General features: G+C 72.3%; 103 protein-coding genes and 2 tRNA genes (2 of these 105 cut by a window edge). 56 read left to right on the forward strand and 49 right to left on the reverse strand.

Features of this window, described 5'->3' with window-relative positions; genetic code table 11:
- Positions 1-112, reverse strand: the start of a protein-coding gene (locus ACYVKF_RS13390) for a sensor histidine kinase (protein WP_460967025.1). Its footprint begins 1085 nt before the window's first position; 112 of the gene's 1197 nt are visible here — the first part of the coding sequence; the start codon lies at positions 110-112; the stop codon falls past the left edge of the window.
- Between the two features lie 129 nt (positions 113-241).
- Between ACYVKF_RS13390 and ACYVKF_RS13395 the strand changes: the two genes are divergently transcribed.
- Both ACYVKF_RS13395 and ACYVKF_RS13400 read left to right on the forward strand, forming a co-directional pair.
- Positions 242-1141 carry an ABC transporter ATP-binding protein gene (locus tag ACYVKF_RS13395; RefSeq protein ID WP_082581092.1) on the forward strand — a complete coding sequence of 300 codons (900 nt, stop codon included), beginning with the start codon at positions 242-244 and terminating at the stop codon, positions 1139-1141.
- A complete protein-coding gene (locus ACYVKF_RS13400) occupies positions 1138-2004 on the forward strand; it encodes an ABC transporter permease (protein WP_460967027.1) in 867 nt (288 codons plus the stop codon). Before ACYVKF_RS13395 ends, ACYVKF_RS13400 begins: the two co-directional genes overlap by 4 nt.
- Positions 2005-2072: 68 nt before the next feature.
- Here the strand turns inward: ACYVKF_RS13400 and ACYVKF_RS13405 are convergent, their stop codons facing one another.
- On the reverse strand, positions 2073-2681 hold the full coding sequence (locus ACYVKF_RS13405; RefSeq protein ID WP_235530798.1) for a TetR/AcrR family transcriptional regulator: 609 nt from the start codon (positions 2679-2681) through the stop codon (positions 2073-2075).
- Between the two features lie 62 nt (positions 2682-2743).
- Between ACYVKF_RS13405 and ACYVKF_RS13410 the strand changes: the two genes are divergently transcribed.
- The 4 genes from ACYVKF_RS13410 to ACYVKF_RS13425 are packed head-to-tail and all read left to right on the forward strand — an operon-like array spanning position 2744 to position 6497.
- Positions 2744-3889, forward strand: coding sequence for an acyl-CoA dehydrogenase family protein (locus tag ACYVKF_RS13410; RefSeq protein WP_056917794.1), 1146 nt, complete (start codon positions 2744-2746; stop codon positions 3887-3889).
- A gap of 5 nt (positions 3890-3894) precedes the next feature.
- Entirely contained in the window at positions 3895-4662 is a 768-nt protein-coding gene (locus tag ACYVKF_RS13415) for an SDR family oxidoreductase (protein WP_460967030.1), read from the forward strand.
- Entirely contained in the window at positions 4659-5456 is a 798-nt protein-coding gene (locus ACYVKF_RS13420; RefSeq protein WP_460967032.1) for an SDR family oxidoreductase, read from the forward strand. The genes ACYVKF_RS13415 and ACYVKF_RS13420 overlap by 4 nt, the downstream gene beginning before the upstream one ends.
- 36 nt (positions 5457-5492) lie before the next feature.
- Complete coding sequence (locus ACYVKF_RS13425; RefSeq protein WP_460967034.1) at positions 5493-6497, forward strand: NADPH:quinone oxidoreductase family protein; 1005 nt, start codon at positions 5493-5495, stop codon at positions 6495-6497.
- Between the two features lie 30 nt (positions 6498-6527).
- Here the strand turns inward: ACYVKF_RS13425 and ACYVKF_RS13430 are convergent, their stop codons facing one another.
- The 5 genes from ACYVKF_RS13430 to fabG all read right to left on the reverse strand — a co-directional run bounded on the left by ACYVKF_RS13430 (position 6528) and on the right by fabG (position 11611).
- Positions 6528-8552, reverse strand: coding sequence for a cell wall-binding repeat-containing protein (locus ACYVKF_RS13430; RefSeq protein ID WP_460967036.1), 2025 nt, complete (start codon positions 8550-8552; stop codon positions 6528-6530).
- 112 nt (positions 8553-8664) lie between these two features.
- Positions 8665-9420: a hypothetical protein gene (locus tag ACYVKF_RS13435; protein WP_460967038.1), complete on the reverse strand. Its 756-nt coding sequence runs from the start codon at positions 9418-9420 to the stop codon at positions 8665-8667.
- Positions 9421-9435: 15 nt separating this feature from the next.
- The gene (locus ACYVKF_RS13440) at positions 9436-9699 is read right to left on the reverse strand and encodes a hypothetical protein (RefSeq protein WP_460967040.1); all 264 of its coding nucleotides are present in this window, start codon (positions 9697-9699) and stop codon (positions 9436-9438) included.
- Positions 9700-9872: 173 nt separating this feature from the next.
- Positions 9873-10856, reverse strand: coding sequence for a hypothetical protein (locus ACYVKF_RS13445; RefSeq protein WP_460967042.1), 984 nt, complete (start codon positions 10854-10856; stop codon positions 9873-9875).
- Positions 10856-11611: a 3-oxoacyl-ACP reductase FabG gene (gene fabG / locus ACYVKF_RS13450; RefSeq protein ID WP_056917787.1), complete on the reverse strand. Its 756-nt coding sequence runs from the start codon at positions 11609-11611 to the stop codon at positions 10856-10858. The genes ACYVKF_RS13445 and fabG overlap by 1 nt, the downstream gene beginning before the upstream one ends.
- A 274-nt stretch (positions 11612-11885) precedes the next feature.
- Between fabG and glgX the strand changes: the two genes are divergently transcribed.
- The 3 genes from glgX (at position 11886) to treZ (ending at position 18518) form a co-directional block, all read left to right on the forward strand.
- Positions 11886-14051 carry a glycogen debranching protein GlgX gene (gene glgX, locus ACYVKF_RS13455; protein ID WP_056917786.1) on the forward strand — a complete coding sequence of 722 codons (2166 nt, stop codon included), beginning with the start codon at positions 11886-11888 and terminating at the stop codon, positions 14049-14051.
- Between the two features lie 120 nt (positions 14052-14171).
- Entirely contained in the window at positions 14172-16622 is a 2451-nt protein-coding gene (gene treY, locus ACYVKF_RS13460; RefSeq protein ID WP_460967044.1) for a malto-oligosyltrehalose synthase, read from the forward strand.
- A 21-nt stretch (positions 16623-16643) separates the two neighbouring features.
- A complete protein-coding gene (treZ, locus tag ACYVKF_RS13465) occupies positions 16644-18518 on the forward strand; it encodes a malto-oligosyltrehalose trehalohydrolase (protein ID WP_460967046.1) in 1875 nt (624 codons plus the stop codon).
- Between the two features lie 21 nt (positions 18519-18539).
- Here treZ and ACYVKF_RS13470 read toward each other — a convergent pair whose 3' ends face one another.
- The 3 genes from ACYVKF_RS13470 to yczR form a co-directional block, all read right to left on the reverse strand.
- Positions 18540-19007, reverse strand: a complete 468-nt coding sequence (locus tag ACYVKF_RS13470) for a GNAT family N-acetyltransferase (RefSeq protein WP_460967048.1) — start codon at positions 19005-19007, stop codon at positions 18540-18542.
- Positions 19007-19960 carry an acyl-CoA thioesterase gene (locus tag ACYVKF_RS13475; RefSeq protein ID WP_460967051.1) on the reverse strand — a complete coding sequence of 318 codons (954 nt, stop codon included), beginning with the start codon at positions 19958-19960 and terminating at the stop codon, positions 19007-19009. The genes ACYVKF_RS13470 and ACYVKF_RS13475 overlap by 1 nt, the downstream gene beginning before the upstream one ends.
- 62 nt (positions 19961-20022) lie before the next feature.
- Positions 20023-21474, reverse strand: coding sequence for a MocR-like transcription factor YczR (gene yczR, locus ACYVKF_RS13480; protein ID WP_460967053.1), 1452 nt, complete (start codon positions 21472-21474; stop codon positions 20023-20025).
- A gap of 62 nt (positions 21475-21536) precedes the next feature.
- On the opposite strand from yczR, the gene yczE reads away from it, so the two are divergent.
- Positions 21537-22265: a membrane protein YczE gene (gene yczE / locus ACYVKF_RS13485; protein ID WP_460967055.1), complete on the forward strand. Its 729-nt coding sequence runs from the start codon at positions 21537-21539 to the stop codon at positions 22263-22265.
- Here the strand turns inward: yczE and ACYVKF_RS13490 are convergent.
- Complete coding sequence (locus tag ACYVKF_RS13490; RefSeq protein WP_056920045.1) at positions 22254-24374, reverse strand: RecQ family ATP-dependent DNA helicase; 2121 nt, start codon at positions 24372-24374, stop codon at positions 22254-22256. The genes yczE and ACYVKF_RS13490 overlap by 12 nt on opposite strands.
- Before the next feature lie 48 nt (positions 24375-24422).
- Here ACYVKF_RS13490 and ACYVKF_RS13495 point away from each other — a divergent pair, with 48 nt between their 5' ends.
- Positions 24423-24914 carry an acyl-CoA thioesterase gene (locus tag ACYVKF_RS13495; RefSeq protein ID WP_082553384.1) on the forward strand — a complete coding sequence of 164 codons (492 nt, stop codon included), beginning with the start codon at positions 24423-24425 and terminating at the stop codon, positions 24912-24914.
- Positions 24914-25552: a hypothetical protein gene (locus tag ACYVKF_RS13500; RefSeq protein ID WP_460967058.1), complete on the forward strand. Its 639-nt coding sequence runs from the start codon at positions 24914-24916 to the stop codon at positions 25550-25552. Before ACYVKF_RS13495 ends, ACYVKF_RS13500 begins: the two co-directional genes overlap by 1 nt.
- A gap of 24 nt (positions 25553-25576) precedes the next feature.
- Here the strand turns inward: ACYVKF_RS13500 and ACYVKF_RS13505 are convergent, their stop codons facing one another.
- From ACYVKF_RS13505 to pepN, 7 genes are all read right to left on the reverse strand, one after another.
- Positions 25577-25855, reverse strand: coding sequence for a hypothetical protein (locus ACYVKF_RS13505; RefSeq protein ID WP_157581643.1), 279 nt, complete (start codon positions 25853-25855; stop codon positions 25577-25579).
- A gap of 117 nt (positions 25856-25972) precedes the next feature.
- Positions 25973-27415, reverse strand: a complete 1443-nt coding sequence (locus ACYVKF_RS13510) for an MFS transporter (RefSeq protein WP_082553383.1) — start codon at positions 27413-27415, stop codon at positions 25973-25975.
- Positions 27412-28206, reverse strand: a complete 795-nt coding sequence (locus tag ACYVKF_RS13515; protein ID WP_056917780.1) for a glycerophosphodiester phosphodiesterase family protein — start codon at positions 28204-28206, stop codon at positions 27412-27414. Before ACYVKF_RS13515 ends, ACYVKF_RS13510 begins: the two co-directional genes overlap by 4 nt.
- 33 nt (positions 28207-28239) lie before the next feature.
- A complete protein-coding gene (locus ACYVKF_RS13520; RefSeq protein ID WP_460967061.1) occupies positions 28240-29979 on the reverse strand; it encodes a glycoside hydrolase family 13 protein in 1740 nt (579 codons plus the stop codon).
- 119 nt (positions 29980-30098) lie between these two features.
- Entirely contained in the window at positions 30099-30497 is a 399-nt protein-coding gene (locus ACYVKF_RS13525; RefSeq protein ID WP_056917778.1) for a globin, read from the reverse strand.
- Positions 30494-31432 carry a mechanosensitive ion channel family protein gene (locus ACYVKF_RS13530; protein WP_460967063.1) on the reverse strand — a complete coding sequence of 313 codons (939 nt, stop codon included), beginning with the start codon at positions 31430-31432 and terminating at the stop codon, positions 30494-30496. Before ACYVKF_RS13530 ends, ACYVKF_RS13525 begins: the two co-directional genes overlap by 4 nt.
- Positions 31425-33986 (reverse strand): aminopeptidase N, encoded by a 2562-nt coding sequence (gene pepN, locus ACYVKF_RS13535; RefSeq protein WP_460967065.1) that lies wholly within the window; start codon positions 33984-33986, stop codon positions 31425-31427. Before pepN ends, ACYVKF_RS13530 begins: the two co-directional genes overlap by 8 nt.
- Before the next feature lie 211 nt (positions 33987-34197).
- Here pepN and ACYVKF_RS13540 point away from each other — a divergent pair, with 211 nt between their 5' ends.
- From ACYVKF_RS13540 to ACYVKF_RS13550, 3 genes are all read left to right on the forward strand, one after another.
- The gene (locus tag ACYVKF_RS13540; protein ID WP_056917775.1) at positions 34198-34824 is read left to right on the forward strand and encodes a mycothiol-dependent nitroreductase Rv2466c family protein; all 627 of its coding nucleotides are present in this window, start codon (positions 34198-34200) and stop codon (positions 34822-34824) included.
- 10 nt (positions 34825-34834) lie between these two features.
- Positions 34835-35302, forward strand: coding sequence for a ribose-5-phosphate isomerase (locus ACYVKF_RS13545; RefSeq protein ID WP_460967067.1), 468 nt, complete (start codon positions 34835-34837; stop codon positions 35300-35302).
- Between the two features lie 172 nt (positions 35303-35474).
- Positions 35475-36530 (forward strand): PP2C family protein-serine/threonine phosphatase, encoded by a 1056-nt coding sequence (locus tag ACYVKF_RS13550; protein ID WP_056917896.1) that lies wholly within the window; start codon positions 35475-35477, stop codon positions 36528-36530.
- Between the two features lie 31 nt (positions 36531-36561).
- On the opposite strand, the gene ACYVKF_RS13555 is transcribed toward ACYVKF_RS13550, so the two are convergent.
- A complete protein-coding gene (locus tag ACYVKF_RS13555) occupies positions 36562-37065 on the reverse strand; it encodes a DUF4395 domain-containing protein (protein ID WP_460967069.1) in 504 nt (167 codons plus the stop codon).
- A 102-nt stretch (positions 37066-37167) separates the two neighbouring features.
- On the opposite strand from ACYVKF_RS13555, the gene trmB reads away from it, so the two are divergent.
- The gene (trmB, locus tag ACYVKF_RS13560; RefSeq protein ID WP_460967071.1) at positions 37168-37836 is read left to right on the forward strand and encodes a tRNA (guanine(46)-N(7))-methyltransferase TrmB; all 669 of its coding nucleotides are present in this window, start codon (positions 37168-37170) and stop codon (positions 37834-37836) included.
- A gap of 177 nt (positions 37837-38013) precedes the next feature.
- Here the strand turns inward: trmB and ACYVKF_RS13565 are convergent.
- Positions 38014-38087: transfer RNA gene (locus ACYVKF_RS13565), tRNA-Pro, on the reverse strand.
- Between the two features lie 91 nt (positions 38088-38178).
- On the opposite strand from ACYVKF_RS13565, the gene ACYVKF_RS13570 reads away from it, so the two are divergent.
- Positions 38179-38249 (forward strand) — tRNA-Gly (locus tag ACYVKF_RS13570).
- Positions 38250-38302: 53 nt separating this feature from the next.
- Here ACYVKF_RS13570 and ACYVKF_RS13575 read toward each other — a convergent pair.
- The 3 genes from ACYVKF_RS13575 to ACYVKF_RS13585 form a co-directional block, all read right to left on the reverse strand.
- On the reverse strand, positions 38303-39256 hold the full coding sequence (locus ACYVKF_RS13575; RefSeq protein ID WP_460967073.1) for a zinc metalloprotease: 954 nt from the start codon (positions 39254-39256) through the stop codon (positions 38303-38305).
- Positions 39257-39422: 166 nt separating this feature from the next.
- Positions 39423-40844, reverse strand: coding sequence for a dihydrolipoyl dehydrogenase family protein (locus tag ACYVKF_RS13580; protein ID WP_460967075.1), 1422 nt, complete (start codon positions 40842-40844; stop codon positions 39423-39425).
- A 95-nt stretch (positions 40845-40939) separates the two neighbouring features.
- Positions 40940-42136 (reverse strand): S53 family peptidase, encoded by a 1197-nt coding sequence (locus ACYVKF_RS13585; RefSeq protein ID WP_056917770.1) that lies wholly within the window; start codon positions 42134-42136, stop codon positions 40940-40942.
- A 393-nt stretch (positions 42137-42529) separates the two neighbouring features.
- Between ACYVKF_RS13585 and tig the strand changes: the two genes are divergently transcribed.
- Both tig and ACYVKF_RS13595 read left to right on the forward strand, forming a co-directional pair.
- Entirely contained in the window at positions 42530-43882 is a 1353-nt protein-coding gene (gene tig / locus ACYVKF_RS13590) for a trigger factor (RefSeq protein WP_460967078.1), read from the forward strand.
- A gap of 120 nt (positions 43883-44002) precedes the next feature.
- Positions 44003-44461, forward strand: coding sequence for a hypothetical protein (locus ACYVKF_RS13595; protein ID WP_056920034.1), 459 nt, complete (start codon positions 44003-44005; stop codon positions 44459-44461).
- Between the two features lie 155 nt (positions 44462-44616).
- On the opposite strand, the gene ACYVKF_RS13600 is transcribed toward ACYVKF_RS13595, so the two are convergent.
- Complete coding sequence (locus tag ACYVKF_RS13600; RefSeq protein WP_460967080.1) at positions 44617-45696, reverse strand: LacI family DNA-binding transcriptional regulator; 1080 nt, start codon at positions 45694-45696, stop codon at positions 44617-44619.
- Between the two features lie 79 nt (positions 45697-45775).
- Between ACYVKF_RS13600 and ACYVKF_RS13605 the strand changes: the two genes are divergently transcribed.
- The 4 genes from ACYVKF_RS13605 to ACYVKF_RS13620 all read left to right on the forward strand — a co-directional run bounded on the left by ACYVKF_RS13605 (position 45776) and on the right by ACYVKF_RS13620 (position 49193).
- Positions 45776-47008: an MFS transporter gene (locus ACYVKF_RS13605; protein WP_056917766.1), complete on the forward strand. Its 1233-nt coding sequence runs from the start codon at positions 45776-45778 to the stop codon at positions 47006-47008.
- A 138-nt stretch (positions 47009-47146) separates the two neighbouring features.
- Positions 47147-47791 (forward strand): ATP-dependent Clp protease proteolytic subunit, encoded by a 645-nt coding sequence (locus tag ACYVKF_RS13610; RefSeq protein WP_056917765.1) that lies wholly within the window; start codon positions 47147-47149, stop codon positions 47789-47791.
- An 11-nt stretch (positions 47792-47802) separates the two neighbouring features.
- Positions 47803-48468 carry an ATP-dependent Clp protease proteolytic subunit gene (locus tag ACYVKF_RS13615; protein ID WP_056917764.1) on the forward strand — a complete coding sequence of 222 codons (666 nt, stop codon included), beginning with the start codon at positions 47803-47805 and terminating at the stop codon, positions 48466-48468.
- A 122-nt stretch (positions 48469-48590) separates the two neighbouring features.
- On the forward strand, positions 48591-49193 hold the full coding sequence (locus ACYVKF_RS13620) for a hypothetical protein (protein WP_460967083.1): 603 nt from the start codon (positions 48591-48593) through the stop codon (positions 49191-49193).
- A 10-nt stretch (positions 49194-49203) separates the two neighbouring features.
- Here the strand turns inward: ACYVKF_RS13620 and ACYVKF_RS13625 are convergent, their stop codons facing one another.
- Positions 49204-50277, reverse strand: coding sequence for a TerC family protein (locus ACYVKF_RS13625; protein ID WP_056917762.1), 1074 nt, complete (start codon positions 50275-50277; stop codon positions 49204-49206).
- Between the two features lie 306 nt (positions 50278-50583).
- Here ACYVKF_RS13625 and clpX point away from each other — a divergent pair, with 306 nt between their 5' ends.
- Positions 50584-51858, forward strand: a complete 1275-nt coding sequence (clpX, locus tag ACYVKF_RS13630) for an ATP-dependent Clp protease ATP-binding subunit ClpX (protein ID WP_056917761.1) — start codon at positions 50584-50586, stop codon at positions 51856-51858.
- A gap of 72 nt (positions 51859-51930) precedes the next feature.
- Here clpX and ACYVKF_RS13635 read toward each other — a convergent pair whose 3' ends face one another.
- From ACYVKF_RS13635 to ACYVKF_RS13655, 5 genes are read right to left on the reverse strand one after another with little or no spacing between them, the layout of a single operon-like run.
- Positions 51931-52509, reverse strand: coding sequence for a hypothetical protein (locus ACYVKF_RS13635; RefSeq protein ID WP_460967086.1), 579 nt, complete (start codon positions 52507-52509; stop codon positions 51931-51933).
- Positions 52506-53891 (reverse strand): DUF58 domain-containing protein, encoded by a 1386-nt coding sequence (locus ACYVKF_RS13640; RefSeq protein ID WP_460967088.1) that lies wholly within the window; start codon positions 53889-53891, stop codon positions 52506-52508. The genes ACYVKF_RS13635 and ACYVKF_RS13640 overlap by 4 nt, the downstream gene beginning before the upstream one ends.
- Complete coding sequence (locus tag ACYVKF_RS13645) at positions 53888-54904, reverse strand: AAA family ATPase (RefSeq protein ID WP_056917758.1); 1017 nt, start codon at positions 54902-54904, stop codon at positions 53888-53890. The genes ACYVKF_RS13640 and ACYVKF_RS13645 overlap by 4 nt, the downstream gene beginning before the upstream one ends.
- Positions 54905-55393 carry a hypothetical protein gene (locus tag ACYVKF_RS13650; protein WP_056920027.1) on the reverse strand — a complete coding sequence of 163 codons (489 nt, stop codon included), beginning with the start codon at positions 55391-55393 and terminating at the stop codon, positions 54905-54907.
- Positions 55394-55404: 11 nt separating this feature from the next.
- Entirely contained in the window at positions 55405-56139 is a 735-nt protein-coding gene (locus tag ACYVKF_RS13655; RefSeq protein WP_460967091.1) for a DUF4129 domain-containing protein, read from the reverse strand.
- Between the two features lie 169 nt (positions 56140-56308).
- Between ACYVKF_RS13655 and ACYVKF_RS13660 the strand changes: the two genes are divergently transcribed.
- From ACYVKF_RS13660 to ACYVKF_RS13670, 3 genes are read left to right on the forward strand one after another with little or no spacing between them, the layout of a single operon-like run.
- The gene (locus ACYVKF_RS13660) at positions 56309-57331 is read left to right on the forward strand and encodes a sigma-70 family RNA polymerase sigma factor (protein ID WP_056920025.1); all 1023 of its coding nucleotides are present in this window, start codon (positions 56309-56311) and stop codon (positions 57329-57331) included.
- A gap of 5 nt (positions 57332-57336) precedes the next feature.
- Positions 57337-57927 carry a TIGR03086 family metal-binding protein gene (locus ACYVKF_RS13665; protein ID WP_056920024.1) on the forward strand — a complete coding sequence of 197 codons (591 nt, stop codon included), beginning with the start codon at positions 57337-57339 and terminating at the stop codon, positions 57925-57927.
- Positions 57928-57982: 55 nt separating this feature from the next.
- Positions 57983-58684 carry a hypothetical protein gene (locus tag ACYVKF_RS13670; RefSeq protein WP_235529279.1) on the forward strand — a complete coding sequence of 234 codons (702 nt, stop codon included), beginning with the start codon at positions 57983-57985 and terminating at the stop codon, positions 58682-58684.
- Here ACYVKF_RS13670 and valS read toward each other — a convergent pair.
- The 5 genes from valS to eccD all read right to left on the reverse strand — a co-directional run bounded on the left by valS (position 58615) and on the right by eccD (position 66419).
- Positions 58615-61236 (reverse strand): valine--tRNA ligase, encoded by a 2622-nt coding sequence (gene valS / locus ACYVKF_RS13675; protein ID WP_460967094.1) that lies wholly within the window; start codon positions 61234-61236, stop codon positions 58615-58617. The two genes, ACYVKF_RS13670 and valS, sit on opposite strands and share 70 nt — an antisense overlap.
- Before the next feature lie 71 nt (positions 61237-61307).
- Positions 61308-62525 carry a S8 family serine peptidase gene (locus ACYVKF_RS13680; RefSeq protein ID WP_056917752.1) on the reverse strand — a complete coding sequence of 406 codons (1218 nt, stop codon included), beginning with the start codon at positions 62523-62525 and terminating at the stop codon, positions 61308-61310.
- Complete coding sequence (gene eccB / locus ACYVKF_RS13685; protein WP_056917751.1) at positions 62522-63862, reverse strand: type VII secretion protein EccB; 1341 nt, start codon at positions 63860-63862, stop codon at positions 62522-62524. Before eccB ends, ACYVKF_RS13680 begins: the two co-directional genes overlap by 4 nt.
- 154 nt (positions 63863-64016) lie before the next feature.
- Complete coding sequence (locus ACYVKF_RS13690) at positions 64017-64850, reverse strand: LPXTG cell wall anchor domain-containing protein (protein WP_460967097.1); 834 nt, start codon at positions 64848-64850, stop codon at positions 64017-64019.
- Positions 64851-65075: 225 nt separating this feature from the next.
- Entirely contained in the window at positions 65076-66419 is a 1344-nt protein-coding gene (gene eccD, locus ACYVKF_RS13695) for a type VII secretion integral membrane protein EccD (RefSeq protein ID WP_460967099.1), read from the reverse strand.
- Positions 66420-66635: 216 nt separating this feature from the next.
- Between eccD and ACYVKF_RS13700 the strand changes: the two genes are divergently transcribed.
- The 8 genes from ACYVKF_RS13700 (at position 66636) to ACYVKF_RS13735 (ending at position 73188) form a co-directional block, all read left to right on the forward strand.
- Positions 66636-66935 (forward strand): WXG100 family type VII secretion target, encoded by a 300-nt coding sequence (locus ACYVKF_RS13700; protein WP_235529278.1) that lies wholly within the window; start codon positions 66636-66638, stop codon positions 66933-66935.
- 3 nt (positions 66936-66938) lie between these two features.
- Positions 66939-67217, forward strand: a complete 279-nt coding sequence (locus ACYVKF_RS13705; RefSeq protein WP_235529277.1) for a WXG100 family type VII secretion target — start codon at positions 66939-66941, stop codon at positions 67215-67217.
- Between the two features lie 97 nt (positions 67218-67314).
- Positions 67315-67938, forward strand: coding sequence for a hypothetical protein (locus ACYVKF_RS13710; RefSeq protein WP_460967101.1), 624 nt, complete (start codon positions 67315-67317; stop codon positions 67936-67938).
- 61 nt (positions 67939-67999) lie between these two features.
- Positions 68000-69430, forward strand: a complete 1431-nt coding sequence (locus ACYVKF_RS13715) for a S8 family peptidase (protein ID WP_460967103.1) — start codon at positions 68000-68002, stop codon at positions 69428-69430.
- Between the two features lies 1 nt (position 69431).
- Positions 69432-71000, forward strand: a complete 1569-nt coding sequence (locus ACYVKF_RS13720; protein WP_460967105.1) for a WXG100 family type VII secretion target — start codon at positions 69432-69434, stop codon at positions 70998-71000.
- A gap of 28 nt (positions 71001-71028) precedes the next feature.
- Entirely contained in the window at positions 71029-71982 is a 954-nt protein-coding gene (locus tag ACYVKF_RS13725) for a hypothetical protein (RefSeq protein WP_460967107.1), read from the forward strand.
- Positions 71979-72725, forward strand: a complete 747-nt coding sequence (locus ACYVKF_RS13730; protein ID WP_157581641.1) for a hypothetical protein — start codon at positions 71979-71981, stop codon at positions 72723-72725. Before ACYVKF_RS13725 ends, ACYVKF_RS13730 begins: the two co-directional genes overlap by 4 nt.
- A gap of 4 nt (positions 72726-72729) precedes the next feature.
- Positions 72730-73188, forward strand: a complete 459-nt coding sequence (locus tag ACYVKF_RS13735; protein WP_056917743.1) for a hypothetical protein — start codon at positions 72730-72732, stop codon at positions 73186-73188.
- Between the two features lie 6 nt (positions 73189-73194).
- Here ACYVKF_RS13735 and ACYVKF_RS13740 read toward each other — a convergent pair whose 3' ends face one another.
- Both ACYVKF_RS13740 and ACYVKF_RS13745 read right to left on the reverse strand, forming a co-directional pair.
- Entirely contained in the window at positions 73195-73959 is a 765-nt protein-coding gene (locus ACYVKF_RS13740) for a hypothetical protein (RefSeq protein WP_460967109.1), read from the reverse strand.
- Positions 73960-73969: 10 nt separating this feature from the next.
- Positions 73970-75505, reverse strand: coding sequence for a hypothetical protein (locus ACYVKF_RS13745; RefSeq protein ID WP_460967111.1), 1536 nt, complete (start codon positions 75503-75505; stop codon positions 73970-73972).
- Positions 75506-75775: 270 nt separating this feature from the next.
- Between ACYVKF_RS13745 and eccCa the strand changes: the two genes are divergently transcribed.
- The gene (eccCa, locus tag ACYVKF_RS13750) at positions 75776-79699 is read left to right on the forward strand and encodes a type VII secretion protein EccCa (protein ID WP_460967113.1); all 3924 of its coding nucleotides are present in this window, start codon (positions 75776-75778) and stop codon (positions 79697-79699) included.
- A gap of 37 nt (positions 79700-79736) precedes the next feature.
- A complete protein-coding gene (locus ACYVKF_RS13755) occupies positions 79737-80498 on the forward strand; it encodes a lysophospholipid acyltransferase family protein (protein ID WP_056917739.1) in 762 nt (253 codons plus the stop codon).
- 6 nt (positions 80499-80504) lie between these two features.
- Here the strand turns inward: ACYVKF_RS13755 and ACYVKF_RS13760 are convergent, their stop codons facing one another.
- The 7 genes from ACYVKF_RS13760 to ACYVKF_RS13790 are packed head-to-tail and all read right to left on the reverse strand — an operon-like array spanning position 80505 to position 88799.
- Positions 80505-81041: an NUDIX hydrolase family protein gene (locus ACYVKF_RS13760; protein ID WP_056917738.1), complete on the reverse strand. Its 537-nt coding sequence runs from the start codon at positions 81039-81041 to the stop codon at positions 80505-80507.
- 58 nt (positions 81042-81099) lie between these two features.
- On the reverse strand, positions 81100-82455 hold the full coding sequence (locus ACYVKF_RS13765) for an FAD-binding oxidoreductase (protein WP_460967116.1): 1356 nt from the start codon (positions 82453-82455) through the stop codon (positions 81100-81102).
- Positions 82452-83363: an ECF transporter S component gene (locus ACYVKF_RS13770; RefSeq protein ID WP_460967117.1), complete on the reverse strand. Its 912-nt coding sequence runs from the start codon at positions 83361-83363 to the stop codon at positions 82452-82454. Before ACYVKF_RS13770 ends, ACYVKF_RS13765 begins: the two co-directional genes overlap by 4 nt.
- Complete coding sequence (locus ACYVKF_RS13775; protein WP_460967119.1) at positions 83360-85093, reverse strand: ABC transporter ATP-binding protein; 1734 nt, start codon at positions 85091-85093, stop codon at positions 83360-83362. Before ACYVKF_RS13775 ends, ACYVKF_RS13770 begins: the two co-directional genes overlap by 4 nt.
- Entirely contained in the window at positions 85090-86184 is a 1095-nt protein-coding gene (locus tag ACYVKF_RS13780) for an energy-coupling factor transporter transmembrane component T (RefSeq protein WP_460967121.1), read from the reverse strand. The genes ACYVKF_RS13775 and ACYVKF_RS13780 overlap by 4 nt, the downstream gene beginning before the upstream one ends.
- 3 nt (positions 86185-86187) lie before the next feature.
- Positions 86188-87132 (reverse strand): hypothetical protein, encoded by a 945-nt coding sequence (locus ACYVKF_RS13785; RefSeq protein WP_460967123.1) that lies wholly within the window; start codon positions 87130-87132, stop codon positions 86188-86190.
- The gene (locus ACYVKF_RS13790; protein WP_460967125.1) at positions 87132-88799 is read right to left on the reverse strand and encodes a hypothetical protein; all 1668 of its coding nucleotides are present in this window, start codon (positions 88797-88799) and stop codon (positions 87132-87134) included. The genes ACYVKF_RS13785 and ACYVKF_RS13790 overlap by 1 nt, the downstream gene beginning before the upstream one ends.
- Positions 88800-89391: 592 nt before the next feature.
- On the opposite strand from ACYVKF_RS13790, the gene ileS reads away from it, so the two are divergent.
- Both ileS and ACYVKF_RS13800 read left to right on the forward strand, forming a co-directional pair.
- A complete protein-coding gene (ileS, locus tag ACYVKF_RS13795) occupies positions 89392-92712 on the forward strand; it encodes an isoleucine--tRNA ligase (protein WP_460967127.1) in 3321 nt (1106 codons plus the stop codon).
- Between the two features lie 118 nt (positions 92713-92830).
- Entirely contained in the window at positions 92831-94216 is a 1386-nt protein-coding gene (locus ACYVKF_RS13800; RefSeq protein ID WP_056917893.1) for a bifunctional folylpolyglutamate synthase/dihydrofolate synthase, read from the forward strand.
- 64 nt (positions 94217-94280) lie between these two features.
- On the opposite strand, the gene ACYVKF_RS13805 is transcribed toward ACYVKF_RS13800, so the two are convergent.
- Positions 94281-94412, reverse strand: a complete 132-nt coding sequence (locus ACYVKF_RS13805) for a hypothetical protein (RefSeq protein ID WP_255353307.1) — start codon at positions 94410-94412, stop codon at positions 94281-94283.
- A gap of 176 nt (positions 94413-94588) precedes the next feature.
- Here ACYVKF_RS13805 and ACYVKF_RS13810 point away from each other — a divergent pair, with 176 nt between their 5' ends.
- Positions 94589-94981 (forward strand): DUF4233 domain-containing protein, encoded by a 393-nt coding sequence (locus ACYVKF_RS13810; RefSeq protein ID WP_460967129.1) that lies wholly within the window; start codon positions 94589-94591, stop codon positions 94979-94981.
- Here ACYVKF_RS13810 and ACYVKF_RS13815 read toward each other — a convergent pair.
- Entirely contained in the window at positions 94978-95598 is a 621-nt protein-coding gene (locus ACYVKF_RS13815) for a DUF998 domain-containing protein (RefSeq protein WP_460967130.1), read from the reverse strand. The two genes, ACYVKF_RS13810 and ACYVKF_RS13815, sit on opposite strands and share 4 nt — an antisense overlap.
- A gap of 43 nt (positions 95599-95641) precedes the next feature.
- On the opposite strand from ACYVKF_RS13815, the gene ndk reads away from it, so the two are divergent.
- On the forward strand, positions 95642-96070 hold the full coding sequence (ndk, locus tag ACYVKF_RS13820) for a nucleoside-diphosphate kinase (protein ID WP_056917729.1): 429 nt from the start codon (positions 95642-95644) through the stop codon (positions 96068-96070).
- A gap of 42 nt (positions 96071-96112) precedes the next feature.
- Here ndk and ACYVKF_RS13825 read toward each other — a convergent pair whose 3' ends face one another.
- The gene (locus ACYVKF_RS13825) at positions 96113-96634 is read right to left on the reverse strand and encodes a MarR family winged helix-turn-helix transcriptional regulator (protein WP_056917728.1); all 522 of its coding nucleotides are present in this window, start codon (positions 96632-96634) and stop codon (positions 96113-96115) included.
- An 82-nt stretch (positions 96635-96716) separates the two neighbouring features.
- On the opposite strand from ACYVKF_RS13825, the gene ACYVKF_RS13830 reads away from it, so the two are divergent.
- The 15 genes from ACYVKF_RS13830 to ACYVKF_RS13900 all read left to right on the forward strand — a co-directional run bounded on the left by ACYVKF_RS13830 (position 96717) and on the right by ACYVKF_RS13900 (position 113777).
- Entirely contained in the window at positions 96717-97982 is a 1266-nt protein-coding gene (locus ACYVKF_RS13830; protein WP_460967133.1) for an MFS transporter, read from the forward strand.
- A 77-nt stretch (positions 97983-98059) separates the two neighbouring features.
- Positions 98060-99106, forward strand: coding sequence for a rod shape-determining protein MreB (gene mreB / locus ACYVKF_RS13835; protein WP_460967135.1), 1047 nt, complete (start codon positions 98060-98062; stop codon positions 99104-99106).
- Positions 99107-99109: 3 nt separating this feature from the next.
- The gene (gene mreC / locus ACYVKF_RS13840) at positions 99110-99970 is read left to right on the forward strand and encodes a rod shape-determining protein MreC (protein ID WP_460967136.1); all 861 of its coding nucleotides are present in this window, start codon (positions 99110-99112) and stop codon (positions 99968-99970) included.
- Positions 99967-100476 (forward strand): rod shape-determining protein MreD, encoded by a 510-nt coding sequence (locus ACYVKF_RS13845; protein WP_460967138.1) that lies wholly within the window; start codon positions 99967-99969, stop codon positions 100474-100476. Before mreC ends, ACYVKF_RS13845 begins: the two co-directional genes overlap by 4 nt.
- Positions 100473-102467, forward strand: a complete 1995-nt coding sequence (gene mrdA / locus ACYVKF_RS13850; RefSeq protein ID WP_460967140.1) for a penicillin-binding protein 2 — start codon at positions 100473-100475, stop codon at positions 102465-102467. The genes ACYVKF_RS13845 and mrdA overlap by 4 nt, the downstream gene beginning before the upstream one ends.
- A gap of 66 nt (positions 102468-102533) precedes the next feature.
- Positions 102534-103928 carry a dihydrolipoyl dehydrogenase gene (gene lpdA / locus ACYVKF_RS13855; protein WP_056920000.1) on the forward strand — a complete coding sequence of 465 codons (1395 nt, stop codon included), beginning with the start codon at positions 102534-102536 and terminating at the stop codon, positions 103926-103928.
- Positions 103929-103950: 22 nt separating this feature from the next.
- The gene (locus tag ACYVKF_RS13860; protein WP_460967142.1) at positions 103951-104520 is read left to right on the forward strand and encodes a GNAT family N-acetyltransferase; all 570 of its coding nucleotides are present in this window, start codon (positions 103951-103953) and stop codon (positions 104518-104520) included.
- 260 nt (positions 104521-104780) lie between these two features.
- Complete coding sequence (locus ACYVKF_RS13865) at positions 104781-105224, forward strand: helix-turn-helix domain-containing protein (protein ID WP_460967144.1); 444 nt, start codon at positions 104781-104783, stop codon at positions 105222-105224.
- Between the two features lie 98 nt (positions 105225-105322).
- A complete protein-coding gene (rpsO, locus tag ACYVKF_RS13870; RefSeq protein ID WP_056917719.1) occupies positions 105323-105592 on the forward strand; it encodes a 30S ribosomal protein S15 in 270 nt (89 codons plus the stop codon).
- Between the two features lie 157 nt (positions 105593-105749).
- Positions 105750-108155 (forward strand): polyribonucleotide nucleotidyltransferase, encoded by a 2406-nt coding sequence (locus tag ACYVKF_RS13875; RefSeq protein WP_460967146.1) that lies wholly within the window; start codon positions 105750-105752, stop codon positions 108153-108155.
- Between the two features lie 113 nt (positions 108156-108268).
- Positions 108269-109492: an NAD(P)/FAD-dependent oxidoreductase gene (locus ACYVKF_RS13880; protein ID WP_056917717.1), complete on the forward strand. Its 1224-nt coding sequence runs from the start codon at positions 108269-108271 to the stop codon at positions 109490-109492.
- 132 nt (positions 109493-109624) lie between these two features.
- A complete protein-coding gene (locus tag ACYVKF_RS13885; RefSeq protein ID WP_460967148.1) occupies positions 109625-112171 on the forward strand; it encodes an ExeM/NucH family extracellular endonuclease in 2547 nt (848 codons plus the stop codon).
- An 89-nt stretch (positions 112172-112260) separates the two neighbouring features.
- The gene (gene dapB / locus ACYVKF_RS13890; RefSeq protein ID WP_460967150.1) at positions 112261-113013 is read left to right on the forward strand and encodes a 4-hydroxy-tetrahydrodipicolinate reductase; all 753 of its coding nucleotides are present in this window, start codon (positions 112261-112263) and stop codon (positions 113011-113013) included.
- The gene (locus ACYVKF_RS13895; RefSeq protein WP_056919996.1) at positions 113014-113361 is read left to right on the forward strand and encodes a hypothetical protein; all 348 of its coding nucleotides are present in this window, start codon (positions 113014-113016) and stop codon (positions 113359-113361) included.
- A 47-nt stretch (positions 113362-113408) separates the two neighbouring features.
- Positions 113409-113777, forward strand: a complete 369-nt coding sequence (locus ACYVKF_RS13900; RefSeq protein WP_460967152.1) for a VOC family protein — start codon at positions 113409-113411, stop codon at positions 113775-113777.
- A gap of 19 nt (positions 113778-113796) precedes the next feature.
- Here ACYVKF_RS13900 and ACYVKF_RS13905 read toward each other — a convergent pair whose 3' ends face one another.
- Together ACYVKF_RS13905 and ACYVKF_RS13910 are read right to left on the reverse strand one after the other, a co-directional pair.
- Positions 113797-114111 (reverse strand): AzlD domain-containing protein, encoded by a 315-nt coding sequence (locus ACYVKF_RS13905; protein ID WP_056917712.1) that lies wholly within the window; start codon positions 114109-114111, stop codon positions 113797-113799.
- A protein-coding gene (locus ACYVKF_RS13910; RefSeq protein WP_460967154.1) for an AzlC family ABC transporter permease crosses the window boundary here: on the reverse strand, positions 114108-114379 show its final stretch. It continues 460 nt past the right edge of the window; only the last 272 of its 732 coding nucleotides appear in the window; the start codon falls outside the window, past its right edge; it ends in the stop codon at positions 114108-114110. The genes ACYVKF_RS13905 and ACYVKF_RS13910 overlap by 4 nt, the downstream gene beginning before the upstream one ends.

Raw genomic sequence — 114379 nt, forward strand, 5'->3', positions numbered from 1 at the left:
CGTCCGTGAGGACGATGCCGAACAGCACCAGCCCCACGGCGAGTGCGAGCAGCAGGCGCCACGTCTCGCCCCAGACGGTGCGGGGGAGCGGGGACGCGTTTCGCAGCAGCACGCGACGAGCGTATGCCGCCGAGCCCAGGCCGGTCGTCATCCCCCGGGGCCGTGACCCGAGACCAAAGGATGACCCCACAGGTGCCCCGGACCGATGTGGCGACCACCGCTGCGCCCGCAGGCTGGCTCCATGATCTCAGTGAACAGCCTGACCAGACGCTACGGACCCGTGGTGGCCGTCGACGACGTCACCTTCGACGCCAAGCCGGGGCTCGTCACCGGTTTCCTCGGCCCGAACGGTGCCGGGAAGTCCACCACGATGCGCATCCTGTGCGGCCTGACGCCCGCCACCTCCGGCACCGCGACCGTCCTCGGTCGCCCGTATGCCGCCCTGCCGAACCCCGGGCGCCACGTGGGCGTCCTCCTCGACGCCAGCGCCCAGCACGCGGGGCGGACCGGGCGCGAGGTCCTCGCCCTCTCGGCCCTGGTCATGGGGGTCGACCGCCGCCGGGTCGACGAGGTGATCGACGTCGTCGGGCTCACCGAGCGCGAGAGCCACCGACGGGTGCGCAACTACTCCCTCGGCATGCGGCAGCGGCTCGGCCTCGCGCACGCCCTCCTGGGCGACCCGGAGGTCCTCGTGCTCGACGAGCCCGCGAACGGCCTCGACCCGGCCGGCATCCGGTGGATGCGTTCGCTGCTGCGCGGTTTCGCCGACGACGGGGGCACGGTGCTCCTCTCGTCGCACCTGTTGAACGAGATCGAGCTCGTCGCGGACGAGATCGTCGTCATCGGGAACGGCCGGATCGTCGCCTCCGGCACGAAGGCGGAGCTGCTGCGAGGGGCCGGCACGACGGTCCGGTCCACCGACGACGCAGCCCTGGAGGGGGCGCTGCGAGCGGAGGGGATCGCCAGCACCCGGGCCCCCGGTGGCGGGCTCGTCGCCGAGGCAGAACCTGCCGGTGTCGGCGCCGCGGCTGCCCGGCACGGGATCGTCCTGGTCGAGCTGCGGCAGGCGGACGGTCGCGGACTCGAGGACATGTTCCTCGAGCTCACCGCCAGCACCGCCCGTGAGGAGGTGGCGGCATGAGCGCCCCGGTCGGCACCCGGCCCACGTCGGCGACCGCGCCGGGTGCGACGGGCAACTCCGCGCACCCGGTCACGCGCCCCGGCTCCCAGGTCTCGCTGCCGCGGATCGACGGAGCGCGTCCCACGACGGGGATCCCGTTCGGGCGGCTCGCCCTCGTGGAGCTGCGCAAGCAGCTCGACACGCGCGCCGGCCGCTGGCTGCTCGTCACCATCGGCCTGGTCGTCGCGGGCATCGTCACCATCATGCTGTTCGTCGGCGGAGGTGCGCACGGCTACGAGGGGTACTTCGGGGCCACCGCGCTGCCCCTGATGCTCCTGGTGCCGATCGTCGGCATCCTCGCCGCGACCGCCGAGTGGTCCCAGCGCACGGGACTGACGACGTTCGCGCTCGAGCCGCGGCGCCACCGGGTCGTGCTGGCCAAGGTGGTCGCGTCGACGGTCGCGGCGGTGGCCTGCCTGGTCGCCGCCCTGGCCCTCGCGGCGGTGGCGAACCTCGTCGCCGTCGAGGGGCGCGGTGCGGACAGCCCGTGGACCCTGTCCGCCGGGATGCTGTGGGGCGTGGCGCTCGTGCTCGTCCTGAGCCTGGCCCAGGGTGTCGGGTTCGGACTGTCCCTGCTCAACACCCCGGCAGCCATCGTCGGCTACCTCGTCCTCCCGACGGTCTGGTCGATCGTCACGGGTCTGGTGGAGCAGATGAGGAGCGTCGGCCAGTGGCTCGACATCGGCGCCGCCACGGAACCCCTGCTCGAGGGGGCGGCCATGTCGGCACGGGACTGGGCGCAGGTCGGCACGTCGAGCCTGGTGTGGGTGGTGCTCCCGCTCGCCATCGGCTTCTGGCGCGTGCGCCGGTCCGAGGTGAAGTAGTCCGACCAACGACGTATGGCGCGGGCCCCCTCGGGGGAGCCTGCGCCATACGGGCGCGGTGGCGGCGGTCAGCGGGCGGTGACGAGGCGGATGCCGAGGTCGGCGTAGGCCTCGCCGATCGCGGCGGGGGTGCGCTTGATCTCCGGGTCGTACCAGCGCGCCACGTCGACGGCCATCGACATCAGGGCCAGCGTCGTGTCGGGGACGTCCTCGACGCTGAACTCGCCCGAGGCGACCCCCGCCGTGACGACGTCGCGGACCACGGCGTCGATCTGCTTGCGCAGTCCCAGGACGGCGTCCCGGTGGGAGGGGGTGAGGTTGCCGAACTCGTACTGGACGATGCGCGCGACGCGGAAGTGCTCGGCGTGCCAGCGCGAGAAGGTGCCCATGATGGCGCGCAACGCCTCGGTGGGGGACCCCGCCGCCTCGGACGCCTCGACGAGCATGTCGCGCGCGGCCTCGTGCCCCTCGCGGCTGAGCTGGTAGAGCAGCTCCTCCTTGGAGGCGAAGTGCACGTAGACCCCGGCGGGTGACAGGCCGGCGCGTGAGGCGATGTCGCGTGTCGTCGTCGCATGGAAGCCGCGGTCGGCGAAGGCCTCCGCGGCAGCCTCGAGCAGGCGGTGCGCGGTGTCGGTGCCGGGCTCGCTCGCGGCAGCGGCACGCACGGGGGTCGACATGGTTGACAGCATGCCGCAGCCATCGCAGACTAAGCAAGCGCTTAGTCACTTGGAGGATCGCAATGCCCCGGAACATCTACGGCCCCGACCACGAGGCCTTCCGCAGCTCCGTCCGCGAGTTCATCGACCGCAACCTCAAGCCACGGGCCGAGCAGATGCTCGAGGTGAAGTCGGTCGACCGCGACATCTGGAAGGAAGCCGGGAAGCAGGGCCTGTTCGGCCTCGACATCCCCGAGGAGTTCGGCGGCATGGGCGCCGACGACTACCGCTTCAACGCGGTGGCCGCCGAGGAGATCGCCGGCTTCAACTTCGCGGTGTCCTCGTGCTTCGGCATCCACTCCGACGTCTGCCCGCCCTACATCGTGGACCTGGGCACCGAGGAGCAGAAGCAGCGCTGGCTGCCGGGCATGGCGAGTGGCGACCTCATCGCCGCGATCGCGATGACCGAGCCCTCCGGAGGTTCGGACCTCGCAGCCCTCAAGACGACCGCGGTGCGTGACGGTGACGACTGGATCCTCAACGGTTCCAAGACCTTCATCACCAACGGCTACCAGGCCGACCTCGTGATCGTCGCGGCGCGCACCGACCCCTCCAAGGGCGCCAAGGGCATCAGCCTGCTCATGGTCGAGGCCGGTATGGAGGGCTTCAACCGCGGGCGCAAGCTCGACAAGGTGGGCCAGGAGGAGGCCGACACCTCCGAGCTGTTCTTCGAGAACGTCCGCGTCCCCGACGCGAACCGGCTCGGCGAGGAGGGCCTGGGCTTCATCTCGATGATGCAGCGCCTTCCGCAGGAGCGGATCGGCGCCGCCGTGGCCAACACCGCGCACGCGTTCCAGATCTTCCGCGAGACCGTGGAGTACACCAAGGAGCGCAAGGCGTTCGGGCAGGCCATCGGGTCCTTCCAGCACAACAAGTTCAAGATGGCCGAGCTGCAGACCAAGCTCGAGGTCACCCAGGCCTACATCGACGACTGCATCGCCGCGCACGCCGACGGCACCCTCACCGCCGTCGACGCCGCCAAGGCGAAGTGGTGGTCCGCACAGGTGCAGAACGACGTCCTCGACGAGTGCGTCCAGCTCTACGGCGGCTACGGCTTCATGAACGAGTACCGCGTGGCCCGCGCCTGGCGCGACGCCCGCGTCTCGAAGATCTGGGCCGGCTCGAACGAGATCATGAAGGAGCTCATCGGCCGCGACCTCGGCCTCTGACACCCATGGCTACCCACCCGACGCACGACAACGCCGTCGCGATCGTCACGGGCGCCTCTCGCGGGATCGGCCTCGGCATCGCCGAGAAGCTGGTCGCCGAGGGTGCCCGCGTGGTCATCACGGCCCGCAAGCCCGAGGCCCTCGCCGAGGCGGTCGCCCACCTCGGCGGACCGGCGAAGGCCCTCGGCATCGCCGGGAACGCCGCCGACGAGGCGCACCAGGACGAGGTCCTCGCAGCCGCCCGCGAGACCTTCGGTGGCCTCGACTACCTCGTGAACAACACGGGCATCAACCCCGTGTACGGGCCGATGCTCGACGCCCCGCTCGACGTGGCGCGCAAGATCATGGAGGTCAACGTCCTGTCGGCGTTCTCCTGGACCCAGAAGGCCGTCGCTGCCGGACTCGGCAGCGAGGGCAACCCCGGTGCGATCGTCAACGTCGCCTCCATCGCCGGCCTCGGAGCGACCGGCTCGATCGGCTGGTACGCCGTGAGCAAGGCCGCGCTGATCCACCTGACCGTGGAGCTGGCCTACCAGCTCGGACCGGCCCTCCGCGTGAACGCCGTGGCCCCGGCCGTCGTGAAGACCAGGTTCGCCGAGGCGCTCTACGAGGGTCGTGAGGAGAAGGTCGCCTCGGCCTACCCGCTCAAGCGGCTCGGGCTGCCGGAGGACATCGCGGGAGCCGTGTCGTTCCTGCTGTCCAGGGATGCAGGCTGGGTGACGGGGCAGACGCTCGTCGTCGACGGCGGCGTCACCCTCGGCGGCAACCTGTGACGCTCGACCTGGCGGGCCGGGGCGTCGTCGTCACGGGCGCCGGTCGGGGGATCGGGGCCGCGTACGCGAAGGCGTTCGTCGCTGCCGGTGCGCGGGTCGTCGTCAACGACCTCGACGCCGGGGCCGCCACCGCCGTGGCGGAGTCGTTGGGGGACAACGCCTTCGCGGTCGCCGGCGACGCCTCCAGCGAGGACGGCGTGGCGGCGCTCGTCCAGTCGGCCCGTCAGCACCTCGGCGAGATCGACGTCTACTGCGCGAACGCGGGCGTCGCCCGTGGAGGGACCGAGGCGGTGGCCCAGAAGGCGTGGGACGTCTCGTGGAACGTCAACGTGATGGCGCACGTGCGCGCCGCCAAGCTGCTCGTGCCCGGGTGGCTGGAGCGGGGGAGTGGCACGTTCGTCGCGACCGTCTCGGCCGCCGGCCTGCTCTCCATCCCCGGAGCTGCGCCCTATGCCGTCACCAAGCACGCGGCATACGCGTTTGCCGAGTGGCTGTCGATGACCTACGGCGACAAGGGAATCCGCGTCCATGCAGTGTGTCCCCAGGGCGTCCGCACGGACATGCTGTGGAACTCCGGCACCGCTGGGCGGGCCCTCATGGAGCCGGACGCCGTCGACCCGGACGACGTGGCGCGCGACCTCTTCACTGCGATGGAGGAGGAGCGCTTCCTCGTCCTGCCGCACCCCGAGGTGGCCACGATGTACGCCCGCCGCGCGAGCGATCCCGATCGCTGGCTAGCCGGTATGCGGCGGATGGCCGGTGCGCTGCCGGCCGTCACCATGGGCACCGACTGACCTTCGCTCCACCCCGTCCGACCTCAGGAGAACCGCGTGCACGCATGGCAGGTCACCGCGCTGGGCGAGCCCGCTGACGTCCTCGCCCTCGCAGAGGTGCCCACCCCGCAGGTGCCGGCCGGGCACGTCCGCGTCAGGGTGCTGGCGACGGCGCTGAACTTCCCCGACGTGCTGATGGCGCGCGGCCACTACCAGGTCCGGCCGGAGCTGCCGTTCGTGCCGGGGGTCGAGGTCTGCGGTGAGGTGCTGGAGGTCGGCCCCGGTGACGGTGGTGTCACGACCGACCCGCACGTGTCGGTGGGCGACCGGATCGTCGGCACGACCGCGATGCCGCACGGCGGCCTCGCGCAGGAGGCCCTCCTGCCACTCGGTGGCACCTTCGCAGCACCGTCCTCCCTCGACGACGCGGCGGCGAGCTGCCTCACCATCGGCTACCAGACGGCATACGTGGGGCTCGTCCGGCGGGCCGGCCTGCGCCGGGGCGAGACGCTGCTCGTCCATGCCGCAGCCGGAGGAGTGGGCAGCGCCGCCGTCCAGGTCGGGAAGGCCCTCGGGGCGCGCGTCGTCGCGGTCGTCGGCGGCGAGGCGAAGGCTGCGGTGGCCCGCGAGGCTGGTGCGGACGTCGTCGTCGACCGGACCGCCGGCGACCTGGTCGCGGGGCTGAAGGACGCGCTCGGTCGCTCCGGAGCGGACGTGGTGTTCGACCCCGTCGGTGGGGCGTCCTACGACGCCTCGACCAAGGTGGTCGCGTTCGAGGGACGCATCGTGGTGGTGGGTTTCACCAGTGGCACCATCCCCACGCCCGCGCTCGGCCACGCGCTGGTCAAGAACTACTCGATCCTGGGCCTGCACTGGGGGCTGTACCTCCAGCGGGACCCCGCCGTGGCGCGGGAGGCGCACGCGGCGCTGACCGCGATGGCCGATGCCGGCCAGATCAGGCCGGTCGTCTCCGAGCGGGTCGCGTTCGGGGACGCGCCGGCCGCCCTGACCAGCCTCGGCGCCGGTCGGACCACCGGACGCCTCGTCGTCATGGCCCGCTGACGCCCCGCCGGGGGCGTCAGCCAGAGCGGTTCAGGGCAGGTCGGGCAGGTCGCGGATCTCTCGCTCGACCGAGGTACCGACGACCGAGGTGCCGCCGGCGATGGTCACCCCCGACGGGCGCAGCCGTTGCAGCTCACGCCGGGTCGGGTCCGGCAGCCGGGTGGGTCCGGTGAGGAGCAGGGGCTCGTAGCCTTGGGTCGACGGGCCGAGCGAGAGGGCGTCGGGGAAGTTCGCACCGGAGGCGAGGGCCGCACTCGCCCCGTCGGGCCACCGGCTCCGGCTCACCGTCACGGCGGTCGCGTAGCGGTCGGAGCCCGACAGCCGCTCCACCGACCCGGACGGTCCCACGAGGGCTGCCAGCTGGGCCTGCACGGCGGTGGACACGGCACCGGTGCCACCGACGATGACGATGTGGCTCGGCTTGAGCCGGACCAGCTCGTCGCGCGTGCTCCTCGGCAGCTTCGCACGGGCCGTGAGCAGGACGGGGGCGTAGTCCTTGGCCGCGGGCGGCGCAGCCACGAGCCCGTCCGGGTAGTTCTCGCCCGACACGACGTAGGCGGTGGCGTTGCCCTGCGGGTTGAACGCCGCGCTCAGCGCGGCCGCGGTCGAGTACCGGTCGGTCCCACTGATGCGGACGACCTGCACGGCATACTTCTTCGCCTCGGTGACGACCGCCTCCGAGACGGCGCCCGGTCCGCCGACGACGTAGAGCCGGTAGCGCTTCATCACGGTCAGGGGCTGGATCATCTCCGTGGGGAGGCGGTCGCGGGAGGTGAGGAAGAGGGGGATCTGGAAGCGCCCGGCGGCGGCCCCGGCACCCAGGACGTCGGGGAAGGACTCGCCCGAGGCCAGGATCCCGTTGCTGCTCGTCAGCGGTCCGTAGTTGTTCATGATGATGTCCGCGGACGTGCCGTACCGGTTCTTGCCCGACCACCGCTGAATGCTGATCGGCTGGCGCGGCGTCCACACCTGGCGCACCGTGGGTCCGGGGAAGATGATGGTGTGCAGCCCGACGCAGCCGCCGTAGGTGCCGCTGCACGCAGCGACGAAACCGTTCTCCCTCGCCCAGAAGGAGCCCGTCTGCGGCGTCTCGACGTGCACGGGTGCGCCGGTCTCGGGGTAGAGGACCGCATCGCATCCTTGGGACCGGTCGGCCTTGGGCCAGCAGACGAGCACACCGAGCGGCCCGATCGCCCCACCCTCGATGGGGGTCTGGGCGTCAGGAGCGACGGCGACGCGTACAGGTCCCTGGGGCGAGGATCGAAACACCTCGCGAGGGGACTGCGTGAAGTTGGAGTCCGTGGCCATGCGGGTCCAGGCGAGCAGGTTGCCCGAGACACCCAACGGGGTGAGGTCCTCCCAAGCGTCAGCCGTCGCCGGGCGCTGGTCCACCGTGACCGGAGCGGTCCCGTCGAGGGGGACCTGCACCAGTCGGGTGTCCTTGGCCCAGTCGTGGGTCGCCACGATGAGTGAGGCGCCGCCGCAGGCAGTGGAGCCCGTGAGGCGCCCCGGGACGGTCGCCAGGAACCGGGTCAGACCGTTGCGGCCGTGGAACCTCAGCGTCGTGCTGGTGGCGGAGTCCGTGGTGGTCGTGGAGGAGGTGATCCATCCCCCGGCTGCCGCTGAGACGACCTGCACCTCGCCGACGTCGGCCGTGCCGTGGGCGGTGCTGGTGACCGACCACCAGTCGACCGTCGCGGAGGAGCGCCCCGTGGCCGGGTCCTGCGTGTAGTGCGTCGAGGTGATGGAGTCGCCGCACACCGAGAAGTTGCGGGGCTGGCTGGTGCCGTCGGAGGGGGCCGCGGGCGGGAGGGTGCGGGTCCACACCGTGTCCCCGTTGTCGCTGACGAGGTCGAGCCTCACCGGCTCGGTGTACTCCGTGCTCGACGCGAACACCGTCCCCCGGAACGTGTTGCCGATCGCCGCCGACTGGAAGGGGGCCGTCAGCGACGGCACCATCTGCGGAGTCGCGCCGGAGGCAGGCAGCGCCAGGGTGCCGGCCAGCGCAGCCAGGACCGCGACCACCGCCGTGCGCTTCGAGAGTGCAGAACCCATCCCCACCAGCTCCTCCCAGAGATACCGGGACGAACTGTGCCATCCGGGCACCGGACTGTCTCCCAATTCGCGCGAATACCGCCAGGAGAGGCAGGGCCCTGAGCTGCGGGCTTCAGGCGCCGATGGCGCGCTGCAACCGGGCCAGCTCCGCCGGGGGAAACAGGTCGCGCGGCAGGAAGATCGAGGGCTGACCCTGCTGCCGGTCGATGCGGACGACCCGCCGACCGACCACGCACCGACGGGCAGACCTCAGCACGAAGGTGTCCTCCAGGTCGTCGCCGGTGCGCAACCGCAGGCCGCCGTCGGTGATCGCTGCCTGGATGACCAGTCCGGGCGGGTAGGTCCGCTGGATCCCTCTCAGGGTCACCACCGTGCTCAGAACGAGCATACCGAGGATGAAGGCGGGCGCGGCGGCATAGGCAGGGTCCAGCAGGACCGCGGCAGCGAGCAGGAGGGCGGAGAGGGCGAGGAGGACCACGACGCTGGGTCGGCGCCACCGGAAGACGAGGACCGCTCGTCGGATGGCCTGCCGCACGGGGGCGGTCACGACGACCACGATGGGAAGGTCGGCTCCGTTCATGGCGGGAAGGGGGTGGTGGCCGGGGGACGGCGGGGTGAGGAGGAACCCGAGGTCGGCGTCGGTCAGCATGGCGCCGAGCACGAAGCCCCGGCGCCGGTTGCGGCGCAGCCGCAGCTGCAGGACGGAGCCGCGTCGGCGCGCCGAGGCCAGGCATCCGGCCCGGAACTCCGTGCGCCCGTTGCCGGTCTCCATGACGAGCACCTCCGGAGCGGCATACCAGGACCGCACGGTCGTCCCGAGGGGGAGCATCTGGCGGAACGCGCGCGTGAGCCGCGCCGAGGTGGCCACGACCTGGAGGGCGTATTACCCCGCCGTGACGACACCGAAGACCCACCACGGGATCGCGTCGAACTGGGCCAGGACGCAGGCGCTCGCGACGACGGCGACCACGACGGCCCACAGGCTGCGCGGCCCCACCACGGTGAGCACGACCGCGGAGCGCGTCGCCCGACGGACCAGGGCCTCGTCGCAGGACACCTCGACCGGGGGCCTCGGCAGAGCAGCCGTCGTGGGCAGCACGCCCGCCCAGTCGGCTGCCACGGGCTCGGTCTGTCGTTCGTCCCCCACGGCCACGGAGTGTAGGTGCGAGGACAGGAGGCCGACGGGTGGTTGGCGCGGCTCGTGGACGTTCGGACGAGTCGTGCCGCTTCGTGCACGGATCGCCCTCGATCCGGGTGGGTGGGGGCGATTCGTGCAGGAACGGGCTCAGGTCGCCCTTGAGGGGACGGGGCAGTGCGGCGTCAGCGCGCGACGAGCCCGAGCAGGCGGGCGGTGCCGTCGGCGTCCAGGGTGCCGAGCGGCAGGAGGTGGACGCGTTGGCGACGCGTGCGGATCACGACCCCGTCGTCGTCGGCGCGCACGGTGCGCAGCTCGTCGGTGCCGAGGTGGGACGGATAACCCGGGACGTGCAGCACCAGGCCGTCGTCGAGGAGCGCGGCGCCGACGACCGTTCCCTCGGAGAACAGCGCTTTCGTCCCGGTGCGGACGAGCCCGAACTCGAGGATGACCACCACGGCGAGCCCGAGGGTGGCCACGACCGCGGCGGCCAGCAGGCGGTGGTCGGAGATGGCGACGGTGAGCACGGAGGCGGCCACGGCCACCTGGAGGAACGGGTGACGGACCAGCGCGCGACGCATGAGGCGCACGGTGGCCTGCTGCACAGCCGGGGTGACCAGCAGCGGCGACGTGACCTCGGGGTGAGCGGCCCGGAAGCCTTCGACCAGGTCACCATTCGCGGACGTCGAGGTGAGGAAGTCCGCGTCGTCGGCCGTCAGCAGCTCCGAGGCGGTGACGAACGCCGGCTGGCGGGACCGGGATCGGACCACCGTGACCTCTCCGACGCGCGTGACGGCCCTGACCGCCCCTGCGGCGAAGTCCAGCGAACCGGTCGCCCGGTCGACGACGAACCGCCCCTGCGCGTCGTAGCCGGAGGTGAGCACCCGGCCCGCCCCCACGACCGCCCGGATCGACTGGTGCAGGCGCAGGCGGGACACGAGCAGCACCACCGTCGGCGCGAGGACGGCGATCGCGGCCGTGAGGAACGCCGAGTGCGTCGACAACCAGACCACCACGCCGAGCACGGCCGTCACGGCATACCGGAGGGCGATGTTGGCGGGCGGGAAGGTGGCCTTCCACGCCTCGGCAGCCATCGGCCGCACCAGGCTGCCGTCGCAGGTGATCGTCCGAGCGGGGCGGGGGGTGTCGACGAACTCGGTCGGCGGCATCAGTCCTGTGGTCCGCCGGCGACATAGATGACCTGGCCGGAGACGAAGCCGGCCTCCTCGGACGTGAGGAACGCGATGGTCGCGGCGATGTCCTCCGGCTGGCCGACGCGTGCCACGGGGATCTCCTTGGCCGAGTGGGCGATGAAGTCCTCGAAGGAGACCCCGATGCGCTCGGCGGTCATCTTGGTCATCTCGGTCTGGATGAAACCGGGCGCCACGGCGTTCGCCGTGACACCGAACTTCCCGAGCTCGATGGCCAGGGTCTTGGTGAAGCCCTGCAGGCCCGCCTTCGCCGCCGAGTAGTTGACCTGGCCACGGTTGCCCTGGGCGGACGTCGAGGAGAGGTTGACGATGCGGCCGTACTTCGCCTCGGTCATGTGCTTCTGGACGGCGCGGGTCATGAGAAACGAGCCCCGCAGGTGCACGTCCATGACCGAGTCCCAGTCCTGCTCGGTCATCTTGAACAGCAGGTTGTCGCGCGTGATCCCGGCGTTGTTGACCAGGATCGTCGGCGCACCCAGCTCGTCGGCCACCCGCTGCACCGCTGCCTCGACCTGGTCGGCCTTCGCGACGTCGACGCCCACGGCGACGGCGCGGCCGCCGGCACCCGTGATCGCGGCGACGGTCTCGGCGCAGGACCCCTCGTCGAGGTCGAGCACCCCGACGGCGTGCCCCTCGGCCGCCAGCCGCTTGGCGGTGGCGGCACCGATGCCGCGGGCTGCTCCGGTGACGATCGCGACGCGCTGGGTGGTCATGGAGGTCCTCCAAGGGGTGGGACGGGTCGGGTGGGGTCGTGCTACGCCCTGCACTCTACTGAGCGAGCGCTTACCGTGGTCCGCGGCCGGTCGCGACGGCCGTCCGAGGGTCGGTCCGCGGCCGGTCACGGCGGCACGGCGTCGCTGCTCGTCAGCGCGTGACCCCCACCTCCGGCACAATGGGCTCCACGCGAGGCCAATGCCGCCCTCACCAGCAGATCCTGTCCCCGACCACCTCGTGGCCCGGGACACGACAAGAACACGAAGGCGATTCATGGAGATCTGGCCCGGCAAGGCCTACCCGCTCGGCGCGACCTACGACGGAACCGGTGTGAACTTCGCCCTGTTCTCCGAGGTCGCCGAGAACATCGAGCTCTGCCTCGTGGACGACCAGGGCGTCGAGACGAAGTACCCGCTGCCCGAGGTCGATGGCTTCGTGTGGCACGGCTACATCCCCGGCGTGCAGCCCGGCCAGCGCTACGGCTACCGCGTCCACGGCCCGTACGACCCGGCCCAGGGCCACCGCTGCAACCCCGCCAAGCTGCTCCTCGACCCGTACGCCAAGGCCATCGACGGCCAGCCCGACGGCGACGAGTCCCTCTTCTCGTACCGCTTCGACGACCCCAGCGACGAGCCGGACAAGATCAACACCGACGACAGCCTCGGCCACACGATGCTCTCGGTCGTCATCAACCCGTTCTTCGACTGGGGCCAGGACCGCCTGCCGCGCCACGAGTACCACAACAGCGTCATCTACGAAGCGCACGTCAAGGGCCTGACGGAGACCCACCCCGACGTCCCGGAGGAGATCCGCGGCACGTATGCCGGCATCGCCCACCCGGTGATCATCGACCACCTCAAGCAGCTGGGGATCACGGCGATCGAGCTCATGCCGGTCCACCAGTTCGTGAACGACTTCACCCTGCGTGACAAGGGCCTGTCGAACTACTGGGGCTACAACACGATCGGGTTCCTCGCCCCGCACAACGGCTACGCGGCCTACGGCACGCGTGGCGAGCAGGTGGCCGAGTTCAAGGGGATGGTCAAGGCCCTCCACGAGGCCGACATCGAGGTCATCCTCGACGTGGTCTACAACCACACCGCCGAGGGCAACCAGCTCGGCCCGACGATCTGCTTCCGAGGCATCGACAACGCGGCCTACTACCGCCTCGTCGACGAGGACAAGGCTCACTACTACGACACCACGGGCACCGGCAACAGCCTGCTGATGCGCCACCCGCACGTGCTCCAGCTCATCATGGACTCGCTGCGCTACTGGGTGACCGAGATGCACGTCGACGGGTTCCGGTTCGACCTCGCGGCCACGCTGGCGCGCCAGTTCCACGAGGTCGACAAGCTGTCGGCCTTCTTCGACCTCGTGCAGCAGGACCCGGTGGTCAGCCAGGTCAAGCTCATCGCCGAGCCCTGGGACGTCGGCGACGGCGGCTACCAGGTCGGCAACTTCCCGCCCCTGTGGACCGAGTGGAACGGCAAGTACCGCGACACCGTGCGCGACTTCTGGCGTGGCGAGAGCGCGACGCTCGGCGAGTTCGCGTCCCGGCTCACCGGCTCGAGCGACCTCTACGAGCACAGCGGCCGCAAGCCGATCGCGTCGATCAACTTCGTCACCGCGCACGACGGCTTCACGCTGCGGGACCTGGTGTCCTACAACGACAAGCACAACGACGCCAACGGCGAGGACGGCAACGACGGCGAGAGCCACAACCGCTCCTGGAACTGTGGCGTCGAGGGCCCGACCAAGGACAAGAAGGTCAACGCCCTGCGCCTGCGCCAGCAGCGCAACATGCTGGCCACCCTCCTGCTCTCCCAGGGCGTCCCGATGCTGCTGCACGGCGACGAGCTCGGCCGCAGCCAGGGTGGCAACAACAACGGCTACTGCCAGGACAACGAGATCTCGTGGATCGACTGGAGCCTCGACCAGGACCAGCTCGACCTCATCGCCTTCACCCAGAAGCTCGTCGAGCTGCGTCACGACCACCCGGTGTTCCGTCGTCGCCGCTTCTTCGCGGGTTCGGCCGACCACGGTGGCGAGAGCGCGGTGGGCGACATCGCGTGGTTCGAGCCCGGTGGCAACCACATGGACGAGGAGTCCTGGGCCAACGGCTACGCCCGCTCGATGATGGTCTTCCTCAACGGGCAGACGATCCCCGAGCCGGACACGCGCGGACAGCAGACGCTGGACGACCACTTCCTGGTGATCTTCAACGGCCACCACGACGTGCTCCCGTTCGTCCTGCCCGGCAAGGAGTACGGCGACCGCTGGGTCACCGAGCTCGACACGTCGGCCCAGGAGGTCCAGGCAAAGGAGTACAAGCCGGACGCCAAGGTCAAGGCCGAAGGGCGTAGCGTCGTGGTCCTGCGGTGTCCTCGTGCGCTTCCCTCCGGATCTCCCGCAGGAGCGGCCGTCGCCCGGCGATGATCTCCCCGTCAGGGGTGTCGAGGACCGACCGACGACGACCACAGTGACCGTTCGATGACGATGCAGGAGACGGGTATGCAGCGCGGGACGCCACCGCACCGGCCGGCGGAGGGGCGAGTGGTGCCCACCGCGACGTACCGCCTGCAGGTCCACGGCGGGTTCACCTTCGACAACGCGGCGGAGCAGGCGAGCTACCTCGACGCCCTCGGGGTGTCGCACGCCTACCTGTCGCCGGTCCTGCAGCCGGCGCCCGGTTCGACGCACGGCTACGACGTCGTCAGCCACGACCTCATCAACGAGGAGGCGGGGGGCGGCACCGAGCTGGCCAGGCTGTCGCGCACCCTGTCGCTCTACGGCCTCGGCGTGATCGTCGACGTGGTCCCGAACCACATGACGACGCCCACCCCTGCGCACCTCAACCGCCAGTGGTGGTCGCTGCTGCGCGAGGGGCGCAACTCGGAGTACGCGCACTGGTTCGACGTGGACTGGGCGGCCGAGGACGACCGGGTCCTGGTGCCGGTCCTCGGTGGGCCCCTCTCCTCGGCCCTGTCGGCCGGCGAGCTGGCGGTCCACCGGGACGGCGGTCCGCGCGGCGACGAGGCGGTGCTGCGGTACTTCGACCACGAGTTCCCGGTCCGCCCGGGAACCGAGCACCTCCCGGTGGCCGAGCTCGTCGAGGCGCAGTGGTACCTGCTGTGCGACTGGCGCGAAGGCGCGCAGCGGCTCAACTACCGCCGCTTCTTCGACGTGACGACCCTGGCCGCCGTGCGGGTCGAGGACCCCGAGGTCTTCGACGCCACCCACCGGCTGCTCCTGTACTTCTACCGGTCCGGGTTCGTCGACGGGTTCCGGATCGACCACCCGGACGGCCTCGCCGACCCCGGTGGCTACCTCGACCGGCTGGCCGAGGCCACGGACGACGCGTGGGTGGTGGCGGAGAAGATCCTCGAGGGGCACGAGGAGCTCCCCGACACCTGGCGCTGTGCCGGGACGACGGGGTACGACACCCTGCTCCGGGTCGGCGGCGTCTTCGTCGACCCCGCGGGCAAGGGACCGCTCACCGACCTGCTGAACCAGGTCGTCGGGCACCAGGAGGACCTCGACGCCATGGTCGTCGACGCCAAGCGGCAGGTCGTGCGTGAGGTGCAGGCCGCGGAGGTCAACCGGTTGATGCGGCTGGTCGAGCAGGTGCTGCCGTGGCACGACCAGGCCTCGCTGAAGCGCGCACTGGGTGAGCTACTCGTCGCCATGGACCGCTACCGCGCGTACGTCGGCGGCAGCGAGGCCGACCCGAGCCAGGCCGCCGTCCTCAACGCCGCCGAGTCGCGCGCCATGGCCGTGATCGCCGGGCCCGACCAGCTCAGCCTGAGCACGATCGCCCAGCTGGCCCGCGGTGGCCGCCTCCCCGAGGCGCACGCCGACACCGAGTCGGCGCAGCGCGAGTTCGTGGTGCGCTTCCAGCAGACCTGCGGGCCGGTGATGGCCAAGGGGATCGAGGACACCACGTTCTACCGCTACTCCCGGCTCACCTCCCTCAACGAGGTCGGCGGTGACCCGGGCCTCGTCGGCATCGCCCCCGAGGAGCTGCACGAGTTCGCCTCGCGCCAGCTGGCCTCCTGGCCGACGACGATGACGACCCTGTCGACCCACGACACGAAGCGGTCCGAGGACGTCCGGGCCCGGCTGGCCGTGGTGTCCGAGCTCTCGGCCGAGTGGAAGGCGTGGGTCGGGACCGCGCGCCGACTGGCCAAGGACCACCGCGGCAAGAAGCTCGACCCGGCGACGGAGTACTTCCTCCTGCAGACCGCGGTGGGTGCCTGGCCGATCAGCGTCGAGCGCCTCCAGGCCTATGCCACCAAGGCGATTCGCGAGGCCAAGCAGCACACCACGTGGACCGACCAGGACGACGCGTACGAGGCCGACGTGCAGCGGTACGTCGCGGCCCTGCTGGGGCAACCCGCGCTCGTGTCGCACTGCCAGGCCTGGGTCGACCGCGCGGCAGCCGCGTCCCGGTCCAACATCCTCGGCCAGAAGCTCCTGCAGCTCGTCGTCCCCGGCGTCCCCGACGTCTACCAGGGGACCGAGCTGGTCGACCTGTCGCTCGTCGACCCGGACAACCGCCGACCCGTCGACTACGGGCAGCGCCGCACCCGGCTGGCCCGCCTCGACAAGGGCGGGGAACCGGCGGACCTCGACGACGAGAAGCTGCTCGTCACCTCCCGCGCCCTGCGGCTGCGGCACCACCACGCGCAGTGGTTCACCGGTCACCACGCGACGTACGAGCGCGTGGCGACGACCAGCGACCACGCGCTCGCGGTCGGTCGCGGCGACGAGAGCGGCCTGCAGGTCGTCGCCGTCGTGACCCGGTTCAGCGACAAGCTCGCCGCGTCGGGTGGCTGGGGCGAGGCCCACCTCGCCCTGCCGGAGGGGGAGTGGCACGACCTGTTCACCGGCCGGGCCGTCGTCTCGCTCGAGGGCCGTCCCGGCGTCCGGCTGGCACGTCTGCTGACCGACCTCCCCGTCGCCCTGCTCGTCCGTCATGGCACGCTGGGACGCGATGAGATCGCCTGAGCCCCAAACCTTGGACCACGCATGAGCTCCGCACACACCGTCACCGTCTGGGCGCCGGTCGCCGAACGCGTCGACGTCGAGTTCACCCTCGGCGACCGCCCTGCCGCGACCGCACCACTGGTGCGGCAGGACGGGGGCTGGTGGGCCTGGGAGCTCCCCGCAGACGTGGTTCCTGCCGACGGCCCGACCACGGGTGTGGTGACCGCCGGCGGTGACCCCGGTATCGCGCCGTACCCGGCCCTGGACTACGGCTTCCGCGTGGACGGCGGTGACCTGACGCCTGACCCCCGGTCGGCGCACCAGCCGCACGGAGTCCACGGGACGAGCCGGTGGTTCGACGCCTCCCAGCACCTGTGGCACGACGCCACCTGGGCCGGTCCGCAACAGGGGCTCGGTGTCCTGGGTGCGGTCGTGTACGAGCTGCACGTGGGGACCTTCACCGAGAAGGGAACGCTCGACGCCGCCCAGGCGCGGCTGCCGCACCTGGTGGAGCTCGGTGTCGACGTCGTCGAGCTCATGCCGCTCGCCGCGTGGCCCGGCCGCTGGAACTGGGGCTACGACGGGGTGGGCCCGTGGGCCGTCGAGGACGTCTACGGCGGCCCGGCGGCGCTGCAGCGTTTCGTCGACGAGTGCCACCGGCTCGGGCTCGGCGTCTGCCTCGACGTCGTCTACAACCACCTCGGGCCGGTTGGGAACTACCTGTCCCGGTTCGGGCCCTACTTCTCCGACGCGCACCCGACGCCGTGGGGGGCAGGGTTCAACCTCGACGGTCCGGACAGCGAGGCCGTGCGCCGCTGGATGTTGGACAACGCCTTGCGGTGGTTCGCCGACTTCCACGTCGACGCGCTGCGCCTCGACGCCGTCCACGAGCTGCGTGACGACTCCCCGACGCACCTCCTGGCCCAGCTGGCCGACGAGGTGGCCGAGCTCGGTCGCACCCTCGGACGGCCCCTGCACCTGGTCGCCGAGAGCGACCTCAACGACGCGATGATGGTGACGCCGACCGGTGCCGGTGGCCGCGGCATGGACGCCCAGTGGGACGACGACGTCCACCACGCCCTCCACGTCACGCTCACGGGGGAGACCCAGGGCTACTACGCCGACTTCGCCGGGCACAGCCGCGCACTCCCGGACGGTGGGCCGCTCGCCGTCCTGGCGAAGACGCTGACTCGTGGGTTCCTCCACGACGGCACCTGGTCCAGCTTCCGCGGGCACGACTGGGGTGCCGAGGTGGATCGCGAGAAGGTCGACGCGCGGCGCTTCGTCGCCTACCTCCAGACCCATGACCAGGTGGGCAACCGCGCTGTCGGAGAACGCATCTCGGCGTTGGTCAGTCCCTCGCAGCAGGCGATCGGCGCCGCGCTCTACCTCACGTCGGCCTTCACGCCGATGGTGTTCATGGGCGAGGAGTGGGCAGCCACGACACCGTTCCAGTTCTTCACCGACTTCGAGGAGCCGGAGATGGCGCAGGCCGTCACGGAGGGGCGTCGCCGGGAGTTCGAGTCACACGGCTGGGCGGCGCACGACGTCCCGGACCCGCAGGACGAGGCCACCTACCGCCGGTCCCAGCTGCGGTGGGACGAGGTCCGCCTCGCACCGCACGCGCGCATGCTCGCGTGGTACCGGGACCTGATCGCGTTGCGGCGCAAGGAGTTCGCGCTCAGCGACGGGCGGCTCGACCTCGTCGAGGTGGACTTCGACGAGCGTGGCCAGTGGCTCGTGATGCGCCGTGGCTCCTTGCGCACCGTGGTCAACCTGGCCGGCTCGCGCTGGACGGTGCCGCTCGACGCGGCACCCACCGGGGTCGTGCTGGCGTGGGAGCCCGGCCAGACCAAGCTCAAGGAGCAGTCGGTCCACCTGCCGCCGCGCACCGCGGCGATCGTCCGCGTCGGCTGACCTCCTGCGAATCGTGCGCGGTCAGACGGACAGCTCGTAGGTCACGAGGTCGGTCTGCCTGGCCAGCCGGTCGTAGGTCGACCGCGCCCGGGTGTTGCTCTCCCTGGTGATCCAGCGAACCTGGGTCCAGCCCCGGTCTCGGGAGACCTGCTGAAGGGCGGCGAGCAGCGCGTCCACGGCGCCCGAGCCGCGGGCGGCCGGGGCGACGAACAGGTCGTCGAGGAAGCAGGCCGTCGCGGCGGCGAGGGGTCGCACGAAGGGGCGGAAGTGCGCCATACCGACCGGCGGCGCGCCCGGGGCGGGGCGGACGACGACACACTCGAGCTCGTGGTCGGGGTCGGTCAACCAGGCCCAGATCGCGGGGGAGACCCGTTCGGGGTCGGTGACCTCGTAGAAGTCGAGGTACCCGCGGTGCAGCGCCGTCCACGTCTCGTGGTCCTCGGCGCGCAGCGCGTCGACCACCCACCGGGATGCCTCGCGCTCGACCATCAGGACTTCTTCACCCGGACCATGCCCTCCTGGGCGACGGTCGCGACGAGGGTGCCATCGGCACCGAACATGCGGCCGATGCCGAGGCCTCGGCCGCCGGAGGCCGAGGGCGACTCCTGGGTGTAGAGGATCCAGTCGTCGACGTTCACCGGCCGGTGGAACCACATGGCGTGGTCGAGGCTGGCAGGTCGCAGCCTGCGGTCGCTCCACGCGAGACCGTGGCGGCGGATGACCGGCTCGAGCAGCGTGTAGTCGGAGGCGTAGGCGAGGACGGCGGCGTGCACGAGCGGGTCGTCGGGGAGCTCGCCGATCGCCTTGAGCCACACGCTCTGGTGGGCGACGTGCTCCGGGCCGGGCGCCGCGAACACGTCACCCTCGACGTGCCGGTGCTCGACGGGCCGGTTGAGCAGGTGCCGGGCCTGCGGGTGGTCGACGGCGCCGAACAGGTCCTGCAGCGACGGCAGGGTCTCGGGCCCCGGGACGTCAGGCATGGCGTCCTGGTGGTCCAGGCCGTCGGCCTGCTCCTGGAACGACGTGATCATCGACAGGATCGGCAGGCCGTCCTGGATGGCGTGGACGCGGCGGGTCGAGAACGACCGGCCGTCACGCATCCGTTCGACGGCGAATCGGATCGGCTTGGTGTCGTCGCCCGGCCGCATGAAGTAGCCGTGCAGCGAGTGGATGTGGCGCGGACCGTCGCCGTCGTCGATGTCGGCCACGGTGCGACCGGCAGCCATGACGCACTGGGCCAGGACCTGACCGCCGAAGACCCGGCCGTGCGGGGTCTTCTGGCTGCGGCCCAGGAACACCGAGGCACCGGACTCGCCGAGGTCGATGGACTCCGCGCCGTCGACGCCCTCGACGGTGATGCGGGCGGTCCCCAGCTCCTCGAGGTCGAGGGTGGCGAGCAGGTCGGCGAGGGGCTCGGTGGGTGCGGTGCTGTCGTCGGTCACACCGGAAGCCTAGGGGGCGTGTCGACGGCGGCTCGAGGCGAGTTCGACCGTGTGGTCGGCGCTCACGCCACGAGGGGTGAACGTCGCCGGCCGGCCGGTCGGCTCGCGACGGCGTCCTCCCAGGCCAGGGCGATCCGCTCCACGGCGTCGGTGACCACCTCTGGGGTGTGGCCGGTGAACGGGATGCGCAGGAACCGCTCCATGCCCCCGTCCACCGCGAACTGCGACCCCGGTGCCAGGACGACCCCACGCTGGTCCGCCGCGACGGTCAGGGGCGTCGACAGTGCCTCGGGCAGCTCCGCCCAGAGGCACAACCCGCCCTGCGGCACGGTGAAGCGCCAGTCCGGCAGCCGACTGTGCAGGGCCCCGACGAGCGCGTCACGCGTCGCCACGATCGCTTCCCGCCGTACCGGCAGGATGGTGTCCCGGTGTTCGAGCAGGTCCAGCAGGACGAGCTGCTCCATCACGGGGCTGCCGAGGTCGAGGGTGAGCCGTGCCGTGACCAGCGCGGGCATGAGGTCACGCGGCGCCCTCAGCCAGCCCACCCGCAGACCACCCCAGAACGTCTTGCTCGCCCCGCCCACGGTGACGGTCCGCGCGTGGTGCGCCCCCAGCGGAGACGGCATCACCAGACCCGGGTCGTGCGCGAGCTCGACGAGCGTCTCGTCGACGATCGCCACCGTCCGGGTCTGCCCCAGGGCCCGGCCCAGCCGGGCGCGGTGCTCCTCGGGCATGAGGGCGCCCGTGGGGTTGTGGAAGTCGGGCACGAGGTAGGCCGCCCGCGGCGCCGTCTGGCGCAGCGTCGCCTCGGCGGTGTCGAGGTCCCAGCCCTCGGCCCCGATCGGCAGGGCGACCGCGCGGGCGCCGGAGCGGCTGAGGGTCTCGATGGCGTTGGGGTACGTCGGGCTCTCGAGCAGCACGCGGTCGCCCGGCGAGAGCAGGGCCCGGGCCGCGATGGCCACGCCGGCGAGCGCGCCGCCGGTCACCATGACCTGCTCGGCGTCGGTGGGCAGCCCGCGCTCCGTGAGGTCGGCGGCCAGCTGCTCGCGCAGCGCCGGCAGGCCCAGCGGGTGGTAGCCCGTGCCGGTGAGGTAGCGGGGGAGCTGTTCGAGCGCGCGTTCGTAGGCGGCGACGGTCCCGACCGGCGCACTCATGGAGGCGCAGGTCAGGTCGATGACCGGGCCGTCGAGCTGGTCGGACGTGGGCTGGAGCGGCCCGCTCTGCCGGCGGCCGGTCGCCGCACCGGGGAGCACGGCCACGCTGCCCGACCCCTGCCGCGACTCGAGGTACCCGCGGTCCCGCAGCTCGGCGTACGCGCGGCCCACGGTGGTCCGGCTGACGCCGAGGGCGGCGGTCAGGTCGCGTTCGCTGGGCAGCCGGGTGCCGGCCGGGATCCGGCCGTCGGCGACCAGCAGGCGCAGGGCGTCGGCGAGGCCCCGGTAGGCCGGGCTCGTGTCGAGGGCCGCACCGAGCAGCGGGCGGAGCCGGGCGGCGGTGAGCGCACGAGGAGACATGCAGACCACTTTGACACAATTGGCTATCGGAAAACAGACCAGCAAGGACCACCATGGGGACCATGACGCGCACCACCCTCACCCCGATGACGCCGCTGCAGCAGCTCCGCGCGGGACACACGACCCGCCGCCTGGCCCAGCTGTTCGTCGGGCTCACCCTCTACGGGGTCTCGATGGGCATGCTCATCCGGGCCGGACTCGGGCTCGACCCGTGGGACGTCTTCCACTACGGCATCGCCCGTCACCTGCCCGTGAGCTTCGGCACCGTGACCATCATCGTGGGGGTGGCGGTGCTGCTCCTGTGGATCCCGCTGCGGCAGGTGCCGGGGCTCGGGACCATCGCGAACGTCGTCGTCATCGGCCTGGTCACCGATGCGACCCTCGCGCTGCTCGACCGGCCGTCGGCGATGGTGCTCCGCGTGCTGCTGCTCGGTGGCGGCATCGTGCTCAACGGGCTGGCCGGCGCGCTCTACATCGGCAGCCAGTTCGGTCCCGGACCGCGCGACGGGCTGATGACCGGACTGGTCCGCCGGACCGGGCGCAGCATCCGCTTGGTGCGCACCACGATCGAGGTGACCGTCCTGGTCATCGGGTTCGCCCTCGGTGGCGTCGTGGGCATCGGCACGATCCTTTATGCCGTGCTCATCGGCCCCACCGTGCAGCTGTTCCTGCCGCTGTTCACCGTTCCGCTCGAGGCCCCGGCCGACGCCCGCACGGCACCGCACCGGTCCGCCGAGCCGGCACCCGAGGCCCCTGCCGAGGTGCCGAACGAGGCCGGCTCAGGCTTCTAGCGCGAGGACGAAGGGCAGCACGCCGGGCGCCCCGGCCCGCCGCAGCTCCTGGGCGGCGACGGTCAGCGTCCAGCGCGACGAGGCCACGTCGTCGACCAGCAGCACCGGCCCCGAGAGACGGGCGAGCGCCTCGCGCTGGGTCGCCGACGGGGCCAGGCGTCCCCAGACCCCCGCGAGGCGGAATGCGCTGTTCCCGCCGGACTCGCCGGTCGGGCCGCCCTCGACCAGGTCCATCGGTCCGAGCCACTCCAACCGACCCATCTCGGCCAGGCCCTGTGCGACCGACTCGACGAGCTGGGGGCGGCGGCGCGAGGGGACCGAGGCGATCGCGACCGGGCGCTCGGCCCAGTCCCAGTCGCGCAGGATCGGGACGCAGGCCCGCAGCAGCTCGGCGGGCGCCGGCCCGTCGTCGGCCCGCAGCAGGGTGCGCAGCTGCTGGCCCCACCCGAGGTCGGTGAGCCGGGCGACGGCCCGGCCCGGCGCCATACCCTCGTCGGGGGCGATCTTGCCCTTGAGGGGGACGCCGAGGCGGTCCATGCCGGACGGCCACTGGGCGCGGGCCTCGAGCTCGACGCCGGCCCGCTCGAGCCGACCGCGTGCCGTGGTGACGGCGGTGTCGGGGATCTCGGTCGGGAACCACACCCCGGCGCACGAGTCGCACCGGCCGCACGGCAGGGCGGTGTCGTCGTCGAGCGACTCCTGGAGGAACGCCATGCGGCACTCGCCGGTCTGCTCGTAGGTGACCATGAGGTCCTGCTCGCGGACCCGGGCGGCGCTGACCCGCTCGTAGCGCTCGGCGTCATAGGTCCACGGCACCCCCGTGGAGGTCCAACCCCCGGGGACCCGGCGGACCGCACCGTCGACGTCGAGCACCTTGAGCAGCAGCTCGAGGCGGGTGCGACGGATGTCGACGACCGCCTCGAGGGCTGCGGTGGAGAGGGCCTTCTGCGACTGGGCGAGGGTCGTCAGCACGGCGTCGGCCTGCTCCTGGCGCGGCATCGACGCCGACGCGAAGTAGGCCCAGATGTCCTTGTCCTCGGGGCCCGGCAGGAGCAGCACGTCGGCGCGCTCGGTGGCGCGGCCGGCACGACCGACCTGCTGGTAGTAGGCGACCGGCGACGACGGTGCCCCGAGGTGCAGCACGAACCCGAGGTCGGGCTTGTCGAACCCCATGCCCAGCGCACTCGTCGCCACCAGTGCCTTGACCTGGTTGTCGCGCAGCATCGCCTCGAGGCGTTCGCGGTCGGCGGGGTCGGTGCGCCCGGTGTAGGCACGGACCTCGTGGCCGGCCTCGCGCAGGGCCACGGCGACGTCCTCGGCGGCCGAGACGGTCAGGGCGTAGACGATGCCGCTGCCGGGCAGCGTGTCGAGGTGGGCCAGCAGCCAGGCGAGGCGCTGCTCGGGCGAGGTCAGCCTCATGACCCCGAGCCGCAACGACTCGCGAGCCAGGCCGCCCCGCAGCGTCAGGACGTCGTGACCACCGGCACCGAGCTGCTCCACGACGTCCGTGACGACCCGCGCGTTCGCGGTCGCCGTCGTCGCCAGCACGGGGGTGTCGGAGGGCAGCGTCGTGAGCAGGTCGCGGATGCGGCGGTAGTCGGGACGGAAGTCGTGGCCCCAGTCGGACACGCAGTGCGCCTCGTCGACGACCAGGAGCCCGCAGCGCCGGGCGAGGTCCGGCAGCTGCTCGTCGCGGAACCGCGGGTTGTTGAGCCGCTCGGGGCTGACCAGCAGGACGTCGACCTCGTCGGCCGCCAGCGCCGCGGAGACCCGGCCCCACTCGTCGGCGTTGGCGGAGTTCATCGTGACGGCCCTGATGCCGGCGCGCTGGGCGGCGGCGATCTGGTCGCGCATCAGCGCCAGCAGGGGGGAGACGATCACGGTGGGTCCGGCGCCCTGCTCGCGGCGCAGCGCGGTCGACACGAAGTAGACCGCGGACTTGCCCCATCCCGTGCGCTGGACGACCAGGACGCGACGCCGGTCGCCCACGAGCGCCTGCACGGCCTCGAACTGCCCGTCCCGGAAGTCGACGTCGTCGCGGCCGACGAGCCTGCGCAGCACCCCCGTGGCGAGGGTGTGCAGGTCGGTGGCCGCAGCGGTCGTCTCCATGGTGACCACCGTATGCCGCCGGCCCGACACCCCTGACAGGATGGGTCCATGGCAGACGAGCAGGCACCGGTGCAGGCGGACGCGGCCCCGCAGCTCCCCGAGCGCTACTGCGTCAACGTCCCCCTGCGGTGGAGCGACATGGACGCCTACGGCCACGTCAACAACGTGCAGTTCCTGCGGCTGCTCGAGGACGCCCGGGTGATCGGGTTCGAGGAGTGGTTCGGGCAGGACCGCTCCGTGCTCGCCGAGGGCATCCTCGTGGCCCGCCACGAGATCGAGTACCTCGCGCCGCTGCTGTTCCGGGTGCCCCCGATCGTCGTGCAGATGTGGGCGACGAAGATCGGGGGTGCCGGGTTCGACCTCGCCTACGAGGTGCGCGACGGGCTCGCCTCCGACGACACCGTCTACGCCCGGGCCGAGACCACGCTCGTGCTCTACGACTTCGCCACCTCGACGCCGCGCCGGATGGCGCCCGACCTCAAGGCCCTGCTCGAGGTGCACTCCGGTGAGCCCGTGCCGTTCCGCTGGCGGCGGCGCTGATGGACCTGCACTTCCCCGATGCGCAGGGGCTGGACGACCTGCGCACCTACGTCTCCCGCGCCAAGGCCGCCGACGACGACGGCGCGATCCGGCTCCAGGCGTCCGGCACCACCCTGGCCGCCTACGTCGGTGTCCTGCCCGGCAGCGGCCTGATGGGGGAGGGGGCGGTCATCGGTCTGCGGGCCATGCCTCTCGCCGAGGCCGTGGAGGTCGACACCACCGTGTCGCTCGCGTCCGTGACCGACCGGCTCGCTCGCGGCGACGGCAGGACGTTGTCGCTGCCGCCGACCACGGTCAGCGTCGGATGGGCCGCCATGGCGCCTCCGCGGAGCGGCTGGGAGCGGGTGGGTTCGGTCACGGCCGACGAGGTGTATGCCGTTGCGCGAGAGGGGATTTCGCAGGTCGCCTCCGGTGCGCCTTCGGACGCCGGCGGTCAGGTGGTCGCAGCACTGCGCCGGCACGTCTGGGGCCGACTCACCACCACGACGCCGCCAGTCCCTGCAGGCGGTGCGTTCGCGGCCTACGCCCTCGGCTTCGCCGCACCGGGGTCGGACGTGACCGTCTGGACCCACGGCCGCTGGACGCGGCTGTCGACGACGGCAGGGCACGTCCTCATCCGCGGCGGCATCCCCGCCTGACCTGCTCGGTCAGCCGGGGCCGGGCTAGCCGGCCCAGGGCGGCGGTGGCCACGCGGCCGACGGCTGACGCGCCTCACCGCTGCCGAACCTGACCCAGGACGTGCGTCGCGCGCGCAACCGCGCCACGAGCTGGCGCTGCCTCCTCAGCAGGGGCGCGACCTCGGGGTTCACCGCCGTCGTGCCGCCGAGCGTCACGAGCAACGGCGCCTGGCGCAGCTGCTCCTCCACCACGGCGAGCGCCGCCATCAGCTCGCGGACGGACATCTCGGCGCTGTCGCCCGGTCCCGTCGTCCTGTCGCCCATCGCGACCACCCCTCGGCCACCGCCCCACGGCCGGACCGCGGGGCCCACCACCCATGCTAGGACGGCATCCGCGCAGGTCAAGGGGGTCGAGGGCGACCGGCTCGAGGGCGGCGGTGGTCAGGGCTGTCGCGGCGCGATGCGCCGACCGGCGACGACGACCAGGGCGGCGACGACCGTCAGGCCCAGCCACATCGTCACGTACACCGGCACGTCCCGGCCCGCGACCGTGTGCAGGGCGGCGAACACGGCGCCGGCCGCCGCGATCCCGAGGACCGAGCCCAGGACGTCCGCGAGCTGCAGGGAGGACGAGGTGGAGCCGTGGTCGGCCGGCGACGTGAGAGTGAGCGACAGCACCGACAGGCTGGCCGTGCCGAGCCCCATGCCGGTGCCGCAGGCGACCAGCGCCAGGGCGATGAGGTAGGGGTTCCACGCGAAGTGGGTGATCGCGACGACGGCCACGAGCCCCGTGGACAGGAGCGCGCCACCGACGGAGACGAGTCGCTCGCGACGGCCGGCCCAGCGGTCGCGGCCCTGGACCCACGAACCCGCCGACCAGCCGAGGGACCCGACGGCCAGGATCGTGCCGGCCGCACCGAGCGACAGGCCGCGCTCGTTGACGAGCATGAGCGGGATGTAGGTGATGGTGCCGAAGAAGGAGCAGGTCAGGAGGAACCGCGCCACCATCACCGACGGCAGCCCGCGGCGCATGACCCAGGTGCCCGGCGGCAGCAGGAGCGGCGCGCTCAGCCCCAGCCCGACCACGCCCACGAGCGCCACGAGGGTCTGCGCGGACCACCGGAGCTCCAGCGAGTGCGTGCCCCACTGCACGGCGCCCGCGGAGGCGGCGATGGCGACCCCGAGCCAGGCGGCCCGGGCGTGCTGGCGGTGGTCGCGGCCCGAGGCAGCGACCCCCTCGTCGGCGGCGGCGATCTGCCCACGCCGGGCCACCACCGCCAGCAGCGCCACCACGACGGGTGCCACGACGAGCCAGAACACCCAGCGCCACGACCACGTCGTCGTCACCCACGCGGCGACCGGTGGGCCGAGCAGGGAGGGAAGGACCCAGGCGGCCGAGATGACGCTGAACACCTTGGGGCGCAACGACTCCGGGTAGGCGCGGCCGATCACGACGTACCCGGCGACGATGATGAGCCCGGCGCCCAGACCGGCCACGCCACGGCCCGCCAGGAACAGGCCGAACGAGCCTGACGAGCCGCACACGGCGCAGCCGACCCCGAACAGCAGCTGGCCGGCATACAACGAGGGAAGGGGACCCGCTCGGTCGGCCCAGACCCCCGCAAGCACGATGCCGAGCAGCTGCGTGGTGAGCATGACCGAGAAGGCCAACCCGTAGGACCGCACGGCGTCGAGCTCACGGGCCGCCTCGGGCATCGCGGTGGACACGGCCATGCCCTCGAAGGCGATCACCGTGATGAGGGCGACGAGGGCGACGGACAGCAGGGCGTAGGCGGGCGCGAAGACGCCGGGCCGTGGCGGCGCGACCCGCGTGGGTGCGTCACCGACGTCAACCTGCTCCGGTGCAGGCCTGGGCGAGCTCACCGGCCCAACGGTACGCCGCGCTCGGCGAGCACCTCGGCGAGCGTGTCGGTGCGGTCCGTGACGATGCCGTCGACGCCGAGGTCGAACAGTCGGTGCATCTCGGTGGCGTCGTCGATGGTCCAGACGTGCAGGTGCTTGCCCATGGCGTGCACCCGCTCGACGAGGGCCGGGGTGACGAGGTCGAGACGACGCCCGCCGACGACGTGCCCGGTGGGGACCTGCAGGACGGGCGCGGGGGAGCGCAGCCAGTCGGCGACGACGGACGGCGCGAACCGCAGCACCGCCACCTCCGACGGGCCGGCGGCCGTGGCCACGGCCGGACCGAGCAGCGCCCGCACGGCCCGCAGCCGGCGGCGGGAGAACGACCCGATGCAGACCCGGTCGAACGCGTCGTGCCGCCGCACCACGTCGGCGAGCCGCTCGACGGCACCGTCGGCCTTCACGTCGATGTTGACCCGGGCCTGCGGGAACTCCTCGAGCAGCTCGGACAGCAGCGGGATCGGCTCGGTGCCGTTGACGCGGGCGGTGCGCACCGCGGCATACGGGAGGTGGGCGATGGTGCCGCGCGCATCGGTGACCCGGTCCAGCACGTGGTCGTGGAACGCGAGCAGCTGCCCGTCGCTCGTCGCATGGACGTCGGTCTCGAGGTAGCGGTAGCCGAGGTCCACGGCGTGCCGGAACGCGGCGAGCGTGTTCTCGAGGTGGAGGTTGGCCGCCACCTTGGCACCGCCGCGGTGCGCCAGCCCGATGGGGGTCGGCGCATCGAGGTAGGCGAAGTCAGCGGCACGCACGGCACCAGTCTGCCGTGCGTGCCGCTGGCCGGCTCAGACGGCGGCCCAGACCGTCGTGTCGGTGGGAACCGCGCCGTCGTCGGCGAGGGGCCCCGAGGCGACGAGGACGGTCGCGCCGGCAGGCAGCCGCACGGCGTCGGCACCGAAGTTGGTGAGGACCAGGGTGTCGCCGGCGTGCTGACCGGTGTTGAGCACGGCCACGACGTCGTCGCCGAAGCCGTCCACCGACTGCAGGCCACCGGTGCCGAGCGCGCGCTCGCGGCGGATGCGCAGCAGCGAGCGGTACAGCTCGAGGGTGGAGCCCTCGACGCCGTCCTGCTGGTCCACGGCGTACTCGCCGTAGACCTCGGGCTGGGGCAGCCACGTCTGGTCCGAGGGGCCGAACCCGAACGCCGGGGCGTCCTTCTCCCACGGGATGGGCACCCGGCAGCCGTCACGGCCGATCTCGGCGCCCTCGGTGCGGATGAACGTCGGGTCCTGGCGGAACTCGCCGGGCATGTCGGTCGAGTCCGGCAGGCCGAGCTCCTCGGCCTGGTAGAGGTACGCCCCACCCGGCAGCGAGAGCATCAGCGCCGTGGCCGCCCGCGCCCGCTTGAGGCCCAGCGCGCGGTCGGGCTGCGGGTCCGTGGCGCTGATGCCGTTCGGCTGGCGCTCGCCGACCGGCAGGCCGAGGCGCGAGGCGTGCCGGACGACGTCGTGGTTGGACAGCACCCAGGTGCTCGGGGCGCCGACCGAGTCCGCGGCCTCGAGGGACGAGGCGATGACCGGGCGGAGCTCCTCGGCCGTCCACTGCGCCTTGAGGAAGTCGAAGTTGAACGCCTGGTGCATCTCGTCGGGGCGGACGTAGCGGACCGCGCGCTCCTGTGGACGGACCCAGGCCTCGGCGCACAGGATGCGGTCGGGCGTGCCGTAGCCGTCGAGGACCTTGCGCCAGCGGCGGTAGACGTCGTGGACCGCGTCCTGGTCCCACATCGGGGGCACGGGGGAGCCGGGCTTGAGCTCGCCGTCGAGCAGGTGCTGCTCCACGTCGTAGTCGGGCAGCCCCTTCTCCTTGACCAGGCCGTGGGCGACGTCGACACGGAAGCCGTCGATGCCGCGGTCGAGCCAGAAGCGCAGGATCGACTCGAACTCGTCGCCGACCTCGGGGTTGTCCCAGTCGAAGTCGGGCTGCTTGGTGTCGAACAGGTGCAGGTACCACTGGCCGGGCGTGCCGTCGGGCTCCGTGACCCGGGTCCAGCCGTCGCCGCCGAAGACCGAGCGCCAGTCGTTCGGCGGGAGCTCACCGTGCTCGCCCTTGCCGTCACGGAAGATGTAGCGGGCACGCTCGGGGCTGCCGGGGCCGGCGGCCAGCGCCGCCTGGAACCACACGTGCTCGTCGCTGCTGTGGTTGGGCACGAGGTCGACGATGATCTTCAGGCCGAGGTCGTGCGCCCTGGCCACCAGCTCGTCGGCGTCGGCCAGGGTGCCGAACAGCGGGTCGATGTCGCGGTAGTCGGCGACGTCGTAGCCGGCGTCGGCCTGGGGCGAGGTGTAGAAGGGGCTGAACCAGATCGCGTCGACACCCAGGGCCTTCAGGTAGGGCAGTCGCGCGGTCACGCCCGGCAGGTCGCCGATGCCGTCACCGTCGGCGTCCGCCCAGGAGCGGGGGTAGATCTGGTAGATCACCGCGTGGCGCCACCAGGCGGCGTCGGCCGAGTCTGCGGGGTGGAGGAGGTGGGTGGGGTGCGTCCCGCCGAGGGTGGCGTCGGACGTCGTGGAGAGGGTGTCAGTCACGGGAAACCATGGTGAGGCATCACGACCCGTGGACGAAACCGGGTTCCCGCCGTCTTGCCTTGTGGGCGGTCGGACGACCACCGCCCGGTATGGCGCGGGGTGCCGGATCGGGCGTCGGCTCAGTCCTCGTCGAGGCTGTTGACCAGGCTGAACGCGGCGCGCTCGAGGTAGTCGCGCAGCAGCAGGTCGTTCGCCGGGGGCAGGTCGAGGGTGTCGACGGCCGCCATCATGTGCAGGAGCCACCGGTCCCGCTGGGTCGGCGTGACCTTGAAGGGGTGGTGGCGCATCCGCAGCCGGGGGTGACCGCGCTGCTCGGAGTAGGTCGTCGGGCCGCCCCAGTACTGCTCGAGGAACAGGCGCAGCCGCTCCTCGGCCGGACCGAGGTCCTGCTCGGGGTAGAGGGCGCGCAGCGCGTCGTCGGTCGCGACGCCGCGGTAGAACTCGTGGACGAGCTTGCGGAAGGTCTCGTGCCCGCCGACCTCGTCGAAGAAGCTGCCGAACTGGCCGGAGGTGCTCACGGGGTGCCCCCGGCCGGACCGAAGGGCGTCATGACGGGAGCCTTGATGCCGTGCTCGTCGAACGCCGTCTTGACGCGCTCGCGGATCTCGCGGGAGACGCCGTACTGCTGCTCCGGCGCGGTCTTGGCGATGACGCGGATCGTGACGACGTTGCCGGTGATGGACTCGACGCCGACGACGTTGGGCTCCTCGAGGAGGAGGTCGGCGAACGCCGGGTCCTCGTCCAGCTCCTTCATGACCGTGCGGATGACCGCGACGGCGCGCTCGATGTTCTCCGCGTAGGACACGGGCAGGTCGACGATGGCGGTCGACCAGCCCTGGCTCTTGTTGCCGATCCGGATGATCTCGCCGTTGCGGATGTACCAGACCACGCCGCTGCCGTCCCGGAGGCGGGTGACCCGCAGCGAGACCTCCTCGACGGTGCCGATGGCCTCACCGGTGTCGACGACGTCACCGACGCCGTACTGGTCCTCGAGGATCATGAAGATCCCGGAGAGGAAGTCCTTGACCAAGCTCTGCGCCCCGAAACCGAGCGCCACCCCGCCGACGCCGGCAGTCGCGAGCAGCGGGGCGAGGTCGAGCCCTACGGCCGACATGACGGTCAGGATCGTGACCAGCGCGATGACGAAGGTCGCGCTGCTGCGCAGCAACGAGCTCATCGTCAGGGTGCGCTGGCGGTGCCGCTCACGGTCGATGCCCGCCGCCGCGGCCAGGGCGTTGCCGGCCCTACCGACGCGCCCCGGCTCGTGCGAGCGCCGTGCGTCGGCCTTGGCCAGGGTGATCCGGACGACCCGCTTGATCGAGCGCAGCGCCAGCCAACGCAGGACCACGCCCGCCAGGATCGTCACGACCACCTGGAGGGGGGCGCCACGGAACCAGTGCCACACCCCCTCGGGGGTGAGCGTGACGAGGCTGTGCAGGAACGACTCAGGCATCGGCGTCCCGGGACTGGGCCTGCAGGGCACGGGCGACACCGTCGCGGTTCTCGGCCACGAGGCGCACCAGCCCGGCGGGAGCGTCCGGGTGGCTGTCCAGCCACGCCTGCGAGGCGTCCAGCAGGCCCTGGTCGGCGAGGACCGTCGGGTAGTAGGTCACGAGGATCGACTCGGCGATCGCGTGGGTGCGCGACTCCCAGATGTCGAGCAGCGCGTCGTGGTACCGCTCGACGTACGGGCGCAGCAGCTCGGTGTCGAGCGCCTGCGTGAAGCCCAGCCCTGTGGCCTCGACCACGGAGTTGGGCAGTGACGCGTCCTCGACGCCGTCGTGCCACGCCTGCGCCTTGACCTCGGCCGTCGGGCGGGCTGCCAAGGCGCGGGCTGCGCGCTCGCGACCGGTGGAGGTGTTGTCGCGCGCCTGCTCGGCGGCGATCTCCTCCTCGGTGGCCGACCCCACCGCGGCGAGCGCGGTGAGCAGCATCCAGCGCATCTCGGTGTCGACGGCCAGGCCCTCGAGCGACCCGGTCCCGTCGAGCAGACCGCGCAGGAAGTCGGCGTCCGCGCCGCCGCGCTGCACGGCGGCATACGCGGTCAGGAGCTGGAGCTGGGCGTCGCTGGCGGGTTCGGCGGCCTCGGTGAGGGCGCGCAGTCCGGCGGTGACGGTGGTCAGGGCCGCGTCGCGGTGGTCGGGGGCGACGTAGAGGCGCGCCGCGCTCTGGAGCTGGGCCAGCACGGTGCGCAGCATCGTCGAGTTGGTCTCGCCGGGCAGGGAGGCCAGGACGAGGTCGATGAAGGCACGCGCCGACATCTCCGCGTCGCGGGTCATGTCCCAGGCGGCACCCAGGACCAGGGCCCGGGGGAGGCTGTCCTGGAAACCGCGCGGGTGGGCCAGCGCCGTCGCGAGGGACCGCTCGTCGAGGCGGATCTTGGCGTAGGCCAGGTCCTCGTCGTTGACGAGCAGCAGGTCCGGCACGGGCCGGCCGACGAGCTCGGGGACGGCCGTGGACGCCCCGTCGACGTCGAGCTCGAGCCGGTCGGTGCGCACCAGGACGGGGCCGTCGGCCTGCTCCTGCACGGAGTACAGACCCACCGCGAGGCGGTGCGGACGCAGGGTGGCGTAGCCCTCGGCGCCGGTCTGCTCGATGGTCGCCGAGGAGATCAGGCCACGGTCGTCGACCTCGACGACGGGGCGCAGGGTGTTGACGCCCGCGGTCTCCAGCCAGAGCTTCGACCACGTGCCGAGGTCGCGGCCAGAGGTGGTCTCGAGCTCGCCGAGCAGGTCCTGCAGGGTGGTGTTGCCCCACGCGTGCTTGGCGAAGTAGGCGCGCAGGCCGGCGACGAACGGCTCGCGGCCGACGTAGGCCACGAGCTGCTTGAGGACCGAGGCGCCCTTGGCGTAGGTGATGCCGTCGAAGTTGACCTCGACGTCCTCGAGGTCACGGATCGGGGCCACGATCGGGTGGGTGGAGGACAGCTGGTCCTGGCGGTAGGCCCAGGCCTTCTCGCTGATGCCGAAGGTCGTCCACGCGGACTCCCACTCGGTGGCCTCGGCCTGGCAGGTGGTCGACGCCCACTCAGCGAAGGACTCGTTGAGCCACAGGTCGTTCCACCACTTCATGGTCACGAGGTCGCCGAACCACATGTGTGCCAGCTCGTGCAGGAGGGTGAGGGCCCGGCGCTCGACGATGGCCTCGGTGACCTTGGCGCGGAAGACGTACGTCTCGTTGACGGTCACCGCGCCGGCGTTCTCCATCGCGCCCATGTTGTACTCGGGCGTGAAGAGCGTGTCGTACTTCTCGAACGGGTACTCGCAGTCGAACTCGTTCTCGAAGAACGTGAACCCGCGCTTGGTGCAGTCGAAGATGTTGTCGGCGTCGAGGTGTTCGAGCATCGACTTGCGGCAGAAGATGCCGAGGGGCACCGCACCCTTGCGGGTCTGCACCTCGTCGCGGACCACGGCGTACGGGCCGGCGACGAGCGCGGTGATGTAGCAGGACATCCGCTGCGTCGCGGCGAACTCCCAGCGGGCGACGCCGTCACGCACGGGGGTCGGCTCCGGGGTGGGGGAGTTGGACACGACCTCCCAGTGCGAGGGAGCCGTGATGGTGAAGGCGTAGGTCGCCTTGAGGTCGGGCTGCTCGAACACGGTGAACATGCGACGGCAGTCGGCCACCTCGAACTGCGAGTAGAGGTAGACCTCGTCGTCGACCGGGTCGACGAAGCGGTGCAGCCCCTCGCCGGTGTTCATGTAGGCGGCGGTCGCGTCGACCGTCAGGGTGTTGTGCTCCGCGAGCGACGGGAGCGTGATGCGGACGCCGTCGAAGTGGGTCGCCGGGTCCAGCGACTCACCGTTGAGGGTGATCGCCTCCACCGAGGGGGCGATGAGGTCCACGAACGTGGACTCCCCGACCTGGGCGCTCGTGAACGTCACCGTGGTGGTGGTCCGGAACGTCTCCTCCGACGTCGTCAGGTCGAGCGCGACGTCGTAGTGGTCGACGGCGACGACGGCCGCGCGGGCGACCGCCTCGTCGCGGGTCAGGTTTGTGCCGGGCACTGAATCTCCTGCAGGGGTTGGTCCACGTTTCGGCGCCAATCCTCGCACGCGCGGAGGGGTGTTCCCGCAACGGTGGGTATGGCGCCGCGTCGCCTCCCGGGTCCGCGTCGCGGCCCCGGTCAGGTTGCCGTGACGTCAACCAGCCCGGCCCCGGAGCGTTCCTCCGGGCCTCGGGTGCGGTCGGCGCGGGGGCAGTGGCAGGATTGGTCGGGTGACTGCTTCCGACGCTGCCCAGACCCGTACCTCCGCCGAGTTCTGGTTCGACCCGCTCTGTCCGTGGGCCTGGATGACCTCGCGCTGGATGATGGAGGTCGAGAAGGTCCGCCCGGTGGACGTGACCTGGTCGGTCATGAGCCTGGCCGTCCTCAACGAGGGGCGCGACCTGCCCGAGCAGTACCGCGAGATGATGGACCGCGCCTGGGGCCCCGTGCGCGTCATCCTCGCCGCCGCGGCCGAGCACGGCGACAAGGTCATCAAGCCCCTCTACGACGCCATGGGCACCCGCATCCACCTCGGTGGGGAGAAGGACTACGCCAAGGTGATCGTGCCGGCGCTCGAGGAGGTCGGCCTGCCGGTCGAGCTCGCCGAGTTCGCCGACACGGACGCGCACGACGACCGCCTCAAGGCCAGCCACCAGCGCGGCATCGACCTCGTGGGCGACGACGTGGGCACCCCCGTCATCGCGGTCGACGGGGTCGCCTTCTTCGGCCCGGTCGTGAGCCCGGCGCCCAAGGGTGAGGCCGCTGCGAAGCTGTGGGACGGCTGCGTGCTCGTCGCCGGCACGCCCGGCTTCTTCGAGCTCAAGCGCAGCCGCACCGTCGGCCCCATCTTCGACTGAGAGGCCTGCGATGCGCGTCCACATCGGCGGCGACCACGCCGCATACGAGCTGCTCGGTGAGCTCGTCGCGTTCCTCGAGGCCGAGGGCCACGAGGTCACCAACCACGGTCCGCACACCTACGACGCCGAGGACGACTACCCGGTGTTCGTGCTGCGCGCCGCCCGCGCCGTCGCAGCCGATGCGGACTCGCTCGGCGTGGTGCTCGGCGGCTCGGGCAACGGCGAGCAGATGGCCGCCAACAAGGTCGCCGGCATCCGCGCCGCGCTCTGCTACAACGAGGAGCTGGCCCGGCTCGCGCGTGAGCACAACAACGCGCAGGTCATCTCCATCGGTGGGCGGATGAACACCGTGGACGAGGCCAAGGCGATGGTGCGGACGTTCCTCGCGACACCGTTCTCGGGTGCGCAGCGACATGCGCGTCGCATCGACATGGTCAGCGCCTACGAGCAGGACGGGACACTGCCCGACCAGCCGTGATCTGTGGATTTCTCGGCCCCGGAGAGGTCAGCCCACTAGGCTGCTGAGGCAGGGCTGGAGACGGGGCCAGTCCGCCCCCAATGACCCTTCGGGGTGCCCTGCACCCCCGACCGGCCCGAAGGAACTCGCACTGGTGGACGTTGGCAGGTCGGTCCTTGCGCGTCGTTCCCTCATGACGCGGTTCCAGCGGACCCGGAGCCGTTTCGGCCGGTGGGGGACCGGCAGCACGTTCGCGCTCCTCGTCGTCGCTGACCTCCTGCTGTTCTGGGCCATGGCCGCGATCGGGACCTCGATCCCGTTCTCGGGGTATGTCCTCGTCGCCGTGCTCGCCGGTCTCTTCCTGGCTCCCCGCGTCCTCGCGGCGGGGGACGCGCTCGTGCTCCTCACCGCTGCGCTGACGCTCGTGAACCGGGGTGGTGGTCCGCCCTACTACGGGGCCTACACCGTCCTCGTCGTCGTCATGGTGATCATGTTCTGGGTCGCCGCGTCCCGGGCCCGGCTCGGGGTCCAGGGCAACCTGGGCGAGACCATGCTGGTCGACCTGCGCGACCGGCTGCGCACCCAGGGAGAGCTGCCGCCGATGCCGCCGGGCTGGGGCGCCGAGCTGTCGGTCCTGTCCGCCTACGGCGACTCGTTCTCCGGTGACTTCCTCGTGACCAACAAGTCCGACAACATCCTCGAGCTGGCACTCGTCGACGTCTCCGGCAAGGGCATCGCAGCCGGCACCCGGTCGCTGCTGCTGTCCGGTGCGTTCGGCGGCCTGCTCGGGTCACTGCCCTATGACCAGTTCCTGACGGCTGCGAACTCCTACCTCCTGCGCCAGCAGTGGGACGAGGGGTTCGCGAGCGCCGCGCACGCCTGGATCAACCTCGAGACTGGCGAGTACAGCCTCGCCTCGGCGGGCCACCCCCCGGCCGTGAGGTTCTCCGCGGGTTCGGGGCGCTGGAAGGTCCTCGAGGGGGACGAGGGCCCGGTGCTCGGGGTCACCGACGCCGTCGGCTTCCCGCGCGTGCGGGGCACGCTGCGCCGCGGTGACGCCCTGCTGCTCTACACCGACGGGGTCATCGAGGTGCGCAACCGCGACCTGCGCGACGGCATCGACCGCATGCTCGGGACGGCCGAGCAGATGATCGGGCGCGGGTTCGAGGGGATGGCGGCGAAGATGTGCGCCGCGGCCCGGGCCGGCGAGACCGACGACCGGGCTGCGGTCCTGGTCTGGCGCCGCTGACCGCTCGGACCGCCCGGACCGCTCCGTCCGTTCAGGCCGGGGAGGCTGCCCGGCGCTGGGCAGCGCGCTTGCTGATGTCGGCGCACTCGACGCAGATCGACTCCGGGATGATCCCCAGCCGCATCAGCCAGCCGAAGACGATGCACCCGACGCAGACGCCGGCCAGGGACTCCAGCGCCGGGAAGACCACCATGACCACGCCGATGACGACGACGGGGACGACGGCTCCGGTGAGCCACAGGACGGTGGCCGCCACGGTGAACACGGCCCCGATCGCCGCCGCGAACCGCTTGGGCGGTCCTGCGGTCCAGCGCGGCGGCGTCGCCACCCGGGGCCGGATGACGCGGCGGACGAGCTGCGCGATCGGGCTGGCCGACGGCCCCCACCCGGTACGGAGCACGAAGTCCACGGCAAGGACGCCGTAGAGCCACCACTGCTGCGTGGCCAGGGCGACCACGGCGAGCACGAGGACGACTCCGGCGATGAGGCGCACGGCGATCTCGTCGACGATGTTGGGGAAGCGGGAGATGCGCATGGACACATTATGGATCACATAAGCAACAGTTATCGCCAGCGTCCCGTCCCTCGGTCCGTGCCCCGATCCCGGCCGCGGCGCCGGTCCTCCTAGGCTGGGCCCATGGAGCCCATGCGCGACACCGGCCGGGTCCGGTCGTACGGCGCTCGCCGCGGCCGGCTGTCCGCCCTCACCCTGGACCGGCTCGAGCGGCTCGTGCCCCTCCACGGGATCCCCGAGGGCGTCCTCGACCCGGCCACCGCGTTCGGGCGCACGGCCCCCGTCGTCCTCGAGATCGGCTGCGGCCACGGCGCGGCCGCGCTGGCGTATGCCGCCGCCCACCCCGAGCACGACCTCCTCGCCGTCGACGTGTTCACCCCCGCGCTCGCCCGCATGCTGGCCGAGGCCGAACGCAGGGGCCTGAGCAACCTCTGGATGCACCGCGGCGACGCGGTCCAGCTGCTCGAGGAACGACTGCTCCCCGACACGCTCACGGCCGTGCACCTGTTCTTCCCCGACCCCTGGCCCAAGGGCAAGCACGTGAAGCGGCGCTTCCTCGCGCCGTACAACCTCGACCTCGTTGCCTCCCGCCTCGTGCCCGGCGGGCACCTCCTCGTGGCCACCGACCACCCCGTGCACGCCGCCCACGCCCGCGCGGAGCTCGGCGCGGACGCGCGGTTCGAGGTGACGGAGGGCGAGCGGCCGGACTGGCGGCCCACCGACGGGTTCGAGGAGAAGGGGCACCGCGCCGGAAGGTCGACCACGGAGTTCCGGGCCGTCCTGCTCGACTGACTGCCAGCGGCCTGATGACTCCGGTCGCGGGGTCAGGGCCGTGCCGAGTGGTCCTGCTGTCTCGGGTCCCGGGGTAGCCGGACGCCGCCGTCGCGTCCGGGCTCCTTCGTCGCCCGTGCGCTCCGGCTCCCGTCATCCGGCACCCCCGCCGACGGCCTGCGCAAGCTTGGCCGTTCGTCGGGGTAGCCGGATTCGAACCGGCGGCCTTCCGCTCCCAAAGCGGACGCGCTACCAAGCTGCGCCATACCCCGTGGACGGCGAGCCGATTTCGGCTCACACGATCGCGGGCATTAGGCTAACGCCTCGGATCTGCAGCGCCTCCGAGGGGCTGTCCCGGTCCACGCGGGCGTAGCTCAATGGTAGAGCCCTAGTCTTCCAAACTAGCTACGCGAGTTCGATTCTCGTCGCCCGCTCAGCAGAAGGGCCCCACCGGTGGTGGGGCCCTTCGTCATGCTGGAGGGAGCGATCAGCTCTTGCCCCCGCCCGCACGGAACTGCTGCCACGCATCGCTCATCCGGTCAGACTGGCCCCGGGTGAACATGTTCATGCAGGAGTCCTGCGTGTAGTCCATGAAGTTGTGGATCGGGTCGAGGCCCGGCGCGGTGCAGGTGTCCGCCCCGGTCGGGCAGTCGAACTGCGGCATCGCCTCGCGCGGGGTGTCGGCCACGAAGTCGCCGCTGGCCGCGCAGCCATGGGCGAAGGTGTGCTCGAGCATCAGCCAGTGACCCACCTCGTGGGTGAGGGTGTCGCCGAGCGCGTACTTGCCCGCGGTCCCGCCGGGCATGGACTCGTCGAGCATGACGACGCCGTCGATGTAGTCCCGGCCGTTGTTGTAGCCCTTGGGGAAGTAGGCCCACCCGAGCAGGCCGTCACCGATGTCCGCGGCGTACACGTTGAGGGTGCGTGCGTCTCCGGTGTAGAGCGACTTCTTCATGTCGCGCTCGTTCTTGCCGGGGACCACGGTGTACCACGCAGGGTTGACCGTCCAGGTGGTCTGGGTGAGGTCGAAGCGGAACGGGGTGTTCGCCGCGTCCGCGGCGGTGGCGCCGGAGTAGGAGTCGTTGAGGACCTTCATCTGAGCGGCGATGAGGGTGTTCCAGCGCTGCTTCTCGGCGGCGGTGAACGCGTCCTCGCCGATCATGTGGAAGACCGTCGGGATCCGGACGCTGCCGTTCGCGAGGCTCGGCAGGTCCTTGAGGACGCCGTAGGCGTTGGCCTCGTTCTTGGGGTAGAGCTCAGGCTCCTTGGCGGTCGCGCCCTTGATGACGCGCGCGGCGCTGGAGGCGTCGGAGGAGCAGGAGGCGGCACCGGGTGAGGTGCCGCCCGTTGAGGCGCTGACGGAGCTGGCAGATCCGGTGCCGAGCAGCAGCACGGCAGCTGCTGCCAGAACGCCGAGGCGGAGCGGGGTGCGGACTCGCATGGGGTTCCCTTCGCAGACCTTCCCCCCCGTGGGGGCTCCGGCGGACGCTACCCGCGCAGGGACGTCAGTGGCTGGTACCGAAGACGCATCTTTCGGACACTTCCCCACGTCGATCCGTGCTGGGCGGACCGTGGAGCGGCGTGGGCACGCCACGGCGCGGATCCGCTCAGAGGCCGTACTCCTCGAGCAGCCGCAACCAGATCTCACTCATCGTGGGGTAGGACGGGACCGCGTGCCAGAGCGTGGTGAGCGGCACCTTGCCGACGATGGCGACGGTCGCGGGGTGGATGAGCTCGGCGACGTCCTGGCCGACGAAGGTCGCCCCGACGAGCACCCCCGCGTCCTCGTCGACGACGATCCGCGCCTGCCCCTGGTACCCCTCGGCCTGCAGGCCCGACCCGGACGCCTTGTCCATCGGCAGGTCGACGACGCGGATGTTCAGCCCGCGCTCGCGGGCCTGCGCCTCGGTGAGGCCGGCCGCCGCGACCTCGGGGTCGGTGAAGACGACCTGGGGGGAGCCGAGGTCGTCCGCCCACGGCGTCGTCTTCCCGGCGTCGGGCTCGCGACCCGCGGCGCGGGCGCCGATGAGGTCACCGCAGGCGCGGGCCTGGTACTTGCCCATGTGGGTGAGGAGGGCGATGCCGTTGACGTCACCCACGGCATACAGCCAAGGCGCCTCGTCCGAGAGCCCCTCGACCTCCATGCGCTCGGTGACCGAGACGTAGCCGGCCTCGGTGAGCTCGGCGCCGACGGAGTCCAGTCCCAGCCCGTGCGTGGCCGGGGTGCGCCCCACGGCGACGAGCAGCTCGTCGGCCACGACGGTTCCGCCTCCCTCGAGGTGGACGGTCACCTCGCCGGTGGGACCGAGCCGGGAGACCTCCTCCGCCTTGGTGCCGGTGCGCACGTCGACGCCGTCACGCCGCAGGGCCTCCTCGACCGCCGTGCCCGCGAACTCCTCGTTGCGCCCCAGGAGCCCGGGCGCCTGCTCGACCACGGTCACTGCGGAGCCCAGCGCCTGGAAGACCTGGGCGAGCTCGCAGGCCACGACCCCGCCGCCGAGGACGGCGAGACGTTCGGGGATGCGCCGCGTCGTGGTCGCCTCCCGGTTGGTCCACGGCTTCGCCTCACGCAACCCCGGGATCGGGGGCATGGCGGGCGTCGTGCCGGTCGCGAGGACGACCGCATGGCGGGCACGCACCTCCCGGCCGTCCACCTCCAGGGCCTTGCTGCCGGTGAGGCGGCCCTCGCCCCGCAGGAGGGTGATGCCGACGTGGTCGAGCCAGCCGACCTGGCCGCTGTCGTCGAGGTGGTTGATCCAGGAGTCGCGGCGGTCGAGGACGCCCTGGGGGTCGAGGTGCGCGCCGTCCGACCCCTGCACGCGCTGGGAGGCCCGCGTCGCGTGGATCGGGCGCAGGAGCGCCTTGCTGGGGGAGCAGGCGTAGAAGCTGCACTCGCCACCGACCAGGTGCTTCTCGACGATCGCCACGGTCAGGCCGGCCTTGTGTGCGCGGTCGGCGACGTTCTCGCCGACCGGCCCTGCACCGATGACGACGACGTCGAACTCCAGGGGCTGCTGCTCGCTGCTCATGGTTCAAACCTAGGTGGGCCCGCGCGGTCCTGCCCGACGGACGGACGACGGTCCCCGAGGCGCGTGCCTCGGGGACCGTCGGTGGTGCAGGTGGATCAGAACGCGGACGTGCCGTTCGGGGTGCCCAGGCCCGTGGGGCCGTCCCAGCCCGACTTGGCGGTGCACCACGAGGCGCAGGTGCCGTTGGAGCCCGACGTCACGTCGAACAGGCCCGCCTGGTTGGCGTACGGGAGCGTGTTGGCGTAGCCGGCCGTGTTGCCGCTGAGCGCGTAGACGGAGGCGACGATCGGCGAGGAGAGGCTGGTGCCGCCGTACTGCGCCCACGACGAGGAGCTCTGCGTGGTCGGGGCGTAGGTGGCCAGGCCCGTGTTGGGGTCGGCGACCGCGGAGACGTCGGCGATGGCGCGACCGCTGCAGGCGGTCATGGCCGAGGTCTGGCCGGCCGGGGCCGCGTTGAGGGTGGTGCAGCCCGAACCGGCGCCGCTCCACGCCGACTCGTTCCAGCCGCGGGCACTGGTGTCCTTGTACAGGGACGTGCCACCGACGGCGGTCACGTAGTGCGACGAGGCCGGGAAGCTGCCGCCCTGGTAGCCGTTGTCACCGGTCGAGGCGGTGACGGCGATGCCGGGGTGGTTGTAGGCCGCACCGTAGGAGCTGTCGGCGAGGTCGCCGCCGCCGTAGCTGTTGGAGATCGCCGCGACTCCGGCCTGCTTGGCGGCGGTGTTCACCGCGGCGCCGAGGTCGGCAAGGCTGGCGCTGTTGGCCTGGACGAGGACGATCTTGCAGGAGGGGCAGGTGGCCGAGACGGCGTCGAGGTCGAGCGCCTGCTCGCCGGCCCAGCCGGCGTTGAAGCGCGGGAGCGAGGTGCCGCCGGTCTGGTTGATGATGCGCAGGCAGCCGTTCGCGGTGGTGCAGGCGGACTGGCCCCACTGGCTGCGGTAGACGCCGAGGTCGCGCTCGGCGTTGGGGTAGCCGTAGGCGTCGACGATGGCGACGGTGCGGCCACCGGCGGACAGCCCGGTCACCTTGTAGGCGCTCTGGATGTCGGCGGGGGTCTTCCCGGAGATCGCCTGCGGCGTCACCGGCTTGCCCGAGGGGCTGACGGCAGCGCCGGAGCCGTCGACCAGCTTCTCGGCCGAGCACGCGGCGACGGTGGGGGAGGACGGGGTGGCACAGACACGGGTGGCGTGTCCGCGTGCCGACGGGGCCGCTCCGGCGGCGGTGACCGTCGTCGCGGCGAGCCCGAGCGAGGCCGAGGCCGCGAGGGCGACGGCGAGGATCTGCTTGCGCATGCGTGGGTTCTCCTGTGTAGGGGGAGAGGTCGGCGGCTGCCGTCCTTGGTCGGACTCTCACCGGCCACCGGGGGACGAACCGTGACATTCGTCATCGTCGGAGCCACCTGACGAAGAAATGACGGCATTGAGCCGAAGACTTTGCCCGGATTCGTGACAGATGTCGTGGGTACCCACCCGGCCCGCACCGATAGCCGCACCGTCCGCGCGGGGTCCGGCCGGGCGCTCCGCGCGTATGGCGCGTGGCCCCTCCCGGCGGTGCCCGCGGGCTCGGTTCGGTGGCACGTCCGGCAGCGGCTACGATGGGTTTTTGGCCCGCGCGCGCCCACCGCCGGTGTGCAGGGCCTTTCTTTTGCCCCGCCCGTTCCCCACCTGAACCTGGAGTACCCCGCAGTGAAGAGTGCCGTCGAGACCCTCAACCCGACCCGGGTCAAGCTGACCGTCGAGGTGCCGTTCGAGGAGCTCAAGCCCAGCCTCGACGCGGCATACGCGACCATCGGCTCCCAGATCCAGGTCCCCGGCTTCCGCAAGGGGAAGGTCCCCAGCCGCATCATCGACCAGCGCGTCGGCCGCGGTGCCGTGCTGCAGGAGGCCGTCAACGAGGCCCTCCCGCAGTTCTACGGCCAGGCCGTCGAGGAGAACAAGGTGCGGCCGATCGGCCAGCCCGAGGTCGACGTGACCGAGGTCCCCGCCGAGGACGGCCAGGACCTCAAGTTCACCGTCGAGGTCGACGTCCGTCCCGAGGTCGAGCTCCCCGAGGACTTCAGCGCCATCACGGTCGAGGTCGACGAGGCCAAGGCGTCCGACGAGGACGTCGAGGAGCGCCTCATCGCGCTCCAGGAGCGCTTCGGCAGCCTCACCGGTGTCGACCGTGCCGTCGAGACCGGCGACTTCGTGTCCATCGACCTCGACGCCTCCATCGGCGACGAGGAGATCGACTCGGTCAAGGGCATCTCCTACGAGGTCGGTTCCGGCAACATGCTCGACGGCCTCGACGACGCCCTCGCCGGCATGACCGCGGGCGAGACCAAGAACTTCACCGCCCCGCTCGCCGGTGGCGACCACGAGGGCGAGGACGCGGCCGTCACGGTCACCGTCCAGTCCGTCAAGGTGCGCGAGCTGCCCTCGCTGGACGACGACTTCGCCCAGCTGGCCTCGGAGTTCGACACGCTGCGTGAGCTGCGCGCCGACGTGACCAAGCAGGCCGAGCAGGCCAAGAAGTTCGAGCAGGGCGTCCAGGCCCGCGACAAGGTGCTCGAGCACCTCCTCGAGACCATCGAGATCCCGGTGCCCGACGCGCTCGTCGAGGCCGAGGTCAACGCCCACCTCGAGGGCGAGAACCGCCTCGAGGACGACGAGCACCGCGCCGAGGTCGACGAGAGCACCCGCAAGGCGCTCCGGGCCCAGTTCCTGCTCGACGCCATCGCCGAGAAGACCGACGTCAAGGTCGAGCAGCCCGAGCTCATCGAGTACCTCGTCATGTCGGCCCAGCAGTACGGCATGGACCCCAACCAGTTCGCCCAGGCGATCGACCAGCAGGGCCAGGTGCCCTCCATGGTCGCCGAGGTCGCCCGTCGCAAGGCGCTGGCCAGCGTGCTCGAGCAGGCCAAGGTCGTCGACACCACTGGCGCGACGATCGACCTCAGTGAGGTCACCGCGACCGACGTCGCGTCCGAGCTCGCCGACGCCGGTCACGACCACGACCACGAGGGTCACGACCACGACCACGAGGGTCACGACCACTGACGCCAACGGCGGTCAACGACCGCCAAGCGCAGGCAAACGTATGCCGTGTCCCGGAATTCGGGACACGGCATACGTCATTTGCCGGATTGCTGACAGGGGCCCGCCCCTGAGTCTTGTCCCATGGACAGGGCCTCGTTCCACAAGCTGCGGCTGGCGGTCCAGGAGAACGCCAACCCCGCGGACGACCACCACGTCGCGGCGCTGCAGGCCACCCTCCAGAAGGGCCTGGTCGGTAGCCGCCTCTTCGCCGAGGTCGAGCTCGGCCGCACGCAGGACGTGGACCGGATGATCATCGGCATCTGCCGCTGTGCCGACGACGTCGCGCCGTGGGAGGCCGGGGTCGGCGTGGAGCGACTGTGGGGTGTGGCGGCTCTGGACACCCGCTGGGAGATCCACCTCGTCTCCGCGAACGACGGCTACATGGAGTTCGAGGGTGCCGTGACCACGGACGCCCAGGGGCGGTACGTCACCGTCAACCTGGTCGCCGAGCCGGCTCGCGTCCCCGACCCGGCGCAGGCCCAGTCGGTCACCGAGGGCACCGACGGTCCGCCGCCGCGGAGCGCCACCATCGACGCCTGACCGACCGGTACGAGGGCGCCTCCCCGGCGCAGGTCGACCCCGGCCGTGCAGCCGTGCGTTCCCTGCGAGCCGCCCGGCGCGGTCCTCGTGGCCGCCCCAGATCGCCGACCGGTCCATCCCCCCTGGACCGGTTCGTGCCCCCGCCCCCGTCCGCCTCAGCCGGGCGGGGGCGTCGTGGTGGTGCCCACGCGCAGCGTCACCGGGGCCACCTGGTCGTCGGGGCGTTCGCCGTCGAGGAGGCGGCGCAGCAGCTCGCCGAGGCTGCGTCCCTTGCGCTCGCCGTGCTGGTCCATCGTGGTGAGCGTGCCGGCGAACCAGGGGAGCTCCACCCCGTCGAAGCCGGTGACGCTCAGGTCCTCGGGGACGCGCAGGCCCAGCTCGTCGGCGGCGCGCACGACGCCCATCGCCAGGAGGTCGGACTGGGCGACGACGGCCGTGGGACGCCGACCGACCGGCCGGTCGAGGAGCAGCCGGGCGGCGGCGGCCCCCTGCTCGACATCGGGCAGCGACGTGGCGGCGAGGAGGCCGGGTCGGCCGGCGAGGTCGTGCACGTCGAGGAAGCCCAGGGCCCGGTCCCGGCTGTCGGTGAAGGTCGCCTCGCGCAGGGCGGACACGTCCACGAGGCCGGTCGTGGAGTCGGGGCGCAGGGGCATCATCAGGTGGGCCACCCGCTGGTGGCCGAGGTCGCGCACGTGTCGGGTGATGGTGGCGCTGGCCCCCCGGTTGTCGAGCGCGAGCTGGACCACGCGCGGGTCCGCCGGCGAGCCGTCCCCGAGCATGGGGATGCCGCGGGCCGCCAGGTGGTCGACCGCCGGGTTGTCGTCGGGGCCGCAGAGCGAGAAGACGACGGCGTCGAGCGCGGTCGCCCCGAGCTGGGGGACGGCCTTCTCCGGGTGCCCCGCGTGCTGGGCGATGAGGAGCATCCCGGCCGGGATCTCGTCGAGCACCTGGGACAGGCCGTCCAGCACGCTCACCGCGAACGGGTCGCGGAAGGCGTGCAGGAGCCGGCCCTCGACGATGACACCGACGACCCCGGAGCGACCGTTGCGCAGCGAGGAGGCGAGGGGGTCGGGTCCGGTGTAGCCCAGCTCGACCGCCGCGGCCCGCACCCGCTCCGCCGTCTCGGGCGCCACGGGTCCCTTGCCGCTGAAGGCGAGCGACGCCGTGGAGGTGGACACTCCGGCGGCCTGGGCCACGGCGCGGAGCGTCGCCCGAGGTTGACGGGGAGTGGTCATGCGGGACAGACTATCGAAACGATTCGATCGAATCGATTCGACCTCCGTACCAGACCCGCGCGTCGCGCAGGAAGCCACCGTGAACCACACCTCCCTCGACCGTGCCCGGGTCGTCTCCGCCCGCAACGCCGTCTTCATCGTCTTCGCCCTCGCCGGCGTCACCTTCGCGTCCTTCGCGTCCCGCATCGCCGACAGCAAGGCCGAGCTCGGCCTCAGCGCCGGCCAGCTCGGTCTCACCTTGTTCGCGGCGTCCGCGGGGTCGCTCACGGCGCTGCCGTCCGCAGGGCGGGTCGCCGGTCGGATCGGGGCCGCGCGCACGATCGTCGTCGGCATGGTGCTCGGGTTCGCCGGGCTGCTCGTCGTGGCCCTCGCGGTCGACGTCGCCCAGTCGCGCTGGCTGATGGCCGCCGGCCTGTACTTCGTCGGGATGGGTGTCGGCCTCTGGGACGTCGCCATGAACCTCGAGGGCGCCGCGGTGGAGCGGCTGCTCGGCAAGACGGTCATGCCGCACTTCCACGCGGCCTTCTCCGGGGGCACGGTGCTCAGCGCCCTCATCGGCGCCGGTATGTCGTGGGGGAGCGTGCCGCTGCTGGTGCACTTCGTCGCAGCCATCGTCGTCTCGGCCGCCCTGGGCCTGTGGGCCCTGAAGTCCTTCCTCCCCCGTGAGGTCGAGGTGAGCGACGAGGCGTCGACCGCCGAGGGTGGCGCCGTCGCGACCAAGCCGCGCTCGGCGTGGCTGGAGCCGCGCACCCTGATGATCGGGCTGGTCGTGCTGGCCGCGGCCTTCACCGAGGGCACCGCCAACGACTGGATCGCGGTCGGCTTCGTGGAGGGCCACGACCTCCCCGCCTGGGCCGGCGTGCTGGCCTTCGCCTCCTTCCTGTCCTTCATGACCGTCGGGCGCCTCGTCGGCACCCGCTTGCTCGACCAGTACGGCCGCGTCCCGGTGCTCCAGGTCACCTTCGCCATGGCTGCCGTCGGCTCGATCATGGTGATCTTCGGCAACGTCTGGGTGGCCTACCTCGGCACCGCCGTCTGGGGTGTGGGCGCCTCGCTGGGCTTCCCCGTCGGCATGAGCGCCTCGGCCGACGACCCGGCCCGCGCAGCCGCCCGCATGTCGGTCGTCGCCACCATCGGCTACACCGCCTTCATCGCCGGGCCCCCGCTGCTCGGATTCCTCGGCGACCACTTCACGGTGCTCAAGGCCCTCATGGCCGTCACGGTCATGGTCGCCGCCGCGATGCTCGTCATCCCGGCGACGCGCGAGCCCGAGGCCGCGGTCGTCGAGCGGGAGCCCGCAACCCGCTCCTGACGCAGGCGTGCGGCGCCCGGCGGCCGGGCGCCACACGCACGGCTGTGCGCTCAGGGCGAACATGCGGTGGATCGGGGACTTCCGCCCGCCACCTCCGCGTTAGGGTCACTGACAAGCACAACCCCGAGCGATGGAGACATGGTGAGCACACCACACGAGATCGTCGCCGCTGCCGAGCGGCCGCAGGGTGGTCTGGACGACCACATCTACAACCGTCTGCTCAAGGAGCGGATCATCTTCCTCGGCTCGGACGTCCGCGACGACAACGCGAACGCGATCTGCGCGCAGCTCCTGCTGCTCGCCGCCGAGGACCCCAGCAAGGACATCTGGCTGTACATCAACAGCCCCGGCGGATCGATCTCCGCGGGCATGGCGATCTACGACACGATGAAGTGGATCCCCAACGACGTGGCGACCGTGGCCATGGGCATGGCGGCCTCGATGGGCCAGTTCCTGCTCTCCGCCGGCACCCACGGCAAGCGCTACGCCACCCCGCACGCCCGCGTGATGATGCACCAGCCCTCGGGTGGCATCGGCGGCACCGCGTCGGACATCAAGATCCAGGCTGAGCAGATGCTCTACGTCAAGAAGCAGATGGCCGAGCTGATCGCCGAGCACACCGGCCAGTCGAAGGAACAGATCGAGAAGGACTCCGACCGCGACCGCTGGTTCAGTGCCGACGAGGCCAAGGAGTACGGCTTCGTCGACCACGTGTTCAGCAGTGCCGCCCAGGCCGGTGGTCGGGGCGCCAGCGACGACAACCCGGTCACCGGGGACAAGTGAGGGACGGACAGATGAACTACAACACCAACCCCGCCATGCACGGCGGGCTCCACGTCCCGGCTCCGTCGAGCCGCTACATCCTGCCGCAGTTCGAGGAGCGCACCTCCTACGGCATGAAGCGCCTCGACCCCTACACGAAGCTGTTCGAGGACCGCATCATCTTCCTCGGCGTGCAGGTCGACGACGCGTCCGCGGACGACGTCATCGCCCAGCTCATCGTGCTGGAGTCCCAGGACCCCGACCGCGACATCCTCATGTACATCAACAGCCCCGGTGGCTCGTTCACCGCGATGGCCGCGATCTACGACACGATGCAGTACATCCGCCCCGACGTGCAGACGTTCGTCATCGGGCAGGCGGCCTCGGCCGCCGCGGTGCTGCTGTCGGCCGGTGCCAAGGGCAAGCGGTTCGCCCTGCCGAACGCCCGGATCCTCATCCACCAGCCCGCCCTCGAGGGTGGCATGGGTGGCCAGGCGTCCGACATCGAGATCCAGGCCAACGAGGTGCTGCGCATGCGCACCTGGCTCGAGGAGACGTGGGCCCAGCACTCCGGTCGCACGCCGGAGCAGGTCCGCAACGACATCGAGCGCGACAAGATCCTCTCCGCGCAGGAGGCCAAGGAGTACGGCCTGATCGACGAGGTCCTCGCCTCGCGCAAGGGCACCCTGGACGACTGAGTCGCCCCGCACGTCCGGTATGCCGTCCGCTCACCGCCCACGCACCGCGTGGGACCCGGAGCGGGCGGCATACCTGTGCGTGGTGTCGGGAACGCCGGCGGTGGCCGTCCCGTCCCAAGGCCATGAAACGCGCAGCGCTGCTCGTCGTGGTCCTCGCGGCTGCCCTGGTCGTCGTCCCCGGGACGGCCGCGTTCGCCTGCTCCTGTGCCGCTCCACCGGTGGCCGACCAGGTCACCAGAGCCGACCTCGTCGTCCTCGGGACGGTGGGAGAGCCGGCAGGCGACGGAACGGTCGTGACCTACCCTGTCGAGGTCACCGTGGCGTTCAAGGGGACGCCGCCGCGCACCGTCGAGGTGCGCAGCCCTCGTGACGGCGCGTCGTGCGGCCTCGAGGTGGTGCCGGGGCGCGAGTACCTGCTCTTCGCGACCGATCGGGGCGGCGCCCTCGAAGCCGGGCTCTGCGGCGGGACCGCGCCCGTGAGCGCCGAGCTCCAGGCCGGGGTGGTCGCCGTGACGGGGGCGGGGCACCCACCGGTGCGCACCCCGGGACCGCCGGCGTCGGGCACCGCGCCCTCGGCGAGGTCGAGCAGCCGGTCGGTGGGGGCCGCTCACGCCCCGGTGCCTCTCGGGCAGCGCCTGGGCGCGGGGGTCCTTTCCCTCGCGGGGATCGGCACCCTGGCGGCTGCCGCCGCCGCGGTCCTGCTGGTGCGGCGGCGGCGGCTCTGACCGGTGGGGCTCAGCGCAGGGCGGCGCGCTCCGGCTCGGGGTCGGCCTGACCACTCGAGCGGTCGTCCCCGTGGTCGGCCTCGTCGCCCCGCGTGGCGGCCAGGCTGGTGGCCGTCACCACGGCGAGGATGCCGACGATCACGCCCAACGAGGCCAGGGTGGGGATCTCCGGCGTCGAGGGCCACACGCCGTGCGCCCAGTGCAGGACGAGCTTGACGCCGATGAAGCCGAGGATGGCGGCGAGGCCGTAGCCCAGGTGCACCAGCCGCGACAACGCCCCCTCGAGGACGAAGTACAGGGCGCGCAGGCCCAGCAGCGCGAAGGCGTTGGTCGCGAACACGAGGTACGGGTCGCCGGTGATGCCGTAGACCGCGGGCACGGAGTCGACCGCGAACACGATGTCGGTGGCGAGGATGGCGACCGTCACGAGGGCCAGCGGGGTGAGGGCGCGACGGCCGTTCTCGCGGATCGTCATGGCGGTGGAGTGGTACTCGTCCTTGACGGGCATGACCTTGCGGAGCAGGCGGACCGTGCGCATCCGGTCGATGTCGATCTCGTGGTCGTTGCCCTGGACGGCGTCCTTGAGCAGCTTGAGCCCGGTGACCAGCAGCACCGCCCCGAAGAGCAGGAACGTCCAGTCGAACGTCTTGAGCATCTGGGCGCCCAGGGCGATGAACACCCCGCGCAGGGCCAGGGCCCCGACGACGCCGATGAGCAGCACCCGTTGCTGCAGCTCCTTGGGCACGGCGAAAGCCGCGAGCAGGAGCATGAAGACGAACAGGTTGTCGACCGACAGCGACTTCTCGACGAGGTAGCCGGTGTAGTACTCGACACCGATCGTGCTGCCGTGCTGCGACCAGATGTAGCCACCGAAGGCGACCGGGAGGCCGATGTAGAACGCCGACCAGCCGAGCGCCTCCTTCATGGAGACCTCGTGCGGGCGTCGGGTGAGCAGGAAGTCCATCACCACGAGGGCGACGACGGCGCCGATGCTGACCGCCCACAGGAGCGGGGTGCCGATGGAGTCACCGGTGGCGGGATCGGCCGCGGCGGTGAGGAGGGACGGGGAGGAGAACGAAGACATGGATGACCTCATGGCTAGTCGTCCGAGGTCTCCTTCACCGCCTGGGAAATGCGGCGCCGCCCGGGAGCACCATGGGGTGCTCGTACTGACCGGACGGACTGTGGGAAGTACTCCCCTCGTGCTCAAAGGATACCGGGGGTGGGGGACGGTCACCAACTCGGAGGCTTGTCCGCCCTCAGCGGACAAGGGCGACGGGAGCCCGACTCGGCGGTTTCAATGGAGCCACGGAGGCATGCGGCGTTGTAGCGTCGGACCGTTGCTGCCCGCACTGGGCAGTGTTCGCACGGACAGACCGGAGGACCGCGAGTGGCACGCATGGGAGAGAGCGGCGACCTGCTGAAGTGCTCGTTCTGCGGCAAGAGCCAGAAGCAGGTCAAGAAGCTCATCGCCGGCCCCGGTGTCTACATCTGCGACGAGTGCATCGACCTCTGCAACGAGATCATCGAGGAGGAGCTCGCCGAGTCCTCCGAGCTGGGTCTGGACGAGCTGCCCAAGCCGAGGGAGATCTTCGACTTCCTCGAGAACTACGTCGTGGGACAGGACGTCGCCAAGAAGGCGCTGGCCGTCGCGGTCTACAACCACTACAAGCGCATCCAGGCCAGTGAGGCGACCGCGAAGAAGGACGTCGAGTCGGTCGACATCGCGAAGTCGAACATCCTGCTCATCGGCCCCACCGGGTCCGGCAAGACCTACCTCGCCCAGACCCTGGCCCGCATGCTCAACGTGCCCTTCGCCATCGCCGATGCGACGGCCCTGACCGAGGCCGGCTACGTCGGCGAGGACGTCGAGAACATCCTCCTCAAGCTCATCCAGGCCGCCGACTACGACGTCAAGAAGGCCGAGACGGGCATCATCTACATCGACGAGGTCGACAAGATCGCCCGCAAGAGCGAGAACCCCAGCATCACCCGCGACGTCTCCGGCGAGGGGGTCCAGCAGGCGCTGCTCAAGATCATCGAGGGCACGACCGCCTCGGTCCCGCCACAGGGCGGTCGCAAGCACCCGCACCAGGAGTTCATCCAGATCGACACGACGAACGTGCTGTTCATCGTCGGTGGCGCCTTCGCGGGCCTGGACAAGATCATCGAGGCGCGCTCGGGCACCAAGGGGCTCGGCTTCGGTGCGGCCCTGCACCTCCCGAAGGACGACGCGCAGAGCTTCGCCGACGTCATGCCCGAGGACCTGCTGAAGTACGGGCTCATCCCGGAGTTCATCGGCCGTGTCCCGGTCATCACGGCGCTCGAGGGACTCGACAAGCACGCGCTCGTCAAGATCCTCACCGAGCCCCGCAACGCGCTGGTGAAGCAGTACAAGAAGATGTTCGAGATCGACGGGGTCGAGCTCGAGTTCACCGAGGACGCCCTGACGGCCATCGCCGAGAAGGCCAACGAGCGCCGTACCGGTGCCCGCGGCCTGCGCGCGATCATGGAGGAGGTGCTCATGCCGGTCATGTTCGACGTGCCCAGCGATGACGGCATCGCCCGCGTGGTCGTCACCCGGGAGGTCGTCCAGGACAACGTCCTGCCGACGATCGTCCGCCGCGACGAGGAGCCCAAGCGCGCGCGCAAGCGTTCCGCCTGACCACCACGAACCACCCGTGAGGGGCCGCCCGGGCTGTCCGGGCGGCCCCTCACGTCGTGGGCGGGTCCCCGGTCAGGGGCGCGGGTCGCGCGACAGCAGCCAGACGGCCAGGGCGAGGATCGCCACGGCGGCGATCGCGGCATACGTCAGGGAGACCTGGCCGGCGACCACCTCGCGACCGGCCGTGGAGGACAGCGCCCACAGGGGCACGGTGCCCGCGGCGACGACCGCGGTCCGACGGGACCAGCGACGCAGGGACCGTGCCGGGACCGGGGCGCCCGGGGGCAGGCTCGCCGCGAGCGCGGCGGCGAGGTGGACCAGCAGGAGGAGCCACGCGGCGAGGAGCAGCAGCAGCCACCCCTGCGTCGTGGCGGGGACGGGGACGGTGCCCACCCAGAACAGGGCCAGGCCGACGACGAGCGCGGACGCCGCGGCGGACTCCGGGCGCCAGGCGGCCCACGACGCGAGGGCGACGAGCAGGACCGCGGCGGGGAGCAGTCCGTCCGGCGCGGCGACGAGCGTCGTCGCCACCAGCGCCACGGACGCGCCGAGCAGCACGCCGCGGACGGCGGCCTGCGACGCGGAGAGGCCCAGGATGCTGGTGCGGGAACCGGCCCGGGGCTGGTGCGGGGTGCCGGCTGACGCACTCATCGGCTGACCACCCGTGGCGACCGCGAACGTCGCCCGAGGTCGCGCAGCACGAGGTCGAGGGTGCCGGGACCGGCCCAGGGGACGATCGGCACACCCGCCTCACGGGCGCGGGCCATCTCTCGGTTGCGTTCGAGCAGCCGCAACCGCCATGCGAGACGGCTCTCCGCCGGGTGGTCGGCGCTCGTCGCGACGACCTCGGCCAGGCGTTCGAGCGGGATGTCGCCGGTGGCGAGGTGCGCCGGCAGCGTGTCGACCGTGACGACCGAGATGCCGCGTCGCGACAGCCCGACGGCGTGGGCGAGGACGTCGGGGGAGACGGCGGGCGTGAGGATGACGGCGAGGGTCCCGGCCGAGACGTGGTGCCGCAGCTGGGAGCGCAGGCGCTTCTCGTCGCTGACCGTGCCGTCGGCCACGGTGGTGCGCGCGAGGGCGTCGAGCAGGCGGCGCAGGTGGTGCGGTCCGGCCGCCGCCGTGACGGGTGGAAGGTCGCGGGCGCCCAGGACGATGAGGCCCACCCGGTCGCCGGCTCGCAGGTAGTGCTCGGCGATCGCGCCCGCGGCACGCACGGCGTTGTCGAGGCTGCTGCTGGACCCGCCGAGACCCTCGCTCTGCCCGAGGTCGTTCATGGCGTCGACGAGCAGGAGGATCTCGCTGTCCTGGTCGGCGTGGGTGGCGGTGACGTGCAGCTCGCCGGTGCGGACCGAGACGGGCCAGTGGACCCGGCGCAGCCGGTCACCGAACCGGAACGGCCTGACCTGGTCGAGCTCCCCGCCGTCACCGGGGTGGTGGGACCGGTTCTGGCCGACCAGCCCGTCGGGGCGGGGAACAGCGACCCGCGCGGTGAAGCTGTCCGGCAGCGGCACCGTCGGGATGGGCGCCAGCGAGACGGGCTCGGGCTCCCAGCGGAACGCCCCCAGGGGGCTGGTCAGCGCCACCGTGGCCGGACCGAGGGGCCTGCGTCCCCAACGGGTGCTGCGGCAGACCAGGGAGACCGTGGTCGGCTCCGTCCCGTCGGTGGTGGCCGACAGGGAGCGGGACGAAGGGGAGTAGGCGGTGTATGGCGTGGGGAGCAGGGTCAGGCCCACCTCCTCGACGTCCGGGTGCGGCTCCACCGTGGCCCGCCAGGTGGTGGCCTGCCCCTCGCGCAGAAGCGGGTGGCCGACCCGGGCGTGCACGGCGGGGTCGGTCGTCGGCCGGCGCGTGGTGGCCCACAGCGCCACGAGCATCAGCGGCCCCCCGAGCACCACCGCGTCGGGACGGCGCAGGACGACCCCCGCGGCCACCAGCACCAGGCCGAGAGCCAGGGAGCGGACGTGCGCCGGGGTCGCCCGCCACCGGCCGGCCAGCACCCGGCCGCCGACCCCGGCCCGCAGGTCGCTCACGGGCGCTCGAAGCCCGTCCGGGCCGATCCGGCCACCGTGGCCGACGGTGTCGGCACCGAGGACAGGACGGCCTCGACGACGCTCGCCGCCGACACGTCGTTCATCCACAGCTCGGGGCGCACGGTGACGCGGTGGTCGAGGCAGGCGTGGGCGACGGCCTTGACGTCCTCGGGGGTGACGTAGTCGCGGCCGCGCAGCACGGCATACGCCCGTGACGTCAGCAGCAGCGCGAGCGAGCCTCGCGGTGAGGCGCCCATGAGCAGGTTCTGGTGGGTGCGGGTCGCGGCGGCGAGGCGCACGCAGTACTGGCCCACGCCCTCGTCGACGGCGACGGTCTCGACGGCCGCCTGCATCTGCAGCAGGCCGGCCGCGTCGGTGACGCGGGTGACCTCCTGGGCCTCCTGCCGGCGGGCCATCCGGCGCTGCAGGACGTCCCACTCCTCGGCGGCCGTGGGGTAGCCGAAGCTGACCCGGAGCAGGAACCGGTCGAGCTGGGCCTCGGGCAACGGGTAGGTGCCCTCGTACTCCACCGGGTTGGCCGTGGCCAGGACGTGGAAGGGGCGCGGGAGGGCGAACGTCTCGCCCTCGACGGTCACCTGCCCCTCCTGCATCGCCTCGAGCAGCGCCGACTGCGTCTTGGGGGGAGTGCGGTTGATCTCGTCGGCAAGCAGCAGCCCGGTGAACAGCGGCCCCTTGCGGAAGGCGAACTCGTGGGTGCGCTGGTCGTAGAGGAACGACCCGGTGAGGTCGCTCGGCAGCAGGTCCGGTGTGAACTGGGCCCGGGCGAAGTCGAGCCCCAGCGCCTGCGCGAACGACCGCGCCGCCAGGGTCTTGCCGAGCCCGGGGAAGTCCTCCATGAGGACGTGGCCCCCGGCCAGCACGCCCGCGAGGACGATCTCCAGGCTGCGGCGCTTGCCGACGACGGCACGCTCCACCTCGCTGAGGATGGCCTCGGCACGGGCCGAGACCTGGTCGAGGGTGAGGGTCACCGTTGGGGTCACGGGCTGGGTCACTTAGAGCTCCTCCAGGGTGGTGGTGAACGCCTCGAGGCGCGCGCCGGTCAGGCGCGACGGAGGCGGTTGGGTCAGGTATGCCGTGAGGTCGGGTCCGAGCGCCGCGTGGGCCTCGTCCGGGGCGTCGGCGAGCGAGATCCCCCGGCGCAGGCGCAGCTGGTCGGACGCGAGGGAGGTCAAGGTGTCGTGGAGGTGCTGCGCGGCGACGGGGTCGCTCCCCGAGGTCGTGGCCCGGATGTCGCCGGCGATGCGGGCGATGCGCAGGTCGGTGCCCCGGGCCGGCGTCGTGGAGGTGAACGTGTGCGTCCAGTCGGTCGACCCGCGGGACTGCCAGAGCCACTGCGCCAGCACGGCGATGGCCGCGACGAGGGAGGCGCACGCGAGCAGCAGCCCGGGGCTGGCCAGGACCGGGACGGCGACCGTGACGGTCCCCACGGCCAGCGCCACCACGAGCGCGAGGACGAGCTGGCGGACGGGGCCCAGGGCCACGAGGCGCGCCCTCATCGTCTCCCGCCCGGACCGGCCGACGTCGAGGCGCCCGGGCGCTGGCCCTTGGGGACGGCGTTGCGCAGCTCCACCTGGACCTGCTGCAGCGCCTCGCGGGCGCTGGTACGCATCTCCTCGCCCACGGGGTGGGTCGAGAAGCGGGCTTCGCGGTACAGGGCCGCCAGCACGTCGAGCGGGGCACGGTCGACCGACCAGGAGCGCAGGACGGCGGTGACCAGCTCCTCCGAGGTGCGGGTCGTGTCGTCGCGCACGCCGATCGAGCGCGCTGCCGCCTCCAGCGCCACCCAGGCGGCGATCACGGCGTTCGCGGGCGTGCCGGTGGCCAGCAGCTCCTCGCCCTCGCGGGCACCGCGCAGGAGCACCTCGGGGACGACGACGTCGTCGGGGACCTGGGGCTCGGCACCGGTCCGGGTGTCCCACCACTGCCGCAGCTCGCGGACCGCCGCGACCAGGAGGGCCAGGACGATGACGGCGAGGACGATCTTGGCCGCCCAGGTCACGAGACCCACCAGGAAGGGCTGGTCGGGTCCGGGCAGGACGTTCGAGCTCCGGCGCCCCTCGGACCCTGCGCTGCCGTCCACGCCGTAGTCGATGCCGGGGACCGGGACGGGCGCACGGGTGAGGTCCCGGCGCGCGAAGATGGCCACCGGGCCGGTGGCCGACACCCAGGCAGCGAGCAGGAGCGTCAGCCCGCCCCCGCCCAGCAGCACCCGCCCGCGTCCGGTCACGGTCCACGACCCTAGACAGCGGGGTGGCCCGTCGACGGGTACGGCGACAAATCGAGGGCGATTTGTTACCCGGGCGATGAGTTCTGGTCGGCGTGCGGGTCTGTCCCGGTACGACCCCCCTGTGCCTAGGGTGGGGCGAGCACCGCAGTGGCCGACCAGGAGGATCCCGATGACCCAGCTGAGCGACACCCAGGCCGGCACCGAGGTGCCGCAGACCGAGGCGTTCCCGGCGCTCGCCGACGGCTACCGGCGCGAGCTCACCGCCCACTGCTACCGGATGACCGGGTCGATCCACGACGCCGAGGACCTGGTCCAGGAGACCTACCTCCGCGCGTGGCGCGCCTACGGTGGCTTCGAGGGGAGGTCGTCGGTGCGGACGTGGCTCTACCGCATCGCGACGAACGTCTGCCTCACCGCGCTCGAGGGCAAGGACCGCAGGCCGCTGCCGACGGGGCTGGGGGCCCCGGCCAGCGAGCCCGGCGACGCCCTCGCGTCCTCGAACGAGATCTCCTGGCTGGAGCCGGCGCCGGACCCCTTGGTCGCCGGGGAGTCGAGCGACCCGGCGAGCATCGTCGGCCAGCGTGAGAGCATCCGCCTCGCCTTCATCGCCGCCCTCCAGCACCTCCCGGCCCGGCAGCGCGCGGTCCTCATCCTGCGCGACGTCCTGCGCTGGAAGGCCTCCGAGGTGGCAGCAGCCCTCGACACCACCGAGGCTGCCGTGAACAGCGCCCTCCAGCGCGCGCACGCCCAGCTGTCCAAGGCCGACCTCAGCCAGGACACCCTCGACACGACCCTCGACGCCGAGAAGCAGGCGATGCTCGACCGCTACGTGAAGGCGTTCTGGGACAAGGACATCACCGCGATCGTCGGCATGCTCACCGCCGACGCGGTGTGGGAGATGCCTCCGTTCACCGGGTGGTACTCGGGGGCCGAGGCGATCGGCCGACTCATCGACACCCAGTGCCCCGGCGGGACCAACGACATGCCGATGGTGGCGACGATGGCGAACGGTCAGCCGGCGTTCGGCCTCTACATGCGCCAGCCCGACGGCACGTTCGCCCCGTTCCACCTGCAGGTGCTGACCCTGCGCGGCACGCAGGTGGAGCACGTCGCGGCCTTCTTCGACCTCGAGCTGTTCGCGAAGTTCGGCCTGCCGGCGACGCTGCCGGCCGACCACCTCGTCACCCGCTGACCACCATGTCCTTGCCAGGCTCCTCCCCACCGACCCCGAGCGCCGTCGAGCTGCTGGACCGGGCCGTCGGCTACACCCGCGGCTGCCTGGCCCACGTGACGCCCGAGTCCCTGCACCGGCCAACGCCCTGCGCGCGGTGGTCGTTGCTGGACCTGCTCCTGCACATGGACGACTCGCTGGCAGCGATGGCGGAGGCGGCCCGGTCCTCCTCGTTGGCCCTCGCCCCCGAGCCCGGCCCTGTGGATGCCGGGGCCCTGCTCGCCAGCATCCGGCAGCGGGCCTGCGGGCTCGTCGCCGCCTGGATCCCTCCCGCGGAGCCGATGGTGGTGCTCGGTCCGCTCGAGCTCGCCCGCGAGACGCTCGGTGCGGTCGGGGCGTTGGAGATCACGCTGCACGGCTGGGACGTGGCCACGGCCCTCGGGCTCGACCGGCCCATCCCCTCGACCCTGGCGATGGACCTGTGGCCCTGGGCGAGGGACCACATCACCGACGAAGACCGTCCCAGCCGGTTCGCGCCACCGCCCCAGGTCCCCGACTTCGCACCCCCGGCGACCCTGCTCCTGGCTCAGGCGGGTCGGCGCGCCACCGTGCGCTGAGGTCCGGTCCCCGGGCGTGGTGGACGGGACCGGGCCGAGCGGACAGGATGGGCCCATGGCCATGGGGTACCGGTTGGGCAGCGGCGACGTGGGACCGGTGCAGCAGAGTCCGGTCACCTGCGGGTCGGCCTGTCTCACCGTGGCCCGGATGCTCGTCAACCCCGCCTTCGCCCGGTGGATCACCACGGGCCAGGAGCCGCGGGGTGACGCCCCTGCGGGCGCGACCGAGAAGGAGCGCTTCGCGGCATACGAGCGGGTGGTCATGGCACGCACCAACCGGTTGTTCGCCGGGGGACGCCGACTGAACCTCCCGTGGCCCCGGGCCCTCGGCACGCCCCCGTGGGGCGCCCGCAAGGAGCTGGAGTTCGGGGCCGCCCGCAAGGGCGCGAGCTACGAGCTGCGGGTGGTGCGCCCGCTCACCACCGCCGGGCTCCGCACCGCCCACGCCAGGTTGCTCGAGGTGGTGGCCGAGGGGGAGCCGGCACTGCTCTACATCGGCAGCACCACCCTGCCCCGGCACGTGACCCTCGTGCTGCCGGGTGATGGCGACCGGGTGCTCGACGTCTACGACCCGGCGACCGGGCAGGTCACCCTGCTCGACGAGGACCGGTTCGCAGGCCGGGCCCTGCGCCTGTCGGGCTGGGACGTCCCGTGGGTCGCCGTCCAGCCCGACGGGCTGCGCAGGGTTCAGGCCTTCGGCTTCTCCACCGGGATGAGCTCGGCGTCCCGGACCTCCGGGGTCTCTGCCTCGGCATAGGTCGGCGTCGCCGTGATGCGGCCGGCGGCGCGCAGGTCGGTCTCGGCGAGCTGGACCCGGGCCACCCACTCCGCGGGGCCGGCGAGGACGAGCGAGGCGACCTCGGCGCGCATGCCGACCTTGGCCTCGGACTTGGCCTTCCGGACGCCGGCGAGGGCCTCGCCCACCGCGGTGAGGACGGCCGGGTCGCCACCGGCACCGACGGCCACGTCGTCGGTGGTCGGCCACGCGGCACGGTGGACCGAGCCCTCGTGCCACCAGGACCAGACCTCCTCGGTGACGTAGGGGAGGAACGGCGCGAGCAGCCGCAGCAGCACGTCGAGGGCGATGCGCAGGGCAGCGCGGGCCGACGCAGCGGCCTCGTCGCCCTGCCCGCCGTAGGCGCGGTCCTTGACCAGCTCGAGGTAGTCGTCGCAGAACGTCCAGAAGAACGTCTCGGTCGTCTCGAGCGCGCGGGTGTGGTCCCACGACTCGAACCCGGCCGTCGCCTTGCCCACGACGTCACGCAGCTCCGCGAGCATGGCGACGTCGAGCGGGTTCGTCACTGCCGCAGCAAGATCGCCCTCGACCTCCCCGAAGCTCAGGGCGAACTTGGTCGCGTTGAGGACCTTGATCGCCAGGCGCCTGCCGACCTTCATCTGCCCGGTGTCGTAGGCCGCGTCGGCCCCCAGGCGGCCGCTGGCCGCCCAGTAGCGGACCGCGTCGGCCGAGTGCTCCTTGACGACGTCCTCCGGCGTGACGACGTTGCCCTTGGACTTGCTCATCTTCTTGCGGTCGGGATCGAGGATCCAGCCCGAGAGCGCGGCGTTGTGCCACGGCACCGAGTCGAACTCGAGGTGCGAGCGGACCATCGTCGAGAACAGCCAGGTCCGGATGATGTCGTGGCCCTGGGGGCGGACGTCCATGGGGAAGACGTCCGCGAACAGCTCCGGGTCGTCGCGCCAGCGACCGGCGATCTGCGGCGTGAGCGACGACGTCGCCCAGGTGTCCATGATGTCGGGGTCGCCGACGAACCCACCGGGCACGCCACGCTGCGACTCGTCGTACCCCGAGGGCGCCTGCGCCGCCGGGTCGACCGGCAGCTCGTCCTCAGAGGGCACCAGGGGCTTGTCGTACACCGGGTCGCCGGCGTCGTCGAGCGGGAACCAGACGGGGATCGGGACGCCGAAGAACCGTTGGCGCGAGACGAGCCAGTCGCCGTTGAGACCGCTGACCCAGTTCTCGTACCGGGCGCGCATGAACGCCGGGTGGAACTCGACCTGGCGCCCACGCTCGATGAACTCGGCGTTGAGCTCGCGGTCGCGTCCACCGTTGCGGATGTACCACTGGCGGGAGGTGACGATCTCGAGCGGCTTCTCGCCGCGCTCGTAGAAGTTGGCCTTGCGCTGGGTGGCCTTGGGCTCGCCGTCGAGGTCACCGGACTCGCGCAGCGCGGCCACGATCGCCTCGCGGGCGCTGAAGGTCGTCTTGCCCGCGACGTCGTCGGCGAACAGCGCCTCACCGGGACCGCCCGCGACCCAGTCGGGGACCTCGGCCTGGATCCGGCCGGAGCGGGTGATGATCGAGCGGGTCGGCAGCTGGAGCTCACGCCACCACAGCACGTCGGTGAGGTCGCCGAAGGTGCAGCACATGGCGATGCCGGCGCCCTTGTCGGGCTCGGCCGCCGGGTGGGCGACGACGGGGATCTCGACCCCGAACAACGGTGACGTGACCGTGGTGCCGAACAGCGCGGCATACCGCTCGTCGTCAGGGTGGGCGATCAGCGCCACCACGGCCGGGATCAGCTCGGGGCGGGTGGTCTCGATGTGGATCGGGCCGTCGGCGCCGTGGAAGGCGACGCGGTGGTAGGCGCCGGGGTAGTCACGGGCCTCGAGCTCGGCCTGGGCCACGGCGGTCTGGAAGGTGACGTCCCACAGGCCGGGAGCCTCGGACTGGTAGGCCTCGCCGCGGGCGAGGTTGCGCAGGAACGCCTGCTGGGCCGTGGCTCGGGAGTGGTCGTCGATGGTGCGGTAGGAGATGTCCCAGTCGAGCGAGAAGCCCATCCGGCGGAACAGGCTCTCGAACGCCTCCTCGTCCTTGACGGTCAGCTCGTCGCACAGCTCGATGAAGTTCTGCCGCGAGATCGGCATCGTGTCGGCGGCCTTGAGGCTCTTGGCGTCACCGCGGTGCGGCGGCTCGAAGTCCGGCGCGTAGGGGAGCGTCGCGTCGCCGCGGACGCCGTAGTAGTTCTGCACGCGCTTCTCGGTGGGCAGGCCGTTGTCGTCCCAGCCGATCGGGTAGAAGACCTCGAACCCGGCCATCCGCTTGTACCGCGCCATGCAGTCGGTGTGCGTGTAGGAGAACACGTGCCCCATGTGCAGCGAACCCGACGCGGTCGGCGGCGGGGTGTCGATGGAGAAGACCGAGGACCGGCCGCGCTCGTGGGCGGAGGCCCGGTCGAACGCGTAGGTGCCCTGCTCGCGCCATACCTGCGACCACGTGTCCTCGAGCCCGTCGATGGAGGGCCGGTCGGGGATGGTGGCAGCGCGGGGCGTGGAGGGTGCGTCGGTCATGGCGTGATCTTCCCATCCCGGCTCGTGCGCTGACCAACCGGTTGCCGCGGGGCAGTGCCCGCCGCGGACCCTCAGGTGGCGGCGCGGCGCCGGCCCGGGCGCAGGACGCCACCCAGCGCGAGGGCGACCAGTGCACTGACCCCGAGCAGGGACCACCACGTGGCCGCGGTGCGTTCCGGTGCGCGGGGGTCCGACGCCGGGGTGAGGTCGAGCCGGGTGGCCGGCGCGGCGACCACGGGCGGCCTGGTGGCACCCGGTGCGACGGGACCGCTGACGCTCCCGTCGGTCAGCGCGGTGAGGGCCTCGTAGGGCTGGATCAGTCCCCAGCCCGCGGAGTCGTCGCGGGTGTCGCGCTGGTCGCGGGAGGCGGTGGCCTCGAGGCGGTGCTTCCACCCGGCCGGCCCCTCGCCCGGGAACCGTTCGGCGAGCATCGCCGCCGCGGCGCTCACGTATGCCGTCGCGAAGCTGGTCGACTCCGCCTCCTCCTCGAGGAGGCAGTCCCCGGCGGCGTAGAACGTGGTGAGGATGCGGGTGCCCGGTGCCGCGACGTCGACGTGGGGTCCGTGGATCGACCCCTCGCCGACCTGGTCCGCGGTGTCGACCGCAGCGACGGCGACGGCCTGGGGGTAGGCCGCGGGGTAGCGGGGCCCGTCGGACTTGTTCTCCGAGACGTTCCGGTTGCCGGCGGAGGCGACGACGAGCGAGCCCTTCTTCGTGGCGTACGCGACGCTGTCCCGCAACCGGCTGTCGTCCGAGGGGGTGCTCATCGAGACGTTGATGACCTTGGCGCCCTGGTCGGCGGCGTACCGGATGCCGGCCGCGATCCGGTCGGGTCGCGGCCCGACCCCGGCGCTGCGGGACTGTTCGTCGTCGGCGTAGAAGACGCGGACCGGCAGGATGCGTGCGTCGGGGGCGAGCCCGATGACCCCGGACCCCTTGACCGGCCGGGCCGCGATCTGCCCGGCGATGGCTGTGCCGTGGCCGACGGCGTCACCGCGGGCACCGAGGTCGGGCACGAACGACCTGCCACCGACCAGGACCGGTCCGAGGTGGGCGTTCTTCGCCTCCACCCCGGAGTCGACCACCGCCACCGTGACTCCACGGCCGGTGGCCAGGGTCCAGGCGAAGCGCGCGTTCAGGCGTTGCAGCGCCTGCGGCTCCTCGTTGACGTAGGTCGTCTTGTCCTTGTCGCAGCTCGCCGCGGCGGCCGGTGCCGCCGAGGTGGCGACCAGCCCCGCACCGCCGAGCAGGCCGGCGACCACGGCGGCGGCCAGCCGGGCGCGGGTCATTTCTTCCCGGTGGTGACGGCCTGCTGGGCCGCCGCCACGCTGAGGGTCGGGCCGGAGCGGAACAGGTCCACCCACGCCTGGGGGACGGGGACGACGTCGGCGGCGGCGTACCCGAGTCGGCCCAGGGTGTCGTCACCGCCGTCGACGCTGTAGGCGGTGGCCGTCGGGTCGACGACGAAGACGGGGCCGCGGTTGACGATGTTGTCGCCGATGGCGCGGACCAGGGCTCCGGACCCGGCAGCCACCTCGGTCACGGTGCCGTCGGTCGCGCGCACGTCCTTCGACGTGCTGAGGGCCGTGGTGGGCAGCGTGCTCGGACCGGACGTGAGCGTCGCGCAGGCCTGCCCGTCGACCGGGGCGGGCAGCTCCTCGGGCCACTGGGACGGCACGATCGACCGGTCGGTGGTCTTGAGGGCGGCGATCTCGGCCGGGGTGACCTGCAGGTCCGCGCCCAGCGCCCGACCGGACCCGATCTGGTAGAGCGCGTAGGCGAACGGTGACAGCAGGGCCAGCTCACCCGTGGGCGTCACGACGTAGCGGCGGGGCGTCTCGCCCGAGTCCTTGACCGCGAGGACCGAGCCGACGACCGCACCCGGAGGGAGGTCGGGCAGGGCCTTGCCCGCCCCGTCCACCCGGAGGGGGCCGAGGGTCGGGCCCTGAGGGAAGAGGCCGGTCCAGGCTGCGGGCGCGGGCACGGGGGTGGCCGCGTCCAGGCGCAGCTGGCGCAGCACTGCCGCCGCGTCCTTGCCGGAGATCGGGAGCCGGTACCGGCCGGTGACGACGAACAGGCCGTCGGCGGTGCGCACCACCGTGGCGCGGCCCGTGGCCGGCGCGCTGGTGGAGCCCGGTCCGACGACCGTCCTGGTGGCCCCGTCCTGGGCCAGGCAGGACACCCACCCGGTCCGCGCCAGCCGAGACGGCGGGGTCAGCGAGTCAGGGGCGCCGAGGATCCCGATGGTCTGTCCGCGCGGGGTGGTCGCGATCTTGTCGTCGTCGACGGTGACCACGGAGAACGAACCGGACGGGATGAGCAGTCGAGCGCTGGTCGTGTTGATGACCGGGTAGAGCGTCTTCTTGACGGCGACGTACCGGGCACCGCTCTTCTTGGCGATGACGAGGTGGTTGTCGTCCCAGCCGGTCGGCAGCGGCGGCTTCAGGGCGCCGGCGACCAGGCCCCCCACCCCGAGCAGGACGGTGACCGCGATCCCGCCGACGATGGCCCGCAGCGGGCGTTGAGGCTCGACCTCGCGTCCACCGGGGGCGCCGGCGACGAAGGCGGTGGTCAGCCGACGACGGCTGAAGGCCTGGGCCTCGACCAGATCCTTCTTGGTGGCCACGCCCGTTCCCTGCCTTTCGCGGTGGTTGGTCCGGCTGCGACCACCCTAGGTGCGTGGCCGTGCTGCGTGGGGTCGGGGCCACGAACCCGGCCGGTGTCGGCCCGGACCTGGTGGCCGGGGGCCGGTGGCCGGGCGGGGACGGACCCCACCCGGGTCAGTGGCGGCGGGCGTACCCCGGGGTGAGGCGCCTGCGGGCGGTGAGCAGCAGGGCGCCGCCGAGCAGCAGTCCGCCGGCCAGCGTGGTCATCGAGGACAGCTCGGCGCCGGTCCTGGCCAGCGCACCCTGGCCGCCGGTGGCGGCCGGCACGGCGGCGTTCTGCTGGGTGCGCGAGCCGAGGGCGTCCAGGTAGGACTGGTCGGCGCACTGCAACCCGGTGCAGTCGCCGGCCCCCACGCTGCCCTCGACGTCGACCGGGTCGGTGCCGAGCGTGCCGGTGGGGGCGCTGGTGCCGCCACCGGTCCCGCCGCCGGTGCCGGTCCCCCCACCGGGAGTGCCCGGCGCGGTGCTCGTCGAGCTGGAGGTCGTGGTCGCAGGTCCGCTGGTGGGGGGCTGCGAGGTCGTCGACGGCTCGGACGTCGTGGACGCGCTGCTCGTCGTGCTCGTGGTGGGCAGCGTCGGCAGGGTCGCCGTGGTGCTCGTCGTCGACGTCACGGTGTCGGTCGGCGGGTCGGTCGGGCCGGGGTCGGTCGTGGTCGTCGTGGTGCTGCTCGTCGTCTCGTCGGGGACGGTCGTCGTGGTGGTCTCGCAGAGCTGGGGGAGGATCTCGCAGACCGGCTCCGGCGGGTCGAGCGGCGTGGTGTCGTCGCGAGCGTCGATGCCGCAGGCGGCGGGGCCGGTCCCCGTCAGGTCGACCGAGACGGTCGCGCTGGTGGTCGTCACGCACGGCGTGGCCGTGTCGGCCGAGGCGGACTGCTGGCCCAGGAACATCAGGCCCGATCCGGCGATGACGGCGGTGGTGAGCGCGAGCGAGCGCCAAGTCGATGTCACGGTGTGTCCCCCTGGACGAGTCGAACGTCGTGTGGTCGCCCCGGTGCCGCTGCCCCCCTCATCCCTGGGTGCCGCGCCGGGCCGGTGCGATTCTAGGGGAAATGCCGCGCCACGCGTCAAAATCCCACGAATCCCACCGGACCGCTGCGGGTCTGCTCCGCCCGCGGTGCCGTGCCGCCCGGAGCGGAGCCGCGGCGCCGCCCGGGAGCGGAGCTGCGGTGCCGCCTAGAACACGTGGGCCGCGGCAGCCGCGAGCGGCAGCAGCGCCACGAGGCAGACGCCGTCGACGGCGTCCGCGACGCGGCCGAGACGGACCCTCGAGCGCGGCGCCACCAGCGCCAGGCCCACGACGACCGCGGCGGCTCCGGCCAGGGCGACACCCAGCAGCGGTCGCCAGGACGGGTGCGCCAGGGCGGCGCTGACCCCGACCACCGACAGGCCGAGGATGCCCACGACCATGGCCACCAGGACGGTGGCGTGGGTGCGGCTGTGGCGGGTGCGCAGCAGGACCGCGGCGAAACCGACGGCACCCAGGACGGGTCCCAGCCAGCCGGTGCGCGCGACGAACGGCGCGGTGAGCAGCGCCACGAGCCCAGCGGCGATCCCGAGGCCGAGCATGAGGTCGTGGCCGGCGACCACCTGGCGGCGGACCGAGCGGCTGTCGACGGTCGGCGCGTCGGCGAAGATCTCCGCGTCCGTGCGAGGGGGGTGGGTCGTCAGCCTGCTCGACGACACGGCGAACCACGGGAACAGGTTCCCCGCGATGACCGCGACCGCGAAGACCACCGCGGCCACGCCGTCCACCGGGAAGCCGGCGTAGGCGACGAGGGCGCCGGCCACGGCCAGGACCAGCCCGACCACGGGGCCGACCAGCACCACCTGACGGTGCTCGCGGACGACGAGCACCCCGAGGGCCCCGACCACGGCCGCGCCGAGTCCGGCGACCATCAGCGGGCGTCCCCACACGGTCCCGTCCAGCGGCACGGCGAAGCCGGCCACGGCGGCATACGCGCTCGCGGCCAGGGCGAGGGCCGCACCGGACACGGACTGGCGGCGGGCCTGGGAGAGGACGGCGGCGGCGATGACGAGCAGGACGGCGACGGCACCGGCCATGCCCACCACGAGCACGCCGTTCGTGCGGGCGGTCACGAGCGCGACGGCGCCCGCGCCGAACAGGGCGACCGCGGCACCGAGGGCCGTCCGCGCGGAGTTCTCGGGCGTCCACGGTGCGAACGAGGACTCCACGAGGTCGGCCACCGCCTCGACCACGTCGTCGTAGACCTTGAGCTCGACGGGGTCACCGGCCGGCTCGAGGGACAGGACGAACCCGTCCTCGACCCCCTGGGCGGCGAGGCTGCGGTCCGGCTCCACGGTGATCCCGTCGTGCCGCACGAGCCGGAACCCCCGGCTGGCCGTGGCGGGATCGAGCTGCCCCAGCTCGCGGGCCAGCTCGGGCACCAGCTCGGCGACGGGTATGCCGCCCGGCAGACCGAGGTCCGCGCGGCGCGTCCCCGCCGTGACCGACAGCCGGATGAGCGACGTGGTGGTGCCAGAACTGCCAGTGCTCACGGTCACGGGCCCCTCCCGGTGACGACGAAATGTCCTTCGGCCCCGGTGGGGCCAGACGCAGCATAAGGGGGAGTTCTCCCCATGTTGCGCTGTTCCAAACGTTGCTAGTCTCTCAAATCGGACCTCGGGGGATGGTGTTTCGGGGTCCGTCCCATGCGCACGCAGCTGGGATCAGCGCGCCCCCAGGGGGGCCAGAAATGGAAGTTGGGAGGCACCATGCTTGCTGCTGGAGATGGCGTACTCAATAAAGGCGCCGGAATCGTCAGCGACTACCGGGGACAGCTCGACAACGAGCTGAAGTCCCTCGAGGGCCGCTTGCAGGGTCTGCAGAGCCAGTGGAAGGGACAGGGAGCGGCCAGCTTCCAGGCCACCTTCACCCGCTGGAAGGAGGACTCCGCCAAGATCATCGCCGCGTTGTCCACGTTCGAGGAGAACCTGCGCACGACGCAGAACACCTTCACCGAGCGCGACGAGAACGCCGCGACCGCCATGAAGAACAAGTACGGGGGTATGTGAGACATGCTTGTCGACCACGGAGGACTGAGCGCGGCTGCCGGCGACATCGCCCAGGGCGCGTCGAAGATCGAGAACAAGCTCAACGACATGGACCAGGCGCTCTCTCCGCTGAAGAGCGAGTGGGACGGTTCTGCCAAGGAGGCCTACACCCAGGCCAAGCAGAAGTGGACCCAGGCCATCACGGACATGAAGCTCGTCCTGGCCGAGATCGGCAGCGCCGTCGAGACCAGCAACGAGGACTACCGGGACGGCGACAAGAAGTCCGCCGGGCTGTTCCAGTAGGAGCCAGTCGCCACGGTCGTGCCGGAGCCCGCAAGGGGTCCGGCACGTGCCGCGACCACTGGCACCAGGTCCACGACTAGACCCAGGGGGGAATCAGATGGCACTGCCCGACGAAGACCGACAGCAGGCGCAGGGGTACCGCTTCACCAACGGCAAGCTCAAGGCCGACTTCGAGATCATCCGCACGCTCGCGAACAACCGGGGTGCGGCGTGGACCGAGCGCGCCACCGGCAGCCGGTCCAAGGTCGTGGGGACGACCCTGGACGCCGACTCCTTCTCCGGCATCGACTCCTGCAAGGAGTTCGGTTCGGTCTACGCCACGGCCAAGCAGATCTACGAGGACACGCTCAAGGGTGTCGAGCAGGACGTCAAGGACTACCAGGAGAAGCTGCTCCAGGTGGCCACGCACCTCGAGGACAAGGACAACCGTGCCGGCGAGGTGTTCGCCACGCTCGCCGCACCCAAGGCGGCCGAGAACCTGCACAGCACCCAGCGCAACACCCGGGCCAACGAGACGCAGGAGGCCAGGGACGCCGAGAAGGTGCAGGAGCAGGCCCGCAAGGACGCCGTCGACGGCGGCACCGGCCAGGGCGGTGACCAGGGCACCGGACAGGGCACGGACCCGGCAGCCGGCCCCCAGCCCGCCACCGGCACGGACAACGTCATGGGTGCCCCGCCGGCGCCCGACGACGGCGACACGGCCGTCCAGGCCTCCCGCTGAGGCCCCGCACCGACCGACCGACCCACCGCTGTCGCACGAGTCCCGAGGAGGGCACCGTCCCGTGAACCGTCCCACCCGATCCGTCGTGCGGACGTCGTTGGTCGCCGTCGTGGCCGCTGCCCTCGTCGCCCTGCCCGGGGTCGCGGGGGCCGGTTCGCCCCTGGCGTCGTCGGCCGAGGCGGCCAACCCGACGCCGTGGTGGCCCGCGGCGATGGGCTTCGACGACCTCGCGGCGGCCGGCGCGAAGGGCAAGGGCGTGACCGTGGCGGTGATCGACGGGACCATCGACCCGGACGCCGCGGACGTCAAGGGCCGCATCGCCTCGGTGTTCACCCCGTGCACGGCACCGGCGACAGCCGCCGACGCCGACGCCGACCACGCGACGGAGATCGCCCAGGTGATCGTCGGCACGGGTGCGCGCTCCGGTGGCACGCCGGGCGTGCGCGGCATCGCCCCCGAGGTCACCCTGCGCCACTACAGCATCGGCACGGGGGAGAAGAACCTCTGCGGCGTGAAGGACGACGGCGACAAGCGCTCACCCCTGCTCATCGCGATGGAGAAGGCGCTCGCCGACGGGGCGAAGATCGTCAACCTCAGCTTCGGCTCGAGCAGCACCAGCGGCGACGAGAAGCGGGCCGTCCTGCGCGCCCAGCACGCGGGCGCGATCGTCGTCGCGGCCACCGGTGACGGGGCCGTGAGCTTCCCCGCGGCATACAACGGCGTCGTCGCGGTGAACGCCTGCGACAGCAAGGCGCAGCTGGATCCCCGGGGCGCCAACGACATCGGGTACGGCATCGCGTTCTGCGCCCCCGGGGTCGGCCTCGTCCTGGGCGAGCACCGGGGCGGGACGTGGGTGGCCCAGGGCAAGCTGGTCGACGGGACGTCGTTCGCCGCGCCCCTGGTCGCCGGCGGCCTGGCGGCCTACTGGTCGAAGTACCCCGGGGCGACCGCGGACCAGGTCCTGCAGGGCGCCCTGAAGAACCCGGGCATGAAGCAGGGCACCAGCAACAGCGGCGCGAAGGGGTGGATCGCGGCCTACCGCAGGGTCGGGTCCGGCTTCCCCAAGATCCAGGACTCGACGAGGACGGGCTTCGGCTGGGGGATCTTCGCCCCCGCTGACGCCGTGCGGGTCGACCCGACGTCCTACCCGGACACCAACCCGTTGCTGCGCACCGCGAACGGCCTCGGCCCGACCGCCGAGGAGGTCGCCTCGGGGGTGCTGGCGGACGATGCCACGTCGTCGCCGTCGTCCACCGCCTCGCCGTCCTCGTCGGCGTCCTCGTCCACGTCCTCGTCCACGAGCTCGGCACCGGCAGGCACCTCCGGCAAGGACGGCTCCGCGACCGCGCAGCAGTCGGGTGACGGCGGCGGGGTCCCGGCCTGGGTGTGGGTCGTCGTGCTGGTGGTCGTGCTCGCCGCAGGAACCGCATTCGTCGTCAGTCGCAAGGGGGCCGCCCGTCCGGCGGCCGCACAACCAGGGGAGGGGAGCTGAGATGGGCGCCAAGGAGGCAGAGCTCAGGAAGATCCAGGCGGCCGCGGGCAACATCGCCGGCCAGGCGCAGCACTGGGAGGACGCTGCGGTCGAGATCGACCAGCTCGTGACGAGCATCAAGAACACCAAGAACGACCTGGCGGTGGACTGGGAGGGCGAGGGGGCCAAGGCGGCCTACACCGCCATGGACACGCTGACCGCCCAGCTGACCGCGCACGCCGCTGCGCTGCGCGAGGTCAAGTCCGCGCTGGTGCAGGCCGACACCGCCGTGTCCGCGGCCCAGACCGCGCTGGCGACGGACGTCGAGACGGTGGACACCTCTCCGGACCGCCAGGCGTACATGCGCCAGGAGGGGGTCGACAGCCCCGGACCGGTGGGGAAGAAGTTCGACCAGGGCGCCTACGACGCGGCCGTCGCCGACCGTGAGGCCCAGCGCGAGGCAGCCGCGGACAAGGCTCTCCGGGCCCTCAAGGTCGACATGGCCAGTGCCACGACCACGTTGCCCGTCGACGCCAAGGACGACTACAGCCGCGGCGGGGGCTCGCTGCCCAGTGGTGGCGGCGGGGGCGGCACGCCCAGCGGTGGCGGCAGTGGCGGCGGGTACTCCGGCGGCAACACCGGTGCGACCCCCACGATCTCGAACGCCGGCTGGGTCGGCTCACCGACGGTGACGGGCTACCAGGGGCTCCCCGGCGACCCGATGGTCCCCCAGATCATCCCCGAGGACGGGACCGGCGGTGGCGGCACCGACGGCACCGGCGGAACCGGCGTGGTCGGCACCGGTTACGACGGGCTCACCAGCGTCGACGGCACGGTGACCGGCTCGGTGCCGGTCGCCGGTGGCCTGCACGGCGCCACCGGCACCAGCGGCCTCGGCGGGTCCGGTTCCGGCTCGGGCGGCCTGGCCGGGACGGCGGGCACGATCGGCATGGTCGCCGGGGGTGCGGGTGGCCTCGGCGGGGCGATCCGCGGCGCCGCGGGGCGCGCCGGCAGCACGCTGTCGGGTGCGGCGAACGCCGCCGGCGGCGCGGCCCGCGGTGCGGGCGCCGGGCGGCTCGGCGGCAGCACCTCGGCGGTGCCCGGTTCCCGGGCCGGGGGTGGCACCAACATCGTCGCGTCGGGCGCCGGCGGTCGTGGCACCGGCATGGTGCCGGGCGGTGGCTCGGGCAGTGCCTCGGGCGCGCGCGGCTCGACCGTGAGCGGCGCCTCCGGGTCGGGCAAGTACGGCGTGCCCCGCCTCGACGGCGCAGGTGGACGCGCAGGCACCTCCCTGGTGCCCGGCGGTGGTGGCCAGTCCGGCGCGGGCGCCGGTGGTCGCGGCATCTCCGGCGGTCGCGCAGGGGGCTCTGGGGGCTCCGGGACCTCGGGCTCCGGGGGTGGCCGGACGGGTGCGGTCGCGGGCGCTTCCGGGCGCGGTGGCCAGGGTGGCCAGGGCGTCGTGGGGGCCCACGGCGGCGCGGCCCGCGGCGGCAGCTCCGAGCAGGAGCGCAAGGACCGCGAGCTGCTCACCCACGAGGACGAGGAGAACTGGTACGACGACGCGGAGGCGAGCGACTCCGTCTGGGAGTAGTCCGGCACGTCGGCGAAGGGGGAAGAGCATGGCACCGAAGATCAAGGTCGAGATCGCCCAGATGGACCTCATCGGGCAGGTCCTGGACCGCCAGCAGGGGCACATGCAGGGGGTGGGGTCGTTCGTCCGCACCAACTGCAGCGCGAACGGCGCCTTCACCGGCGTCCTCGGGCTGCTCGAGGGCCACTACCGGGGCGCGTACGACGCGGGCTCGCAGGGGATGACCAACGGCGCCACCATCGCCCGCGTCGCCTCGGACAAGACCGCCGCCACCCGCGCCGACTTCATCGCCCGCGACCGGGCCGCCTACGAGCGGATCGCCGCGAAGCAGGGGGTCGACGCGCCGTACGAGGCGCCGCGGGGCGGCACCGTCCGGCCGGGGGCACCGATCGGACCGGGCGGACGCGGTGGGTCGGGTCCGTTCGGGTTCCTCGACCAGCTCTCGTTCCTCAAGGGCGGCAAGGACGTCGTCAGTACGACGGACACCCTGACCAAGCCGCTGCGCCAGAACCCCAAGGACCTGTGGCGGGTCCACGAGCGCGCCGACGACCTCGCGGACCGCACCGACCCGAAGTACTGGGTGCAGCGTGGCCTGACCAAGCAGGTCAACGCCCTGCGCCAGAAGCTCGACGGGATGTCGCCGACCGAGCGGGGCACCTACCTGCGCAACCGCCAGCGCGACGCGTATGCCGGCGGGCAGGACTGGGCGCGGGACCACGTCCCGGGGCGGCAGGACGAGGACGGGTCACGCAGCCCGGCGGCAGGAGCCCTGAGCAACCCCGACTCCGAGCTGGTGGGCAAGGGCGCCAAGGCGCTGCAGGCGCCCGGGGCCGTGCTGAGCGAGACCCAGGGCGTCCTCGACGCCGGCCACCGCCTCGCCGACACCCTCGGCCAGACCGGCCGCACCGACGACGCCGTCGACGGCCCGGCCAACACCGAGGCGATCCGCTGGGCGACCAAGGACAAGGGGGGCACGTGGTGAGCGTCTACGAGAAGGTCGACCCGTCCGGCTACGACCAGTGCCTGGCCGTCGCACCCGACGACGACTTCATCGAGGAGTTCGAGTCGAGCTGCGGCTTCCTCATCGGCCACCTGCTGGGGTTCTGCCGACAGGCGTTCGGCACCGACCCGTTGGTGGAGCTCGTCAAGCCGCTGTGCGGCGACTGGGGCCTGATGGGTGTCGCCAAGCAGGGCTGGGCGGACGCCGGCCAGATGTGCAAGGGCGTCGGCGAGAACTTCACCGAGCTCGACGTCAACACCGTCGACGTCTGGGACGGCGAGGCCGCGGAGGCCTTCCGTTCGCGGATGGTGCAGCTCGGGCAGAACTACGCCACGTATGCCGAGGGGTGCGACCTCATCGGGGAGCTCACCGGGAGCCTGATCGAGGTGGCCAAGTCCGCGGCCCTCGGCATCGCGACGCTGGTGTCGTTCATCAGCGACATCCTCGAACGGCTCATCATCGAGGCGTCCGTCCCCGTGGTGGGCTGGCTCGTCGGGGCGGCTGACATCGCGATCCACATCAAGAGCTTCTGGGACCGGTTCGACAAGGCCGTCAAGCTGATCCGCCGCGTCCTGGACACCATCGACCGCTTCATCGACGCGATCTACGCGGTCGTCAACATCATGCACGTCATCAAGCTCGCCCTGAACGGCATCTCCGGCGGCCTCGCGGCCTACAACGGGTCCCGGATGGACGAGGCCGCGCAGAACCAGTTCGGGGTGTGAGCGCATGAGCGACGCGGACCGGTCCATCGCCCAGGTGCGGGCCCTGCTCGGGGAGATGCGCGGCATCCGGGCCGACATCGACCGCCAGACCCGGGAGGCGATCGCGGAGCACGAGAAGTACCTCAGCACGGTCGAGGACAAGGACGAGGACCGCGCGAAGAAGGCGCGCTCGGGTGAGCTCGGACCCGACTGGCAGCGGTTGCAGCGCCGGATCGACCTGGGGGAGACGAGCCTGACGGCCATCGTGCACGGCCTCGACGACTCGGTCCCGGCCGAGAACGTCCGGCGCACGGCTGCCGAGAACGTGCGCGAGGTGGCCCGGGTGCAGGCTGAGGAGCTCGGCAGTCGCGAGGAGTCCGCCCAGGAGCTGCAGGTCTCGTTCACCGCGGCCCAGCAGCACCTGCGCGAGATGCACGCCCAGATGGAGCAGATCGCGGCCAAGCCGCTGCCCCGCGTGGACTGAGGGCGGCTAGGCGGCGGCCCGTCGCCTCCGACGTCGCCGGCCGGGGCGCCTCCGGTCGTCGACCGCCTGCACCTGGCTGCGGTGCCGCGTCAGGGCCGACGCGCTGACCAGCTCGAGCACGACGAGGGCGGCGGCGGTCACGGGGCCCCAGACGGCGGTGTCCGGACGAGCGGCGGAGTCGCGGTACCCGATCGGCTGGATCAGCGGCACGACGAGCCCGGTCGGGTCGGTGACCAGCTCGTAGTGTTCGCCGGTGCTGATGCGGGCGAAGGAGTACTCGTTGGTCCGGCGCTGCCCGATCGTGGACCAGGCGACCGTCTTCGGGCCCTGACCGCCGGTCGGACGGACCTCGACGCGGCTCGCGCCGTTCAGCAACCGGTCCACGCGGGTCACCTCGACCTGTCCGGTCGGGCGCATGACGTCGGTGGTCCACCAGCGTGCCCCGGCGTGCTGGAGGAAGAAGGTGCAGAACGGCACCAGCACGAACAGTCCGCACAGGACGGGGAACGGGATCCGCGACGAGACCTGGAGCAGCACGGCCCAGAAGAGGACGGCGGCGATGCCGGTCAGGAGCGGGTTGATCGCGCCGGGCGTCGCGTTGCCATCGCCAACCCTGGGGTGCCACGACCACCAGATCGCGAGCAGGAGGGCGAGGTGCGCCACGACGACGAGCAGGATCCTGGCCCAGAGCCGCATGCCGGCGTCCGTGGTGTCCCTGGCGTGCGGGGCGTCAGGGGTGGCTGCTGCGCGGCCGGCGTCTGCTGCGGTCACGGTCGTCCGGTCAGCTCGCGGCGATCCGGGCCATGGTCTCGAACCCTCCCGCGGCCAGCGCCGCCGCGGGCAGGCTCAGGACGACGGCCAGTCCCTCCAGCATGTCGGCGAGGCGCGAGAGCCGGGTCGAGTGCCACCCCCGCCCGAGGGCGACGGCAGCCGCGACGGCGACCAGGCCGAGCGCCACGGCCGTGCACGCCAGGGCCACCCCGATGCCCACCCCGACGAGCCGGCCCGCGGCATACGTGCCGAGGAGGGCGGCGAGGGCGGAGGTGGTGAGCAGCGCGTAGCGGGGGAGGCGGTCCCGCACCGTGCGGGACTGGAACCCGAGGGCGACCGTGATGCTGGCGCAGAGGCCGACCGTGCCCCACGTGGACCAGCCCGAGCGCCCCGGGGTGGCCACGACCACGACCAGGGCCACGGGGGCGAGCAGGCACCCCCACGCCGTGCCGGCCGCGACGGTCTCGCGGGCGGCGTGGAACACCGTGTCGACCTCGGCGACGCGCAGCCGACGGAACCGGCGTCGACGTTGCTCGCGGGCGGTCCAGATGGTCGTCGACAGCCGGTCGACGTCGACCAGCTGCTCGTCGGGCACCTCGAAGCCCAAGGACGGCAGCAGCCGGACGGCACCGGGGACCAGGCCGGCGACCACGGCGGCGACGGCGAACGCCGGCCAGTCCAGCAGGACCCCCACGACGGCGAGGCCCCCCACCACGGCGAGCGCCGTCATCGCCGCGCGGGAGGCGCGGTCGAGGGGCCCGCCGGTGATCCGGGCGACCCCGGCGAGCGCGGTCGCCACCGTGCAGGCCGCGATCAGGGAGATGCGGCCGGCGCTGGGGGTCGTGGCCACGGGCAGGGACAGCCCTGCCGCGAATCCCAGCAGCGGCGCGGTGAGGCGCGAGAGGCGGGCCGCCGACGACGCGGCGTGGTCGGTCGCCAGGGCGAGCCCTGACAGGAGCAGGAGGGCGGCGGCAGCGCCGGCCACGAGGGGGTCGGGCGTCGCGTGGGCCCGGAACACCCCGGGGGCCAGCACGGTGACGGCCGCCACGGCGAGCCCGGCGCCGACCCAGCGCAGCAGCGTCGCCGTCGCCACGGGGACGGGCGACGTGGTGCGCACGACCGCTGCTGCCGGCCCCGCGTCGTCCACCGGTGCCGGCAGGGCGAGGTCGTCGCGGCGGCGGGTCGCCTCGGCCAGCGCGCGTCGCGACACGGTGGCCTCCGACGCCTCGACCTGGCGGCCACCCTGGCCCTCGGGCGAGCGGGCACCACCGGCGACGGGGGACCGGTCGAAGTTGAGGACGTCGCGGGTCACCTCGTGGGTGGTCGCCCGGATGACGGTGAGCAGGGTGCCCTCCGGCACCGCGTCACCGAGCACCTCACCGAGGGCGATGACGCGCCCCGCAGGGGTGGCCACGGCACACGGGCTGTTGCGCGGGGCGATGCCGAGCGCGGCCAGGAGGTCGCCCACCTGGGCGTTGGCCGGGGCGACGAGGTCGTAGCGGCGGTCGTCGGCGAGCAGCGAGATGCGGTGCGAGTCCTCGCTCAACGCGGCACCTCCCCCTCTGCGAACCTGCTCCGGCGTCCGGACCACCGTGCCGTCGAGCTCCCGCCGGGAACCCTACAGCCTGTTTGTCCGGGAAGGACGAGACTGCACCGTTCGTCCACCACCACGCGATAGGTTGGCACCGCTGTGGGCGGACGCCTGCCGACCCGGGGGAGGCAGCGACGTCCGGCGGGACGGGCACGAACGCCGAGGAGGGCGCACACCACCATGTCAGTGACCTTGCGACGGGGACCTCGCGAAGAGGCGCCCGAGGTGCCGTCGGGACGGATCGTCCTGCAGCCGCCGCCGGAGATCACGCCCAGCGAGGGGGTGAGCGGCCTGCTGCTCAACGCGGTGCCGATGCTCGGCAGCGTCGGCTCCATCGCGTTCGTGGCGCTGTCCTCGCCGGGGGTCAAGGGCTACATCGCCGGTGGCATGTTCCTCGTCGCCTCGCTCGGGTTCGTCGGGGTCAACGGGTACCGCCAGCGCCAGCAGCACACCGCAGGGGTGATCGAGGCCCGCCGCGAGTACCTCGCCTACCTCGGCGAGGTGCGCCAGACCGTCCGCGAGGCCGCCAACCGCCAACGGGCCGCAGCCCTCTGGAACAACCCGGCCCCCGAGGCGCTCGCCGCCCTCTGCGAGGAGCGCACCCGCGTCTGGGAACGCTCCGCCAGCGACGACGACTTCCTGCGGGTCCGGTTCGGGCGCACCAACCAGCCGCTGTGCATCACCCTGGAGGCGCCGGAGACCGCGCCGATGGCCCAGCTCGACCCCGTGGCCGCCTCGGCGCTGCACCGCCTGCTCGCCACCCACCGGGTGCAGCCGGACCTGCCCGCCTCGGTGTCGTTGTCCTACTTCTCGCGCATCGAGGTCACCGGCGACGCCGAACCCACGCGTGCCCTCGCCCGCGCCCTGGTCGCCGCCGCGGCGGCCCAGCACGCCCCCGACCAGCTCCAGATCGCCATCGTCTCTGGGGCCGACGCGCTCCCCGAGTGGGAGTGGGTCAAGTGGCTCCCGCACTCCCACAGCCAGCGTGAGCGGGACGGTGTCGGGCCGGCCCGGATGCTTGCGACGTCGTTGTCCGACCTCGAGCCGATGCTGCCCGCCGACCTCGCCGACCGGCCGCGGTTCGGCCCGGCCGAGCAGCCGACCATGCCGCACGTGCTCATCGTCGTCGACGGCGGCGAGGTGCCCCCGGGCAACGCGATCGTCACCGACGACGGGGTCATGGGCGTGACCGTGCTGCACCTGCCGGAGCGGTGGGACGAGCTGACCCAGGAGGGGCGGATGCGGCTCGCCCTCGGCAACGCGCAGCGCTCGGGTCCCTACGCCGGCCGGGTGCCGATGCAGATCATCACCCTCACCTCCGACCCCGCCCAGGGGTACGCCGACCAGCTCTCGCCCGTCCAGGCCGAGGCGGCCGCCCGCCGCCTCGCCCCCCTGTATGCCGGTGCCGAGCCCGAGCGGCGCGACGCCATGACCAGCTCCACCGAGCTCGTCGACCTGCTCGGCCTCGGCGACGTCCGCGACTACGACCCGGAGGCTGCCTGGCGGCCCCGCCTGCAGCGTGACCGGCTCCGCGTGCCGATCGGCCTGGGATCCAACGGCCAGGTCGTCTCGCTCGACATCAAGGAGTCCGCCCAGCAGGGCATGGGCCCGCACGGCCTGGTGATCGGTGCCACGGGTTCGGGCAAGTCCGAGGTGCTGCGCACCCTGGTGCTGGCGCTCGCCATGACGCACTCGTCGGAGTCCCTGAACTTCGTCCTGGTCGACTTCAAGGGTGGTGCGACGTTCGCGGGCATGGCGGACATGCCGCACGTCTCGGCCGTGATCACCAACCTCGGGCAGGAGCTGAGCCTGGTCGACCGCATGCAGGACGCCCTGCACGGTGAGATGGTCCGCCGCCAGGAGCTGCTGCGGTCGGCGGGCAACTTCGCCAACGTCACCGACTACGAGAAGGCCCGGGCCGCCGGCGCCGACCTCGAACCGCTGCCGGCGCTGGTCATCGTGGCCGACGAGTTCAGCGAGCTGCTCAACGCCCGGCCCGAGTTCGTCGAGCTCTTCGTGGCGATCGGCCGGTTGGGCCGCTCGTTGTCGATGCACCTGCTGCTCGCGTCGCAGCGGCTGGAGGAGGGGCGCCTGCGCGGGCTGGAGTCGCACCTGTCATACCGCCTCGGCCTGCGCACCTTCTCGGCGCAGGAGTCCCGCACCGTCATCGGGGTCCCCGATGCGTACGAGCTGCCCGCCGTCCCCGGCCTGGGGTACCTCAAGCCCGACCAGACGACGCTGGTCAAGTTCAAGGCCGCCTACGTCTCGGGCCCTCCGCCGGCCCGCCGCCGCGTGGCCAGCGACCGCACGGGCGCGACCAACGACATCGTGCCGTTCTCGGCCGCCCCGGTGCTGCGCCTCAACGACGCCCCGGAGCCCGTGGTCGTCGACTCCGGTCCGAAGGAGGACCGCGCGACGTTCGACATCGCGGTCGCCAAGATGCGCGGCAAGGGTCGTCCGGCGCACCAGGTCTGGCTGCCGCCGCTGGACGTGCCCGACTCCCTCGACACCCTGCTCGGCGACCTCGACGTCGACCCGCAGCTCGGCCTGGTGTCGCGTCGCTGGCGTGACGCCGGTTCGCTGGTCGTCCCGCTCGGCATCGTCGACCGGCCGCTCGAGCAGCGCCGCGACGTGATGAGCGTGGCGCTCGGTGGTGCCGCGGGCCACGTGGCGATCGTCGGTGGACCCCGCAGCGGCAAGAGCACCCTCGCGCGCACCCTCGTCGCGTCCCTGGCGCTGACGACGACGCCGCAGGAGACCCAGTTCTACGTCCTCGACTTCGGCGGCGGCACCTTCTCGCCGCTGGCCCGGCTCGCCCACGTCGCCGGCGTCGCCAGCCGCAACGAGCCCGACGTGGTCCGCCGGACGCTGGCCGAGGTCCGCGGCATCGTCGACCGCCGCGAGGCCTACTTCCGCGCGCAGGGCATCGACTCCATCGAGACCTACCGGCGCCGCCGCGCCGAGGGTCTCGCCGACGACGGGTTCGGCGACGTGTTCCTCGTCGTCGACGGCTGGCCCACGATCCGGGCCGAGTTCGACGAGCTGGAGATGCAGATCCAGGAGCTCGCTGGCCGTGGCCTCACGTTCGGCCTGCACCTGGTGGCGACCACCAACCGCTGGATGGACTTCCGCAGCGCGGTCAAGGACGTCTTCGGCACCCGGCTCGAGCTGCGCCTCGGTGACCCGAGCGACTCCGAGATCGACCGGAAGGTCGCGGCCAACGTGCCCAAGGGTCGTCCGGGCCGCGGGGTCGAGGCCACCCGTCACCACTTCCTCGCCGGGGTCCCGCGCATCGACGGCAGCGGCGACGCGGGCAGCCTCGGCGCCGGGGTCGACGACCTCGTCGAGCGCGTCAACGCCGCGTGGCAGGGGCCGACCGGTCCCAAGCTGCGGCTGCTGCCCGACGAGATCAGCCTCGACCGCGTCCGTGAGATGGCCGGTCCCGACGACCGCCGGATCCTGCTCGGCATCGACGAGAGCAACCTCGCGCCGATCGGGCTCGACGTGGCCGAGGAGCCGCACCTCTACCTGTTCGGTGACAGCGACTCCGGCAAGACCGGCATGCTGCGCACCGTCGCGCACGAGGTGATGCGCCTCTACACCCCCGAGCAGGCCCAGATCTTCGCGGTGGACTACCGGCGTTCGCTGCTCGGCGAGATCCCTGACGAGTACCTGCGGGACTACTTCACCACCGAGGAGCAGGCGCTCGAGAACATCCCCGAGCTGGCGGCATACCTGCGCTCCCGCCTGCCCGGACCGGACGTGACCCCGGAGCAGCTGCGCAACCGCACCTGGTGGTCCGGCGCCGAGGTCTTCGTCCTGGTGGACGACTACGACCTCGTCGTGACCTCGGCCGGCAGCCCGCTCGCGGCGCTGGCGCCGTTGCTGGCCCAGGCCGGTGACGTGGGCCTGCACCTGGTCGTCACCCGACGGTCCGGTGGCGCCGGGCGCGCGTCGTACGAGCAGGTCATGCAGACCCTGCGCGACCTCGCCTCGCCGGGGCTGCTGCTGTCCGGCAACCCGGACGAGGGACCCCTCATCGGCAACATCAAGGCCGTGCCGGCGGTGCCCGGTCGCGGTCGGCTGGTGTCCCGCGAGTCCGGCAACAACGTCATCCAGCTGGCCTGGACCCCGTCCCGGCACGGGTAGGTCGGTGGGTGGCGCGCGAGACCCCTAGTGTTGGCGCATGGAACCCGTCTACAGCAGCGTGATCGGGGTGGCCCGCACCCTCTTCGCGGCCCAGGGCCTGAAGATCCACATGCGCGGCCTGGAGAACGTGCCGCGCTCGGGTGGGGCCGTGATGGCCATCAACCACACCGGCTACTTCGACTTCACGTACGCCGGGCTGGTGGGCGTCAAGGTCGGTCGCCTCGTGCGGTTCATGGCGAAGAAGTCGATCTGGTCCAACCCGGTGGCAGGTCCGCTCATGACCGGGATGCACCACATCCCCGTGGACCGCGAGGCCGGGACCGAGTCGTTCGCTGCGGCCCTCAAGGCGCTGCGGGCCGGTGAGGTCGTGGGGGTGTTCCCCGAGGCGACCATCTCCCGGTCGTACGAGCTCAAGGACTTCAAGTCGGGGGCCGCCCGGCTCGCGCAGGACGCCGGGGTTCCCCTGCTGCCCGTGACGATCTGGGGCTCGCAGCGGGTCTGGACCAAGGGGCAGCCGAAGCGGATGGGGCGGCACGGATTCCCTCTGCTCATCTCCGTGGGCGCCCCGATCACCGTCGCCCCGGGCGAGGACGTCACGGAGGTGACGGCCCGGATGAAGGCGGCCATGCAGGCCCTGCTCGACACCGACCAGGCCGTCTACCCGGCGTGGCCCGATGCCGAGAAGCACCTGCTGCCGCCGCGGCTCGGCGGCACCGCCCCGACGCTGGCCGAGGCCGACGAGCTGGACCGCGTGGAGCGGGCCGAGCGGGTCCGCGCGATGCGGCGCAAGAAGGCCTGACGAGCCTCAGACGGCGTGGCCGAGGTGGCCGAGCGCCTGGCGCAGCAGCACCCCGTGGCCGTTGTCCATGTCGGCCAGCAGCGCCGGGTCCATCGCCTCCTGGGGCGTGAGCCAGGCCAGGTCCAGCGCGTCCTGCTGCGGCTGGCAGTCGCCCGCCACCGGGACGACGAACGCCAGCGACACGGCGTGCTGGCGCGGGTCGTGGAACGGCGTCACGCCGGGCGTGGGGAAGTACTCCGCCACGGTGAACGGCTGCGGGCTGGCCGGGATCTGCGGCAGCGCCATCGGGCCGAGGTCCTTCTCCAGGTGCCGGACGAGCGCGTCGCGCACCCGCTCGTGGTAGAGCACGCGGCCCGACACGAGCTCGCGGTTGATCTCGCCGTCCGAGGCCCGCAGCAGCAGGCCCACCGCCGTGAGGACCCCGCGGTCGTCGACCCGCACCGGCACGGCGTCCACGTAGAGGATCGGCAGCCGCTCGCGGGCGGCATCGAGCTCCTCGCGGGACAGCCAGGACTCATTGCGGTCGAGTTCGAGGGGGCTCATGCCTCGTTTCTACCAGCCGGGTCGCAGCGGGGACGGGACCGCCCCGGGCGTGGACGGCTCAGGACCAGTAGACGCGGCCGGGGTTGAGGATGCCGCGCGGGTCGAAGAGCGCCTTGACCGCGCGCTGGCGCTGGATCGACGCGGCGCCGACCTCGTCGGGGAGCCACCGCGCCTTGAGCGACCCGACGCCGTGCTCGCCCGTGATGGTCCCGCCCATGCCGAGCGCCACCTTCACGAGGTCGCCGAACGCCTCCTCCGCCCGGTGCCGGCTGTCCTCGTCGTCGGCGTCGTAGAAGAACGACGGGTGCAGGTTCCCGTCGCCCCCGTGCCCCGACATCGTGATCTCCACCCCGGTGCGCGCGGAGATCTCGTGCCCTGCGGTGATGAGCGCGGTCAGCCGGCGCACCGGGACGCAGACGTCCTCGATGAAGTGGGTGCCCTTGGCGACGAGCGCGTGGTGCAGCGCGCGTCGGCCCGCGAGCAGGGCCTCGCTCTCCTGCACGTCGTCGGCGACCGCGACCTCGGTCGCCCCCGCCTCCTCCAGGAGCGCGGCATACCGCTGCACGTCCTCGCCCGCGTGACCCGGCCGGTCGGCCTGGACGATGAGGACGGCGGCGCAGCCGGTGGGGAAGCCGTAGTCGGCGAGGGCCTGCACCGCGGCGAGGGTGGGTTCGTCGAGCAGCTCGAGCAGGCTGGGACGGTGGCGCTCGCGCCGCAACGCCACGATGGCGTCGCTCGCGGCGGACAGGCTGTCGAACGTCGCCAGCGCGGTCAGCGCGGGGTCCGGCGCCGGCACGAGCTTGGTGACGACCTCGGTGACGACGCCGAGCGTGCCCTCGGACCCGACGAACAACCCGGTCAGGTCGAGCCCCGCGACGCCCTTGGCCGTGCGGTGGCCGGTACGGATGACCTCACCGCCGGCGAGGACCACCTCGAGACCGCGCACGTAGTCGGCCGTGACGCCGTACTTCACGCAGCACAGCCCGCCGGCGTTCGTGGCGACGTTGCCACCGATCGAGCAGAACGCCGACGAGGCCGGGTCCGGCGGGTAGAAGAGGCCCTCGGCCGCGGCCGCCGCCTTGAGGTCGGCGTTGATGACGCCGGGCTGCACCACGGCGATGCCCTCCACCGCATCGAGCTCGGTGATCGCCGTCAGCCCCTCCAGGCTCAGGACGATCCCCCCGTCGAGCGCCACCGAGCCACCGGCCAACCCGCTGCGCGCGCCCTGCGGCACCACGGGCGTGCCCGTCGCCTGCGCGTGCGCGAGGACGTCGACGACATCCCCGAGGTCACGGGCGCGGACCACCTCGAAGCGGTCGGGGGCGAGCGCACCGATGGACTCGTCGATGCCGTAGGTCGCCTTGACGTCGGGGTCGGTGACGGCGCGGGAGAGGAGCGATGCGGGCAGGGTCACCCGGACAGGGTATGCCGCGTGCCCGGCTCGGGCCCGGGCGCGACCGGGGCGTCGAAGGTGCCCTCGGCGTCGAACGCGGCGCGGCGCGAGGCCCGGCGCAGGGTGCCCAGGACGGCCCGACCGGTGACGAGGATCAGGACGACGTTGGTGATCGCCCGACCCAGGTCCCACCACGCCGAGGTCGCGAGGGAGAAGACGGCGAACTGGTGCAGGTTGTCCCAGGCGGGGGCACCCGCGACGAAGGAGAGGTCACCGCCCAGCCCGGTGGCGAAGGGCCAGAAGGAGAAGTTGAGGGCCAGCCCGTAGAGCAGGCCGGCCACGGCGCCATACGCCGCGAGCAGGGCGAGCTCCCACCGTGGGGGCACGCGGGGGAGCAGGCCGGCACCGAGGCCGACCCAGGCCGCCCCGACCATCTGGTACGGCAGCCAGGGGCCCACGCCGCCGGTCACGAGGGCCGAGGCGAACAGGGTCGTCGAGCCCAGCACGAAGCCGAACCCCGGCCCGAAGACCCGCCCCCCGAGGACGAGCAGGAAGAAGACGGTCTCGAGGCCCGCGGTGCCCGCGCCGAGGGGCCGCAGCGCGGCGCCGACGGCGGACAGGACGCCCAGCATCGCCACGGCCTTGACGTCGAGTCCGCCCTCGCTGATCTCGAAGAGCACGACGGCCAGCAGGAGCGGCAGGAGCAGGGCGAAGACGAGGGGGGCGTCGGCGTTCTGGCCGAGGCGTGAGTCGGCCGAGGCGAACAGTGGCCACAGGAACGCCAGCAGCCCGGCCACGGAGACGAGCGCGAGCGCGGCCGTGGAGCGTGGCCGCAGCGCCACGGCACTGCGTCGTCCCGGGTGCGCGGGCCCGGACGGGACGGGGTGCTCGTGGGACGGTCGAGCGCTGCCGGGGGTCTGGATGGTCATCGCACTCCTCCCACGGTGACCGGGACCCCCGGGAGGGCGCGGCGCACGTCGTCGACGGTGAGCAGCCGGGTCGGCGCGAGCACCTTGGCGACCTGCGGCGCGAACGCCGGGGAGTCGCACAGCACGTCGACGGCGGGTCCGTCGGCGACGACCCGACCCCGGGCGAGGACGACGACCCGGTCAGCGACGCCGGCTGCGAACTCGACGTCGTGGGTCGCCACGAGCACGGCGCCGCCGGCAGCGGCCAGGTCGCGCAGCAGGCTGCTCAGTGCGGCCTTGGCGGGGTAGTCCAGGCCCCGGGTGGGCTCGTCCAGCAGCAGGGTCGCGGGTGCAGCCGTCAGCTGGATGGCCACGACCAGCGCGAGCCGCTGACCCTCGGACAGGTCACGAGGGTGCGCGGCTCCGTCGATGCCGGGGGCAAGGCGGTCGAGGCGCTCACGGGCCGTGCCCGGTGCGGCTCCGGCCTCGGTGTCGGCCTGGTGGCACTCGTCGTCGACGCTGGGCAGGTAGAGCAGGTCGGCGGCGCTCTGCGGCACGAGCCCCACGTGCCGACGGCGTACCCGCGGCGACACCCGGGCCGGGTCGACGGTGGACGCACCACCGGCGCCCGGGGCGGAGGCCGCCGCACCCGTGGTGGCGGCGGGACCGGCGGCCACGGTGACGTCCCCGCCCTGGCGGTGCCTCGAGCCGTGCAGCGCCCACAGGAGGGAGGACTTCCCCGACCCGTTGCGCCCCATCAGGGCGACGACCTCGCCCGGGGCCAGGGACAGGTCGACGCCGTCCACCGCGACGAGGTCGCCGTGGTGCACCTCGACAGCCGTCCCCGCGAGCAGGGGAGCCGGGACGGACGCGGGGGAGGTGTCCCCTGCGGTGGCGTGGTGGGCCGCGACGACCTGCTCGGTCGAAGGACCGAGGGCCGCCCGCAGGTCGCGGGCCGCGCGTCGCGCGTCGCGCACGGTGAGCGGCAACGGCTGCCACCCGGCCCAGCGGCCGAGGTGGACGACGGGCGGTGCCAGCGGCGACTGCGCCATCAGGTCGGACGGTGCGCCGTGGCTCACCGTGCCGTCCTCGGCCACCAGCACCAGGCGGTCGGCGAGTCCGACGATCCGCTCGAGCCGGTGCTCGGAGACCAGCACGGTGAGGCCGAGGTCGTGGACCAGCCGGGACAGCGTCGCCAGCACCTCCTCGGCACCGGTGGGGTCGAGCGCCGACGTGGGCTCGTCGAGGACGAGGACCCGGGGGTTGGCGGTGAGGACCGAGCCGATCGCGACGCGCTGCTGCTGCCCGCCGGACAGGTCGTGCAGGGGCGCGTCGCGCAGGTCGGCGATGCCGAGGACGTCCAGCACCTCCTCGACCCGCCGGCGCATGGCGGAGGGTTCCACGCCGAGCTGCTCGAGGGTGTAGGCGAGCTCCTCCTCGACGGTGTCGGTGACGAACCCGGCCAGCGGGTCCTGGCTGACGACCCCCACGACGCCGGCGAGGTCGCGCGGACGGTGCGTGCGGGTGTCGAGGCCGGCGACGGTGACCCGTCCGGAGAGGTGCCCACCGGTGAAGTGGGGGACGGTGCCGTTGACGGCGCCCAGCAGGGTCGACTTCCCGGCGCCGGTCCGACCGACGACGACGGCGAGCTCGCCCTCCTCGACCACGACGGACGCGTCGCGCAGCGTGGGCCGGGGCGACCCGGCATACCTGACGCTGACCCGGTCGAGGACGACGACGGGGGCGCTCATGCGCGACCCCCGCGTCGGGGCGGCTCGGGGGCGGCGAAGGCGGGCACGGCGGCGAGGAGCAGGCCGACGACCGCGAGCAGGGGCAGGGCCGGCGGAGCCAGCGGTTCCAGGGGCAGGACGAACGCGGTGGGGTCCGCCCGGGCAGCCACGACGACGAGGACCGCGGCGGCGACGCCCGATCCGGCGACGACCCACTCGGGGGTGGCCCATGGGTCGGGGCGGTAGGCGGTCCGCTGCACGGCCCGGCCACCCACGCGGAGGCCCGCGACGCACAGCAGCAGCCCGGCGACGAGCATCGGGAGCCCGACCGCGGCGGGGGCGGTGGCGTCCAGCACGCCGTAGGTGCCGACCGCGGCGCCGAGCAGCCCGGTGAGGGTCAGGGCGCCGGTGAGGTGGCGCACCCGGGGCGACTGCTCCGGTCGCCGGCCGTACCCGCGCGAGTCCATCGCCGAGGCGAGCAGGAGCGACCGGTCGAGGGTGTCCTGCAGGACCGGCAGCGCCACCCGCCCGACGGACCGCAGCCCCGACCCGCCCTCGCCCCGCAGGACACGCGCCCGCCGGACCCGCTGCACGCTCTCGGCGAGCTGGGGGGCGACGGTGACCGAGATGACGACGGCCGTGCCGATCTCGTGCAGGGCGCTGGGCATGGCCCGCAGCAGCCGCTTGGGGTTGGCCAGGGCGTTCGCCGCGCCGATGCAGGCGATGAGGGACGCGAGGCGCAGACCCTCGACCGCGGCCGCGAGGACCCCCTCGAGGTAGACCGGTCCGAGGATCGTGATGCCGGGCAGGTCGATGCTCGGCAGGGTGTACAGCCGGGTCTGCCCGAACTTGAACCCCACCAGCAGGTGCAGCAGCACGCGCAGGACCACGATCGAGGCGCCCAGGACGAGGTACAGCCGGAACGCCCGCGCCCACGGCGAGCTGCCCCGCCGCGCCGCCACGACCAGGGCCGCGACGCTCACCGCGAGCAGGAGCAGGAGCGGGTTGGTCGTGCGCGAGCACGCCACGGCCAGCCCGATCGCCCACACCCACCACGCCACCGGGTGCAGGTGGCGGGGGAGCGGGCGACGGACCGGTCGTGGAGCGGGCATCGATCAGCCGTGCGAGCGGCGGCGGTGCGTGAGGTATGCCGCGGCGGCACCGACCACGCCGACGAGCCCGATCCCCGCGAAGAGCGTGGTCGACGACCCCTGGTCGGGGGTCGTGCCCGAGGCGAGGGCGCTGGGCCCCGGGTCCGTGCCGGTGCCCGATGCCGCCGCTGTCCCGGACGTGGTCGCCGAGGTGGGCGCAGCAGGGGCCGATGCGGTGCCCGAGGTGGTGCCCGAGGTGGTGGCGCTGTGGCCCGGGGTCGTGGCGGACGGCGTGGTGCGGCCGGCCGACGGCGTCGTGCCGGCCGTCGCCTTGCCAGTGCTCGTGCCCTTCGCCGACGTACCCCTCGACGAGGTGCCGCCGGGGGTCGAGCTGCTGTGCGCCGGGGTGGAGGAGCTCGTCCGCGGGGTGCTGGACGGCTTCGGCGTGGGCGTGGGCGTCGAGGACGAGCTGGGCTTCGGGGTGCTCGTCCTGGCTGGTGGCGCCGAGCTGGGCTGTCCGCCGGAGCCGAACGCGAACCCGATGACCGTCCCCGGGGCCGGGTCGTAGCTGGCCACGCCGGACTGGCTGTAGGTCCACGCGCCGCCGCGCGGAGCGTGGAAGAACGCCCAGTAGGCGCTGGCCGGCGGCATCTGGATGCACGGGTCCTTGGCGGGCGTCCCGTTGATCCGGCAGACGACCGTCCCCGGGTAGCGCTGCGGCGACACCACGGTGGCCACCGCCTTGAGCGCGCTCATGGCCGAGGTGGGGTCACCGGAGACGCACGAGGTGGTGGTGCTGGCGCCATAGTCGATGACGACGGTGACCCCGGTGGTGCCCGAGCAGGCCGCCGCCTGGGCGGCCCCACCCGGCAGGGTGAGGCCGCCGACGGCGACGAGGGCGGCGGCCGCGACGAGGCGGCCGACACGACGGGTGATCGGGCGGGTGCTCGGGCGGGGAACGAGGCGCATCAGGCGTGGACGCCCTTGCGACGAGCCAGGACCAGGGCGCCTGCACCCAGGAGGAGCAGCAGCAGGCCGGCGATCACGAAGGCGCTGACGTCCGCACCGGTGAACGCCAGCGAACCGGGCGTGGCCGAGGCGGGGTCGCCGGAGCCGCCGCCGGAACCGCCGCCCGACCCGGCCGTCGCCGAACCACTGCCGGCGTCGGTGGAGCTGGAGGTGGCCGAGGACGTGCCGGACGAGGTCGTCGACGTGGTGCTCGTCGGGCTCGTCGTCGTGGACGTGGTGGGTGCCGCGCAGGTGAGGTCGGGCGCGGTGGCGTCCGCGCCGGTGCCGGACACGGCATACAGCGGGGTGCCGGCGAGGGCGAGGAGGGCCTGGCTGGTCGCCCGGCGGTCCTGGTCCTGCACGGTCGCGCCCTTGGCCGCGGCGGCCGTCATGGCAGCCCGGTCGTAGGCGATGCCGCCACGGAACGCGGCGGGGAGGTCGCAGCCGTACTGCAGAGCGCGCAGGTAGCCCTGGGCGGCGCGCGCCTGGGCGGTGCGCCCGCCCGCGAGGAAGGCCTGACCGGCGAGGCCGGTCGAGTTCGCGTTGTGTGCTGCCGTCGGGCCGGCGCCACCGACACCGCCATCGGTGCCCTGGATGCCCGCGAGGTAGTCCAGACCCTTCCCGGCGTCGGCGTCACCGGCACCGCCCACCGCGAGGAGGGCCTGCACGGCGAAGGCGGTGACGTCGGGGTCGCTCACGCACGGCGTCGCGCCGAAGCTGAGGCTGAAGCCGCCGTCGCTGCACTGGTTGTCGCGGATGATCGTGACGGACGCGGGCGAGGTCGTCTCCCCGGCCCGGCGCAGCGACATGACCGCCAGCGACTGGCCGATCAGGTTGGAGTAGTCGGCGCCACCGGCCGAGTGGTCGGAGAACCGGCCGCTGGGGGTCTCCAGGCCCTCCAGCGTGGAGACGAGGTCGACGCCGCCGAACGCGGTGGGGTCGACGCCCTGGGCCACGGCGACGAGCAGGGACTTGGCCGTGGCGCCGGCGTACAGCTCGGTCGGGCCGAAGTCGGTCCCGATGTACTGGCCGATGTTGTCGGCGACGAACTTCGTCGCCGCGGCGGCCTCGGTCTGACCCGCGCCCGCGGCGTCGAGGGCGAGCACCGCGTCGAGGGTGACGCCGTAGTCGGCGTAGTCGACCCCGTCGAAGCTCACGGACAGGTGGTGACCACCGGCGGCGAGCTCGCGCTCGAGGAAGCCGGCACCGACCAGCGTCGGGTCGGTCGAGGTGGCGGGCAGGGCCGAGGGGGCCGCGAGGCCGTAGCGCGCCGCGTCGCCGCCGCGCACGAGGCCGCCGGTGGCCGGCCCGGACGTCGTGGACGAGGTGGACGGAGCCGTGGTGGGCGCCGACGCCGTCGTGGAGGGGGCGGGCTGCGTCGTGGTGGGGGCCGTCGCCGTGGACGGAGCCGAGGTGGTCGAACCGGTCCCGGTGGACGAGGTCGAGGAGCCGGTCGACGTGGTGGACGTGGTCGGCGCGGTCGTCGTGGCGGGAGCGGTGGTGCTCGTGACGGAACCGGTCGTGGGCGTGGTGGTGCTCGCCGACGCAAGACCCGGCGTCACGAGCGTGGCGGCGACCGCCAGGGCGAGTGCGGCAGCCGGACGGGCGCTGCGGATGGAGTGGTGCATGGTGCCTCTCAGTGCGAGCGGTGTCGCGACGGTGGCACCGGTGCACCCGGGTGGAAAGACAAAACCCCCGTTCGTCGCTCTCACGACAAAACAGGGGGTGGCCTCGGACCTGGTGGGTGTCCGGGCTCCACCCCGCGTACCTCGACGGATTTGGAGCCGCTTCGCGTTCCAGGCATTCCGGCTCGCCACCCTCGCGGGGGGCCTACGGTTGCGGGTCAGCGCCGGACTTGGACCGGCTTCCCCTGTGGCGCGTCGTGGTGTCACCCGAGGGCGACGGCCCGACTCTACACCCGGGAGCGGGGGCGGCCGGAAACCCGGACGAGCCGTGGGCCACGGCCCGCTAGACTGGGTGGACAGGCGTCGACCCGGCCATCACCGGTGAGCCTCCGGAAGAACAGGGCCACCCCGGTGGGCGGCCCCCATTAGACCCGGACGGATGGGCCCGTCAGCGCCTGGAGCAAGAGCGGTCGTATGCCGTGTGGTCACCACCCGGCATACGGCAAGCGAGGTGGTACCGCGGTGCCGCCGGGACAGCCCGGCGTCGTCGTCCTCGTGCGACACGCACGAACGATGACGAAGGACCGCCGACACCATGGCCTATCCCAAGGTCTCCAGCGCAGCCCCCGACGACGCCGTGACCACCACCGGTTCGCCCCAGGGGGTGCCCGCCTCTCCCCGGTTCCCGGAGATCGAGGAGCGCATCCTCAGGTACTGGGACGAGGACGGCACCTTCATCGCCTCGGTCGAGAACCGCTCCGCCGGCCAGGACGGCGACAACGAGTTCGTCTTCTACGACGGCCCGCCCTTCGCCAACGGCCTGCCGCACTACGGCCACCTGCTGACCGGCTACGTCAAGGACCTCATCCCGCGCTACCAGACGATGCGGGGGCGCCGGGTCGAGCGGCGGTTCGGCTGGGACACGCACGGCCTGCCCGCCGAGCTCGAGGCGATGAGCCAGCTCGGCATCAAGACCAAGGACGAGATCCTCGAGCTGGGCATCGAGAAGTTCAACGCCAAGTGCCGCGAGTCGGTCCTGAAGTACACCGACGACTGGCGGGAGTACGTCACGCGCCAGGCCCGGTGGGTCGACTTCGACAACGACTACAAGACGCTCGAGCCCGACTACATGGAGTCGGTCATCTGGGCGTTCAAGCAGCTGCACGACAAGGGCCTGGTCTACGAGGGCTTCCGCGTGCTGCCCTACTGCTGGAACGACCAGACGCCGCTGTCCAACCACGAGCTGCGCATGGACGACGACGTCTACCAGAACCGCCAGGACCCGGCCGTCACCGTCGGGCTGCGCCTGGAGACCGGCGAGCTGGCGCTGGTCTGGACGACGACGCCGTGGACCCTCCCGGCCAACCTCGGCATCATGGTCGGGCCCGACATCGACTACGTCGTCGTCGAGTCCGACGTGACCGGCACGACCCAGCGCTACGTCATCGGCGAGGCGCGCCTCGCGGCCTACGCCAAGGACCTGTTCGGCGCGGACGAGCAGGACCCGGCGTCGCGCATCGTGGAGCGGCTCAAGGGCAGCGACCTCGTCGGGCGCTCCTTCACGCCGCCGTTCGACTACTACCTGGGCCACGACAAGGCGCATCGCGTCTTTCCGGCGGACTTCGTCACCACCGAGGACGGCACCGGGCTCGTCCACACCGCAGGCGCCTTCGGTGAGGAGGACAAGATCGTCACCGACGCGGCCGGGATCGAGCCGGTCATCCCCGTCGGTCCCGACGGCTGCTTCACCTACCCGGTCACCGACTACGAGGGCGTCCAGGTCTTCGACGCCAACCCGATGGTCATCGAGCACCTCAAGAACCGCACCCGCGGTGAGGGCGAGACCGGCGCGGTCACCGAGGGCACGGTGCTGCTGCGCCGCGAGACGTACGACCACTCCTACCCGCACTGCTGGCGCTGCCGCCAGCCGCTGATCTACATGGCTGTGTCGAGCTGGTTCGTCGAGGTCACCAAGATCAAGGCGCGGATGCTCGAGCTCAACCAGCAGATCGACTGGACGCCGGAGCACATCAAGCACGGCCAGTTCGGCAAGTGGCTGGAGAACGCCCGGGACTGGTCGATCTCGCGGAACCGCTTCTGGGGCAGCCCGATCCCGGTCTGGAAGTCCGACAACCCGGAGTACCCGCGCCTCGACGTCTACGGGTCGTTCGCCGAGCTCGAGGCCGACTTCGGTGTCGAGGTCAAGGACCTGCACCGGCCCTTCATCGACGACCTGACCCGGCCCAACCCCGACGACCCGACGGGGCGGTCGACCATGCGTCGCGTCGAGGACGTCCTGGACGTGTGGTTCGACTCCGGCTCGATGTCGTTCGCGCAGGTGCACTACCCGTTCGAGAACGAGCAGTGGTTCGACCACCACTTCCCGGGTGACTTCATCGTCGAGTACATCGGGCAGACGCGTGGCTGGTTCTACACCCTCCACGTCCTGGCGACGGCGCTGTTCGACCGGCCGGCGTTCTCGTCCTGCGTCAGCCACGGGATCGTCCTGGGCTCGGACGGGCAGAAGATGTCCAAGTCGCTGCGCAACTACCCCGATGTGCGCGAGGTCTTCAACCGTGACGGTGCCGACGCCATGCGCTGGTTCCTCATGAGCAGCCCGATCCTGCGCGGCGGCAACCTCGTCGTCACCGAGCAGGGGATCCGCGACGGCGTCCGCCAGGTGCTCATCCCGCTGTGGAACACCTGGTACTTCTTCTCGTTGTACGCCAACGCCTTCCGCTCGGGTCCCGACAGCGACCACGGGTATGAGGCGAAGTGGTCGACCGCATCGACGGACCCGCTCGACCGCTACCTGCTGGCCAAGCTCGGGCAGTACGTGCAGACGATGCAGGACCAGCTCGACCGGTACGAGGTAGCCAACGCGTGCGAGACGACGCGGGGCTTCCTCGACGTGCTGACCAACTGGTACGTCCGTCGCTCGCGCGAGCGGTTCTGGGACACCGGCGCCGGCCAGGACGGCAGCCAGACCGAGCAGGCCTTCGATACGCTCTACACGGCGCTCGAGGTCGTCTGCCGGGTGGCGGCGCCCCTGCTGCCCCTGACGACGGAGGAGATCTGGCGCGGCCTGACCGGGGGGCGCTCGGTGCACCTCACCGACTGGCCGGACGCGACCGACCTGCCGCACGACGCGGCGCTCGTCGCGGGCATGGACCGTGCGCGCGAGGTCTGCTCCGTGGCGTCGTCGCTGCGCAAGGCCAGCGGCCTGCGGGTGCGGCTGCCGCTGCAGGACCTCACGGTGGTCGTGCCGGACGCGTCGGCGCTCGAGGACTTCGGAGCCATCGTGGCCGACGAGGTCAACGTCCGCACGGTCACCCTGCGTGACATCGGCGAGGCGAGCCAGTCCGACTTCGGGATCACCCAGCGCCTCACCGTCAACGCCCGCGCGGCAGGTCCGCGGCTGGGTCGCGACGTGCAGCTGGCGATCAAGGGCAGCAAGTCCGGCGACTGGTCGGTGGCCGAGGACGGCACCGTGACGTCCGGTGGTCTGGCCCTGGTCGAGGGGGAGTACACCCTCGAGACCGTGGTCGACGCCGGGGCCCAGGGCCACTCGCAGGCCACGGCCATGCTTCCTGGTGGCGGGTTCGTCGTCCTCGACACCGACGTCACCCCGGAGCTCGCCGCCGAGGGCCTGGCCCGCGACGTCGTCCGCGCGGTCCAGCAGGCCCGCCGTGACGCCGGCCTCGAGGTCGGTGACCGGATCTCGCTGACGGTCACCGGCAGCCAGGCGGTGTGGGAGGCCACGGTCACCCACCAGGCGCTCATCGTCGAGGAGACCCTGGCCACGCAGTTCGGGAGCGCACCCCAGCTCGAGGCCCTGCCCGAGCGGGCCGACGTCGCCCAGGCGACGGTCGGCGACGGCGAGCCCATCCGCATCAAGGTGATGAAGCTGTCCTGACGCACGCGCCATACCGGGGTCCTCGAGCGATCCGGCGGACCAGGACCCGTCGGATCGCTCGAGGACCGGGGCGTGGGGCGTGATCATCGAGCACGTGCGGGTGCGCGATGATGGGGGCATGCCTGCACCCGACTCAGCCCAGCGCGAGGCCGCGCGCAACCTCGAGCTCGTGCGGCGGATGCGCGAGGTGGAGGACGCGATCCTCGCCCGCGCCCCCGAGCACGACCTCCAGCCCAGCCTCGACCGCATCGCCGCGGTCATGGAGCTGCTCGGCGACCCGCAGCGCAGCTACCCCGTCATCCACCTCACCGGCACCAACGGCAAGACCTCGACGACCCGCGTCATCGACACGCTGCTGACCGAGATGGGGCTGCGGACGGGTCGGTTCACCTCGCCGCACCTGCACAGCGTCCGCGAGCGGATCGCCCTGGCGGGCGAACCGATCAGCCGCGAGAAGTTCCTCGCCGCCTACGACGACGTCATCCCCTTCATCGAGATGGTGGACGTGAAGTCGGTCGGCGAGGGTGGCCCGCGGATGACCTACTTCGAGGTGCTCGTCGCGATCGCGTATGCCGCGTTCGCCGACGCGCCCGTGGACGTCGCCATCGTCGAGGTCGGCCTCGGCGGGAGCTGGGACGCGACGAACGTCGCCGACGGCGCGGTGGCCGTGGTCACGCCGATCTCGCTCGACCACCAGCACTTCCTGGGCAACGACGTCGTCGACATCGCCACCGAGAAGTCGGGGATCATCAAGGCCGACGCGGTCGCCGTCATCGGGACGCAGGAGCCCGACGTCGCGCAGGTCCTCATCGAGCGCGGTGAGGAGGTCGGGGCACGGATGACGTTCGAGGGCAACGACTTCGGGCTCCTGACGCGTGAGGTCGCCGTCGGCGGCCAGCAGATCTCGATCCGTGGTCTGGGGGGCGACTACGAGGACCTCTTCCTCCCGCTGCACGGTGCCCACCAGGCGCACAACGCCACCCTCGCGCTCGTCGCGGTCGAGGCGTTCCTCGGTGGCGGCGAGCAGCGGCTCGAGCCCGACGTCGTGCGCGCCGGGTTGGCCCGGGCCGCCTCGCCGGGTCGCCTGGAGATCGTCCGCAGGTCGCCCACGGTCATCGTCGACTCGGCGCACAACCCGGCGGGCGCGCTGGCCCTGCGGCAGGCGCTCGAGGACTCGTTCACCTTCGCCAAGGTCGTCGGCGTCATCGCGATCCTCAAGGACAAGGACGCCACGGAGATGCTCGAGGCGCTCGAACCCGTCCTCGACCACGTCGTCGTCTCGCGGACCACGTCGCCGCGGGCGATGCGGCCGGACGACCTCGGTGAGCTGGCGGTCGACATCTTCGGCGAGGACCGCGTCACCGTCGTCCAGGACCTGCCGGACGCGCTCGACGTGGCCGCGGGACTCGCGGACGAGGGCGGCATGAGCGGAGGCGTCGTGGCCACCGGTTCGGTGACGACGGCGGCCGAGGTCCGGATGCTCGTCGGCACGACCGACGTCTGAGCCGGATCCTCGGGTCGAGCGGCTCGGGGTGGGAGCTGCCGCGCGCCCACCCCGAGGCGGTCGGCTACTTCTTGCCGATCGAACCCACGTCGCTGTGGGTCTTGGCGTCCGCCTTGGCGTGCTTCTCGGCGCGCTTCTCCTTGATGGACTTGCTCGCCTTCTTGGCCAGGTTCTGTCTCGGTGACTTGTCGGCCATGGCTGTGCTCCCAGCGCTAGGAAGCCTGAGTGGCTCCGTGCACTGACAGTACGCCCGTGCGGGACGCCTTAGGCTCGTCCCATGCACCCCCTCGCCAAGCTGGTCCTCCTGGTGGCCGTGGTCGCCGTGGCGTTCTGGCTGCTGACCAAGTTCCGCGACAACGGGAGGAACCGCCGGTGAAGGGGATCGTCCTCTACGGCGCGCTGGGCAAGTTCACCTGGCGGATGCTGGCGACGGTGCTGGCCGGCCAGGGCATCGTCGTGTTCCTCGGGGCCCTCGTCGCCCGCGGCATCGCGCTGGCCGATGGTGACGACGCCGGCTCCACCTGGCTCTGGGTGGGCACCGGTCTGGCCCTCCTCTGCTTCGTGGCCGCCGGGATGATGCGCCGCCCCTACGGCGTCACCGTCGGCTGGCTCATCCAGGTGGCGACCTTCGCCGCGGCCTTCGTCGTGCCCGCGATGCTCATCGTGGGCTTCATCTTCCTGCTGCTGTGGGTCGGCTCGCTGGTGGTCTGCCACCGCGTCGAGCAGGAGCAGGCGCGTCGCCAGCACGAAACTGCCTCGACCTAGCGGCTGCGGCCGCCGACGCGACCCAGGGTGAGGGCGGCGAGCGGGAGCCAGAGCTTGGCCGGCCAGATGGCCAGCCGTTCCGCCGCGCCGGACCCCGCATCCGCCCCCAGCAGTGCACCGAAGGACACGGCCCCCACCAGGGCGGCCACCCCCAGGACCGTGCCGGCCACGCGGACCCGACCGGTCGTGAGCCAGCGGGCGTGCAGGAGCAGGGCCAGCGGCTGTGCCACGAAGACCGGCAGGGCCACCAGGGCGTGCAGGGTCGGGTGCACGTCGACCGGGGCCAGCCCGACGCCGACCGAGAACACCCCTGCGAGGATCCAGAGGCCGCCGACGACCCGTTCGCGCGCGCTCGCCCCGCGCAGCAGCGGGATGGCACCGACCGCCTGGAGGAGGCCGAACCCGATGAACACGAGGTTCATAGCCCACGCGGCCGACGAGCAGCCGGTCGCGTCGGGGGAGTCGCAGGTCGCGCCGAGGGCGCTGATCGTGTCGTCGGCGAGGGAGTAGCCGACGCCGGCGAACAGGGCGAGCAGCACCTCGGCGGCGAGGTAGCCCGGCTGCGCCAGCCACGCTGCATACGGGATCGTCCTGGTGGCCCCGTCGGTCGCTCGCACACCGCGACGGTAGTGCCACCGCAGGCTGGGTAGGCTGGCGGGCGTGACGACGCAGATCGAACGTTCCCTGGTCCTGGTCAAGCCCGACGGTTTCGCCCGCGGCCTCTCCGGCGAGGTCCTGCGCCGCATCGAGGCGAAGGGCTACACCCTCGCCGCGCTCGCGGTGACGACCCCCACCCGCGAGCAGCTCGCCGAGCACTACGCCGAGCACGAGGGCAAGCCCTTCTACGAGCCGCTCGTGGAGTTCATGTCGAGCGGCCAGGTGACCGCGATCGTCATCGAGGGCCACCGCTGCATCGAGGGCTTCCGCGCCCTTGCCGGTGCCACCGACCCGACCGCTGCGCTGCCCGGCACCATCCGCGGCGACCTCGGCCGCGACTGGGGCAAGAAGGTCCAGGAGAACATCGTGCACGGCTCGGACTCCCCGGAGTCGGCCGCCCGCGAGATCGCGATCTGGTTCCCGCACCTCTGATCTGACCACCCGTGTGCCGGTCCGGCCGGCGACACGACCGACCTAGGCGGTCTCGATCTCGTCGAGCCCGCTGATCACCACCTCGAGGAGCGCGGCCAGCCGGTCGCGCTCCTCGCGCTTGAGGCCCGCCAGCACGTCCGACTCGACGACGTTGGCCTCGCGCACCGCGGCCTCGAACAGCTCCCAGCCCTGGGTGGTCAGCTCGACGAGCACCCGCGTGCGGTTCTCGGGGTCGGGGGAGCGACGGACCAGCCCGCGCTCGGTCATCTTGTCGAGCCGGTGCGTCATCGACGAGGCCGCGACGTTGCTCGCGTCGGCCAGCTGCGACGGCGTGACCGGCCGTCCCTCGGACGTCGCGAGGACAGCGACGACCGACCACTCGCCGTGCGACAGGTCGAGGTCGGCGAGCTGCCGGGTGTACCACTGGTCGAGCTTGCGGCTGAGCGAGTTCACCGCCGTGATGACGCGCTGCACCGACTCGTCGCCACCCGCGGCGACGTAGCTGGCGACCGCCTCCCGGTACTGCTCCTGGACGGTGCGTCCGGCCTTCTTCCTCGCTGCCATGGGGTCATCCTCGCACGGCGTTCTTCGGATGCTAAGATTTCGATATCGAAATATTCTACGTCGAAGAACTGTTGAAGACACCATGCGCGCCAAGCTCCTGATCCTCGCCTCCGCCATCGCCATGCTCGGCTGGGGCACCGTCCTGCCCTACCAGTACGCCTACGCCGCCACCACGCGTGGCTGGGGTGCGCTGCTGGCTGCCGCGGCGTCGAGCCTGTTCTCGGTCGGCGCGCTGCTGGCCGCCCCCGTCGGCGGTCGCCTCGCCGACCGCGTCTCCCCGGTGCTGGTCGCCGTCGGTGCCAAGGTCATCGCCGCCGCGGGTGCCGCGTCCCTGATCTGGGCCGACGGCCCGGTCACCTTCCTCGTCGGCATGTTCGTCTTCGGCCTCGGCATCACTGCCGCCAACCCCGCCCAGTCCGTCCTCGTGCTGCGCTGGGTCGGTGGCCACGACCGCCGACGCGTCTTCGCCTGGCAGTTCACCGGACAGGCCCTGGGCATGGCCGTCGGCGCGTTCGCCGCCGGCTACGTCGTCGACCTGGACCGCACCGACGGCATGTGGCCGGCCTTCGCCACCGCCGCCGTCGGGTTCCTGGCCTCCGCCGCCCTGCTCCTCGTCGCCGGTATGCCGCGCTGGGGCACCGCACCGGGAGCGACCGCGGACGCGACCGACGCCTCCGGGGCCCCCGAGCCCGTCCGGTCGGCCGGCCCGCGCGAGGCACTGCGAGCCATCTGGGCCATCCCCGCGCTGCGGTGGACCGCCCTCATCACGGTCACGCTGGCGCTGGGCTTCTACGCGCAGTTCGAGTCCGGACTGCCCGCCTACGCGCTCACCGTCCTGCACGTCGACGAGACCACCATCGGCCTCGCGGCGGCGGTCAACTGCGTCGTCATCATCGCCCTGCAGATGCTCGTCGTCCGCCTCACGGCGAAGCGCAGCGGCGCCACCCTGCTCATGGGGGTCGGCCTGATCTGGACCATCTCCTGGCTGGTGCTCGCTGCCGCGTCACTGGCCCCGGAGCTCGCGGCGGTCCTGTTCGTGACCACGTTCGGCATCTTCGCCGTCGGCGAGACGATGTACGCCCCCGTGCTCAACCCGCTCACCGCCAGCCTCGCCCCGTCGGGCCTGGTCGGCACCACGCTGGGGATGTTCACGGCCCTGCAGACCGGGTTCTCGGCGGTCGGCCCGCTGGTGGCCGGGGTCATCCTGGGCGCCGGGATGGGCAGCCTGTTCATCGGCCTGCACATCGCGATCAGCCTGCTGGCCGTGTTCGGCGCCTGGCGCCTGCGTGCCACCCTCAAGGCCCCGGTCCTCGCGCCCCGCGCGGTGGAGGCCGAGCTGGTCGCCTGACCCGGGCGCCATACCCGACCTGACCCGCCCGGCGCGGCTGCCGGGTGGGTCGGAACGCCACGCGTAGCATCGCGCTCGTGAGTGGCACGGGTGGCGGGTCGAGGGCCTGGACGGGCTGGGGCAGGGACCTCGCCATCGACCTCGGAACCGCCAACACCCTCGTCTACGAACGCGGTCGCGGGGTCGTCCTGGACGAGCCCTCGGTGGTCGCGATCGAGGCGGGCACCTCCACGTTGCTGGCCGCCGGCACGCGGGCCAAGGAGATGCTCGGCCGCACCCCCGGCCACGTGCGCGCCGTGCGGCCGCTCGCCGACGGCGTGATCTCGGACGCCGACATCACCGAGCGCATGCTGCGCTACTTCGTCGACCAGGTCCGTCCGTCGCGGCTGTTCCGTCCGCGGATGGTCGTCTGCGTCCCGAGCGAGGTGACCGGGGTCGAGCGACGCGCCCTCGAGGACGCCGCCGTCCGGGCCGGGGCCCGCCGGGTCTACGTCATCGAGGAGCCGATGGCTGCCGCGATCGGCGCCGACCTTCCGGTCAACGACACCGCGGCCTCGATGGTCGTCGACATCGGCGGCGGGACGACCGATGTCGCCGTGATCAGCCTCGGCGGCATCGTCACGTCCCGGTCGCTTCGCGTCGGGGGAGACGAGCTCGACGAGGCGATCATCGCCCACGTGAAGAGCGAGTACTCGCTGCTGCTGGGAGAGCGCAGCGCCGAGGACATCAAGATCGCGGCGGGTTCGGCGTTCCCGCTGCGCGAGGAGACCAGCACCCGGGTCCGAGGCCGCGACCTGGTCACCGGCCTGCCCAAGACCGTGACGATCTCCAGCCCCGAGGTCCGCCGCGCCATCGAGGCGCCCCTGCTGCAGATCGTCGAGCTGGTGCGGGCGACGCTCGACGTCTGCCCGCCCGAGCTCGCCGGCGACGTCCTCGACCGCGGGGTCACCCTCACCGGCGGAGGCGCGTTGCTGCCCGGGCTCGACGAGCGGCTGCGCCACGAGCTGGGCGTGCCGGTGCGGGTCGCCGACGACCCGCTGCGTGCGGTCGTGCGCGGTTCGGGACGGTGCATCGAGGAGTTCGGGACGCTCGAACGCGTCCTGGTCGACACACGTCGCTTCTGACCCATGCCCCGACCCCGCCGTTCGCCCCGCACCGCCGCTCGCCCCCTGCGCAGCGACCGGTCGCGCCGACTGCTCACCACCCTCCTGCTCGCCACGATCGTGGTGCTCGTCGCCGACCTCGCCGGGGCGCCGGGGACGGGCGCGGTCCGCACCGCTGCCGGTGTGGTGCTCGGGCCGGTCGAGGGGCTGCTGCGGCCGGAGGTCGGCCGGGACGACCCCGGCGTTCGCGGGACCCGGGCGGCCACCGCCGCCGACACCGTGGCCGCGCAGGCGACCGAGGCCGCGGCGTTCCAGCGGTTGCTGCGGGCCCCCGAGACCAGGGGCCGGGCGTTCGTCCCCGCCAGGGTCGTCGCCGTCGGCCGCGCCGGGTCGGCCGGCCCCGAACGCGTCACCATCGACGCAGGCTCCCGGGACGGGGTGCGGATCGACCGTGCCGTGGTCAACGCGGACGGGCTCGTCGGACGCGTCGTCGCCGTGTCGCCGTGGACCGCGGACGTGCAGCTCGTCGGGGCCGCCGACCTCACCATCTCCGTGCGGGCGGGCGCTGGGGTGCTCGGCTCGGTCGGCAGCGGCGCGACCGGCCCGCGTCGGCAGGCGCCGGGGGAGCTCACCCTCACCCCCGTGCAGCGGGGGACGCTCTCGCACGGCGACGTGGTGACCACGTTGGGAAGCCTCGACGGCACGCCATACCTCCCCGGGCTCCGGGTTGGCACGGTCACCGAGGTGGACGGCGACCCGGCCGCCCTCGTGCCGACCGCCGGTGTCAGGCCAGCCGTGGACGTCACCACCCTCGACGTGGTCGGGGTGCTCGTCCCTGCGGGCCGGACCGTCCCACGCGCGCCGTCCACGGGGGTGGCTAGGTGACGACCACCGCTCACCTCGCTGCCGGTGCTGGCCGGGTCCGCCTCGTCCGGGGTGCCGCGCTGGTGGTGCTCGCCGTGCTCGCGGTCGCGATCGGTGCCCGCACGCCCCTGTTGCTCCCTGACCTCGTCCTGCCCGTGGTCGTCGCCGGCGCCCTCGTCGGTGGCCCCACCCGGGGGGCCCTCCTCGGCCTCGGCGCCGGGTGGGTGGTCGACCTGGTCCCGCCCGGGTCCGCCCTGCTCGGCACCGCCGCCCTGACGTATGCCGTGTGCGGCCTGCTCGCGGGGGCCGGGCGCCGTGAGGGGCTGGCGTCCTGGCGCTGGGTGGCCGTCGTGGGAGTGCTGTGCTCCACGGTCCTGCTCGGCGGCGGGGCGATCGTGGCGCTCCTTGCCGGTTCCGCGCTGTCGCCGGCCGACACGGTCGTGCGGCTCGTCCTCACCGCGCTGCTGTGTGCGCTCACCGTCCCCGCGCTCGTCCGGGCCGAGCAGCAGCTGCGAGCCCGGTCGTGAACCGCCCCCGGCCGCGCCTCGCCCGGATCTGGGTCTTCGGACTGGTGGCGCTCAGCCTGGTCGGCACGCTGGTGGCCCGGCTCGGGCAGGTCCAGATCGGTGATCACGCCCAGTACGAGCGCGCCGCCGCCACGCTCAACACCCGGACGGTGACCGAACCCGCCGTCCGCGGGCGCATCCTCGACCGCAACGGCCTCCCGCTCGCCGACAACTCCACCCGCACCGTGGTGTCGGTCTCCCGCGGGGTGCTGGCCGACGCCGGCGACGGCGGGCGCGCGCTGGTGCGACGGATCGCCACGGCGTTGCAGGTCCCGTTCGACGAGCTCTGGGGACGCACCCAGCTCTGTGGCGCGAAGGGCGCCCCGCCGCAGCCGGTGTGCTGGGCCGGGTCGCCGTACGTCCCGGTCCCGCTGGTGTCCGGTGCCGACCCGGCCAGGGCCCTGGGGCTGCTGGAGCACCCCGACAGGTTCCCGGGGGTGACGGTCGGCGCCCAGCCCGTGCGCGACTACCCGCAGTCGACGGTCAACGCGGCGCACGTGCTCGGGTACCTCGGGCGGGCCTCGGAGAGCGACGTCGCCTCCTCCCGGGGCGCGGTCACCGGGTTGGACCTGGTCGGCCGGGCGGGGCTGGAACAGCAGTACGACGCACAGCTGCGCGGGGTCCCCGGGTCGGACACGGTGTCGCTGGACCCCCGCGGCGTCGTCGACGGCCAGGTGTCGAGCACAGCGCCGGTGCCGGGCAAGGACCTCGTCACCAACCTCGACGCGCGGGTCCAGTCGGCGGCCGAGTCGGCCCTCCGCTCGGCGGCGACCTCGGCCCGCACCCGTGGGTTCCGGGCCGACTCGGGGGCAGCCGTGGTCCTCGACGTGACGAACGGTGCCGTCGTCGCTGCCGCCAGCTACCCGACGTACGACCCGGCCGTCTGGACCGGCGGCATCTCGACCAAGGCGCTCGCCGCGCTCACCGACGCGAGCGCTGGGACGCCGCTCGTCTCGCGGGTCACCGCCGGTGCCTACCCGCCCGCCTCCACGTTCAAGGTCGTGAGCATCCCGGCCGCCGTCGAGGCCGGGAACGACCTGCGCGGCACCTACCAGTGCGGTTCGAGCTACACGATCGGCAACCGCAGGTTCGCCAACTACGAGTCCCGGGCCTACGGACCCATCGACCTGCGCCGGGCGATCGTCGTCTCCTGCGACACGATCTTCTACGACTTCGCCTACCGGTCCTGGCTGGCCCAGGGCGGCCTGGACGCGAAGAGCGACGCGGCGGACCCGTTCGTGGCGATGGCCAAGGAGCTCGGGCTCGGGGCCGCGACCGGTGTCGACCTGCCGGGGGAGCAGGCGGGACGGATCCCCGACCGGGCGTGGAAGCAGGCCACCTGGGCAGCGACCAGGACCGACACCTGCGCACGCGCGCGCACCGGCTACCCGGAGGTCGCGGCCACGGACCCCGGCCGCGCGGCATACCTGAGGTCCCTGGCGGTCGAGAACTGCCGCACCGGTTTCCAGTTCCGCGCCGGTGACGCCGCGAACTTCGCCATCGGACAGGGGGACACGACCGCCACCCCGCTCCAGATGGCGCGGGTGTATGCCGCGATCGCCAACGGCGGGACGCTCTGGACACCTCAGGTGGCCAAGGGGTTCGAGGCGCCCGGAGGTGCCCTCGAGCCGGTCCCCCCGAAGGCCGCGGGCAAGGTCACCTTCCCTGCCGGGACGCTGGCCTTCCTGCAGGACGCGCTCGTGGGCGTGGTGCGCCAGGGGACCGGCGTGGAGGCCTTCCGAGGGTTCCCGCTCGACCAGTGGCCGGTGGCCGGGAAGACCGGGACGGCGGAGGCGTTCGGGAAGCAGGACACGGCCTGGTTCGTGTCGTACGCCCCGGCCGACAAGCCGCGGTACGCGGTGGCGGTGGTCGTGTCGCAGGGAGGCACCGGTGGGGCGACGGCGGCGCCCGCCGCCCGACGGATCTACGACGTGCTCCGCACGCTGCCCTGACAGCTTTGCCCGCCGTCGCGGGACCACCGGTGGGGGACCGCGCCCGCACTCAGTAGGCTTGCCGTCATGGCTGACTTCGATGTGGTGGTGCTCGGTGCTGGTCCCGGTGGGTACGTCGCGGCGATCCGCGCGTCCCAGCTCGGTCTGAAGGCCGCGGTGGTCGAGTCGAAGTACTGGGGTGGTGTCTGCCTCAACGTCGGGTGCATCCCGTCGAAGGCTCTCCTGCGCAACGCGGAGCTGTCGCACATCCTCCAGCACGAGAAGGACAAGTTCGGCATCGAGGGCGACGCCACGATGTCCTACGGACCCACGCACGCACGCTCGCGCTCGGTCTCCGCGGGCATCGTCAAGGGCGTCCACTTCCTCATGAAGAAGAACAAGATCACCGAGATCGACGGGTGGGGCACGCTGACCAGCCCGACGTCGATGGACGTGGCCCTCAACTCCGGTGAGAAGCAGTCGATCACCTTCGACAAGCTGATCATCGCCACCGGTGCGACGACCCGGCTCATCCCCGGCACCTCGCTGTCCGACCGCGTCGTGACGTACGAGGAGCAGATCCTCACCGACCAGCTGCCCGGCTCGATCGTCATCGCCGGCTCCGGTGCCATCGGTGTCGAGTTCGCCTACGTCCTGAAGAACTTCGGCGTCGACGTGACGATCGTGGAGTTCCTCGACCGGATGGTGCCGACCGAGGACGCCGAGGTGTCCAAGGAGCTGCTCAAGCACTACAAGAAGCTCGGCATCACGATCATGCTCTCGACCAAGGTCGAGTCGATCGACGACAGCGGCGAGAAGGTCAAGGTCACGGTCTCACCGGCCGCCGGTGGCGAGTCGACGGTCATCGAGACCGACAAGGTGATGCAGGCGATCGGCTTCGCCCCGCGCGTCGAGGGCTACGGCCTGGAGAACCTCGGTGTCGCCACGGAGCGCGGCGCCATCGTCATCGACGACCACTGCCGCACCAACGTCGAGAACGTCTACGCGATCGGTGACGTCACGGGCAAGCTCATGCTCGCGCACACCGCGGAGGCGCAGGGTGTCGTGGCGGCCGAGACGATGGCCGGCGCCGAGACGATGCCGGTCGAGTACGACTTCATCCCGCGCGCGACCTACTGCCAGCCGCAGATCGCCTCCTTCGGCTACACGGAGGCGCAGGCCAAGGAGAAGGGCTACGACGTCAAGGTCGCCAAGTTCCCGTTCTCCGCCAACGGCAAGGCCATGGGCCTCGGCGACGCCGTCGGCTTCGTCAAGGTCATCGCCGACGCGACGCACAACGAGATCATTGGCGCCCACCTCATCGGGCCCGACGTCACCGAGCTGCTGCCCGCGCTGACCCTCGCGCAGAAGTGGGACCTCACCGCCGACGAGGTCGCTCGCAACGTGTTCGCTCACCCGACGCTGTCCGAGGCCGTCAAGGAGGCCGTCGAGGGCATCGCCGGCCACATGATCAACCTCTGACGGAGGCACTCGTATGGCGCGCGTGAGCCTGCCGATCACCACCGAGCGGCTGACGCTGCGCAGCTTCCGACCCGGTGACGAGGACGACGTCTTCGCCTACCGGTCGGTGCCCTCGGTGATCCGTTACATCCCGGGCGAGCCCAAGACGCGGGACCAGGTCGCCGACCTGGTCTCCGAACGGGCCACAGCCGGCCGGATCGACCCGACGTCGCCGAACCTCACCCTCGCGGTGGAGCTCGACGGCCGGGTCATCGGTGACGTGCTCATCCTCCTCGAGGGCCCCGACGGCGCGGACGGCAGGCAGGCGGAGATCGGCTGGGTGTTCGCGCCCGACGTCGCCGGGCAGGGGTACGCGACCGAGGCCGCGAGGGCGATCACCGAGGCGGCCTTCCGGGAGGTCGGGGTGCACCGTGTCTGGGCGCAGCTCGAGCCCGAGAACACGGCGTCGTCGCGCGTCTGCGAACGGCTCGGCATGCGCCTCGAAGCCGTCTTCGTCAAGGGCTCGTGGTTCAAGGAGCGCTGGACGGACCTGGCCGTCTACGCCCTCCTCGCCGACGAGTGGCCCCAGGCCGCACCGCCCTCGACCGCCTGACCCACCCTCACCCGCCCTCAGCCGACTCGCCGCCTCCCGACCAGACCACCCGCGATGCCGCCAGGAGCAGGGGGTGTGGCAACGCGACCACGTCACTGATCACGATCCGCCGTCAGTGACGTAGTCACTCCACCACCCCGTGTCCCCACTGGCGGGATCGGAGCGGGGCTCCATCGAACGCCGCCGTTGTCACACCCGTCCGCGACCCTGTTCCTCAGGCGTCGGTCGTCCAGGGGGAACGGCCGGCCGGGGGAGGACGCATGGACGAGTTCGATGGTGTGGGGTACCTGCTGAGGGCACGACGCCGGGCGCAGCTGAGCCAGCGCGAGATGGCCGGCAGCATCGGCGTGGCGCAGGCGACGCTCTCCGCATACGAGGGAGGCCGGCGCAAGCTGCCGGAACCCGTCCTGGTCGCGGCCCTTCGCGTGGCAGGGCTGCGGCTGGTGGTGGTCGACGAGAAGGGTCAGGAGGTGACGCCCTTCCCGGCTGACGCGGTGCGGGACAACGCCGGCCGACGTTTCCCCGCCCACCTCGAGGTGCAGCCGCCGGACCAGCTGCCGAGCGAGGCGCTCCGGGCGGCGCGGCCTGTGGACCGCCGGCGCGAGGAGGCTCAGCGCCCTTCGCGAGGCGGACGGCGCGCGCGTGGATCGTGCTCGGGAGGAGCGAACCGACGGCGATTAGGGTGCACCTCGGCCCGCTGGTAACCTTGCAACCGCCGTAGACCGGCCGCGGATCCAGAGAGCCCAGGTGAACCAGCCCTGAGGCACCGCGCAACGATTCCACGAAGGAGCAGTGTCGACCCATGCCGTTGAGCACCGAAGTCAAGCAGAAGATCATGTCCGAGCACGCCACGCACGAGGGCGACACCGGTTCCCCCGAGGTCCAGATCGCCCTGCTCACGCAGCGCATCCTCGACCTCACCGAGCACTCGCGCCAGCACAAGCACGACCACCACAGCCGCCGCGGCCTGCTGCTGCTGGTCGGCCAGCGTCGCCGCCTGCTGCGCTACCTCGAGAGCGTCGACGTGGAGCGTTACCGCGCGCTGATCAAGCGCCTCGGCCTGCGCCGCTGAACATCCGACAGGGACGGTCCTCCACGAGGGCCGTCCCTGTCGCATGGGGCCCGGCACTCCTGCCGGACACCCGCACCACCGCAGTACCAGCACGACCAGAAGAAGCCCGTGCACAACGACGATGCACGTGGATGTAGACACCCAGAAGGAGGGCCCAATGGAGGGTCCAGAGATCCAGTTCGCCGAAGCCACCATCGACAACGGCTCGTTCGGCACCCGCACGGTCCGGTTCGAGACCGGACGCCTGGCCAAGCAGGCCGGTGGCGCTGTCGCCGCCTACCTGGACGAGGACACGATGCTCCTCTCCACCACCACCGCCGGGAAGCACCCGCGCGAGGGATTCGACTTCTTCCCCCTGACGGTCGACGTCGAGGAGCGGATGTATGCCGCGGGCAAGATCCCCGGCTCGTTCTTCCGTCGTGAGGGCCGTCCCTCGACCGACGCGATCCTCACCTGCCGCCTGATCGACCGCCCGCTGCGCCCGACCTTCACCAAGGGTCTGCGCAACGAGGTCCAGGTCGTCATCACGGTGCTCGCGCTCAACCCCGACCACCAGTACGACGTGCTCGCCATCAACGCGGCCAGCGCCTCCACGCAGATCTCGGGTCTGCCCTTCTCCGGTCCGATCGGTGGCGTCCGCGTCTCCCTGATCGACGGCCAGTGGGTCGCCTTCCCGAACTTCTCCGACATCGAGCGCTCGACCTTCGACATGGTCGTCGCCGGTCGTGTCGCCGGTGACGACGTCGCGATCATGATGGTCGAGGCCGAGTCCACCGAGCAGACGTGGGACCTGGTCAAGAACGAGGGCAAGCAGGCCCCGACCGAAGAGGTCGTCGCCGAGGGCCTCGAGGCTGCCAAGAAGTTCATCAAGGTCCTGTGCGAGGCCCAGGCCGAGCTGGCGAGCAAGTCCGCCAAGCCCGTCCAGGAGTTCCCGATCTTCCTCGACTACGAGGACGACGCCTATGCCGCCGTCGAGGCTGCGACCTCGGACGACCTGACGCAGGCGCTGACCATCGCCGGGAAGCAGGAGCGCGAGGAGCGCATCGACGAGATCAAGGACGCCGTCAAGGCCTCCCTCGCCGGTGAGGGCCAGCAGTTCGCCGGCCGCGAGAAGGAGATTTCCGCGGCCTACAAGTCGGTGCAGAAGAAGCTGATCCGTCAGCGCATCCTGCGCGACAAGGTCCGCATCGACGGCCGTGGCCTCGCCGACATCCGCGCCCTCGGCGCCGAGGTCGAGGTCCTGCCGCGCGTGCACGGCTCGGCCCTGTTCGAGCGCGGCGAGACCCAGATCATGGGCGTCACCACGCTGAACATGCTCCGCATGGAGCAGCAGCTCGACACGTTGTCGCCGGTGACGCGCAAGCGCTACATGCACAACTACAACTTCCCCCCCTACTCCACCGGTGAGACCGGTCGGGTGGGTTCGCCGAAGCGCCGCGAGATCGGCCACGGCGCGCTGGCGGAGCGGGCGCTCATGCCCGTCCTGCCGACGCGTGAGGAGTTCCCCTACGCGATCCGCCAGGTGTCCGAGGCCCTCGGTTCCAACGGCTCGACGTCCATGGGCTCGGTCTGCGCCTCGACCCTGTCGATGCTCAACGCCGGTGTGCCGCTGCGCGCGCCGGTCGCCGGCATCGCCATGGGCCTGGTGTCCGACGAGGTCGACGGCCAGACGCAGTACGCCGCGCTGACCGACATCCTCGGCGCCGAGGACGCGTTCGGTGACATGGACTTCAAGGTCGCCGGCACGCGTGAGTTCGTCACGGCCATCCAGCTCGACACCAAGCTCGACGGCATCCCCGCGTCGGTCCTGGCCGGCGCGCTGACCCAGGCCCGCGACGCGCGCCTGCACATCCTCGACGTCATGAACGAGGCCATCGACGTGCCGGACGAGATGAGCCCCTTCGCTCCTCGCGTCATCTCGGTGCAGGTCCCCGTCGACAAGATCGGCGAGGTCATCGGGCCGAAGGGCAAGATGATCAACCAGATCCAGGACGAGACCGGCGCCCAGATCTCCATCGAGGACGACGGCACCGTCTACATCGGCGCGACCGACGGTCCGTCGGCCGAGGCGGCCCGCGCGATGGTCAACGCCATCGCGAACCCGCAGATGCCGGAGGTCGGCGAGCGCTTCCTGGGCACCGTGGTCAAGACCACGACGTTCGGTGCGTTCATCTCCCTGCTGCCCGGCAAGGACGGCCTGCTGCACATCTCCGAGGTGCGCAAGCTCGTCGGTGGCAAGCGGATCGACAACGTCGACGACGTCCTCGCCGTCGGCCAGAAGGTCCAGGTCGAGCTCAAGGAGGTCGACCCGCGCGGCAAGCTGTCGCTGGCCGCCGTCCTGCCCGAGGGTGAGGGCGAGTCCGCCCCCGCCGCGGACGCCGACGTCGCCGGTTCCGACGAGGCGCCCGAGTCCAACGACTCGAGCGACTCGAACGACTCGAACGACTCGAACGACTCCGGTGAGGAGCGCGGCGACCGTCGCGATGGTGGGCGCAGCCGCAACCGCCGTCGTCGCGGTGGCGAGCGTTCCGAGCGTGGCGAGTCCTCCGAGGACGCCGGCTGACGTTCGACCCCAGCACGTCCCGAACGGGCCGGCCCACCTCACGGTGGGTCGGCCCGTTCGTCGTCCACGGACCGAGGGTTGCGCTGGGGGGCGAAGCGACCAAAGGTGGGGACATGGCTGATGAGCGGACGTTCGTGGTGGTCGGTGGCGGGCTCGCGGGAGCCAAGTCGGTGGAGGCGTTGCGCGACAAGGGTTTCGAGGGTCGCCTCGTCCTCCTCGCGGGCGAGGACCACCTGCCGTACGAACGCCCACCGCTGTCCAAGGACTACCTCAAGACCGGCGAGGGGCTCGACGACGCCTTCGTCCACGACCAGGACTGGTATGCCGCCCACGACGTCGAGGTGCGCACCGGCACCGTGGTGACGGCGGTCGATCGTGACGCCCACGAGGTGGTGACCGCGGCGGGGGAGCGGATCGGCTGGAACCGGCTGCTGCTCGCCACCGGCAGCTCACCGCGACACCTCGACCTCCCGGGGGCCGACCTCGACGGGGTGCTCTCGTTGCGCACCATCGAGGACAGCGACCGCCTGAGGGGGGCGTTGCAGCCCGGGCGCAGGGTCGTCCTCGTCGGTGGCGGGTGGATCGGGCTCGAGGTCGCGGCGGCCGCACGGGAGGCCGGTGCCACCGTCACCGTGCTGGAGTCGCTCGACCTGCCGCTCGTGCGCGTGCTCGGACCCACTGTCGCCCAGGTGTTCGCCGACCTGCACCGGGAGCACGGGGTGGACCTGCGCACCGGGGTGCAGGTGGAGGAGCTCGTGGGTGAGGGCGGTTCGGTCACCGGGGTGCGTCTGGCGGACGGCTCCACCGTCCCTGCCGACCTCGTCGTCGTGGGCATCGGGGCCGCCCCCAACACGGGTCTGGCCGCGGACGCCGGCCTCGAGGTCGACAACGGGATCGTCGCCGACGCGGTGGGGCGCACGAGCGACCCCGAGGTCTTCGTCGTCGGTGACGTCGCCAACGTGGAGCACCCGTTCCTGGGGCGGCGGGTGCGCGTGGAGCACTGGGCCAACGCCCTCAACCAGCCGACCATCGTGGCGGCGGGGATGCTCGAGCAGTCCGCCCCCGAGGCCGAGCTGCCGTACTTCTTCACCGACCAGTACGACTTGGGCATGGAGTACCACGGGCTCGGCGCTCCCGACGACGAGGTGGTCGTCCGCGGCGACCTGACCGGCCGTGAGTTCGTCGCGTTCTGGCTGCGCGACGGGGCCGTCACGGCAGGGATGAACGTCAACGTGTGGGACGTCGGCGACGCCGTCAAGGGCTTGATCCGCTCGCGCGCGAGCGTCGACCGGGCGAAACTTGCCGACCCGGGCGTGCCCCTGGAGAACCTGACCTGACCTTTACCTTCTGGACGCCTTCCATACCTCGTATGGGGCATCTGTCCATGTTTGACTGCACCCTTGGCGCCGGGCCCGCATCCCTGGGCGGCGCGACTTTCTTCGAGAACAACTCGGGTGTGGAGGACTGCTGTGCGCGAACGTCGCAAGCAACTGATGGGGGCGGCCGGCGCGATAGCGCTGACCGCCGGTGTGGTCTCCGTGGCGACGAGTGCGCAGGCCGCACCGTCGCCCGCGGCGGGTGTGGTCATCAACGAGGTCTACGGCGGTGGGGGCAACTCCGGCGCACCGTACAAGTACGACTTCATCGAGCTGGCGAACACGGGCAGCGCCCCGGTGAGCCTGGCCGGGTGGTCGGTGCAGTACGCCTCGGCGACCGGCGCCAGCTGGGCGACGACTCCCTTGACGGGCACGCTGCCCGTGGGTACGACGTACGTGGTCAAGGAGGCTGCAGGGACCGGCGGCGGCTCCGACGTGCCGGCTGACGCCACCGGGACGATCGCCATGTCCGGCACGGCGGGCAAGGTCGCGCTCGTCAACAGCACCACGGCCTTGACCGGGTGCGCTGCCACCTGCTCGGCCTCGGCGCAGGTCATCGACTTCGTCGGGTACGGCACGACCGCGAACGACTACGCGGGCACCGGCCCGACGGTCGCACCGAGCAACACGACCTCGGTCAGCCGCAACGCGACCCACGCCAACACGGCGAACAACAGCGCCGACTTCAAGGCAGGGGCCCCGACCCCGACCGGCCTGGAGACCCCGCCCCCGCCGCCGGCCCCGGTCGAGAAGACCATCGCCGAGGTGCAGGGTCCCGGCGCGACCTCCCCGCTCGCGGGTGAGACCGTCGTGGTCAAGGGCGTCGTGACCGCCGCCTACCCGACCGGCGGCTTCAACGGCTTCTTCCTCCAGACGCAGGGCACCGGCCCCGAGCCGCGCGCCGACGGCGCCTCCGACGGCGTCTACGTCTTCCAGCCCGGGACGCTCTCGCCCGAGGCGGTCGTGGGCAACTTCGTCCAGGTGACCGGCAAGGTCAGCGAGTTCGGTGGCCTCACCGAGATCACGACCACGTCTGCCGACGTCGTCGACGCCGGGGTCGCGTTCACCCCCGTCCAGCCGCTCGTCACCGGCTGGCCGACCACGGACGCGAAGCGTGAGTCCATCGAGGGGATGCTGTTCCAGCCCACCGGCGCCTACACGGTGACCAACACCTTCGGGACCAACCAGTACGGCGAGGTCGGCCTCGCGGTCGGCACCACCTCGCTGCTGCAGAACACCGAGGTCGCCAAGCCCGGGACGCCCGAGGCCGACGCCGTCGTGGCGGACAACGCGAAGCGCCTGGTCACCCTCGACGACGGCTCGTCGACGAACTTCACGGCCAGCAGCTACTCGACCGCGACCTGCGGCGCCCGTCCCGTCCCGTGCCTGCTCAACGCCGACAAGACCCCCGCCTACGTCTCGACGACGAAGCCGGTCCGGGTCGGCGCCCCGGCGACCTTCACGGCGCCGGTCGTCGTGGACTACCGCTTCAACCTCTGGCGTTTCCAGCCCACCTCCCAGGTCGTGGGCCCGGACAACGCGACGTCGCCGGTGACCTTCACCAACACCCGCACGCCGGCTCCCGACGAGCGGGACCTGAGCCAGCGCGGGACGCCGGACCTCAAGGTCGCCTCCTTCAACGTGCTCAACTACTTCACCGACCTCGGTGACGCGGACCCGAGCTGCACCGCCTACTACGACCGCGACAGCAGCGGCGACACGGTGCGCGACGGCTGCGACAACCGTGGGGCGTGGGACGCCGCCGACCTGGCCCGCCAGACGGAGAAGGAGGTGTCGGCGATCAACGCGCTCGACGCCGACGTCGTCGGCCTCATGGAGGTCGAGAACTCCGCTCAGTTCGGACACAGCCGCGACGAGACCCTCAGCCGCCTCGTGGCCGCGCTCAACGCCAAGGCCGGCGCCGGGACGTGGGCCTTCGTGCCTTCGTCGACGGACCTGCCGCCCGTGTCGCAGCAGGACTTCATCACCACGGCGATGATCTACAAGCCGGCGACGGTCATGCGCGTCGACCGCTCCCGTGCCCTGGGCGACCAGAGCGGTGAGGGCCAGGCCTTCGTCAACGCCCGTGAGCCGATCGCCCAGACCTTCAAGAAGAAGAAGGGCAAGGGCGACAAGTTCCTCTTCGTCGTCAACCACTTCAAGTCCAAGGGCTCGGCCGGTCCGTTCCCCGGTGACGCCGACTCCGGAGACGGGCAGGGTGCCTCGGTGACCAGCCGTGTCCTGCAGGCCCAGGCGCTGCGCGACTGGGTCCCCGGGGTGGCCGCCGAGTACGGCGCCAAGGCCATCGTCATGGCCGGTGACTACAACTCCTACACGATGGAGGACCCGCTCGACGTCCTCTACCGGGCGGGGTACACCGACGTGGGCTCGACGTTCGACCCGGGCCAGTACTCCTACTCGTTCTCGGGGACCTCGGGTTCGCTCGACCACATCCTCGTGAACGCGGCGGGTCTGAAGATGTCCACCGGCGCGGACCACTGGAACATCAACTCGGGTGAGTCGGTGGCGCTGGAGTACAGCCGCTACAACTACCACTCGACCGACTTCCACGACCCCGGCCCGTACCGGTCCTCGGACCACGACCCCGTGGTGCTGGGCCTCAAGGCCTTCGTCAAGTAGGGCCGGGACCAGCCGCACCACCCACGCAGGACCGCGCATGGCGGGTCCGCCCCCTCGGGGGTGGGCCCGCCATCGCTACGCTGGCGGGCATGAGCGAGTCGACCCGCGTGGCCGTGATCGGTGCAGCCGGACGGATGGGCGCCGAGGTGTGCCGCGCCGTCGAGTCGGCGGACGGCCTCGAGCTGGTCGGGCGGTTCGACCAGGGGGACGAGCTCGGCGACCTGGCCGGTGCCGGGGTCGTCGTCGAGTTCTCCGTCCCCGACGCCTCGCCCGCGAACGTGCGCCACTGCGTCGAGCAGGGTGTCCACGTCGTCGTCGGCACGACCGGTTGGGACGAGCCCCGTCTGGAGGCCCTGCGTGAGACGCTGGCCGAGCACCCCGAGGTGGGTGTGCTCATCGCCCCCAACTTCGCGATCGGCGCCATCCTCATGATGCGCTTCGCGCAGGAGGCGGCCCGGTTCTACGAGTCCGTCGAGGTCATCGAGCTGCACCACCCCGCCAAGGTGGACGCCCCCTCGGGGACCGCGGCCCGGACGGCCTCCCTCATCGCCGCGGCTCGGGCCGAGGCCAGGATCGGCGACGTCCCTGACGCGACCACGCAGGACCCGGACGGCGCCCGCGGCGCGCGGGTCGACGGCATACCCGTGCACTCGGTGCGCCTGCGCGGCCTCGTGGCGCACCAGGAGGTGCTGCTCGGTGGCGTGGGGGAGATGCTCACGCTGCGCCACGACTCCTTCGACCGCACGTCGTTCATGCCCGGTGTCCTGGCCGGGGTGCGCGCCGTCGGCGACCACCCCGGGCTCACGGTGGGTCTCGAGCACGTCCTCGGTCTGGACGACTGAGTGCGCGAGAAGGTCACCGCACTCATCACGATCCTCGTGCTGGTGTTCTACTCGGCGACGATCGGCTGGCGCGGGGTCGCCCTCATCGCCGACGGCCGGCCGGCCTCGATCCTGCTCGGCCTCGGCGTCGTGCTCATCCCGGTCGTCGCGCTCGTGGCGATCGCGCCGCTGGTCCTCCTGGCGCGCGACGGTTCGCGGATGATGGCCCAGGCCAACGAGTCCGGGGCGCAGGGGACGTGGGCGACCGAGCTCGAGCAGGCGGAGGCGTGCCGGGTCGCCCGGGACCGCAAGGGGGAGCAGGCGCACTACCGCGCCGCGGTGCGGGCCTGGCGGGCCACCCAGGACTGAGCAGTCCGACCCTCCCGCCCCCTTCCGGTCGGTCCTACGGTGGGGGCATGCACCGTTCACGCATCGGCATCGTCCTCATCGACCACGGCGCGGAGCACTTCGACCAGAGCGTGGTGTTCTGGTCGGGCGTGCAGGGCGTCCGACCGACCCAGGAGGGGCCGTACGCCTCGGTCGGGGAGGTCGGCGGCCTCAACCTCGAGGTCCAGCGCCTCGGGGAGGGCGGCCCGCGGGTCCACCTCGACATCGAGTCGGACGACATCCCCGCCGAGGTGGCCCGGCTGACCGCCCTCGGTGCCACGGTGGTCGAGCAGCGCGACGGGTACGTGATCATGGCCGACCCCGGCGGTGTCGTGTTCTGCGTGGTCGGGATCCAGACGGGGGACCGGTTCGTCGAGGACGCGCTCGAGTGGCCGTGACGCGGGTCGGACCCGGTCGCTAGGGGAGCCCCAGCGCGCGCAGCCCCGCCGCGACGGCAGCGGCGAGCACGACGACCACGATGAACGGCGCGCGCAGCAGCAGGGCCACGATGGCCACCCCCACCGCCGCGGCACGGGAGTCGACCACGACCCCGCCCGACCTGGTCGTCAGGGTCTGCACCCCCACGAGGGCCGCGAGGAGCGCGATCGGCAGGGCCGAGGTGATACGGGTCGTGCGTTCCCCGTCGAGCCAGCTCGCCGGGACGAGGTGACCGAGGTACTTCAGGGCGAAGGCCAGCGCGGACGCCAGCAGGACGGCGGTCCAGGTGGTCACGTCGGTTCACCCTCGCCGTCCCAGTGGTGCGGTGGCGGCGGGTCCCGGTGGGCCCGGCGCCACAGGCCGGCGGCCAGGGCGGTCGTCGCAGCGACGAGCACCGGCACCCCGGCGGGGGCGTGCGGGGCCAGCAGGACCGCGACCACCGCGCTGGCCGCGGCGATCGCGAACGCGTCGGCCGACCTGAGCCGGGGCCACAGCAGCGCGCAGAACGCGGCAGCCGCGGCAGCGTCGAGACCGTAGGTGCGCGGATCACCCATCGCGTCGC

It is taken from the genome of Pedococcus soli, from assembly GCF_054782575.1.

Excerpts from the sequence above, each read along its gene's own strand:
- yczE (WP_460967055.1), top strand. The coding sequence starts at position 21,537 with ATGACGCGCACCACCCTCACCCCGATGACGCCGCTGCAGCAGCTCCGC.
- ACYVKF_RS13760 (WP_056917738.1), bottom strand. The coding sequence starts at position 81,041 with ATGAGCCCCCTCGAACTCGACCGCAATGAGTCCTGGCTGTCCCGCGAG.
- ACYVKF_RS13830 (WP_460967133.1), top strand. The coding sequence starts at position 96,717 with ATGCGCGCCAAGCTCCTGATCCTCGCCTCCGCCATCGCCATGCTCGGC.
- yczR (WP_460967053.1), bottom strand. The coding sequence starts at position 21,474 with ATGTCTCCTCGTGCGCTCACCGCCGCCCGGCTCCGCCCGCTGCTCGGT.
- ACYVKF_RS13635 (WP_460967086.1), bottom strand. The coding sequence starts at position 52,509 with ATGAGTGCGTCAGCCGGCACCCCGCACCAGCCCCGGGCCGGTTCCCGC.
- ACYVKF_RS13680 (WP_056917752.1), bottom strand. The coding sequence starts at position 62,525 with ATGACCCGCGCCCGGCTGGCCGCCGCCGTGGTCGCCGGCCTGCTCGGC.
- ACYVKF_RS13495 (WP_082553384.1), top strand. The coding sequence starts at position 24,423 with ATGGCAGACGAGCAGGCACCGGTGCAGGCGGACGCGGCCCCGCAGCTC.
- rpsO (WP_056917719.1), top strand. The coding sequence starts at position 105,323 with ATGCCGTTGAGCACCGAAGTCAAGCAGAAGATCATGTCCGAGCACGCC.
- ACYVKF_RS13790 (WP_460967125.1), bottom strand. The coding sequence starts at position 88,799 with ATGCACCACTCCATCCGCAGCGCCCGTCCGGCTGCCGCACTCGCCCTG.
- ACYVKF_RS13545 (WP_460967067.1), top strand. The coding sequence starts at position 34,835 with ATGCGCGTCCACATCGGCGGCGACCACGCCGCATACGAGCTGCTCGGT.
- ACYVKF_RS13800 (WP_056917893.1), top strand. The coding sequence starts at position 92,831 with ATGCCTGCACCCGACTCAGCCCAGCGCGAGGCCGCGCGCAACCTCGAG.
- ACYVKF_RS13780 (WP_460967121.1), bottom strand. The coding sequence starts at position 86,184 with ATGCCCGCTCCACGACCGGTCCGTCGCCCGCTCCCCCGCCACCTGCAC.
- ACYVKF_RS13865 (WP_460967144.1), top strand. The coding sequence starts at position 104,781 with ATGGACGAGTTCGATGGTGTGGGGTACCTGCTGAGGGCACGACGCCGG.
- ACYVKF_RS13620 (WP_460967083.1), top strand. The coding sequence starts at position 48,591 with ATGAAACGCGCAGCGCTGCTCGTCGTGGTCCTCGCGGCTGCCCTGGTC.
- glgX (WP_056917786.1), top strand. The coding sequence starts at position 11,886 with ATGGAGATCTGGCCCGGCAAGGCCTACCCGCTCGGCGCGACCTACGAC.
- ACYVKF_RS13575 (WP_460967073.1), bottom strand. The coding sequence starts at position 39,256 with ATGCGAGTCCGCACCCCGCTCCGCCTCGGCGTTCTGGCAGCAGCTGCC.
- ACYVKF_RS13595 (WP_056920034.1), top strand. The coding sequence starts at position 44,003 with ATGGACAGGGCCTCGTTCCACAAGCTGCGGCTGGCGGTCCAGGAGAAC.
- ileS (WP_460967127.1), top strand. The coding sequence starts at position 89,392 with ATGGCCTATCCCAAGGTCTCCAGCGCAGCCCCCGACGACGCCGTGACC.
- ACYVKF_RS13775 (WP_460967119.1), bottom strand. The coding sequence starts at position 85,093 with ATGAGCGCCCCCGTCGTCGTCCTCGACCGGGTCAGCGTCAGGTATGCC.
- ACYVKF_RS13600 (WP_460967080.1), bottom strand. The coding sequence starts at position 45,696 with ATGACCACTCCCCGTCAACCTCGGGCGACGCTCCGCGCCGTGGCCCAG.
- ACYVKF_RS13530 (WP_460967063.1), bottom strand. The coding sequence starts at position 31,432 with ATGCCTGAGTCGTTCCTGCACAGCCTCGTCACGCTCACCCCCGAGGGG.
- ACYVKF_RS13700 (WP_235529278.1), top strand. The coding sequence starts at position 66,636 with ATGCTTGCTGCTGGAGATGGCGTACTCAATAAAGGCGCCGGAATCGTC.
- ACYVKF_RS13785 (WP_460967123.1), bottom strand. The coding sequence starts at position 87,132 with ATGCGCCTCGTTCCCCGCCCGAGCACCCGCCCGATCACCCGTCGTGTC.
- valS (WP_460967094.1), bottom strand. The coding sequence starts at position 61,236 with ATGACCGACGCACCCTCCACGCCCCGCGCTGCCACCATCCCCGACCGG.
- ACYVKF_RS13445 (WP_460967042.1), bottom strand. The coding sequence starts at position 10,856 with ATGCCGCCGACCGAGTTCGTCGACACCCCCCGCCCCGCTCGGACGATC.
- ACYVKF_RS13755 (WP_056917739.1), top strand. The coding sequence starts at position 79,737 with ATGGAACCCGTCTACAGCAGCGTGATCGGGGTGGCCCGCACCCTCTTC.
- ACYVKF_RS13555 (WP_460967069.1), bottom strand. The coding sequence starts at position 37,065 with ATGCGCATCTCCCGCTTCCCCAACATCGTCGACGAGATCGCCGTGCGC.
- ACYVKF_RS13615 (WP_056917764.1), top strand. The coding sequence starts at position 47,803 with ATGAACTACAACACCAACCCCGCCATGCACGGCGGGCTCCACGTCCCG.
- ACYVKF_RS13720 (WP_460967105.1), top strand. The coding sequence starts at position 69,432 with ATGGGCGCCAAGGAGGCAGAGCTCAGGAAGATCCAGGCGGCCGCGGGC.
- ACYVKF_RS13625 (WP_056917762.1), bottom strand. The coding sequence starts at position 50,277 with ATGTCTTCGTTCTCCTCCCCGTCCCTCCTCACCGCCGCGGCCGATCCC.
- ACYVKF_RS13400 (WP_460967027.1), top strand. The coding sequence starts at position 1,138 with ATGAGCGCCCCGGTCGGCACCCGGCCCACGTCGGCGACCGCGCCGGGT.
- ACYVKF_RS13900 (WP_460967152.1), top strand. The coding sequence starts at position 113,409 with ATGCACCGTTCACGCATCGGCATCGTCCTCATCGACCACGGCGCGGAG.
- ACYVKF_RS13585 (WP_056917770.1), bottom strand. The coding sequence starts at position 42,136 with ATGCGCAAGCAGATCCTCGCCGTCGCCCTCGCGGCCTCGGCCTCGCTC.
- ACYVKF_RS13670 (WP_235529279.1), top strand. The coding sequence starts at position 57,983 with ATGGCCATGGGGTACCGGTTGGGCAGCGGCGACGTGGGACCGGTGCAG.
- ACYVKF_RS13580 (WP_460967075.1), bottom strand. The coding sequence starts at position 40,844 with ATGAGCAGCGAGCAGCAGCCCCTGGAGTTCGACGTCGTCGTCATCGGT.
- ACYVKF_RS13405 (WP_235530798.1), bottom strand. The coding sequence starts at position 2,681 with ATGTCGACCCCCGTGCGTGCCGCTGCCGCGAGCGAGCCCGGCACCGAC.
- ACYVKF_RS13500 (WP_460967058.1), top strand. The coding sequence starts at position 24,914 with ATGGACCTGCACTTCCCCGATGCGCAGGGGCTGGACGACCTGCGCACC.
- ACYVKF_RS13875 (WP_460967146.1), top strand. The coding sequence starts at position 105,750 with ATGGAGGGTCCAGAGATCCAGTTCGCCGAAGCCACCATCGACAACGGC.
- ACYVKF_RS13710 (WP_460967101.1), top strand. The coding sequence starts at position 67,315 with ATGGCACTGCCCGACGAAGACCGACAGCAGGCGCAGGGGTACCGCTTC.
- lpdA (WP_056920000.1), top strand. The coding sequence starts at position 102,534 with ATGGCTGACTTCGATGTGGTGGTGCTCGGTGCTGGTCCCGGTGGGTAC.
- ACYVKF_RS13550 (WP_056917896.1), top strand. The coding sequence starts at position 35,475 with ATGACGCGGTTCCAGCGGACCCGGAGCCGTTTCGGCCGGTGGGGGACC.
- ACYVKF_RS13415 (WP_460967030.1), top strand. The coding sequence starts at position 3,895 with ATGGCTACCCACCCGACGCACGACAACGCCGTCGCGATCGTCACGGGC.
- fabG (WP_056917787.1), bottom strand. The coding sequence starts at position 11,611 with ATGACCACCCAGCGCGTCGCGATCGTCACCGGAGCAGCCCGCGGCATC.
- ACYVKF_RS13825 (WP_056917728.1), bottom strand. The coding sequence starts at position 96,634 with ATGGCAGCGAGGAAGAAGGCCGGACGCACCGTCCAGGAGCAGTACCGG.
- ACYVKF_RS13880 (WP_056917717.1), top strand. The coding sequence starts at position 108,269 with ATGGCTGATGAGCGGACGTTCGTGGTGGTCGGTGGCGGGCTCGCGGGA.
- ACYVKF_RS13430 (WP_460967036.1), bottom strand. The coding sequence starts at position 8,552 with ATGGGTTCTGCACTCTCGAAGCGCACGGCGGTGGTCGCGGTCCTGGCT.
- ACYVKF_RS13805 (WP_255353307.1), bottom strand. The coding sequence starts at position 94,412 with ATGGCCGACAAGTCACCGAGACAGAACCTGGCCAAGAAGGCGAGCAAG.
- dapB (WP_460967150.1), top strand. The coding sequence starts at position 112,261 with ATGAGCGAGTCGACCCGCGTGGCCGTGATCGGTGCAGCCGGACGGATG.
- trmB (WP_460967071.1), top strand. The coding sequence starts at position 37,168 with ATGGAGCCCATGCGCGACACCGGCCGGGTCCGGTCGTACGGCGCTCGC.
- ACYVKF_RS13505 (WP_157581643.1), bottom strand. The coding sequence starts at position 25,855 with ATGGGCGACAGGACGACGGGACCGGGCGACAGCGCCGAGATGTCCGTC.
- ACYVKF_RS13660 (WP_056920025.1), top strand. The coding sequence starts at position 56,309 with ATGACCCAGCTGAGCGACACCCAGGCCGGCACCGAGGTGCCGCAGACC.
- ACYVKF_RS13770 (WP_460967117.1), bottom strand. The coding sequence starts at position 83,363 with ATGACCATCCAGACCCCCGGCAGCGCTCGACCGTCCCACGAGCACCCC.
- ACYVKF_RS13735 (WP_056917743.1), top strand. The coding sequence starts at position 72,730 with ATGAGCGACGCGGACCGGTCCATCGCCCAGGTGCGGGCCCTGCTCGGG.
- ACYVKF_RS13410 (WP_056917794.1), top strand. The coding sequence starts at position 2,744 with ATGCCCCGGAACATCTACGGCCCCGACCACGAGGCCTTCCGCAGCTCC.
- ACYVKF_RS13490 (WP_056920045.1), bottom strand. The coding sequence starts at position 24,374 with ATGGAGACGACCGCTGCGGCCACCGACCTGCACACCCTCGCCACGGGG.
- treZ (WP_460967046.1), top strand. The coding sequence starts at position 16,644 with ATGAGCTCCGCACACACCGTCACCGTCTGGGCGCCGGTCGCCGAACGC.
- ACYVKF_RS13470 (WP_460967048.1), bottom strand. The coding sequence starts at position 19,007 with ATGGTCGAGCGCGAGGCATCCCGGTGGGTGGTCGACGCGCTGCGCGCC.
- ACYVKF_RS13665 (WP_056920024.1), top strand. The coding sequence starts at position 57,337 with ATGTCCTTGCCAGGCTCCTCCCCACCGACCCCGAGCGCCGTCGAGCTG.
- ACYVKF_RS13395 (WP_082581092.1), top strand. The coding sequence starts at position 242 with ATGATCTCAGTGAACAGCCTGACCAGACGCTACGGACCCGTGGTGGCC.
- ACYVKF_RS13610 (WP_056917765.1), top strand. The coding sequence starts at position 47,147 with ATGGTGAGCACACCACACGAGATCGTCGCCGCTGCCGAGCGGCCGCAG.
- mreC (WP_460967136.1), top strand. The coding sequence starts at position 99,110 with ATGCCCCGACCCCGCCGTTCGCCCCGCACCGCCGCTCGCCCCCTGCGC.
- ACYVKF_RS13705 (WP_235529277.1), top strand. The coding sequence starts at position 66,939 with ATGCTTGTCGACCACGGAGGACTGAGCGCGGCTGCCGGCGACATCGCC.
- ACYVKF_RS13725 (WP_460967107.1), top strand. The coding sequence starts at position 71,029 with ATGGCACCGAAGATCAAGGTCGAGATCGCCCAGATGGACCTCATCGGG.